We start from the raw sequence: 115,343 nt of genomic DNA on the forward strand, positions 1-115,343 counted from the left end.
AAGCAAACATCCCCATTTCTACATGTTGATGGGGATGTTTTTATATGGGAGAAATTTGAAGAGAAATTGATGAGAGGAAATCTGATCGCTCAAAATCTTGAGAGTGCAACCTCTTACTATGAGAAAATAATGCAGGATCTGGAAAATCATTTATCTTTTTTCCCAAAAGAAATCTTGGATGAAAGAAAAAAAGGAAATCAAATCTTAGCATATAATGCAGGTATTTTTGGTGGTAATGACTATAAATTTTTCAATTTCTATGCAAAAAAAGCATTCGATTTTGTAAACAAAAATATTTTAAATCTTAATGAAGGACTTGGGGGTAATTTTAATATTTTTTTTGAACAATACTTATTTTATTGCTTAGTAAAAAAACAAAAAAAAAGTGTTGGCGTACTTTTAAATCAAGTTATTGGTGATAATGAGTATAAAGGTTTTGGTGATTTTATAAATGTTCCTTATGATAAAAAGTATTTACACATTTTAGGTTCTTATAAAAAGAATGAAGTAGTATGTTTGCAGCTTGCTAATAGGCTTAGGCTTGATTATCCCAAATACTATTATGCGATCATTGATTTGTATAAGTGTAGAAATATACCTTTGTATCATGACTATTATAAATCTTTTGATGGTAATAAAAGTGAGAGACTAAATTGGAGTAAAGACTTAAAACATAATTACAAAGTAGGAGTTAATTATGCCAAAAGCTCTATCTTTCTTAAAAAAGATGCTCTAATTCCTGAGCCAGTGGGGCCATTAGTAGAATCTGAGCTTTTAGATTTTGATATTTTCAGTACCACGATAAAAAAAATCGTATATAATAAGTTTTCAAAAATATCCGAGTTGTTTTTGTATGGTAGGGATTTGAATTGTACGGAATATTTTGAGTACCTCTTTGCGGATGTTTCAAACATATACAAAAAGAAAATTGTGGCGATGGAGTATACGGAAATAATTAAGAGTCAAAATGACTGGAGTCAAATTAATAATAGAGCTTTTACTATGCGTAAAGGTAAAAAGCCTTTTGATAATTTTTTTACTGCTATTGTTCCTGAATGTAATCAATTTGGCTATTCATTGTCAAATTTAGATTTACTTGATATAGAAATTTTAAAAGAAATCAAATCCATAAAAACTATTGGGCGATTATTAAATGATTGTAAAAAAATGTTTGATAAAAATGAGGTTGAAACTTCAAAAGTTGAATTTGAGAAATTAGTTTTTGGAAGAATAAAAAAAGGTATTAATAATAAAACTATTGGGGTTCTTTATTAACAGGCATTATGAATATTTTTAGATGGATTCTGATTTTAGAAAATGTGTTTATGATTTAACATGGTACACCAATGCAAATCGGCTTTTTGCGGGTGTTCCAATCGTCACGAGCCCATTTTCTCGGAAATTGGTATTAAAAACGCCAAGTTAATTGATTAATTAAAAGGTGGTTGCTTGAAAATCATCAAGAATTTTTCAACAAAGTTTATTTGTCTCAAAAAACGAACTTATGATGAGGTTAAAAATAATGAATTAGTCTTCAGGCCACAAAAGACAATTAGAAAGATTGTCCGTATCCCCTTAATTGATCAGGCTAAAGCAATTCTTAAGAAATAACTAAACATGAAATTAATAATAAAGTATTTTGGGATTTGCCAGAAGCGTCGCCAACGAATTTATATCTAAAGTTTTGGGCGCATGATGCAGGAATAACCAAAAACCTTAATTTTCTGATATCAGAATACCTCAAACCGGTAAAACACGAGAAGAGAAAAGCTTGCCTTATTTGCGTATTGCCTTTCTTAGGTATGGTATTAGATAATTTTCTTACCTCTTCAATGGTGAGGGTTGTTCGTTCAAGATACTCTTCTTCTATTACCTTAAAGTCATCAAAGGGCGAATTCTTTATATGACCTTTTGTAAGCATTTTTTAAAATATTGTCTAAACACTCCTAAATAGGCACTTGTAGTGTTCCTACTAACCTTCAATAATAAATAATCCTGAAATCCTTGTAAAAAATCTGGGGTAACATCATTAAATGTAAAGTGTTTATCGGTTATGAAATTATGGAGATGAATATAAACACATTCGAGTTTAGAATTAAATTTTTTATTTAAACACTCATCGAAATAATCTAAAAGCTTATAATTTATTTTATCCAGAACCTCATATCCATGAACATAAAAATTTAGCTCCGTTTCTCGCTTATTTCTAATTACCTGGATTAGTTTGGTATTTTCTTTATCTGATTCTGCAATTCGAATTTTCGGATTAGAGTAATCTTTGGATACATATATACTTAAAAACTCGTAATTGCACTTACCTTTGCCATCAGAAGTTTTCATATAAATGTCCAAATAGGCGCTAAACTTACCTGATTTAAGTTCTTTATATCTTACGCTTACCATTTGTTACTTTTGTTACTCATAAAAATCACTTTACAAGTAACAAAAGTTGCATAAACAACGAAAGAATAAAATTTAAATTGACAACACATAAAATGCTAATTAACAAAGAAATAACTATCAAAACTTATATTAGTCTATTTACATTTATTAGAGGTTAGAAGCATGTCAGGTATCTACATCCATATTCCTTTTTGTAAAAAGGCTTGCCATTATTGTGATTTCCATTTTAGCACATCGCTAAAATATGCAGATGAAATGGTAGAAAGCATTTGCAAAGAAATCAAGCTGAAAAAAGACCGGATTAAAGGCCAGGTTGGCAGTATATATTTGGGTGGCGGCACACCTTCTATCCTGCCGGAAGCCAGCCTTCAAAAGATTTTCGAAACTATAAATCAAACCTTTTCCGTTGATGCAGATGCGGAAATTACTATAGAAACCAATCCGGACGATTTAACTATACAGAAATTAAAAGAGCTTAAACAACTTCCCGTTAATCGATTCAGCGTGGGCATACAATCTTTTTATAACGAAGATTTAACCTGGATGAACCGCGCGCACAATGCGTCGGAAGCTGAAAATTGTATAAAAAGAAGTCAAGATGCTGGTTTTGAAAACTTAACGCTCGACTTAATTTATGGTTATCCATTGCTAACAGATGCAAAATGGGTGACCAATATTGAAAAAGCAATTGAATTACAGGTTCCGCATATTTCTGCCTATGCATTAACTGTTGAGCCAAGAACAGCACTGGCACATGCAATAAAAACAAAAAAACAGGTTCCGGTAAGCGATAATCAAAGCGCCTCGCAATTTGTTATCTTGATGGATAAATTGCAAAACGCAGGTTTCGAACATTATGAAATTTCTAATTTTGCAAAACCAGGTTGTTATGCCGTGCACAATACCAATTACTGGAAAGGCGTAGATTACATTGGCATTGGACCATCTGCCCATGGTTTTGATGGTTATAACCGGTATATGAACCCAGCCAATAATGCCCAGTATATCGAAACTTTAACCAGCAACAAACTACCTGAAATTGTTGAAGAATTAAGTTTAAATGATCGGTTTAACGAATATGTGATGACTTCTTTACGAACCATGTGGGGCGTTGATCTGGATAAGATAAAAGCTGTTTTCGGCAAAGAATTTCACGAAGAAACGTTGTACAACCTAAAAGGTTTTGAAGAAAAAGAATGGCTGGTTAAAAAAGAAGAAATTCTGACTTTAAGTAAAGAGGGTAAGTTATTTGCAGATCACATTGCTTCAGAATTATTTATAGTTGAAAATGATTAAATTGGAGATAGAAATTCAATTGTTCTAAACTAAAATCCTACTCAAATTAAAAATATATGTCAAAAATTGTATGGATTACCGGAGCTTCTTCAGGAATTGGCGAAGCTTTAGTTTACCAATATTTTAAAGCCGGCGATAAGTTAATCATCTCTGCACGCAACCGCGACGAACTGTTTAGGGTGAAAGGCAACTGCCAGAATTCTTTTAATGTGCATGTTTTACCGTTTGACCTGAATGAGACTGAAACCCTAAACGAGAAAGCTGAAGCTGCTATTCGTATTTTTGGAAAAATTGACCTGCTCATCAACAGTGGGGGCATAAGTCAGCGCGCTTTAGCTTTAGAAACCAATTTACAAACCGAGCAAAAAATTATGAACACCAATTTCTGGGGAACCGTAATTTTGAGTAAAGCTGTTTTACCAGTGATGATTGCCAATGGTGGGGGTCAAATTGTTTGCATTAGTAGTTTGGTGGGTAAGTTTGGCACTAAACTACGTTCTGCATATGCCGCATCTAAGCATGCATTACATGGTTATTTTGACTCTTTAAGGTCAGAAGTTTACGATCAGAACATCAATATTACCATAATTTGCCCCGGTTTTATAAAAACACAGGTTTCGGTTAACGCCATGACGGCCAATGGCGAAAGGCAGGGAACCATGGATGATGCCCAAAATAATGGCTTGAGTGCCGAGGCTTGTGCCGAACAGATTGTTACTGCAATAAAAAATAAAAAAGAAGAAGTTTATATTGGTGGAAAAGAAACCAAAGCCGTGCTTTTAAAACGTTTCTTTCCAAAAATTTTCTCTAAAAGAGTAAGAGAAGCAAAAGTAACTTAATTATTAAACGGCATTCAAAATTTAAATTAAAACACTGTAAAACAGATTATTAAATATTTTTATCAGTTTCTTAAAAACCAGTTTTTGTAAGTCCTCGTAAATGACATCAAATAACAGAAACTTAAAAAATAGAAATAATGAAAAAATTAATCTTATCAGCAATTGCCGTAGTAACCATGGCATTTACATCACAAGTTTACGCTCAAAAAAATCCAATGGTTGGTGGCGCAGCCATGTATGCAACTAAAGACATTGTAGATAATGCAGTAAACTCTAAAGACCACACTACACTTGTTGAGGCCGTTAAAGCTGCAGGTTTAGTAGAAACTTTAAAAAGTGCAGGTCCGTTTACAGTTTTTGCTCCAACGAATGAAGCATTTGCAAAATTGCCAAAAGGTACAGTAGAAATGTTGGTTAAACCAGAAAACAAAGCAACACTTACTAAAATTTTAACTTACCATGTAGTTGCTGGCAAAATGGGTAGCAAAGAAATTGCTGCAGCCATTAAAGCTGGTAAAGGTAAAGCAGAGTTAACCACAGTAGAAGGCGGAAAACTTTGGGCCTGGATGGAAGGTAAAAAATTAGTATTAAAAGATGAAAAAGGTGGAATGAGCACGGTAACCATTGCTGATGTTTGGCAAAAAAATGGTGTTATCCATGTTGTTGATACCGTTTTAATGCCTAAATAATATTTGTTTATCCCTATAAAAAACGTTTTTGCTAAAAGGCAAAAACGTTTTTTTGTTTTAAACCGAATAACTTTCTGACTTTTTTCGTTTAATTGTCAGATTTTTTTCACGATTTGCCTGTACTTATATATAGATGTAGCTAATTATTTAATTTTGCCTGTCTTAATAATAAGTTAACATGAAATTCGATTTATCTCCAATAGATATAGTTGAAGACATATCTAAAACTGATTTTGAAAAAAACTACTTAAATCCGCGTAAACCACTGGTTATAAAAAATATGGCCAAGAAATGGCCTGCTTACCAGAAATGGACCATGGATTATATGAAGGATGTGGTTGGTGATAAAAATATTCCCTTATACGACAGTTCAAAAGCAGATCCATCCAAACCCATAAATGCCGCAGCAGCCGAAATGAAGTTTGGCGATTACATAGATCTGATTAGGGAAACGCCCACCGATTTACGCATATTTTTGTTTGACCCGATTAAGTTTGCCCCTAAATTATTAGAAGATTACATCGCGCCCAAAGATTTGATGGGTGGTTTTTTAGACAGTTATCCAAATATGTTTTTCGGAGGAAAAGGTTCGGTTACCTTTTTACATTATGATATTGATTTAGCGCACATTTTCCATACCCATTTCAATGGACGGAAACATGTTATTCTTTTCGATTATAAATGGAAAGAACGTTTATACCAAATTCCATACGCTACTTATGCCCTTGAAGATTATGACGTGGAGAATCCAGACTTTGAAAAATTTCCGGCATTAAAAGGAATTAAAGGTGTAGAAGCCTTTTTAGAACATGGCGACACCTTATTTATGCCTACCGGTTACTGGCACTGGATGAAGTACCTTGAAGGATCTTTTTCGATAAGTTTAAGAGCCTGGGATAAAAGCTGGGCAGTAAAAACAAAAAGTTTGTACAACTTAACTCTTCAACGTAAATTTGACGACTTTATGAAAGCCAATTTCAGGGAAAAATACATGAAATGGAAAGAAGAACTTGCCATTAAAAAAGCAGCTAAAGCCTTACAAAAAAATTTACCAAGATAAAAAATGATTGAATGAGAATTTAACAATACATCTTCATTTCAAATTCATTAATTAAAAAATATGCATCAAAACATCGTTAAAATACAAGAAAACATTGAGCCGCTCAGACAGCAGATTATTAACCATAAGGTTTATTCTGCCATTAATGAGCTCGAAGACCTGCAAATTTTTATGCAACATCACATTTTTGCAGTTTGGGATTTTATGTCGTTGTTAAAAGCTTTGCAAATTAATTTAACCTGTACTACCTTGCCTTGGTTTCCGGTTGGCGATGCGGTAACCCGTCAGTTAATTAATGAAATTGTTGCCGGCGAAGAATCTGATGTTGATGCAAACGGCAATATTAAAAGCCATTTCGAGCTTTATCTTGATGCGATGGATCAATGCGGGGCTGATACAGAACCCATAAACGTATTCTTGTCCGAATTAAAAAATGGACATAGTTTTAACGATGCCTTTGAAATTGCAAAAGTTCCGGCAGCTGCCCGAGATTTTGTAAACGCGACCTTCGAAACCATTAACAATGGCAAAACCCATTTACAGGCCGCCAGTTTTACTTTTGGCCGTGAAGATTTAATACCGGGTATGTTTTTTTCTATGGTAACCGATTTAAACAGCACTCAGCCTGAAAAGGTATCTATTTTTAAATATTACCTGGAACGTCATATCGAAGTAGATGGCGATCATCACAGCCATTTAGCCCTGCAAATGACAGAGAAACTGTGTGAGGTTAATCCTGAATTTTGGGATGAAGCAGAAACTGTAACCAAGCAAGCCCTCGAAATGAGGATAAAACTTTGGGATGCAGCTTATGTAGAAATTGGCAACAGAAAAGTATTAGCCTAAATCCTTTTTAAACATCAACAAATTGTTAATTGAATGCGAAATTTATAATAAGTAATTTTCGTCACATTTGACCGTTGGTATGTTATTTATAAAATAAATTTTACACATTTGTTGTTAGGTTACAAATAACCAATTTAAGCGCATGAGTTTCATTTTAAAACCAGTAGACATTGTTGAGAGTATTACTCCAGAAGATTTTAAAAAAAATTATCTGAAAACAAAACGTCCGTTAGTAATTAAAGGTTTAACCAAAGATTGGCCTGCAAGAGAAAAGTGGACAACTGAATATTTGAAAGAAATCGCTGGCGATTTAGAAGTTCCTCTTTACGACAATTCAAAAGCCGATCCTTCAAAACCAATCAACGCCGCAACAGCACACATGAAATTTGGTGATTATCTGGATTTAATTAAACGCGAACCAACAGAATTAAGAATCTTTTTCTTCAACCTGTTTAAAAAAGTTCCAAGCTTAATTAATGATGTTAAAATCCCTAAAGATTTAATGGGTGGTTTTATTGAGAGCATGCCGGCGATGTTTTTTGGAGGTTCTAATTCCGTAACTTTTTTACATTACGATATCGATTTGCCACATATCTTCCATACACACTTTGGAGGCAGAAAACATATTGTTCTTTTCGATAATAAATGGAAAGATCGTTTATATTGCTTGCCAAATGCCACTTATGCTTTGGAAGATTATGACGTAGCCAACCCTGACTTTAAAAAATTTCCGGCATTAAATGGTGTTGAAGGTTACGAAGTTTTCTTAGAACATGGAGATACTTTATTTATGCCAACAGGTATGTGGCACTGGATGAAATATCTGGATGGTTCATTCTCGTTAAGCTTACGTGCCTGGGATCAATCCATTTCCCGTAAAGTAGCCAGTGTTTGGAGTTTATTTACACACGGCGCTATTGATAGTTTAATTAAAATGACTTTCAAAGAAAAGTATGCCAACTGGAGAGAGAAAAAAGCAGTTAAAATTGCAGAAAAAGCGCTCGAAAAAGGCAGACCTTAAAGATATTAACACATAAATGGATGGGGCTTCGTTTTACGATTGCCCCATTTTTTATTTAAGCACGGCTAATTTAAGCGCATCATTTTTCACTGGTATTATTTTTGTTCATCATTTAACCATAAAACTTTATCTAAATTAAACGAACTTATGGCTGATTTAAAACAAATTCTAAGCGCTGAAAACATCTATTCAGCACAGGCAAACATTAATGGCATAAATTGTACCGTAGGCTACATTAAAAAATTTAAATGGAGCTGGTTTGCTACACAATTAAATACATTTATTATTATCGGCGAAACCGACCAACCTATTAACAAAGCAGTTCTTGAAAATTTTTCGGCTGCGTGCTTAAATTATGCACTGGCCAATAATAAAGGCTGGCCGAGAGGATTGCAATCTGGTGTTGGCTCCATTGCAATATTAATGGGAAATAAAATAGAAAACGATGCCATTTACTTTGCAGAAAACGCTTCAAAAAAACATTGGTCGGCATTTGAAATACCAGTTCTCTTAGATTTAGAGAAAAGATTGGTTTATAAATATAAAAGCACTCCAATTTGGGGAACCATTTATTTTTCATATTTCACACAAACAATTAACTGGCTTGTCAGCAAATTATAACCCTTTTATTTAAAATACGATACAGAATTATTTTATGACAACCCTAACCGAAAAACAAAAAATGCTGTCGGGAAAAGCTTACCAGGCAGGCGATAATGAACTTTCAAAAGAACGGTTAAAAGCCAGGGAAATTATTTTTGAATTTAACAATTCTGCCCCAAAATTAATTAAACAGCGAAAAGAGTTATTGAAAAGGTTATTAGGTAAAACTGAAAAAATGTTTTATTTCGAGCCACCTTTCCGTTGTGATTACGGCTATAACATCGAAATCGGAAATAATTTCTACGCCAATTTCAATCTGGTTATTTTAGATTGCGCCAAGGTAAGTATTGGGAATAATGTATTTATTGCACCAAATGTAGCCATTTATACGGCCGGGCATCCAATACATCCTCATTTGAGAGATCAGGAATACGAGTGGGCCCAACCCATAACCATTGGCGATAGTGTGTGGATTGGCGGAAATGTGGTGATTAATGCCGGTGTAACCATTGGCAGCAATACGGTTATCGGCTCTGGTAGTGTGGTTACCAAAGATATTCCCGACAATGTTTTAGCCGTAGGAAATCCTTGCAAAGTAACTCGACAAATTACCGATGCCGATAAAGATTATTATTACAAAAACTTTAAACTGGAAGAAAAAACCGATTTATAATTCATTCTATGCAACCAGAAATAATTTTTTAACGTCTATAGTTCTACATCCCAAATCTATGAGACGATTTTACTTTATTTCTGGTTTAATTTTACTTGGCCTGCAAGTACAAGCACAGTTTATTACTAAAAGCCAGGCATTGGCCGACATAGATTTTTACGATAAAACCTTACGTGAAGTCCATTACAATCCATTTCTATATATAAATGAAAGGGAATATTTAAAAAAGATAGACAGCTTAAAACACAACATTCCAGACTCTATCGAAATTAGATCTTTTACCTTAAAAATAGGCGAATTAACCAGTGTAATAAAAGATGGCCACACCGCTCCTTCTTTTATTCAGCCGGCCTTTCAAACTGATTTCCGCAAGAAAATATTCTTTCCCTTTAGCTTTGTTGCCGATAAAAAATTAAATGTTTATGCCCTTACTGGCTTTCAGGAAACAGAGATTCCTAAAGGCGCTCAAATTATTTCCATAAACGGAGCAGATTTAGGTCAATTTTATAAAAAAGGAATATCATTAATTGGAGGTATAGACACCTACCAACAAGCACTTGCCATTAAATTACTCGGCTACAACTTATACCTTTCGGGCATTAGGCCACCGTTTAACGTTAAATACGTTTATAACAAACAAATACAACAAAAAACCATTACAGAAGGTACAATACTCAGAGATTTATTAGGCGAAGCATTCCCGTCAATTTTAGGAAAATCGTATTCTTTTAAAATTATAGATAATAAGATAGGTTATATTGATTTAATTGAAATGGGTCAGGATTATAAAACTTATAACAAATTTTTCGATTCGTGCTTTAATGAACTTAAAAAGAAAAACATAAACACTGTAGCCATTGATTTAAGAAAAAACACTGGCGGCAATTCTCTTATTGCCGATTTACTAATCAGTTATTTTAACAAGGATAAATATATTCTATCCGCAGGCAAATACTGGAAAATAAGCGAACCCTATAAAAATAATATTATTAAAAAAGGCGATACAAGCAATACTTATTTAAAAAAGGCTAACCATACCATCTGGGAATATGCAAATTGCACTGCTAAAGATCCTGTTTTTATTACGGATACCATTTTTAAGGGTAAGGTATTTATAATTACAGGGCCAATAACTTTTTCAAGTGCCAATATGCTGGCCGATGGTGTTAAAACTTTTAAAATGGCAACCTTAATTGGTGAGCCTACCGGCGAAAACACAAGTGATTTTGGTGAGGTGTATAAATTTAATTTGCCAAACAGTAAAATATTGATGCAGGTAACCACCTCCTTTGATTTAGGCGCGGATTGTAAAGACAAGGCAAAACACCCTGTTTTGCCCGATAAGTTAATTAAAACAACCTATATAGATCAAATTAATGGTATTGACCCCGTAATTAACCATTTGCTTAAACCGTAAATTATGAGCTATGATCTACCATCACTTTCCACTCTCCTTTTATCTTTTTCAAAAGCAATGTAAAAAAGCCTTTCGGTTCATCTTTTTCTCTTTTCAAATTCCAGCTACCCAATACAAAGGCCACATCCTTATTTAAAAATTCTACCTTTTTTATTCCAAAGGTTAAATAGCCCATAGCTGCTTTATCAGGATAGCCGCGTTTGTAATTATCCAATGTTTTTTGCCATCCGTAAGTGGGGCCGTTTTTGCCTACAAACAATAAGCTATCACTTTTTGCATAGCCTTGCATATAACTTTCAACATCACCTTTATTCCATGCGGTACGCTGCTGCTCCAGAACATTTAATATCGCGGTTCTATCTTTCGGCGTTTGTGCCTGAACAGCAAAACCAATAAAAAATAAGGCAATGGTTAATAGTTTTTTCATCATTCATAGTTTGGAATAAAAGTGCGTTTTATTTTTCAAAAAATAAACTTATAAAATTGGTTTTACAGGTAGCCTTTCAACATTAGTGATTGTAAGAGCTTAGTTCTTGTTTTTTATATCGGAGCAGCAACGCACGAATACGAAAAGCTGACCATTTCCAGATTAAACGCTTATATGTTTCTACTCTAAATATGACACCGCGCTTAAATTAATCCGTTACCAAACTTTTATCTTCGGTTATCCGTTTATACAAGCACATGAGAGGTTTTCGTTTTTCTGATTATAAACCCGGCGATACGCCAAAAGGTGGGTTTGATGAGTTGTTGAAATTATTCAGCGAGTTGCTGAATTATACGGCGGGCGATGCAGCAGAAGCTTTAAGTTGGCTAAACGAACTGGATAAACAGTATAAACTAACCAATAACGAGTATGGCATTGGCAATTTCATAGATGATTTGAAAGAAAAAGGTTATTTAACCGAAGATAACCAGAGTGGGGAATTTAAAATAACGCCAAAAACGGAGCAAACGATTCGAAAATCTGCTTTGGAAGAGATTTTTGGCAAACTTAAAAAAGCCGGAAAGGGAAATCACAACAGCAATCAATCGGGTATTGGCGAGGAAAAAAATGCCGACAGGCGGGAATATAATTTTGGGGATAGCCTGGACCAAATCGACATGACGGCCTCCATCCACAACGCCCAAATTAATCATGGCATTGGCAATTTTACATTAACGGAGCGCGATTTAGAAGTAGAAGAAAAAGATTTTAAAACTTTAACTTCAACTGTGCTGATGATTGACATTTCGCATTCCATGATTTTGTATGGTGAAGACAGAATTACACCGGCAAAAAAAGTGGCAATGGCTTTAGCCGAACTGATTAAAACGCGCTATCCAAAAGATACACTTGATATTGTGGTATTTGGAAATGATGCCTGGCCGATAAGTGTTAAAGATTTACCCTATTTACAGGTTGGGCCATACCACACCAATACCTATGCCGGATTAGAACTTGCGGCAGATTTACTGCGCCGCAGAAAAACACATAACAAGCAAATTTTTATGATTACCGACGGCAAACCAACCTGCTTAAAGGAAAACGGTAAATATTATAAAAACAGCATGGGGCTTGATCGAAAAGTAATTAATAAAACGCTGAACATGGCTGCACAATGTAAACGGTTAAAAATTCCGATTACGACATTCATGATTGCCAAAGACCCATATCTACAACAATTTGTCCGCCAGTTTACCCAAATTAACGGAGGAAGGGCATTTTACAGCTCATTAAATGGATTGGGCGAATATATATTTGAAGATTATATTAAAAACAGAAAAAGAACTGTCCGCTAACCACAACAGTTTAGTAAATTTTAAACCAATAATGATTAAACGCACCAATAAATACCAACTTATTTTAAAAGAAATATCTTTAGCCAAAGAAGAAGATGTTAAAAACGAAGCCTTAGAATTTGAATTTGACAATCACGACAATCTTTTTGAAATTATTAAAACAATAAAAAGCAAAAATATATTTGAAGATGAGCAACAAAGTGCTGAGTTTGCCATCGGACTAAAAATGTTTAGCGAAGTGATGATCAAAAACAGAGATAATGCCCTTTTCACGGAGCTTTTTCCTGTATTTGGCTCTTTTATGCGAAAATTAAAAAGCCACCAATAATTAAAAACGCCCTTTAATACAAAAAACCTGTATGGAAATTAAAACATTAGGCCAGCTAAAGGCTACCAATTATACATCAAGAAGCGTTAAAGACGAGTTACGAGAAAACCTGATCAAGCAGCTTCGCGATAACAAAGCAGAATTTCAGGGCATTATTGGTTACGATGAAACAGTAATCCCCGAATTACAAACGGCCATATTATCCCGCCACAACATTTTACTTTTAGGTTTGCGCGGACAGGCAAAAACCAGGATTGCCCGTTTAATGGTTAACTTATTGGATGAGTATGTACCTTATGTTGCCGGAAGTGAGATCTTTGACGATCCTTTAAATCCTATTTCCTGGTTTGCCAGAAATGAAATTGCAACTAAAGGTGATGAAACAGAAATTGCCTGGTTACACCGCAGCGAACGGTATACAGAAAAATTAGCCACCCCTGATGTGACCGTTGCTGATTTAATTGGCGATGTTGACCCGATTAAAGCCGCCACCCTAAAGCTTACTTATAATGATGAGCGTGTAATCCATTTCGGGTTAATTCCGCGTGCACACCGCAGCATTTTCGTAATTAACGAGCTACCTGATTTACAAGCCAGGATTCAGGTTGCGTTATTTAACATGTTACAGGAAAAAGACATCCAGATACGTGGTTTTAAATTACGTTTGCCTTTAGATATTCAGTTTGTTTTTACAGCAAACCCAGAAGATTATACCAATCGCGGAAGTATTGTTACGCCATTAAAAGACAGAATTGAAAGCCAGATTTTAACTCACTACCCTAAAAGTATCGAAGTTTCGAGAAAAATTACCTTTCAGGAAGCTAAACTATCGCCTGAGCAAAAAGCAAATATTGAAGCAGATGGTTTAGTAAAAGATTTAGTTGAGCAAATAGCTTTTGAAGCCCGCAAAAGTGAATACATTGATCAAAAATCGGGTGTATCTGCCAGATTAACCATTTCCGCCTACGAAAACCTGATCAGCACCGCAGAAAGAAGAATGTTGATCGCCGGAGAAAAAAACACCTTTGTGCGTTTATCTGATTTAGCCGGAATTATCCCAGCCATTACCGGAAAAATTGAATTGGTATACGAAGGGGAATTGGAAGGCCCGGCGCATGTAGCAACAACCTTAATTGGTAAAGCAGTAAAAACTTTGTTTGCACGCTATTTCCCTGATCCTGAAAAAGCTAAAAAGAGCAAAACAGCCAACCCTTATACCGAAATAAGCGAATGGTTTACAGAAGGAAATGACCTTGATTTAACCGATGCGCTAACCAACATTAAATATAAAAAGGCTTTAATGAAAGTGCCTGGCTTATATGATTTGGTTAAGAAATTCCATCCAAAATTAAGTGAGAACCAAACGTTACTTTTAATGGAATTCGTATTGCATGGTTTGGCTGAATATTCGCAGTTAAGCAAAAATTTCTTAAACGGGGGCTTTGGTTTCAGCGATATGTTCGGCAGCCTTTTTAATGCAGAGTTTGATGAGGAAGAAGATGAAGACGATTTAAGGTAGTACATTATTAATAGAAATATTTAATTTAGGCAGGCCAAAAACCTGCCTCATTTTTTAATACAAAACCAATAAATCCTGCAAAATGGGAAGATTACCCTTAATTATAGTTGCCTGTATATTTATCATCGCTTTTGATGTTTATTGCTATAAAGCCATTATTGCCGTTTTTAAAAAATGGAAGCCCAGAACCAAAAAGGTATTCTGTGTTTTATACTGGGCTTACAGTATTTTACTGATCATTGGCGTTTTTTGTGGCATTTATTTAAATCTGTTTTTAACGCTACGGGCCATTATTTTGGTTGCATTCTTTTTAACTGTGGCCTGCAAATTAGCCATGTTGCCATTTTTACTGGTCGATGATTTAAGAAGAGGAATTATAAAACTGACTAAATCTGCAAGGAAAAAAGAAGCACAAAATACAGGAAATATCCAACCTACAACCGAAGCTGAATCCATTTCAAGGTCTGAATTTTTGGTTAAGGCCGGTTTGGTTGCAGCGGCTGTTCCGCTAACTTCATTAAGCTGGGGCATTATTTCCGGCGCCTATGATTACCAGGTTAGAAAAGTGGATTTAATCTTACCCAACCTTCCGAAAGCTTTTGATGGCATTAGAATGGGGCAAATTTCTGACATCCACTCGGGCAGTTTCTATAATAAAACTGCAGTTAAAGGGGGTGTTGAGATGCTGCTGGCAGAAAAAACTGACTTTATTTTCTTCACGGGCGATTTGGTAAATAACCTAACCAATGAGGTTAAAGATTACCAGGACATATTTTCTAAAGTTAAAGCACCACTTGGGGTTTATTCGAGCTTAGGAAACCACGACTATGGCGATTATTATTTTGGCCGCGAATCTTCTCCTGCAAAGGTTAAAAACCTGAAGGATATGGTTGATGTACATAAAATAATGGGCTACGATTTATTAATGAACGAAAACCGTCGTTTAAAGGTAGATGGCGAAGAAATAGGAATTTTAGGTATTGAAAACTGGGGAATGGGCCGTTTTCCTAAATATGGAAAAATGGAACTGGCCGTTAAAAATACGGACGATTTACCTGTAAAGCTTTTATTAAGTCACGATCCGTCACACTGGCGTGGAGAGGTATTGGAAAAATACCCGCAGATTGATGCCATGTTTAGTGGACATACTCATGGTATGCAATTTGGCGTACGCCTAAAAGAATACCAATGGAGCCCGATACAATATATTTACAAAGAATGGGCAGGTTTATACCGCGAACAGAAACAGCAACTTTATGTTAATGTTGGTTACGGCTTTTTAGGCTATCCGGGTAGGGTTGGGATTTTACCTGAAATTACAATTTTTACCCTCAAAAGAGCATAAAAGATTTAGTGCATGATTGAGTTCAATCATGCACCAATTAACATTTATCCGGCGTTAAAGCGATAACCTACACCACGTACAGTTTGCAACAGCTGAGGATTATCTGGATTTAATTCTATTTTTTTACGGAGACGAACGATGTGCATGTCCAGTGTTCTGGTATTTACATCAGAGTTGTAACCCCAAACCACCAGCATAAGTTCATCCCGGTTAATTACCTTGCCTGGGTTACGCAAAAAGTAAAGCAGGATGCGATTTTCTAAAATGGTTAATTCAATTTTTCTACCTTCTCTAAATAAAGTATGAATATTGGGGTGGTGTTCCATATTGCCAAAACGATGAATTTCGGCCATGTCTTTATTAACAATAAACTTCACTTTGCTTTCCAGCATCGCAACTAAAACGTCCATATTAAAAGGCTTGGTGATGTAATCAGAAGCACCAAAATTATATGCATCAATTTTATCTACATCCTGCGCTTTTGCCGTCATCATAATAATCAGGTTTTCAAAACCCTGCCCACGTACACTTTCGCAAACGTCAGATCCCTGCTTACCTGGCAACATCCAGTCCATCAAAACAATATCCGGCTGATCGGCTAAAATCATTCTTTCGCCTGCATCCCCGTCATGAGCCTCCAATACATTGTAACCTTCTGTTTTTAAACGATGTGCTACTAAAAAGCGAAGATTTTCATCATCTTCTACGATTAATATTTTTACTTCTTTAGACATTTATATTTCTGTTATGTTAGAAAAGCCTGAGGGTTGTAAGGTTATGCTCCCGGCAACATCCTTCGCTTTCAATTTTTATTTATTGTAAGGCAGTACAATTTTAAACTCTGTACCCATGCCTACTTTACTTCTTACCGTAATTTCTCCCTGCATAAAGTTAACCAGTTCTTTGCAGAATGCCAAACCTAACCCAACGCTCCCCATTTGGTTATATTCATTCTGAATTCTGAAAAATTTCTTAAATATATTATTTAATTCTCCCGATTGTATTCCTATTCCTTTATCGGTAAACCTGAACACCAGAACGCCTTTAATCAGCTTTGCACTAATGTGTAAGATCTTTTTATCAGGCTTTGAATATTTATAAGCATTCTCGGCTAAGTTATCAAACAAACTACCCAATAACACCGGGTCTGTAATAAAAGTTTTAAAGCCAACAACTTCATAGGTCATGTTAAAATCGGGGTGTTTTAACGTATGCGATTCGAGGGTACTTTCTATAAAATCGCGAATGTTAACCTCTTCTTCATTTAGCTTAATGGCCTTATTTTCAATCTGCGTAAAAGCCAATAGCTTATTCATTAAACCATTCAGCTTATCTGCTTCTTCATCCAGGATTTTACCATACAGGCTCAGTTCTCTTTCAGAAAGTGAAGTTGCGCTTTTAATGTTATTCCCCGCAATTTTAATTACACTTACCGGTGTTTTAAATTCATGTGTAAGGTTATTTACAAAATCGTACTGCAGCTTAAACATTTTACTGTTGATGTTTAAATTACGGAAAATTAAATAAGCAATTAACAACAACACCCCGTAAACCAATAAAAGCACTACAGCAATTGGTAAAAAGTAAATAAATATCTCTTTCTTAATGTGATCTTTTGAAGAGATAAAGTAAAGTTTAAAATTAGAAAACGCATTAGGAAGTGCAATTTCTGTAGTTAGGTTCTCGTCCGAAATATTAATCGGATCGTATGTAAGCGCTTCAACTTTTATACTTTGAAAAAGCGAAGGTTTAGTGTTGATGATTTTAATTTTGGCCGGATCAAGCTGAAAAACGAACATTCCCAATTTATATACAGGTGCCTGGGGAAGCTTTTTGTGCAGCATCTCTTTATACACCTTAAGCTCTTCAAAACTTGGGATATTTAAATAGGTAATTTTATTTGATGCCACGACAGAGAAGTTGGTAAACAGCTCTTCCTGGCCGGGAACTTTAGCCGTATCTAAACGTCCAATATAACTTAATAACTGTAAAGCCATTGGGTTAAAATCGCTGTTTACATCAAATGATTTTCTGTTTTCTTCCGAATAGATTTTAACAGAATCGGCAGGTACATTTTTTCCAAACTGGTAGATGTTTTTCGGTCCGAAACCAAAAGATTTTGAATTTACACCATCTTTAACAGGCATATTTTTTACTTCCGAATCGTAAAAAGTAATTTTGGAAACGAAAGGATATTTCAGTGTAGTGGTATCTGCAAATCTGGAGGCCGAAGTAGAGTCTAAATAACCGCTGTAGTACGATACCTGTGGCATTTTAATCTGGAAAAAGTCATTATAAGGTTTAATGGTTTGCTCCAGTACATTTACTTTCTCAGAAACAAATTCGTTCTCAATATATTTCTTGCTAAAATTAAAAGCTAAAAACAACGAAATAATAAATAAAATAGAGATGAGTACAATAAAACTCACAATAAGCAGAAAGTTTTTACGATAGCCGCTTTCTTTATCCAGTGCCATACGTTATTTTCTGTTGATATTATCTTTTAAAAACTGCTCCAGTGCTTTATACATAACCAAACGGCTTTGTTGTCGTTTTACAGGATCAGGCCCTTCCTCCTTCTCAATATGCGTAACCGGAACATTTCTTTTTTGCAGTTCTTTAATAAATTGAATCCCCTCTGCAATATTAATATGTGGATCTTTTGGGTTTTGAGCAATAAAAACAGGTGCATGAAAACGGTCGGCATGAAAAACCGGCGATGCAGAACGTACATATTCTGTATCGGTGATCGGGTTGCCAACAATTTCATAATACATCTGCAATTTGGATTTTAAAAATGGAGGGATCATTTTAAAGTAACTAAATAAGTTAATTACGCCCGAATTTGAACCACCACAACTGTATAAATCAGGATTTTTATATAAACAGTTTAAAGCAATGTAACCGCCAAAACCATTTCCATAAATAGCCACTTTTTTTGAATTTACAACTTTTTGCTCAATTAACCACCTCACTCCGGCATTCACATCCTGTTGTATCTTGTCGTTAAGCTCTTTAAAGCCGGCTGCATAAAATGCCTTTCCATAACCAATAGAACCTCGGTAATTTACCTGTAATACGGCATAACCACGATTGGCTAAAAACTGCACATCGGCATTATAACCCCAGCTGTTTCGCCATACGGGTCCATCATGCGGAAGCACAACTAAAGGCAAATTAGCAGCTTTTTTATTTTTAGGTAAGGTTAAGTAGCCGTTAATGGTTAAGCCATCAACACTTTTATAGCTGATTGGCTTCATATCACACATATCTTCTTCCTTTATAGACGAATTTACATCTGCTAATTTTCTAAGTTTATTCTGGCTTGCAAAGTATAAATAATACGATCCCGGATTTTTATCCGTAAAGGTTCTAACCACAAAAACATTATCCAGTTTATCTTTATCTTCAACCTGCCATTCGGTACCAGGCAGTAAAACATCAATTTTATTGTAATTTACCTTGGTTACAGAATCCAGGTAAAATTTTTCCTTTTTCCAGGTTTCGCAGGTAACAAAAATCATTTTCTTTTTTGTCCTCGAGTATTTTGCCTCTACTACGTTTAGGGTATCGTTTGCGAAAAGAATCTTTTTTTCTTTTCCCGTTTTAAGATCAAGTTCTACCAGCGCATTTTTATCCCGGTTAACATTGGATATCGCATAAAGTACATCCTGCTGATTTTCGGCAATAGCCACAGGGTTAAGCGTAGTTTTAAAGTTATTGGTAATTACGGATCTAAATGGCTGTCCTTCATTTTCACGGTACAGGAGTGTTTTATTAACCCCATCGCTTGAAATTGCCATTTTAAGAATCCCCTTATCGTCTGTAATCCAGTTGGTAATATTGCCTGGGTTTTTAGCGGCAATATCCATCTTACCATTCCTCACATTTAAACGGTATACATCAAAAACGGATGAATCTCTTTTATTTGATGAAACAATAATGTATTTATCATCAATAAGCTGATTTTCAAGAACATCAATTCGTGCTTTTTCGTTTGACCCCAATTGAATCTGCTTACTTCCGTCCTTATTTATTACAAACAGATCAGACCGTCTATCCTTAGAATCATCTTTTGTATAGTAGATCAGTTCGTTATTGCTGGTCCAGAAATAAAAGCCTAAGGTTTTTTCAGTAAGGTGTGTTAGTTGCAAACTTTTTCCAGTAGCTAAATCTTCGACAAAAAGATTGGTTTTTTTATCCTGCAACTTAACATACGATAAGCTTTTACCATCTGGAGAGATGTGGTAATAAGCTTTATCCTGTGTTTTAAAGAAATCGTTAATAGGTATAGTTTTATCTTTTTTGAAGCCTTTACAAGCACAAAACAAAGCAACCAAAACCATCATCAAAACTCTATTCACCATATAAATTTTCCCCCGGGAGCACAAAAATAAATATCATCAGTATTTAAACTATGATATACACTAACAATGTTACTAAAGTATTGGGATGTGGTTCAATTTAGGATTTAAAATAACTTTGCAAAGAAAACACAGGTAACATTCTTATTGTATCATTAAAATACTACAAAACCTAATGGGTTTCTTTCGTTTTTAGCTTTACTGCTTTTTAACTACATTTAAATCTTTTAATTTAGGAAATATGAAACGTTTACTTGTCATCGTGTTTTTCTTCCTGTACAACGGCGTAAATGCTCAGATATTTCGCTCTAATCAACAAATCAGCCCAGATGAAAGTACTTTAGCCATACAATATTACCAGGAAGGGGATTATGAAAAAGCAGCCGTTCTTTTAGAAAAGCTTTATTCCAGCCCAAATAATGAAGCTTACTTCGACCTGTATTTTAATTGCCTGCTTAAGCTCAAAAAATACGATGTGGCAGAAAAAATTGTCAAAAAACAAATAAAGCAGGCGCCACAAAATGATATTTACCTGATTGCTTTGGGCAAACTTGACCAGGAAAAGGGCGATTTAACTGCAGCCAGTAAAATTTTCACAGAAGCAATTAATAAGCTTCCAAAAGATGAATATAGGATAAGGGCATTGGCCAACAATTTCTATCGGTTTGAAAATTATGAATTTGCAATTCAAACTTTTAAACAGGGGAGAAAACTCCTCAACAATGACCAGCTTTTTACCTTCGAACTGCTTAATATTTACAGATTTAAGAAAGATAAACCCATGCTGATGCAAGAGTACCTGGATGCTTTAGCTACCATGCCACAGCTATTAGCTCAGGCCGAGGCCGTTTTACCTGCTATTTTTGAAGATAAAAGCGATTATCAGAACTTTCAAACTGGTATTTTGAAGAAAATCCAAAAGGAACCAGATGCTGAAATTTATGTACAGCTTCTAACCTGGAACTATATTCAGCAGCAGGAATACGATATGGCGCTGCGCCAGTTAATTGCTTTTGATAAGCGAACAAAAGCAGATGGCGGAACTTTATTTAATGCCATTTATACGTTTGCAGATAACAATGCTTACGATACAGCCATTAAAGCATATGAATATTTAATAACCAAGGGCAAGGAAAATACTTATTATCTACCTTCTAAAATTGAGTTATTAAATATGAAATATAACATCCAAACAGCAGGAAAGTATAATGCTATTGATTTGGACCTTTTGGCTAAAGATTACCAAACGTTACTTGATGAATACGGGAAGAATAAAAACACCCTATTCGCCATAAAAAAGTGGTCTAACTTGCAAGCTTATTACTTAAAGCATCCTGAAAAAGCAGAATCGGCACTGGAAGAGGCGCTAAAAATCCCAGGGATTAACAGTGTAGATATTGGTCAGCTTAAATTAGATTTAGGGGATGTTTATATTTTAACCAACCAACCCTGGGAAGCATTTTTAGTTTACGAACAGGTAAGCAAGCAATTTGAAGGACAGGCAATTGGTAATGAGGCCCGTTTCAGAAGTGCGAAACTTTCCTTTTATCAGGGCAATTTCGAATACAGCAATAGCCAATGTTTGGTTTTAAAAGCAGCTACATCACAACTCATTGCGAATGATGCATTAAACTTGAGTTTATTAATCACCGATAATATCCAAACGCCTGCAGATAGCAATGCATTAAAAATGTATGCAGATGCAGAAATGTTACTGTTTAGAAACCTGCCAACACAAGCCGTAAAGAAACTGGATAGCATTGCCCTTACCTATCCTCAAAACAGTTTGGCCGATGCCGTAATGATGAGTAAAGCTAAAATTTTGATTAAGGCTAATGATTATCAACCGGCTGCAGATTTACTAAAAAAGGTTACAGAAGATTTTAAAGATGGCATTTGGACCGATGATGCGCTTTTTACACTGGCTGATTTATATGAAAAAAAACTAAATGACCTGGTTCAGGCTAAAATTTATTTCCAAAAACTGATTACAGATTATCCAGGTAGCATGTTCAGTGCCGAAGCTCGAAAGCGGTTCAGGAACTTGAGAGGTGACGGGGTTTAGAAATTTTTCGAAACTTTCTTTCTAAAAAACCGATGGTGCCGTACAGGCAGGCACTATTTTTTAGATTTTACATCCCTGTAAAATCTTATCTTTGCGCTATGCTTTTATACAACGTAACTTTAATTTTAGAAGATGCCGCCGCAGAAGAGTGGTTGCAATGGGCTCAGAAAATTCATATTCCGCAGGTAATGGACACAGGCCTTTTCGTATCGCACCGATTACTAAAAGTATTGGATTCGCCAAATGAAGGCGTTACCTACTGCGTACAATACGTTGCCGAAAACCAGGAACAATACAACCAATATGTAGATGTGTATGCACCAGCTTTACAGGAAGATTTAAATACAAAATTTAAAAATAGATTTGTTGCCTATCGTACCTTAATGGAGTTTGTTTAAACTCCATTAAATTCTTAAGGATTTATTTTTTTATTATTTTTATGTCTGTCCGCATCGCGGATGCTTTTCTTTTCAAGGTTTTTTTCTAAAGCATCCGTTAAGTTAATGCCGGTTTGATTGGCTAAGCAAATCAACACAAACATTACATCAGCCATTTCATCGGCAAGGTTTACCTCCTCATCGCTTTTTTTAAAAGATTGCTCTCCATATTTCCTCGACATAATCCGGGCAACCTCCCCCACTTCTTCCATTAAAATAGCTGTATTGGTTAGCTCATTAAAATACCGGATTCCTGTTGTCTTAATCCAGTTGTCTACTGCTTGTTGTGCTTCGTTAATTGTCATTCTGTTCCTCTTTTATTTCAGATTGGATAATTTTATTAATATCGGTGTTGGCACCTTCAATTAAAAAAACACTTGCCCCATACTCCCTGGAAAACTTATTCTTTACCGATCCAATTTTAGTAATCTTTTCAAAATAAGGCTTTTCTCGTTTTCGTTCCGGGTCTTTATCATCAAATTCTCTTATAAGAATAATATCTTTAAGTGGCTTATCCAAGTTAAACCAATATAAATAGTCGGCATTATAGGATACAGCATTAATATTTTTAAATTTTGAATAATAATTAATGGCACCAGCCTGTCCGTAATTATCAGCACGCACCAGCACGGCCGATTTATCTTTTACCTTTTCATAAGCTATATCCGCAAGCGCTGCAATTTCTTTCCAGCCTTGCATGTCGGCATAATCCTGTGGTAGTTGATGATTTCGTCCATCTTCCCAGCGCAACATACCTACCCTTTCAAATCTTCTGTGGTGCGCAACAATTTGCTGAGGACTATAAACCGGCATAATAAGCGGCAACAGATAAATAAATGAGCCTATTGTAAAAGCGAAAAGCAATCCGGTTAAAATGTATTTCTTTGATAGAAACCGCGCCAAATAAACTGCACCAAAAGCAAGCAGTACAGGGTATAAACCTAATGCATAATAATCTTTAGCTTTAAAATAACTAAAAACTATCATCGTAAACAGGTAGGTAAGAATAATCCAGCGGTGTTTCCTGAAATCTTTGTAAAAAATTAAACTTCCGATTCCGGCCAGCAGAATAAAAATTGAACTTATGAAGAACAAGAATTGATTAATGAAAAAATCAATCCGATTTACATGAACCAGTTGTGTGGCCTGCAAAAGCTTCATATGAGTGAGTACAGGAAAATGATGATTAATTTGCCAGATAATATTAGGCAAAATGATCAACAAAGCCAATAAAATGGCTAAGTAAAGCTGTTTATTTGCAAATATTCTCCGCTTTGATGTAATTAATATGGCGGGTAATAAACCAATAATTAGAAAAAGAATATTGTATTTATTCAGAAAACCCAAGGCAACAAAAATTGCAAAAGCGTAAAGGTATTTAGCTTCTTTTTGATCAAAATACTTTAACAGGTAATAAAATACGGCCGTCCATGCCAAAACATCAAAAGAATTTGGCTGGTATAGTGTATTTAACCTTAACAGAGACGAACAGAGACAAGCAACTGCAACCAAACATTTAGCCAACAAATTACCTTTCAAAAACCCGACGATCTTCCAGCAAAAAAGAATGGTTAAAGCACCAATTACTGCCGGCACCAATCTGACTATAAAAAGGCCATTACCTAAAGTTTTAATAATCCAGGAAAAAAGCGACGTTAAAGGGGGAACTGAAGTAAAACCCGCAGCTAAATGATTTGCCTGATCCAGATGCAGAAATTCATCTCTTTGTAATTCATAAACTGAATTAACCAGCACAAATGATAAGATAAGTTTTAGAGATAGAAAAAACAGCAAATAAGCATACTCCGGTAGTCTGTTTAAATTTTTATGGGTCATATCAATAATAAAAGATTAGACTGATCTTCTAAATAGGACGATTATTTAATTAATTAGTTACATAAACAATTAAGTTTTTAATACTTAAACAAATAGGTTACCTTGTGTATTATGCCCACATTACAAAACTTTAATATATTTGTTTAAGCTAAAAATGGTGCATTAATCCTCTAAATCAACAATATGAATCCGCTCTTCAGTGAAAAACAACAAAAAGCCATTAATTCGATATGGATATTAGGTGTAATCATTGCCTTTCTTCAAATCAGCAATTACTTTGTAGATAGTTACGGCCCTGATAATTTATTTTATACCTATTTATGGCAATCGCAGAACTGGTTTTTCGAAAGCATGGTTTTTGCCTGGTATTTTTACAGCAATAAATTTATTACAAAAGGTGCCATTATTCAACTGTTGTTCCTTCCTTACTATGTTTTCAAGTCAGACTGGTCTGGCTTTCTGGATTACCATATGAATATTGATAATAGCAGTCTTATTTACAATGGGATCAATTTCGTCTCATTTTTCATTCCGCTCATTTTCTTTGCTGTTTTTTACTTTAAAAGTGAAACTAAACCTGCCGGGGTATCAAAAATAAAGTCAGTTATTGTACAGCTTGTTTCTGTATTGGTTTTCAGCTTTACCGTTTCTTCTGATCCCGATTCGTTGTATAAGTTTATCGGAGCTTTTGTTGGTTCTTCACTTTATGTTAAAGACATTATTGTGTCGCTTATTTTCATGTTAATTTCCGTTAAAATTGTTTCTATTTTAATTGGTTTTTTATATTTATCAAACCGGATTTACAGCATAAAACTGTTGGTAAATCCACTTGATATTCAACCTATTTCTGCGCGGTTTTTTAAGTGGGCATTTATAATTGCCTATCCGGTATTGTTGTTTATGCTTTTAGATATGGTGGGCACGGTATTTACCATATCTTTTTCATCTTCGCTAAAAACATCTGCCATTATTTACATCTTAAGTTATTTAATTGTATTGTTTATTTATGGAAGGTTCTTCGGCAATTTAATTCAATACAGAAATTATACTTTGAAGCGGTATTTGGGGGTTATAAATGCTTTTTCAGTACTTCCGGTTTTAAATTTAATCCCATTTTTCACCTTGATTTTCGCCAAAATTAATTCGGATTCGATTGGTGGTTACATCAACAAATTAAAATGCAACCGAAATATCCATTTGATTATTTATTGTGCGCTGCTTACTTTATACACCCTTTATAAATATTTTTCTAAACATGCAGAAATCCGGGATTTCTCGGTTTTTTATAGCCTGGGCGTTTACATTGTTTCCATTCTTTTGCTGGCAAGGTTTAAGTTAAGCACTAAAATAGTGCCCTTCCTTGCCGTTATTATCCTGTACTATGCAGATCTTAAAGACTTTTTTGATTTTACCCAAGGGTTTTTATCCTTTATAAAAGCAAAAGTATTTTCTTTTATTTGGCTGGGTACCCTGGCAATTTTTTTATTGTATTACCTGATCGATTACATCCTGCATAAATGTTTTTATACAGAATATTTTGAGCAACACAATGAGGAAGAATTTGAAGCTTATATTGAAAAATTTCAGTAAAGAGTTAACTTGATTTACGGAGTATAATTGAAATTTCGTTGCTTGGAAAACTGGTACCAGCATTGATGAGTTTGAAATCAAAATTATACTTTCCATCATGTGGCGCGGTAAACTTTTTATTTTCTATTTCAAAATCCCAGACGGTGTAATATTTTATACTATCGCCCGCTGAACTGCTGGAGGTATAAGATTCTTTTGTTTTTTTTGAATTGACAATATGTGTACCAGCCATTACATTCAAACTATCGTACATTAAAGATTGTCCCTGACTTTCTATATTAAACTTGATTTTAAAAACAGGCGTATCATCTTTAGCCGAAACTTTAGACCATATGGTTACTACGTCGCCTTTTTTTAAATTCACAGCATCGGCCGATGTAATTTCATTTATCTGTAACGGAACCTCCGTTACATCCGTTCCAATTGGATTGCAGGAAGCAAAACTTACTATAAATAAAGCGGCAATCAGATTCTTTCTTAACATAAAAATAGTTTTAAGCGGTTCTTTTTATTTCGTATCTAAACTATAATGTTTGCTAAAATAGCTGAACATTTTAACAAACAAATCTGCATCAGCATCGGTTAAATTGTCCATTGTTCTGATGAAAAAGCTTTTTCCTTTATATTCTACCGGACAAACAACCGTTACACCTGTACTATAAACTTCGCCGGCATAGTTTTTAGCTGAAAAATTAATGATATAGCAGCCTTCTTCCTGCCTTACTTTATACTGGCTGTTGCTTTTAGCTTCAAAAATTTCATCGCTGTAAGAGTCATTTAATTCACTCACCCGGTTGGTTTTAACTGCATCAATGAATTTATAAAAAGCCAGTTCCTTAACCGTTGTGGCGCGGTACAGTTGTACAAGCTCATAATTACCTGATGTTCTTGGGGCAACTTTTTCTCCTTCTTCTAAAAATATTTTAAGTTCTTTCTCGATCTTTTTAAACACGTTTTTTAACAGATCTATTTCTATTATGGAACCATTGTTAACATAATCTTCCCAGGAAGTAAATGTAACTTTCGCGTAATTTACCTTGCTCAGGTTTTTGGCATTTTTTAACAGGTGCAGAAAAAGATTTACTTTTTGTTTTTTAGGAAACTTTTTACTCCAGCTCATTTCTGCTTTATAAAAAATATAGCTTTTATGGGCTTCGTCGTATTCAAAATGAATGGTATAAAAACTATCGCTCACTTCAAAAACAATACTATTCTCATCCTCAAAATATACAAAATCCGATCGCTCGTACTGCTCTTTTATGTCTTTAATTGTCAGTATTTTAGAATTATTTTCGGGTATAATCAATACTTCCTCAGTATACAACTCTCCATGCCTAGTAAAAACATTTTCAAAAGCTACATTTAAATATCCGCCGGGTATTTTAGACAAATCTATTTTACCAATCTTTCCTGCCTCTTCTTCTGCAGTAGGTTCAATTTTAGATACGGTAAAGGTATTGCTTTCAGGGATGGTTAAATTATAGGTTTTATCTATCGAAACCGTTTTTAAAGGCAATTTTAAATCCATCACCTTTTTAACTTCAGCGTCAGAAGCGACTTCTATATCATCTATCCCCGCAACCCCTTTATCATCCTCACGAATAACTCTTTTACAACCGAAAACGGTTAAGCTGAGTAAGATTAAATAGCAGAAATTGCGCTTTCTAAAAGAAAATGTTGCCTTTTTAAAGCCGAGATTTGAAGTAGCGTTCATAAGCAGATATTGAGAATGTATAATCAAATATATAATTTAACCTGTCAATTATTCTTTATTCTTCGTATCAATTATAATAGTTACAGGTCCATCATTCAATAAATTGATTTTCATATCGGCCCCGAAAACACCTGTTTCTATTTTTTGCCCAAGTAAAACAGCTAATTTTTCGATCATTTTTTCATACAAAGGAATGGCTACCTCTGGCCTGGCAGCTCTTGTAAAGCCGGGGCGGTTCCCTTTTTTTGTTGCTGCAAACAGGGTAAACTGACTGATCAGCAAAATGTTTCCGCCAACATCCGCCAGGGCTTTGTTCATTAAGCCATTCTCATCACTAAAAACCCGCATGCCTGCAATTTTTTGTGCCAGCCAATCCAAATCTTCAGTGGTGTCGGCATCCTCAATACCCAATAAAACCAAAAATCCTTTTTCTATCTCTCCGGTTGTATTCCCTTCTACCACGCAACTTGCCTGTGTAACTCTTTGTAAAACTGCCCGCATTTTATACTACTTTTGGTGAATTAATTGATATGCGCAAGATAAGTATTTTAATAATTTCTATCCTTTTTCTGGTGGGTTGCAAGCCAAAACCTGCTGTACACACTACATTCTATTACTGGAAAACAGATTACCAGAACAAAAAAGCAGAAACCAATTACCTGGATTTATTTAAGTCTAAATCTCTTTATGTGCGTATTATGGATGTGGATTTTGATCCAGATCTGCAACAAGCCGTTCCGGTTTCGCCTATAAATTTTTCCGATCCCTTACCCACTCAGGTCAACATTATTCCGGTAGTTTATCTTGTAAACCAGGTTTTCAACAATCTCGATACTCAAAAGAATGGAGAACTGGCCAACCGGATTGCCAAATTTGTAGATGCCAAGGTTAAGCAGGCCGGAAAACAAAACTATAGCGAATTACAAATTGATTGCGACTGGACCAAAACTACGCGGGTTCAATATTTCAACTTTCTTGATCAACTGCAGAAAAACCCTTTACTAAAAGGAAAAACCATTTCGGTTACACTCCGTTTACACCAGGTTAAAAACTTAGCCTCAAGCGGAATCCCTCCTGTTAAAAAAGTAATGTTAATGTGCTACAACATGGGTAATCTGCGTAAGTACGGCAACCAAAATTCTATTTTAGATCTCCACGAAATGGATGTATACTTAAAGAATGACTTGGCTGGTTATCCGCTTAAATTGGATGTTGCTTTACCAATTTTTGAATGGGCCGTTGTATTTAGGAAACAGCAATATGCAGGTATATCCAAACGCATTAGCCGGCAAATACTGCAAGACAAAAAACTGTTTAAACGAAAAGGAGATTCTAATTTATACACGCTTTTATCAGATTACCCGGCGGCAGGATTAAAAACAGGCGATGAGATTAGATGGGAAGAAACTACTTTGGATAATTTGCTTGCTTCATCCAAATTTTTATCTCGATATTTGCCTGCAACGGAACGAAATCTCGTTTTTTACCATCTTGATATTGACCTTTTAAAACATTTTACCAATGAAAACTTTCAAAAAATTATCGCTGATTTTTAGTGTTTTTCTCCTCACATTTTTTGGAGAAATAGCCGTAAACCTGGCCTGTGGTGGCGAAATAGACCCTTACGATTATTACATTTCTTATTTCCACAATAATGTAAATGGCGATGAATATGTACCGTTTGCTTACAACCAAATGGTTTATTTAAATAGTGAGGAAGATGTGGAAAGCGAGCCGGAAATTAATAGCCGCGAATGGGCAAAATACCTCAATGTAAAGCAAAATGATGTATTTAAAGTAATGTATAATACAGACAGTGCAACGAGTGTAAAACTGGCAAAATATAGTGGCACCGTTAGCGAATTGCCGGATAGTTTGCAAAACAATACTTTTATACAGGCTTTAGGTAAAAATACTGCGGCTTTAAAGTATTATCTCTTTGCTAAAAGTTGCGAGCCTTTAGCCAATACCGCATTTAGTCTTTGGGACCCACAGCCACGAGATACCATAGCAATGAAGGAAAAAGGGGTTGAAGCTTTAAAATTAACAGGCGCTGAGAAAGACGACTTTTTAAAACTTCGTTATGCTTACCAAACAGCAAGAATGTTTCACTATTCAGGATCTTATGATGCCTGCAAATCGACTTATGAAAAATTAATTAAAACAGATAAAAGCAACAGTGCAGTTAAGGGTTGGGGCCTGGCCTTGTATGCCGGGGCCGTACGTAAAACCGGAAACCCCGAAGAAGCAGCTTTTCTGTTCTCGAAAGTTTTTGCCAGTAATCCCGAGCGCAGGGTTCAGGCTTATAAAAATTATTTCTACACCAGTTCGCCTGCTAACGGTGTTTTAAAATATGCAAAAACCAATAATGAAAAGGCTAATGTATGGGCAATAAGCAGCTTTGGAAATTCCGATCAGGGGCAGATTAGTTTAGAAAAAGTATATCAATATGAGCCTAAAAGTTTATTAAACGGCGCACTTTTAGTTCGTGAAGTAAATAAATTGGAGCAGCGTTTAATTGCCGATAATGACATTGCAAAAATATCTTACAGCTATTATTTTTATGATGAAGGAAGAGGCACAAAGTATAAAGACAGCATCAAGAATGAAAACCTTAAAGACCTTAACCAAATTAGAAACTTCGCGATAAAGCTTGCAGCAGAGAAAAAATATCCTCAGCCGGAACTCGGCACTTTAACGGCTGCTTATTTATCATGGATGGAAAACAAAGATTTTCTTGCAGCCAATTATTTAGCCATCCTTAACCCTGACAAACTACCTGAAAGGTTGCAAAACCAATACAGAATTATTGATCTTCTCATTAAATCGAAAAACATAAAAAAAGGAAACCCTTTTAATGAAAATGATTTGCTGGCCACCTTAAAATGGCTGGATGAAAAACGCTTTGAGGAGAATAAACAGCAGTCAAAAAACCAGCAATATTACGAATGGGATAATGAAAACAAACGGTTTACTTTAACCGCAAGAAATTTTTACCAGCAAATACTGGCACCAGCGTATATGAGCATGGGCGATACAGCCAAGGCTGCTTTAGCTATGGTTAAGGGCGATTTGAAGTATAAAACTTTAACTCAAAATTCTCTATTTAAAAACATGAGCTACCAAAGCACTTCCTTCTGGCAAAGGTATTTAAGCCCGGGCAGTATGCAGGGCATAGCGGCTTACAAAACCAAATCAAAAGGGAATGATTTAACAGGACTATTGGCGAGGGCATTAAACCAATTAAAAGATGATGATTTTTATGAGCTTTATGGAACAACCTATTTACGGAGCCACCAATACGACAAGGCGCTAAATATGTTTAATAAAGTATCAGCAGGTTATAAATATTTCAACCCCGAAAATTGGTATGCAGATGAAGCCGATTCAAAACTTTTTGCCAATCCTTTTATCGAAACGGTTAACGATTACCCTAAACAATATGTTGCCCTGAACGCTTCAGTAACTAAAAAAGGTTTTGCCAAAGAAATGCTTCGCTTACAAAAATTAACGGTAACCGATAAAGCAAATGCAGCACAATATTATTATAAAATGGCCAATGCGGTTTACCAAACGGGTTATTATGGAAATAGCTGGTTTTTGATCAGTTACGATTGGTCATCTTACGACAATTACAACAAACCAAAGTACGGTTACGATGTTGATTATAAGAAAGCACAAACCGCCAAAGCCTGGTATTTAAAAGCCAGGGCATTAAGTACAAATGCAAATTTTAAGGCTAAATGTACTTTTATGCTCGCTAAATGTGCTCAAAAACAAATTATAATGAATTCAAGTCCTATGTCCTTTGCTTACTACAATACAAACGATGTGAAATATAAGGATTTCATAAGGGCGAATTATAATAACCCATACTTTAAGGAATTAAAGCTAAAATATGCCAAAACTCCTTTTTACGAAAGGGCCGTTGGCGAATGCAGTTATTTAGGAGATTTTATAGCTGGAAAATAGATTATAATTTAAAAAGGTCATCAGAAAAATATCTGATGACCTTTTTAATGATTTGGAAATTAATTAGCCGGTGCATTTTTGGCTAAACTTTTTACTACCACCTAATTAGTGCACTTGCCCAGGTAAAACCTGAACCAAAAGCTGCAAGACAAACTAAATCGCCATCTTTTATTTTCCCAGCTTCCCAGGCTTCACACAAAGCAATTGGTACCGAAGCTGCCGTTGTATTGCCATATTTCTGAATATTATTAAAAACCTGATCATCTCTTAAACCCAGTAAATTTTGTACATACTGGCTAATGCGCAGGTTTGCCTGGTGTGGCACCAACATGTCAATATCTTTTTCGGTCAGGTTGTTTGCCGCCAAAGCTTCTTTAATTACTTCAGGAAATTTAACAACAGCTTTTTTAAATACCGCAGGTCCATCCATATAAGGTAAAGCTGCACCACTTTCCAGAATTTCATTTGTCATAAATAAACCACCCAGTTCCTGGTCAGGGTAAGCGGGTTTATCTTTTAGCCATTTATTGGCATGTGCTCCGGGGTAATACATCGCTAAAATTTCAGCTTCGGCCCCATCACTGTGTAAATGCGTACTTAAAATTCCTTTTCCAGGCTCATCCGTTGGCTGCAACACGACTGCACCTGCCCCATCACCAAAAATTACGGATACATTTCGGCTTCGGGTTTCGAAATCCATTGCAAAAGAATGTTTTTCACTTCCAACAACCAACACATTTTTATACATACCGGTTTTCACAAACTGATCGGCAACTGAAAGGGCATATACAAAGCCTGAGCATTGGTTACGGATATCTAAAGCGCCAATTTCGCCCATTCCCATTTCGCGTTGCAGTAAAACACCACAACCCGGAAAATAATAATCGGGGCTTAAAGTGGCAAATACAATAAAATCTACATCTTTGGCCGTAATCCCTGCGCGTTCCATTGCAATTTTTGATGCTTCAATCCCCATTGTAGTAGTGGTTTCTTCATAACGATCTGCAAATCTACGCTCTTTAATACCTGTTCTTTCCTGAATCCATTCATCGCTGGTTTCCATAAAACGGCTTAAATCGGTATTGGTATATACATTTTTGGGAACGTAGTATCCTACTCCCGCAATTTTAGATTGGTGCATGCTCTTTATTTAATTTGGTTAGCAAATGTATTAAATTAATGGAAACTGGCTAATAATTGATGGGAACAGCTATAATGTTTCTGTAAGATAAACATCTTCCATATAACAAATTACATCTTCTATAAAAGTATTACAACTTCCATAAAAATAGTTATTTTTGCAGCATGTCTACAGAAACCCAGGAAGAGACCTTCACACTCGAAGAAATTTTAACTTCTATCAAAACTGTACATCGTCTTATTTTGTGGAATGATGATGTAAATACCTTTGACCATGTAATTTACTGCATGATGAAGTATTTGGATTACAACGAATCGCAAGCTGAAAAAATTGCCTGGAAAGTACACAACGATGGCAAATGCCCAGTTTTAGAAGGTTCTTTTACAGAAATGGAAGTATACCGCAAAATTCTTCAGCAGGAAGGCTTAACTGTTTCAGTAGATTAGAACAAGAGCCTAAGTCAGGCTTTTCAACAACCCGTTTAATTCTGCCTGGGTGCTTTGTGTTTTATCCTTTGCATACCAGCCATGAAGTTTTTCAGCCAAAATTGGCATTTCGGTGCTCTCTTTTCTCCATTCTTTTAAAAGCTCCTGCAAAATTTGTGGCCTTGGACCCCAGGTTCCTAAAACTTTGTCTGCCGATTCATTTAATACAATTAAAACCGGAATAGCTCTTCCGCCGTTGGTTAAATGTGCATCAATTAACGGGAGGTTTTTATCGCGCAAAACAAATTTCAGATCAATTTTACCTAATAAAGCCGTTGAGATTTTATTGAATACTGGAACAATCTGAGCAGCATCACCACACCAACCCTCAGTAATCACTAAAAATTTATAGTTCGGCTTTAAATTATCTATGGTTGCGGTTAATTCTTCAGTTAAGCTAACAGTCTTATCAACCCTGCTCATGCGCTGCACATTCATTTTAGTATAGTGCAAATCGTAGGTTACGTCACCAGTAGCCTTTCCCTCTAACAGAAGTTGATCGACCAATGCGCGATAGGTTTGATAATCCATTCCTTGCTTACTGAAAATTTCGCTGTAATTAACCATGATTTTTAAAAATTATGTGGCAAAGGAAAGGAGAAAATCAATGAAAATAATCATCGCTTTGCAATTTGATGTAACAATGTGTACCGGAAAAATCAGATCTTTAACGCCTATTTAATGTTGCTTACCTCATAAATAACTTTTGACTTATGATTATATATCCGTACTGTAGGTTTAATTTCTTTGCCAGAGATATTTAATACTTCAATATCAACTTTAGGATCTACAGCTATTGAAATCTTATTATTAGCTATTATCTGATCTTTATGATTTGCTCGTTTGAGTATTAAAGTATCTTTTGAAGTATTTCGAATATCCATATCAAATGCAGATTTATCCTCCAGAGATATCGATAATTTTGTACCTGGAGCCAAAGCTTTCATGATGTACAACGATTTGGAATCCTTGGGTAAAACGGAACAACCTATTAGTACCGATAATAAAAAGATAACGCAAAAGCCAGCGAATTGATTTTTCATATTATTCTTTAATTTATATCATGGTAGACGAAAAATTAAGGCTTAAGGTTGCATCAACTTACTCACGTGCTGTGTTAATGCCACAAAATCGGCCACGGTTAATTGCTCTGCACGTTTTTCAAAATAAATATGATTATCCATTTTATCTTTTGGCATTACGGCAGATAGTGCATTACGCAATGTCTTTCTTCGCTGATTGAAACCTGCCTTTACCACACGCCAAAACAATTTCTCATCACAGTCTAATTGCTCCACATCATTTCGCGTTAAACGGATTATAGCAGAGTTAACTTTTGGTGGTGGATTGAACGTTCCGGGTTTCACCGTAAACAAGTATTCAATTTTATAATAAGCTTGTAGAAAAACGCTTAAAATGCCATATTCTTTATTTCCCGATGGTGCAGCACAACGCTGTGCAACTTCTTTCTGAAACATACCAACCATTTCTACAACCTTATTCCGGTTGTCTAAAATCTTAAATAAAATTTGTGATGAAATATTATAGGGGAAATTTCCAATGATGGCAAAGTTACCAGGAAAAATATCGTCAAAATTTAGCTTTAAAAAATCACCATTAATCAGCCGGTCACCAAGCTGGGGATATTTTTCGTTTAAGAAATGGAATGATTCCGTGTCAATATCAATCAGGTAAGTTTGGAAATCTTCACGTTTAAGCAAAAAATCGGACAAAATACCCATCCCAGGGCCAACTTCTAAAACCTGTTTGTACTTATCAGTGCTAATCAGACTTTCTACAATTCGATTGGCAATGCCTTTATCGGTTAAAAAGTGCTGACCTAAATGTTTTTTTGCTTTTACTAAACTCATACCTCAAAATTTTGTCGGGTTTTATGCCAAAAAAAGACATAAACATCCGCCGCTAAGATGCAAAGATAGGCTTATTTATTCCTTAGCGAATAGCTTAGTATTCTTTGCGGTTTCATTTTTTTTAAAGTCTTTAATCGAAAATCAGTAATTTGCGCTAAAATTACCATTTATTATGAGCGATAAACTTAAAATTGGAATCAGTATAGGCGATGTAAACGGCATTGGTTTAGAGGTAATTATTAAAACCCTATCAAATCCTGCCATTTTAAATTATTGTACACCAATTGTTTATGGCCATACTAAAGTTTCTTCTTTCCACAGAAAAGCGAACAACCTTGGCGATTTCAGCTTTAATGTGATTAATCAGGCCAGCCAGGCACAGCAGAAAAAAGCAAACATGATCAATTGCTGGGAGGAAGATGTAAAAATTGAATTGGGGCAGGTAACTGAAACCGGAGGGAAGTATGCGCTCCTTTCGCTCGAAAGAGCAACAGCAGATTTAGTAAACGGTGATATTGATGCACTGGTTACCGCACCGATTAATAAGCACAACATTCAATCAGAAACTTTTGCCTTTCCGGGGCATACTGAATATTTACAGGAGAAAAGCGGGAGTAAAGACGTACTGATGTTTTTAATCAGCGAAGATTTACGTGTGGGCGTGGTAACAGGACACATTCCCGTTGCAGCCGTTCCGGCAGCCATTACTAAAGATAAAATTGTTAGCAAGCTAAAACTGATTAACGAAAGCTTAAAAAAGGATTTTTGGATCGAAAAGCCCAAAATTGCCGTTTTAGGTTTAAATCCTCATGCCAGTGATAATGGTTTACTGGGCACCGAAGAAGCAGAAATTATTACGCCAGCCATTCAGGAAGCGTACGATAAGGGCTTGATGTGTTTTGGCCCATATCCTGCCGATGGTTTCTTTGGCAACGGAAGTTATAAACAGTTTGATGCTGTTTTAGCCATGTATCATGATCAGGGATTAATCCCTTTTAAAACCCTGGCCTTTCATAATGGAGTTAATTATACTGCAGGCTTAAACTTTGTGCGTACCTCTCCTGACCATGGAACAGGTTATGATATTGCCGGAAAAGGACTGGCCGATTCAACATCTTTCACAGAAGCTTTATTTTCTGCCATCCATATTGTTAAAAACAGAAGAGAGCAGGAAGAAATGTTGAGAAATCAATTACGTGGTGGCGGCAAAGTAGTTGAAACACAATTTGACATTAAAGACGATGCTTCATAATTGAATCTAAAAGGCTACATTAATTATTACAGATTTGCTGTATATTAAGCAAAATTATAATTATGCCTGTTACGATCCATTCTTTTATACACCTGCTTTTTATCGGGATTATTACCCTTTTTCCGGTTGTTAACCCCATTGGAAGCGCCTTTATAGTGAGCCCTTATTTTGCGCATCTAAATAATGAAGACAAAAAAAGAGCGGTTAAAAGAATTACATTATACGCTTTCTGTATTTGCACGGTTTCCTTGTTTGGCGGTCATTATATTTTAGAACTCTTCGGAATTTCCATTCCGGTTATTCAACTGGCTGGTGGAATTATGATTTGCAAAATGGGTTGGGAATTTCTTTCATCAGATGATAATGCTAAAACGGATTCAGACCCAACTGATGCTTTACCTAAATCGGAATATCATAATATTGAAAATAAACTATTTTACCCCATTACTTTCCCCGTTACCACTGGCGCAGGCACGCTTTCGGTGTTGTTTACCTTAAGTGCACACAGCGCTACAAAGAATTTTACAGAATACCTGATTAATACCGGAGCCATTATTCTTGCTGTAATTGTAATGTGTATTTTGATTTATATTTTTTACCTGAATACCAAAAGAATTATAAATTACCTGGGCAGCAGCGGCGAAAAAATAATAAACAGAATTACAGCGTTTTTAATCTTCTGCGTTGGTTTACAAATAGCGATATCCGGCATTGAGGCATTAATTAAAGCACAATAACAGAAAACACTTCCCTTTTCAATTTTGTTTATATTTGGGTTCAAGAAATGTTATCATGCCCAAAAAAATATCTCCAATTATACAGCCAGAAGATTTGCTCCTTTTAAACCAGGAGGATTACATACTTATTGATGCCAGTGCGGGTTCAAAAGCCAGGTACGATGAGCGCCATTTACAGGGTGCATATTTTGCCGATGTAAATCAGGATTTAGCAAACATTAATGACTTTGCTGTTGGTGGCAGACATCCTTTGCCCTCCTTTAAGCAATTCGGAATCGTACTTGGAAAATTCGGAATTACAAAAAACACCCACGTTATTGTTTACGATGATAAAAATGGTGGCAATGCTGCTGCCCGGCTCTGGTGGATGTTAAAATCAATCGGGCACGAAAAAGTACAGGTTATTAATGGTGGTTTTCAAGCTGCAGTTAATGCCGGCTTTATGTTAAGTGCCAAAGCCGAAAGCCCGAAACCGGCTGAAGTTTATTCTATCTCTGCCTGGCACCTTCCTCTATCGGATATTAATGAAGTTGAAGCAGTTTCAAAAACCCATGATCATATTGTAATTGATGTTCGTGATGCCGATCGTTTCGCTGGCCTTACAGAACCGATCGACTTAATTGCGGGTCATATTCCCGGCGCCGTTAATATTCCCTTTACAGAGAACCTGGATGCCACTGGCGCCTTCCTTGCACCTGCTATACTAAAAAATAAATACAGTAAAGCTTTGCACGGCATTAAACCAGAAAACATCATTGTGCACTGCGGATCGGGAATAACCGCCTGCCATACACTTTTAGCCATGGATTATGCCGGAATAGAAATCCCTAAGCTTTATGTTGGCTCTTGGAGCGAATGGTCGAGGAATAACAAAGAGATGGTTTTAGCATAAAACCTATCATCAAAAAGCTTTTTTCAAAAATGCAAAGTGATTATTTTAATTTTAAAAAGACGCTGATAAAGCATTTTTAGAACGAAATACGTCAGTGAGAATGCGTTAAGCGAAAAATCATTTTTGAAAAACATTTTTTATCTAACAAAATAATCCCTACATTTGCAGGCTAAAATTTTACAGTACTTTGAACCCGCTAAAACAATTTTCAGTACCGTTTACCGGATTAAAATTGGGATCTCATCAGTTTGAATATGAGCTTGATGACTCTTTTTTTAATGCCTTTGAGTACTCTTTAATTAAAAACGGAAAATTAACCGTTAACCTGGAACTTGAGAAACAAGAAACCATGTTGCTGTTAAAATTTAAAGTAATTGGAACGGTTAATTTAGATTGCGATAAATGTTTATCTGAATTTTCACTTCCTGTTAATTTGTACGAGAGACAAATTGTAAAGTTTGCAGAAGATGAACTGGAAAGTGATGATGATGAAATCATCTCATTAAACAGAAAAGAAACTGCAATTGATATATCGGCACCATTATACGAAATGATAAACGTAGGGGTTCCATACATCAAAAACTGCGAACAAGGTGGTAAAGAATGTGATCAGGAAATGATTGATCGCTTAGAACAACTTTCTATCGATAAGCAGAACGAAGAAAATGAACAATCAAGCGACCCACGTTGGGAAGCACTTAATAAGTTAAAAAAATAATTAGATTATACACCAATGGCACATCCAAAACGGAAAATCTCGAAACAGAGAAAAAATAAAAGAAGAACGCACTATAAAGCTGTGACTCCTTCTTTAGCAACATGCTCGGCAACAGGTGCTATCCACGTACCTCACCGTGCTTACAACGTTGATGGTAACCTATACTATAACGGTAAATTGGTTATCGAAAATACTCAAATCGGGTAATTTTCTTAAAAAATTGTTTGTGTTTTCAGCGGCTTTAGTTATACCTTAGTCTTCTGAAAAATTTATAGGGCTAATCCTATTATTTAACACAAACATTTTTTTTCTATGAAAATAGGCCTCGACATAATGGGCGGAGACTATGCTCCCAAAGCAATTGTTTTGGGAGCAATAGCAGCTCATCAATCGCTAAATGCCAATGAACATCTTGTTCTTATTGGCGATACCGAACAGATTAAACCCATTCTTGCAGAAGAAGGTTTTAATCCGGATCATTTTGAATACGTTCATACTGATGAGGTTATTGGTATGGGCGAACATCCCACAAAAGCAATTGTTCAGAAACCAAAATCGAGCATAGCAGTTGGTTTTAATCTTTTAAAAGAAGGTAAAATTGATTCTTTTGCAAGTGCAGGTAACTCTGGGGCAATGCTGGTTGGCGCAGTTTTTAGCGTTAAAACCGTTCCGGGCATTATCCGCCCATGCTTATGTACCATTCTTCCAAAAATTAAAGGCGGCACAGGTTTATTACTTGATGTGGGCGCCAATGCCGATTGCAAACCTGATATTTTGTTACAATTTGGCGTACTGGGCAGTTTATATGCAGAAAACCTGTTACAAATAAACAACCCCAAAGTTGCGTTAATGAATATAGGCGAAGAAGATGAAAAAGGAAACATGCTTAGCATGGCTACTTTTCCTTTAATGAAGGATACAAATCTATTTAACTTTGTAGGTAATGTAGAAGGGCGTGATTTGTTTAACGACAAGGCTGATGTTATAGTTTGTGATGGTTTTACCGGAAATGTAATGCTTAAACTGGCTGAGTCATTTTATGTATTAACCATAAAAAAGGGATTGAAAGATGAGTTTTTCGATCGTTTCAATTACGAACAATACGGCGGAAGTCCGGTTTTAGGTGTTAATGCACCTGTGGTTATCGGGCATGGAATTTCCAGTCCGACGGCAGTAAAAAACATGGTGTTACAATCAAGAGAAATGATTACGACAGGTTTAGTAGATAAAATTAGAAACGCATTTAAATAATTATCAAATTTATTTTAAAATGAGTAAAATTCACGCTGCTATAACAGCAGTTAATGGTTATGTGCCCGACTATGTATTAACGAATGCAGAGTTAGAAACCATGGTTGATACTTCAGATGAATGGATTACCAGCCGAACCGGGATTAAGGAGCGCAGAATATTAAAAGGCGAAGGTTTGGGTACTTCTGATATGGCGGTTCATGCTGTAAATGGTTTACTTAAAAAGCGGGGCATTTCAGCTGAAGAAATTGAATTAATTATTTTTTGTACCACCACTCCCGATTTTACTTTCCCGGCAACGGCAAATGTTTTAGCAGATAAAATTGGCGCTAAAAATGCATGGGGTTATGATTTACAGGCAGCTTGTTCTGGTTTTATATTCGGCCTTTCAACAGGCGCATCGTTTATAGAATCTGGCAAACATAAAAAAGTACTGGTTGTGGGTGGCGATAAAATGTCGTCGATTATTAATTATGAAGACCGTACAACCTGCATTATTTTTGGTGATGGTTGCGGCTGTGCCCTTTTAGAACCAAACGAAGAAGGCTTCGGAATCCAGGATTCTATTTTACGTACCGATGGCTCAGGAAGAGATTTCTTAGGCATGAAAGCTGGAGGTTCAGTTAAACCTGCAACATACGAAACGATTGATGCGCGCGAACATTATGCACACCAGGAAGGTCCAACTGTATTCAAATTTGCCGTAACCAATATGGCTGATGTTGCTGCCGAAATTATGGACAGGAATCATTTGACAGCCAATGATATTGCATGGTTAGTACCACACCAGGCAAACAAACGCATTATTGATGCTACAGCAAACCGCATGGGTGTGGGTACCGATAAAGTAATGATAAACATTGAACGTTACGGCAATACAACCAACGGAACCATTCCATTATGTTTATGGGAATGGGAAAGCCAATTAAAAAAAGGAGATAACATTGTACTGGCAGCCTTCGGTGGAGGTTTTACATGGGGTTCAATTTATCTTAAATGGGCATACGATAGCAACTAAACTTTAAGCCAAAGTCCAAAAGTCTTTAGGCCATAACTATATTAATTTAAAACAAAAAAAGTATAACTTAGTTAATTCATTTATACACTATTTTTTACATAACAACGATTAAAAAATGGATATCAAACAAATACAGGAACTGATTAAATTTGTTTCACGTTCTGGTGTAAACGAAGTTGCCATTGAGCAGGAAAACTTTAAAATCACCATTAAAACAAACCAGGCACCAACAGTTGTGCACGCAACTGTACCGCAAGCACCACTTGTTCAGGCAGCAGCACCGGTAGCTACAGCTCCTACTGCACCAGTAGCCGCAACTCCAGCAGTACCTGCTGCAGAAGATACTTCAAAATACATCACGATTAAGTCGCCAATGATTGGTACTTTTTACCGTTCATCAAGCCCTGATAAACCAATGTTTGCAAACGTAGGTGATGAGGTAAGCACAGGCAAAGTAGTTTGTATTATCGAAGCAATGAAGTTATTTAACGAAATTGAAAGTGAAGTTTCGGGCCGTATTGTTAAAATATTGGTAGAAAATGCCTCACCAGTTGAATACGATCAACCATTATTTTTAGTAGAACCTATTTAATTATTAGCGAAAACTTTCTACTATTATTTGCGTCACCCTGAACTTGTTTCAGGGTCTCATTTTTTTAAAATCATTTAGATGTTGAAATAATTTCAGCATGACGATAGTACTTTTAAGAAAGACTGACGAAAAAGGAAAATTATGTTTAAAAAAATACTAATTGCCAACAGGGGCGAAATCGCTTTGCGTATTATCCGTACCTGTAAGGAAATGGGCATCAAAACGGTTGCTGTTTATTCTACCGCCGATCGCGAAAGTTTACACGTACGTTTTGCTGATGAGGCTGTTTGTATTGGCCCGCCACCCAGTAAAGATTCTTATTTAAATATCCCAAATATCATTTCGGCTGCTGAATTAACAAATGCCGATGCCATCCATCCAGGTTACGGGTTTTTATCAGAAAATGCTAAATTTTCTAATATTTGCCGTGAATACAACATCAAATTTATTGGTGCTACCCCTGAACAAATTAACGGCATGGGCGATAAAGCTTCTGCAAAAGAAACCATGAAAATTGCTGGTGTACCCACAATTCCAGGTTCTGAAGGTTTATTAAACAGCGTTAAAGAAGGTATTGCCATTGCAAATGAAATGGGTTACCCGGTTATACTTAAAGCGACTGCCGGCGGTGGTGGCCGTGGTATGCGTGTAGTGTGGAAAGATGAAGATTTTGAAAATGCCTGGGACAGTGCCCGTCAGGAATCTGGTGCAGCATTTGGTAACGATGGCCTTTATTTAGAAAAGTACATCGAAGATCCACGTCACATTGAAATCCAGATCATTGGAGATCAGTTTGGCAAAGCCTGTCACCTTTCTGAGCGTGACTGTTCTATCCAACGTCGTCACCAGAAATTGGTAGAAGAATCTCCTTCGCCATTTATGACGGATGAATTGCGTGTAAGAATGGGCGAAGCTGCAATTAAAGGCGCAACAGCTGTAAATTATGAAGGTGCCGGAACAATCGAATTTTTGGTTGATAAACACCGTAACTTCTACTTTATGGAAATGAATACCCGTATCCAGGTAGAACACCCGGTTACTGAAGAGGTAATCAACTTCGATTTAATTAAAGAACAAATTAAAGTTGCGGCTGGTATTCCAATATCAGGAAAAAATTATTTCCCTGATATGCATGCCATCGAATGTCGTATTAATGCAGAAGATCCGTTTAATAACTTCCGTCCTTCACCAGGAAAAATTACTAATTTCCACTCACCAGGTGGTCACGGTGTAAGGGTTGATACGCACGTTTATGCGGGTTATCAAATTCCATCCAACTATGATAGTATGATTGCGAAATTAATTTGTGTGGCTCAAACCCGCGAAGAGGCAATTTGTACAATGGAACGTGCTTTAGGCGAATTTGTAATTGAAGGTGTTAAAACAACTATTCCTTTTCACTTACAATTGATGAAAGATCCTAATTTTAGAGCAGGTAATTTCACAACCAAATTCATGGAAACATTTGTTTTATCAGAATAAGTATTTATTAAAAATATGTAAGCCACGTTATAAAATAACGTGGCTTTTTTTTTGCGGGCCAGTTTCGTTTGATCTCATTTCAGGGGGCGGTGGTGGCTACACTGGACCGCCAATCGTGATTGGTGGCGGAGGTAGTGGTAACGGCACTGTCGAAGGTGGAGTTAGCGAAGGATCTAAAACAACATCGTCTGTTACTTTTGAAGAAACAGAGACTACGGGAATTCCCAACTCAAATCCTGAAAAAATAACGTATTCTGCGCAACTTCATTGTTCAGCCGGATCCGGAACACCAGTTGCAATTGTTGAATCTGTTTCTAATATGTTTATGAAAGTAGTAAATGATTCCTCAACTACATATTTACCAGATGGAACAGAGGACAGGTACACCACATTAATGAATAAATCACATAACCATAGCCCTTTTGGTTTATAAAATGATATTTGTATGATTAGTAGATATTAATAAGTCACTCTTCATTTGAAAATTATAACTTGAGATGTTTTTGTAAATTTATTATTAATGTTTTATAGCCATCTGTTTTGAAAATATTTAATGTACAACCGATACAGGTAATAGAATATATCCTTAATGAAGAGCATTTAGATAAAAGCCATAAAAATTATAGTTATGAGTCTGGCTTTGGTTTTACAGGCAGGGTAATTGAATCTTTAAATACAATGATTATCACATTTGGTATTAATTACACTATAGATGATGATCATTGTGCCTCAAATGTTTATCCTTCAAATTCAAACAAGTTTTCGATTCAGGTTGAAGGTGAGATAGGTGATGGAGAGATATTTTTTTCCTATAGCAGTTCGTGTCAGTTTAACTTTAAAAGTGAAGGTTTCGAAGAAGATTTACAATCAATGATTGAATTTTTAGACGGGTACTATGAGCATACTCAAACATTTCTAACACAATATGCTCCTATTCAGCTAAAAGCAAAAGAAGAAGAAATACGTATGAAACATACATTGAAAGCTAATGCCCTTGCAGCAATCGAGAATTTACGTGAAAATAACATGTATCAATTTTAACCCTAATTATAATTAAACTTGTAATTAAGTCCCTTTATTTAGCATCTACAATAGCTTTTATTATAGATTAAGAAGACCAAAAAACAACTTCATAAAATATAAATAAGCAAAAGCAAGATTAAAGGCATCCACATTTCTCATAATAATATAAACTATTTCTATATTTAACACGTAAATACCATTCTATTCATTTAGAATGGTATTTTTGTTTTCAACATGAGCGACACTAAAGAAAAAAGATCCCTAATCAAGAGCGTAGCAAATAAAGGCACAACGTTAGAAGCCGAAATGTCCTTTTTTGATCATCTGGACGTTTTACGTAAACATTTAATCAGAGCTGCTTTAGCAATAGCTGTTTTTACCGGTATTGCCTTCTATTTTAACGAGGAAATCCTGGACAAAATTATTTTCGGGCCCAAAAAACCTGATTTCTGGACTTACAGAATGATGTGTAAACTGGTTGAGCACTTCCCTTCTCTTGGAAAAGATATGTGCATCACCAAAATTAACGGTGAAATTATTAATACCGAAATGGCCGGACAATTTAACCTGCAGTTGAATGTGTGCGTTATGTGTGGTATCGTAGCGGGTTTCCCCTATCTGCTATGGGAAATCTGGCGGTTTATAAAACCCGCCCTTCACGAAAAGGAACGCAAATCGGCCAGTGGCTTTGTATTTTCTGCCTCTGTTTTATTTATTATTGGTATTTTATTCGGATACTTTATTATCTGTGCTTTATCCGTTAACTTTTTAACCGGTTATACAGTAAGCAGCGAGATCAAAAATACATTTACCATTGATTCGTATGTGTCGTCAATTGCCACTTTAACCCTTGGTACCGGTATAATCTTTGAACTTCCTATTATTATTTTCATCCTGTCAAAATTAGGTTTAATGACCCCTAAGCTGATGAGATCGAGCAGAAGATATGCTACAGTAATTATTTTAATTATTGCTGCTGTTGTAACCCCAACCCCTGATATTTTAACGATGTTAACCGTTTCAGCTCCACTGTTCTTATTATATGAGCTCAGTATTTTTGTTTCTGCTTACATTGAAAAGAAAAAGAAAAAAGAGGAAGCAGCTTTCTATGCTAACTAACAAAAACATTACGAATACATTTCATAATTCTATATAAATTTGGATAATGTCTGATACAAAGATAAAAATTGCTATTGGCGCTGATCATGCGGGCTTTGAATACAAAGAAGTACTAAAAAATTTCCTTAAACAATATGAGGTTAAGGATTTTGGCACACACACGGCTGATTCTGTTGATTATCCTGATTTTGCCCACCCCGTAGCTTCGGCAGTGGAAAGTGGAGAATTTGATTATGGTATTTTGATTTGTGGCTCGGCCAACGGCGTAGCCATTACAGCAAACAAACATCAGAAAATAAGAGCGGCACTTTGCTGGGAAAATGAAGTTGCATCACTTGTGCGCAAACATAATGATGCCAATGTTTTATGCATCCCGGCCAGATTTGTATCGGAAGAACTTGCAAAAGAAATGACAACTACCTTTTTAAATACTGATTTTGAAGGTGGTCGTCATCAAAACAGGGTTGAAAAAATATCCTGTTAAAGCCGAACAACTAACTTATTAACCAAAATATGAATAAAAATTTTTTAACCCTCAGCTTAGCGTCCCTATTAAGCCTGGGTTGCTTTGCTCAAATTAAGCCACTTGCTCCAAATAAGGATGCAATTAAGTTTGGTCAGGCTATTAATCCAAAATCGGCCTACAGCCACCTTTCGATACTGGCGTCTGACGAGTACGAAGGCCGTGAAACAGGTACAAAAGGAGCTTGGATGGCTGCCGATTACATCAAAAACTATTTTAAATCAATCGGATTAAAAGGTCCGGTTAATGGCGATTATTTTCAAAAAATCGACCTCGTTAGTTATGCCATTTCAGAGAGTATGCTAACCATAAACGGCCAGCCAAAAAGTGCCTATAAAGATTTTATTATTCCTACCAATGCAGTGGGTTTAAACGGTTTTACCTTTAGTGCCGACGACGTTGTTTTTGCAGGTTACGGTTTATCAAAAGATGGATATAATGATTACGACGGCATTAATGTAGATGGCAAAGTTGTAATTATTTTTGCCACCGGAGATCCATTACCAAAAGGTGATGAAAAATCAGACCGCAGATCGGCGATGATGGCGAGGTCAAAAAAGTTGAGTTATCTTAGCCAGAACAAAGCTAAGGCTGTAATTTTAATTGATCCTACCTTGGATAATATGACCGAAGAACGTAAAGCTTCATATACCAAAGGTCAAAGTGTAATGAAATCAGCTGAAATAGTTGAGCGGATGAAAAAGCAAAACCCTTTTACTACAATTTTAGTTTCTACTGCAACGGCAAATGAAATTTTAAAAACCGCAGGAACATCAGTTGAAGCGTTACAGAAAAAAATAACTGAAACTAAAAAACCTGCATCACAAAATATCAGTGTTGCCATCTCTGCAAGTGCAATGAAAGCAGAAACTTCGTTGCGTTGTGAAAATGTATTGGGTTTCCTGGAAGGAAGCGATCCGCTATTGAAAAAAGAGATTTTAATTTTAACAGGCCACTACGATCACATTGGGGTTACACCTGAAGTTGAAGGACCAGACAAAATTAATAATGGTGCAGATGACGACGGATCTGGAACTACAGGTGTTTTATTGATGGCAAAGGCATTTATGGATGCTAAAAAAGCAGGAAAGGGCCCAAAACGCAGTATTTTATTTATGACGGTTGTAGGTGAAGAAAAAGGACTTTGGGGTTCTGACTGGTATTCTGAGCATCCGGTATTTCCTTTGGAAAACACCATTGCTGATTTAAATACAGATATGATCGGTCGTATTGGAGAAGAATATTTGGGCAAGCCTGATTCTGCAAACTACATCTACTCAATTGGTTCGAATATGTTAAGCAGCGATTTAGGCAAACTAAGTGAGCAGGTTAATGCAACTTATACCAAACTGAAATTAGACTATAAATACGATGATCCATTAGATCCTCAACGTATTTATTACCGTTCGGATCATTACAATTTTGCTAAACATGGTATTCCGATTATTTTCTATTACGATGGTATGTTGGAGCAGGATTACCACAGACCCGGAGATGAGGTGAGCAAAATTAACTTTCCACTTTTAACAAAAAGAGCCCACTTAACTTATTATACAGCGTGGGAATTGGCAAACAGACCAAAACGCCCAGTTGTTGATATGGATGGAAAAGGCAATCCAAAAAAATAATAAAGTCAAAATAGTACAGCCCCGGCAAAATGTCGGGGCTTTTTTCTGCACATTATTTTTGCCGGCACAAGAATTTCCTATCTTTGAAATATGATGAAGACTGCCGATGAATTCTTAGAAAAATCTGATGAAAAAGCTTTCGATCTCCCTCACCGTAAAACCATTAATTACAACATTGGTAAATATAATGCGGCTGTAGAACGGGGCTTATCAAAATTTGAAAATCTGGAAGCATCAAAGAAGAAAGCAAATGTGATAAAGTGGCGTGTGATGGAAAACCTGGATAAATTCCTTCCGGAATTTGAGGCTAACTTTCAACGTCGCGGTGGAAAAGTAATTTGGGCTAACGATGCCGAAGAAGCACAACGTGAAATCCTGAACATCATCAAAAGAAATAATGGTAAAACGGTCATCAAATCAAAATCAATGACGACCGAAGAAATTCATTTAAACGAATTTCTGGAAAGCAACCAAATAGAATCATTAGAAAGTGATTTGGGCGAATATATTGTTCAATTGTTAGGTCAACCACCCTACCATATTGTAACGCCGGCCATGCACCTGAGTGCGGTGGAAATTGCTAAACTTTTTCACGATAAATTTGGTACGCCACTGGATGCCACTCCAGAACAGCTTACCCAAAAAGCAAGAGAACTGCTTCGCGATAAATATTTAAATGCCGATATAGGTATTAGTGGTGGCAACTTTTTAATTGCCGATACAGGCAGTATTGCCCTTACAGAAAACGAAGGTAATGCGCGCTTAAGTACAACTTTCCCTAAAATTCACATTGCTATTGTTGGGATAGAAAAAGTTATTCCTTCCATGGCTGATCTGGATTTATTCTGGCCATTACTGGCCTCGCATGGAACGGGCCAAAACCTGACTGTTTACAACACCATTTTAAGCGGCCCACGGCAACCAAATGAAACCGATGGCCCGGAAGAAATGTATGTGGTTTTACTTGATAATGGCCGCACCAATCTTCTGGCGCAAAAAGAACAACGCCAGGCCCTGTACTGCATTCGCTGCGGCGCTTGCTTAAATGCCTGTCCGGTTTATAAAAATATAGGAGGCCATACTTACAACACAACCTATAGCGGGCCCATTGGCTCCATTATTACGCCTCATTTAAAAGGTATGGAAGAGTTTAAACATTTAAGCTATGCTTCCAGTCTGTGCGGCAAATGTTCTGAAGTGTGCCCGGTTAAAATCGATATCCATAAAATGTTACTGCTTAACCGCAGGGATGCTGCTGCAACACATGAAAATGGCAAAGTTGAAGAAATTGGCTGGAATATGTTTAGCAAAATGATGCTAAAACGTAAATGGATGGATTTTTTCGGCGGAAAATTTAAAAACTTCATGCTTAAAACTTTTTTTAAAAAGAGCTGGGGCAAATACCGGGAGATGCCAAAAGTTGCAGATAAATCATTTGCTAAACAATGGGAAGAAATTAAAAAGAGTAAAGAATCATAAGTTTATTAACTTTAATTCAAAACCAAATAACCAAATTTTATGCAGTTCGACCGTAAAGATAAAGACAACCAGTTTCTGTTAGAGATTTATAAAAAGTTGCTTTATCCCAGGATGGTTGAAGATAAAATGTTAAAACTACTTCGGCAAGGTAGAATTGGTAAATGGTTTTCGGGCATTGGACAGGAAGCTATTGCGGTTGGCAGCACATTGGCCATGCATGCTGAAGAGTATATTCTGCCTATGCACCGTAACCTCGGCGTTTTTACCTCGCGGGATATTCCCCTAAAAAAATTAATGGCGCAATGGCAAGGCAAATTAACTGGCTTTACCAAAGGCAGAGACCGCTCTTTCCATTTCGGTACACAAAACTATAAAATTATTGGAATGATTTCCCATTTAGGCCCACAAATGGCCTTAGCGGATGGAATTGCCCTGGCTGATGTATTGGCAAAAATACAACATGCCACATTGGTTTTTACCGGCGAAGGCGCCACCAGTGAGGGCGATTTTCATGAAGCCGTAAATGTTGCTGCCGTGTGGAACCTACCCGTGATTTTTCTGATTGAAAATAATGGATATGGCTTATCTACCCCGATAAATGAACAGTTTAAATGTAAAAACTTAGCTGATAAAGCTATCGGATACGGCATTGAAGGTGTGCAAATTGATGGAAATAATGTTTTAGAGGTTTTTGACACGATAGATCGGATTGCCAAAGACATTCGCCAAAACCCGCGACCTGTATTGTTGGAGTGTTTAACTTTCAGAATGCGTGGGCATGAAGAAGCATCAGGAACTAAGTATGTACCACAGGAATTATTAGATGAATGGGAAAAGAAAGATCCGTTATCAAATTATGAATTCTTTTTAATTGAAGAAGGTATTTTAAATCCGGATGCCATCCATAACTTAAGAACTCAGTTTAAATCAGAAATAGAAGCTGAAGTTGAAGCCGCTTTTAATGAACCTGAGCCAGCAGCAAATGCGGCTGATGAGGAAAAAGATATGTATTTCCCTTTTCAACAGGACATTGTTAAGGCTGGACCTATTTCAACCGAAAAACGATATTTAGATGCCATAACCGATGCGCTGGATTTGGCCATGCAGAAATACCCTAACCTGGTTATTATGGGACAGGACATTGCTGATTATGGTGGCGCATTTAAAATTACCGATGGTTTTACCAAAAAGTACGGTAAAGAAAGGGTTAGAAATACCCCTATTTGCGAATCTGCCATTGTGGGCACCGCGCTTGGTCTTTCTATTAATGGGTATAAAGCTGTAATGGAAATGCAATTTGCAGATTTTGTTACCGTGGGCTTTAACCAGATTGTAAATAATTTAGCTAAAACACATTACCGTTGGGGCGAAAAAGCAGATGTGGTGGTGCGCATGCCTACAGGTGCGGGTACAGGTGCAGGCCCCTTCCATTCGCAAAGCAACGAGGCATGGTTTACTAAAACGCCAGGCCTTAAAATTGTGTACCCGGCATTTCCTGAAGACGCAAAGGGCTTACTTCTTGCGGCAATAGAAGATCCTAATCCGGTTTTATATTTCGAACATAAGTTCCTTTACAGGAGTTTAACAGGCCCCGTACCCGATCAATATTTTACAACAGAAATTGGGAAAGCCGTAACGCTTGCAACCGGAACTCAATTTACCATAATTACTTATGGATTGGGGGTACATTGGGCGCTTGATTATCTTAAAAACAACCTGCAAAACGATGCAACTTTAATAGATTTACGCACCTTGCAACCATGGGATAAAGAAACCGTGTTTAATGCAGTTAAGCAAACCGGCAGGGTTTTAATTTTACATGAAGACACCCTAACAAATGGTTTTGGTGCTGAAATATCGGCATGGATTGCCGAGCATTGCTTCGAATACCTGGATGCTCCGGTTATGCGTTGTGCAAGTTTAGACACTGCAATTCCAATGAATAAAATACTGGAAGATGATTTTTTAGCAAAAGCCAGGTTAGCAGCAAGCATAGATAAACTTCTTAAATATTAAGAATGAAGTTTAACAGCAGAAAAAGCTTAGGGTTTAAAATCGTAATTTTGGCTACCGCAATCTTACTACCCAGTACAGCCATTTTCAGTTACTTTAACACTCATTCTACCTTTTCTACCTTATTCTCAGCTATAATTTGTTTAGGAACATCGTGCTTTTTATTATGGATTTACTTTGCTACTTTTTATAAAATAACCGGTAACGAGCTGACCTACAGAAGCGGCCCGATAAACGGTAAAATATTGATCTCACAAATCATAGAAATACAAACTAATGCAAGTAATTTTGTAGGCTTAAAGCCTGCAATGGCTGCTAAAGGATTAATTGTAAAATATAACCGCTGGGATGAAATTTATTTAAGCCCCAAGCGTGAACAAGATTTTATTGCTGAATTATTAATCGTTAATCCCGCAATAAAAGTCGGAACAAAATAGCAAAGCGCTAAAAACACAAAACATGAGCAATTTTAAAGTTGAAGGTAATATTGTTGACATTGCAAAGAGAACTATTTTTTTTGGCGAGGTTGAAGTTGAAAATGGTAAGATTAAATCCATTAATTCCTTAACAAATTTGGTCAAAGCAGATTCAAATTATATTCTTCCAGGCTTTATCGACAGCCATGTGCACATTGAAAGCAGCATGCTTATTCCAAGTGAATTTGCCAGACTGGCTGTTGTTCACGGAACGGTTTCTACCATTAGCGATCCACACGAAATTGCCAACGTTTGTGGAATGGAGGGCGTTGAGTTTATGATTGAAAATGGCAATACGGTTCCATTTAAATTCTACTTTGGAGCACCAAGCTGCGTTCCGGCAACAGTTTTTGAAACTGCAGGTGCTGAGTTAAATCATGATGACGTTAAAGCACTTTTAAGCCGTCCTGAAATAAAATATTTAAGCGAAATGATGAATTTCCCCGGTGTTTTGAATAAGGATGAAGAAGTGCTTAAAAAAATTGCTGCTGCACATGCATTGGGCAAACCGGTCGACGGGCATGCGCCTGGCTTACGCGGTGAGGCTGTACAACAATATATTGACGCCGGAATTTCTACAGATCATGAGTGTTTTACCGCTGAAGAAGCTTTAGATAAACTACAAAGAGGAATGAAGATTCTGATTAGGGAAGGTAGTGCCGCTAAAAATTTTGAAGCGCTGATCAACCTGTTAAATGATTGGCCGGAAATGATGATGTTTTGCAGCGATGATAAACATCCCGACAGCCTTGTTGAAGGCCATATTAACCAGCTTTGCGCCAGGGCGGTGGAAAAAGGAATAGATATTTTTAATGTATTGCAGGCCGCCTGCATTAATCCGGTTCTCCATTATAAATTGGATGTTGGCACTTTAAAAATTGGTGATTTTGCTGATTTTATTGTTGCTGAAGATTTAATCAACTTTAAAATAAAGCAAACCTATATTGATGGGATTTTATTAGCTGAAGATGGTAAAGTTGTAGGCGATTGGGTAAAACACATTGAAGACCGTGAATCTGTAAATCAGTTTTCCTGCAGTTTAAAAGAAGAAAAAGATTTTATTTATCCGTTTTCGGGCCAGCCTGAGATTCCGGTTATTGAAGCTTTGGATGGCCAGCTTATTACAAAAAAACTATTGCACAAACCAAAAGTTAACGATGGAAATGTAATTAGTGATTTAGAAAATGATATACTGAAAATGGTGGTGGTAAACCGTTACCACGATGCGCCGGTTGCGGTATCATTTGTTAAGAACTTTGGCTTAAAAGAAGGTGCCATTGCATCGAGTGTTGCACACGATAGCCATAACATTATTGCCGTTGGCGTTGATGATAAAAGCATCTGCGAAGCAGTTAATTTGATTATTAACGAAACTGGTGGCGTTGCGGCTTTAAATCCGTTGAAACAGGAAGTATTGCCCTTGCCTGTGGCTGGCTTAATGAGTAACCACAATGGTTATGAGGTTGCAGAACGTTATACTTCAATTGATCAGTTTGCAAAAGAATTAGGCTCTACATTGATTGCTCCGTTTATGACGCTTTCTTTTATGGCGCTGCTCGTTATTCCTCATTTAAAGTTAAGTGATAAAGGTTTATTCGACGGAGATGAATTTAAATTTGTTTAATAAGGGTAATTGTAATTTTAAATGCAATAAAAACCTGCAAGTTGTATTTCTTAGCCAGCAGATGCTTCACTATGTTCAGTCTTAATCCATCAAAAATACTTCGGCCAGCGGATTAAAAAGATAAATTCTTTTGTCATCCAGGCAAACACAACGATAACGTTTCCGGATGCGGTCGCCCTTGGTAAACCGCCTTCCATCTTTAATTTTAAAATTGGCGTGTAAAGGCAATTGTTCTAAATGTAAAGTATCTGTATTAGCAGCATCATATTTTTTTAGAGCCCTCGATAAGTGCAGGTCAGAACAACTTGAAGCCGCCGGATTGGCCATGTAATTATTAATGGCTTTATGCACATCTTCCGGAAAAATTCTCAGATCGAAAAATGGAACCATCATTCGTTTAAAATTGTTTTTCCATTCAGAACCATGAGGTTTTACCTTATTCTTAAAATCATTCCAGGTTAATAAATGAGCAAATTCATGCACTGTGGTTACCAGAAAAGAATAATGATTCAGGTTATAGTTTACTGAAATACGATGCCCCTTATCCCGGTAAGGATGGCGGTAATCGCCAAGTTTGGTAGAACGGGTTTTAGCAATTTTAAATTCGCATTGAAAATAATCTATCCACTTAGCAATTAACGGTGCCGCCTCCGCTGGCATATATTGCGCTAAAACATTAACTTTCTCGTTCATATTAATTTAACCACAAAGTTCGCAAAGTTTTTCACAAAGAAAAAAAGAAAACTTAAAGCCATTTCTCAAACCTACCCCTATCAAATGATAAAATTTACGCGGCATGTCCTGCGCATTAAATTTATATACTTTCAGGTTACCACTAAGCTATTCTTCGCTTGGAAACAACGAAGCTAAGGCCATTTTTATTTCCCCAAAAGTATAATCGTTTCCAAGAAAGTCCTTAACTACCTTTAATGATTTCGTCTCAAGGTTTTCAATGGCTGCAATAATATTTTTAAGTTTATTCGATCTTACAAAAGACCTCACATCTAATTGTTTGGTTGATACGTAATACGCTAAATGCCCTTCGATTGTAGTTAAAGACAAACCGCGTTCCTTTGCAATTTCCTGCAGGGTTTTGCCCTGATTATACAAGTCAAAACTAATTAGTTTAGTATCGGGCTTTGGCTCTTTTTTCTTCTTTTCTACAGGTGTTTTTACTTTTAACACCGCTCCTTTTAACTGAACGGCTTTCTGTAATTGTTGATTTCTTTCGGTACTATTCAATAAAGCATCCGTATCTGCCTTACTAAATTCTTTTCCATCAATAATTGCTTTTAACAAGGCCTTACTTTTATGCAGCTTTTTCAATTGCTCATAAACCAAAATTTCAAGCTCCAGCAACTCAGTTAAATAAGTTTTAACCTGTTTTTCTTCTTTAACACTTTCTATATGGCCCAAAAACCGGTCAGAAACACCCTTTATCAGCGGACTAAAATATTTTAATGCAGCATCTACCCTTTTAGAAACATTAAATAGCGTATGTTCTGTTTGTTGCGCAAACATTGTTTTCAACTGATTAATAAAGGTATCTGCCGTTGCTGTAATCTTCTGAAAGTCGACATATAAAGCAGTCGTCCAGTCATCATGTTTCTGTTTGGCCGATTTGCCTTCTCTTTTATCAAAAGTTTGCACATGCTCCTTAATGTAATAACGGATGATATTCAGATCAAAGGCCGTTAACAAATAGCTTTTAATGAACATATAACTTTCCGAACTAATTTGATTGTTCAGTACATCGGCAGGTTGCTTACTCTTAGAAAAATAATGAATATTCTGATCCTGCTGCAATCCGCCATCGCGCAAATGCGAGGTTAAAACCAATCCATTTAAAGACCTTAGTCGCGAAAGTGCTACATAAGCTTGTCCTGGTGCAAAAGCGTCGCCAACATCAATAATTGCTTTATCAAAAGTTAAGCCCTGGCTTTTATGCACGGTTATGGCCCAGGCCAGTTTTATAGGGTATTGAACAAAAGAACCGGCAACATTTTCTTCTATTTCATTGGTTACTTCATTAAGTTTATACTTTACATTTTCCCAGGTGTATGGCGAAATGGCGATTACAACTTTATCTTCCGGAAGTTCAATCTCAATTAGATCTTTCTCAATGTTGTGAACAACCCCGATTTTACCATTGTAATACCGTTTTTCGATGCCCATATCATTTTTAATAAACATAACCTGGGCACCAACTTTAAGTTCTAAATTTTTATCATTTGGATAGGCATATTCGTTAAAATCGCCCTGAACTTTAGCATCAAAAAAATAAGACTTAGTTTTAAGTTGGGTTAAACGTTCACGGTTTATGCCATCTGCTTTATTATTATGCGTAGTTAAGGTAATGTAATTTTCGTCAGATGAAGGTTTAAAATCCTGTTTAAAATGCGTTTTGAGTAGGGTAGTATCCTCTACGGTGATCTTATTATTCCTTAAATTATTTAACAAACTGATAAAAACATCGTCACTCTGACGGTAAATTTTATCCAGTTCAATATAAATTGGTGGATCATTTTGTAAAGCAAGGGCATCAAAAAAGTAAATACTTTTGTAAAAATGGGCCATTATCCGCCACTCATCATTTTTAACCACAGGTGGCAACTGATGTAAATCGCCGATAAATAAAAGCTGAACGCCACCAAAAGGTACATTTCTGTTTCTCCTGATGTAACGCAAAGAAAAATCAATTGCATCCAGCATGTCTGCGCGCAACATACTTACTTCATCAATAACCAATAGTTCCAGTTCTTGCAACATCCGGCGTTTATTGCCTTGCATATTTAAATGCTTAACTATAGTTCGGGGTGTGTTAAAGTTAAAGCTGATGTTTTCGTTTATAATCTGGCTTGCCGCATCTGGAAAAAAGGCACCAAAAGGCAATTGAAAAAGTGAGTGAATGGTAACTCCTGCAGCATTAATAGCCGCAATTCCGGTTGGGGCGGCGATTAATACTTTTTTATGCGTTGATTGAATCAGCTTACGCAAAAAAGTTGTTTTTCCTGTTCCGGCTTTTCCAGTTAAAAAAACGTGCTTGGATGTATAATTAACAAACTTAGCTGCAATTTCGGCAGGCAAGATCGACTCTTCTAAATCAGGCATCAGACTTCAAATTAGGTGGATGGTAAAATGAGGGAAGGCAAATAAAAATAACCAATTAATTGCAAAAATAGAAATTTTAGCCGGACGGTACTATTTCCTCCTACCCTAATACTAACATTTAATGTTAAACCGCTGGGTTTTGAATCGATCTATATTTTGATAGGATAAATTAACCTTTCATTTTATAAAAAACTAAGGTTGGTACAGGAGTAAATAGAATTCTTAATTTACGATAGAAAAACACAAAATTCCGACCTTGCAATTATAACTCCGCTCCACTTAAACAATTAGCCAGTTTTTACTATCTTTGCAACCTCATGAAGCACAAGTCGAAACTTCTTTTTTCTGCAAGATTTCTTTAACGCTTCCTCCTATCTTATAATTTCCTTTTTATTATGCTTAACCCTGAAATAGAAAAACGTAAAACCTTTGCCATTATTAGTCACCCCGATGCAGGTAAAACTACATTAACAGAAAAATTTCTGCTTTTTGGTGGTGCCATTAATACGGCTGGTGCTGTAAAAAGAAATAAGGCTAACCAAAGCAATACTTCAGATTTTATGGAGATTGAAAAGCAACGTGGAATTTCTGTTGCAACTTCGGTTATGGGTTTTGAATATAGTGGTAAACGTATTAACATCTTAGATACGCCTGGCCACAAAGATTTTGCTGAAGATACTTACAGAACTTTATCGGCTGTAGACAGCGTTATTTTGGTAGTAGATTGCGTAAAAGGGGTTGAGGAACAAACTGAAAAATTAATGTCGGTTTGCCGCATGCGTAACACGCCGGTAATTATCTTTATTAATAAAATGGATCGGGAGGGTAAAGAAGCCTTCGATTTATTAGATGAGATAGAAGAAAAATTAAACATCAGTCTTTGTCCGCTTTCATGGCCTATTGGGCAGGGGCATACATTTAAGGGTGTTTATAGCATTTACAACAAACACCTTAATCTTTTTAATTCGGATAAAACGAAGGTTACGGATTCTGTTGTTGCCGCTAATGATTTAAACGATCCATCCTTACTTGATTACCTAAAAGAAAATGAAATTAACAACCTTAAAGATGATGTAGAGCTGGTTGAAGGTATTTATGGTACCGTTGATAAATCTCTATATACTGAAGGTTTACTGGCACCGGTATTTTTTGGAAGTGCCATTAATAACTTTGGGATTAAGGAGCTGCTGGATACTTTTATTGAAATCGCACCAAGTCCGCGCCATCGTGAAGCTGAGGAACGTGATGTACTGGTAGATGAAAAAAACTTTAGTGGTTTTGTTTTTAAAATCCACGCCAACCTGGATCCTAAACACCGTGATAGAATTGCCTTTTTAAGAATTTGCTCAGGCAAGTTCGAACGTAATAAATTTTATTTCCACACCCGTCAGAATAAGAAACTAAAGTTTTCTAACCCGATGGATTTTATGGCCAATGAGAAAAGCATTGTTGAAGAAGCATGGCCCGGCGATGTTGTGGGTTTATACGATAGTGGCAACTTTAAAATTGGCGATACGCTTACCGAAGGAGAAAAGCTGCAGTTTAAGGGTATTCCAAGTTTCTCTCCATCTATTTTTAAAGAGGTTGAAAATATGGATCCTTTGCGTACCAAACAATTAGAAAAAGGTATTGAACAATTAACAGATGAGGGTGTTGCACAGTTATTTGTTATGCAACCGGGTAACCGTAAAGTGATTGGTGCAGTTGGTGAACTTCAATTTGAGGTAATCAATTTCAGGCTGGAGCATGAGTATGGCGCTAAATGTCGTTTTCGTACTTTAAGTTACAGCAGATCAAGCTGGGTAAATTCTACAGATAAGAAAAAGTTGGACGAATTTGTTAAACGTAAACAACAACATATTGGCGTTGATAAGGAAGCAAATCCGGTATATTTAGCGGACAATGATTATATGATTAACTTGACCAAACAAGATTATCCGGATATTGATTTTTACAAAACAAGTGAATTTAAATAACTTATAATTGAACTGAGGTAATTAGTAATAACGATTTCAGCTGCATTTGGAATGAAATTTGGACGATCCATAATATGCGAAAACCTGGCCGATACAAAATAAATACAACCTCATTTGATTACTATTGGACTAAAGGCGCCGGTTTAGCATTATTGAATAAACTTCCTGATGCTTTAGATCTTAAAAAGGCAGAATCTTTTGTGCCCTACCTCTTTGATTTTGATCAACCCGGTGATGAGCTGGTTAATGAATTACATCAGAAAGTTGGCTTTGTGCAGGCTCAAAAAACGGTAGACGATTACTTTGAGAATAAGGAAGGGTTTGATGCACATTCAAAAAAAATACTGGACAACTTTTTTGATCAGATTAAACTCATTCCGGATTGGCTGGATCAGGATTTATTACAATACGGGCTTGACTTTAGTCAGCGTTCGGGCATATCAGGATTAATTGTTCTTCGCAATTACTGTTTAATGGGTGGCTATGAATCGGCTGCGATTAACAAACCCTTAATTTACACTGGTGCACTAAAAAAAGGTGCGGCCAAACGTTTAACAGATACCACTGTTTTTTGGGTTGATGTTACTGAAGATGACGCATTATCTATAGGTAAGGCTGGCTTTAGGGCCGTTATAAAAACGCGGTTTATTCATGCTTTTTCGCGAATAAACATTCTAAAATCTACGGATTGGGAAACAGAAAAATGGGGCATTCCTTTAAATACCTGGGACATGCTTGCCACCAATCTTGGCTTTTCTTTGGTTTACATGGTTGGGCTTCAAAAAATAGGAATTGAGGCCAGCGAGAAAGAATCTCTTGGTCTTTTTCACCTTTGGAAATACATCGGTTATTTGTTGGGCATACCTGAACATTTACTGCCTAATAATGAAGTTGAAGCCATTGAAGCTTTATACTATTGGACCATGACGCAGTCTGAAGGAGATGAAGACACTATTTTATTGGCCCAGGCTTTACAGGAAGAACCAATACATGCTGCTTATCCTCCTTTTAAATTGGGCCGTAGCATAATGCACGAGCTGCATTTATACTATAATCATTTTCTATTGGGTGATTACTCCTGTGGCTTATTAGGCCTAAAGAAAACAAACCTGGGCAAGATTGCTCATTTGAATATTTTTAGAAATAGGTTTCAGCATTATAGAATGACGACTGAAAAGCAACGGCAAAAGGCCATTAAACAGGGGCGTAAACAACATGAAGATGTTAAGCGCATTTACTCAACCCATAAAGCTAAGTAGCAAAGCAAAAAGCGTTTCTTCAAAATTGAAGAAACGCTTTTTGCTTTAACCCGGTTTAAGTTTTTCGATTAAAAATTTGCATCCGATATTGGAAACTGCTTAACTACGTTTTCTTTTTTTACCTTTTCTTTTCCCCATCGCTCTTTAACGGTGCTCGTATTTAAAACAGTAACAAACTTTAAAGGGTCGCCAGGCGATTCTGAAATGATTACCTCAGCAAAGCTATTTGAATCCAATTCTGCCGGACTTTGTTTTAAAACATCAAAATTGCGCTTTTCCAGTTCACTTATAAATTCACTTTTGTTGCCAACATAGGGAATAATGACAAATGGCTTCCTTAATTTCATCCAGTCATCATTCAGTTCAGAAAAAGGTTTAGCTACCTGGCCATTAATAACAGCGATTAGAATACTGGTTAAAATAATAACAAATTCTCCAAACCAGATGATCCAAAGCATTAAACCAGATAGATTAGAACTGCCTTCTATTCTAAAGGTGCCTACTTCATTTAAACCTGCAATTTCTTTAAATAAAATATTTGGATGTATAAATAAGTGGAAAACATCTTTAGCTAAGATTTTAAGATCATCGGCACTTAAGTTAAAAGTAAATCCTTTCTCGCTATACATCAATTCGTCAAAAAGAACCCATTGAAAATAAAAAGCGAGTAAGCCGCAAAAAACAGCGATAGAAACAGCAGCTTTTATACTTCTTATTTTACCTATTTTAATCCCCAAATCGATAAAAAAACCTAAGCCAATGCCTAACATGATGGCACTAATTGCTGCAAACCAAATATTAGGAATCAATCGGTTTACAATAATATAAACTGCAGGCAAAATTAATGAAGCCAGAATACCAAAAAGTGCAGTTTTTAAGACACCAGATGCAGATGCTACACCTGATGGAGAGTACGTTTGTGCCATAAAATGTTATTTTTAACTTGCTATAATTGTTTTCCTTTCCCTACTATTCCATCAATTAAATTTATTTTAGTTTGCTTAATGCCGTTTTTATTCTCGGCATCATATCTTTTATATCCTGTAAAGTACAGGCACCCACCGAGGCCCTAAACCAGGGCATGCTGTGCTCATTTCCGAAAGCAGAAAAAGGAACTAAAGCGGCTCCGGCTTCTTTTATCAGATAGAAATTTACATCTGTACTGTCTTTTAACACTTGACCATCTTCGGTTGTTTTACCAATATAATCTATTTTAATGGTTAAATAAATTGCGCCCATTGGTTCAACGGCATCAACACTAAAACCTTCAGCTTTTAAATCGTTAAATCCGTTATAAAGCGCATTTAAACTATCCTGAATCTGGCCTTTAAACTTGGTTAAGAAAGTATCAACCTGTGTTTTATCGTTAAAATAGTTAGACATAGCTACCTGCTCTGCTTTTGGTGCCCATGCGCCCATGTGACCAACCAAAGCTTTCATTCTGTTTACAATATCTTCCGGACCAAAGCCCCAACCTACACGTACACCTGTTGCGGCCAGGCATTTAGAACTGCCATCAACAAAAACAGTGAATTCTCTCATCGCCGGACGTAACGAAACCGGATTTACATGCGCTTTACCAAAAGTTAAAAGGGAGTAAATTTGATCGTACATTAAATACAAGGGCTTTTCATCAGCACCACGGGTTGCATTTTCTTCCAGAATTACGTCACAGATTTCTGCTAAAGAATCTGCATCGAACATGGTTCCGGTAGGGTTTAACGGCGAACACAAGGCCAGTAAAGTTGCACCTTTTAAATGTGGTTTTAATTGAGCAGCCGTTGGCATAAAATTATGTGCGGCATCCGTTTCTACAGCAATTGCCTTTGCCGAAGTTAAATGGCAGTAGTGATTGTTGTTCCACGATGGTGCAGGAAATACAACCGTATCGCCCGGATCAATTAATGCTAAATAAGTAGCGTAAATTAACGGACGGGAACCACCCGAGACTAAAATACTATTGGTGTTATACTCTAAACCAAATCGCTCCTTTAATAATTCAGAAACAGTTTCTCTTAATACTAAAACACCATCTGCAGGTGGGTAATTGGTTTGATTTTGATTATAGGCTTCTACAATTCCTGCTTTTAATTCAGTTGGAATTGGATAAATATTGGCATCAAAATCGCCAATAGTTAAGTTTGCGATAGAAGCGCCTTTGCGTTTCATTTCGTTAACCTCGTTACCAATTTTTATAATCTCTGAACCGATTAAAGAACCGGCTAATGCTGAAACTTTCATATTATGCTATTAAATTTTCTATTGCTTTATTAACCTTCTCGAAGCCAAACTGAGACAAAACATCCTGCATTGCTGCATTAATTTGCTCGTTACAAAGGTTGCCTATGCTTCCTTCGTGTGTATGATGTATTTGGCTCGATGGCGCAAAAGTACCATTTTCTATTTGTTCGCCAACTATTTTATATGCTTCTCTAAAAGGAACGCCCTGCAAAGCAAGCTCATTAACCACCTCAACACTAAACAAATAGTCGTATTTTTTATCTTTTAAAATATCATCTTTGATGCTGATGTTCTGAAACATGAAGGTTGCGATTTCCAAGCATTCGTTTAACGAAGTAATGGCCGGGAAAAGATTTTCCTTTAACAACTGCAAATCCCTGTGGTAGCCCGAAGGCAAATTGGTAATCATCATGGCAATTTCATTCGGCAAAGCCTGAATTTTATTACAACGAGAACGGATCAATTCAAAAACATCCGGATTTTTTTTGTGCGGCATAATACTACTTCCGGTGGTTAACTCTGCCGGGAAGCTGATAAAACCAAAATTCTGATTGATGAATAAGCATACGTCCATTGCCATTTTAGCTAAAGTTGCAGCAATTGATGACATGGCCTGCGCTAAAATCCGTTCTGTTTTTCCCCTACCCATCTGCGCATAAACTACATTGTAATTTAAACTTTCAAAGCCAAGCAATTCAGTCGTCATAGTTCTGTTTAAAGGAAAAGAAGAGCCATAACCAGCAGCAGAACCTAAAGGGTTTTTGTTGGTAATTTTCCATGCAGCAAGCATCATTTCCATATCATCGGCAAGGCTTTCGGCATAAGCCCCAAACCATAGTCCAAATGATGACGGCATGGCAATCTGCAAATGTGTATAGCCCGGCAACAATTTATCTTTGTGCGCATTACTCAGTTTTATCAGCTCATTAAACAAAGTGGAAGTTTGCCCAACCATATCTTCAATGCAGGCTCTGAAAAACAGCTTTAAATCTACCAAAACCTGGTCGTTACGCGAACGGCCGCTGTGTATTTTTTTACCCGCCTCGCCAATACGCTCCGTAAGCAACCACTCTACCTGCGAGTGTACATCCTCTACACTATCCTCTATTTTAAAATTACCGGATTCAATTTCGGCATAAATATTTTTAAGTTCTTTTTGAACGGTTTTTAATTCATCTGCCGTAAGCAGGTTAATGGTTTCGAGCATTTCAGTATGGGCCAAAGAGCCCAAAACATCAAATTTTGCCATTTGGAGATCCAATTCACGATCTTTACCAACGGTAAAACTTTCTACGAACTTATTTACGTCAATATTTTTTTGCCAGATTTTCATAATTGTACTCCATTATTGCGAGGTATGGAGCAACCTCTTTAATATTAAAAAATTTATCTGCCACACACTTTGCAAATAGATTGCTTCGTGCCTCGCAATGACGATTTATTATATAGCAGTTTTACCCCAAAACAACTGGTTTCAACATATTTACATATCCTTCCACACCTTCGGCAACCTCTTTAACATATAAAAATTCATCGGCCATATGCGAGCGACCTGAAAAGCCGGGGCCACATTTTACGGATGGAATATCTAATAATGCTTGATCGGAAGTTGTTGGCGAACCATAAGTTGTTTTTCCAAGTGCAACACCAGACTTAACAACCGGATGATCTTTATCAATTGACGAAGGTTTTAAGCGGATAGAACGAGGTGTTACGTCGCAATCTACATTTGCCCTGATTATTTCTAAAACTTCTTCATTGGTGTAAGCATCTGTTACCCGAACGTCAACCGTGAAAGTACAATTTGCCGGCACAACATTGTGTTGAGAACCTGCATTAATAATCGTAACCGTCATTTTTAAAGCGCCAAAAACCTCAGACACCTTTGGAAACTGATAATTTCTAAACCATTCAATATCTTTTAATGCTTTGTAAATTGCATTTTCCCCTTCTTCGCGTGCAGCATGACCTGCTTTACCATGCGAAACACAATCAATGACTAAAAGGCCACGCTCGGCAATAGCCAGGTTCATTTCAGTTGGCTCTCCAACAATTCCAAACTCCAGTTTACCCAAATCCGGCAATACCAGCTCCAGTCCGTTATTTCCCGAAATTTCTTCCTCTGCAGTTGCAGCAAGGCAAATGTTGTATTTTAAATTTTCTTTGGAATAGAAATAAAGAAAAGTTCCGATTAAAGAAACCAGGCAACCGCCTGCATCATTACTACCTAAGCCAAATAATTTATCGCCTTCTATTGCCGCATCATAGGGATCGCGGGTATAACCAGAATTTGGTTTAACCGTATCGTGGTGCGAGTTTAAAAGAAGTGTTGGTTTGGCAGAATCGAAATGTTGATTGTATGCCCATACGTTGTTCATTTTACGCTGGGTTTTAATCCCTCTCTCCTCCAAAAACTGCGCAATTAAGTTCGCTGTTCTATCTTCTTCTTTGCTAAAAGACTGGATGCGGATCAATTGTCGCAATAAATCCAGGCTTTCTTTCTGTATATTTTCAATCATATTTACAATTTTAGAATTATGATTTACGATTTTGGTCGTTTCTACGTATAGTAATATTTTGTGCTCTTCATTAAAATATCGCTGTTCATATTCGTAAATCTGATATCGTAATTCGTAAATTAATTTAGCCCTCTTTAGTATACAAATTACCGGCTTTTAATGCTGAAAGTTTAATGCCTTTTATTAATGATGAACTAAAGCCATTATGTTCCATTTCATTTAAACCAGCAATGGTACAACCTTTCGGCGAAGTTACCTTATCTATTTCTGATTCGGGGTGTGTTCCATGCAATAAAAGCAAATCTGCCGCCCCCTTTGCCGTTTGTACAGCCATTTTTAAGGCTTCATCTGCATGAAAACCAATTTCAACACCACCTTGCGATGCCGCTCTGATTGCTCTTAAAAAGAAAGCAATACCACAGGCACAAAGTGCGGTAGCAGAAGTCATTAAATCTTCGTTAATTTTAACCACCGAGCCTACCGTTTCAAACATACGGGTTACACTTTCAATATTTTGTACGGAAGCATTGTCGCTCGCTATACAAGTCATAGATTGGCCGATGGCTATTGCCGTATTGGGCATCGCCCTGATCACTTCAACATCATCACCTAATTTCTCGCGAACCGCCAGGCAACTCACCCCCGAAATTACAGAAATAACCAAGTGTTTAGCCGGAACAACAGCCGATTGTATTTCATCAAGCACTGTATTTAACTGCTGAGGCAATACGGCTAAAATAACAACATCCGCATTTGCAACGGCCTGTTTATTGTTATTGCTCACCTGAAAACCAGCTTCAGCAAAAGATTTTAAATGGTCGATATTTCTACGGGTAAGGGTAATATCTTCTGCTTTGGCAAAAGCAGCTTTTACCAATCCTTTGGCTAATGATAAACCGATATTTCCGCTTCCGATAATGGCTATTTTTTTCATTGTTTAGATTATTATAAAATGCCGGAGCATCGTGTGGTTCAATATATATTGTAAAGCAACAACAGTTCAGCCATTAACATTTAGTCCTGCTATCACTTTCTTCGTGTTTGCTCCTAACAGGTTTATTTCAGCATTTTAGTGCCAAAAGTACCGTTGGCAAGCTCGGCAAGTTCATCAGCTTTACCAATATAAACGGCAGAAACACCTTTATTAATTGCTTCAAATGCATTGTGCAACTTAGGAATCATTCCTCCTGCTACCGTTCCATCAGCCTGTAAGGCATCAAACTCATTTGCTTTAATTTCTCTAACAACCGTTGCATCGTCATTAACATCTTTTAAAACACCTTTCTTTTCAAAACAATATACCAATCGGGTTTCATATAACGATGACATTGCAACCGCCAAAGCAGAAGCAATTGTATCGGCATTGGTGTTAAATAACTGTCCTTCTCCATCGTGTGTAATGGCACATACAACCGGAACCAAACCGGCATTTAATAAGCTGTGCAAAGTTGTTACAGATACAGATTGTTCATCTAAATCTCCAACAAAACCATAATCTATTACTGCACCGGCTTGCGGGCCATCCTCTTTTCCATAAGTTTTGCAAACAACAGGACGTTTGGTGGCCTTGATTACATTTCCATCTGCACCGCTAAGTCCTATGGCATTACTGCCTTTTGCCTGTAGCTGTGCAACCATATTTTTATTAATTAAACCTGCATACACCATGGTTACAATGCGCAGGGTTTCTATATCGGTAATTCTTCTTCCATCAACCATTTTAGCTTCAATACCTAAGCTTTCGCCAAGTTCGGTTGCAATCTTGCCACCGCCATGAACCAGAATTTTATCACCGGGTAAAGCAGTAAAATCCAACAGGAAGTGATGAAGCTTCTCGGAATGATCAATTACGTTTCCGCCGATTTTTATAATGGTGAGTTGTTTATTCTTCATTCTTGTAAAATTGTTCGGTTAATTCGTGCAGCTTATTGGCCAGCAATTTTTTGTCGATTAATTTTGTTTCGTAGTCTGCAATTAAAGCTGGCGAAATATTTCTGGACAAAGCATATTCTACTACTTCTTCGTCTTTACCCTTGCAAAGCAATACGCCAATGCTCGGATTTTCATGCGTTCTTTTTACATCTCTATCAAGTGCTTCGAGATAGAAATTCAATTTCCCTAAAAATTCAGGTTGAAATTCTTCAATTTTGAGCTCGAAAAGTACCATGCATTGCAAATCGCGATGATAAAATAATAAATCCGTATAATAATCCTTGTTTCCAACCTGCAGCCTATATTCATTACCCATATAGGTAAAGCCTTTGCCCATCTCTAAAATAAAGCTCTGAAGATTAACAACAAGTGCTTTCTGCAAATCATTTTCAGAGTGTATTTCCGGCAAAGATAAAAACTCAAAAATATAAGGGTCTTTAAAAATCCCTTGGGGAAGTTGTGACTTTATGGAAGAACCAAACTTGTTTCCAAGCATGGTACGCTCGAAAGTTGCCGAATTAAGCTGACGTTCGAGTTCTCTCTTTGACAATCTATCCTTTAGGCATTCGTTAAGATAAAATAACTTTTCATCTACCGTTTTAGCCTTGGATAAAATAAGGAGATGATGTGTCCAGTTAACCTGAGTTAGAATATTCTTTAGAAAGGTAGAAATAGCATCTTCAATTTGTGTCTCCACTGGTGACACAAATTTATTTACCTGATTTCTAACCCCTTTAGTTTGTGTCACCACTGGTGACACTTTCTTACCTTCTAATTGTGTCAACGTTGCTGACACAAACTTATCATCACTATAAACTTCATAAAATTGTTTCATTCTATAAAGACTGCGACGATTGAAACCTTTTAAAGCTGGTTGTTTTTCAGATATGTATAATGCCAATTCATTTACGGTAGATTCGCCCCATGCGGCTTCGGCAACTTTTTCTGAAACAATTTTGCCAACATTGAAATAAAGCATAACCAATTCAGCATTCGCTTTTACGAAAACACGATTGCGTGCATCGTTTATCAACGAAATAATGTTATCAAATACTGAATGTATTGCTACTTTATTCATGATTTTTAGCTACCGTCGTTTTATTTTAATTCCTCCAGCATCGCTTTAATAACCGCTTGCGCTGCCCATAACCGGTTTCCCGCTTCGTGAACCACCAAAGAGTTTGGTCCATCCAAAATTTCCGATGACAGCTCTAAATCCCTGCGAACAGGCAAACAGTGCATTACTTTGGCATCGTTGGTAAATTTAAGCTTTTCATTGTTCATCATCCAGCCATCCGGGTAAGTTAAAACTTTGCCATATTCTTTATAACTGCTCCAGTTTTTAACGTAAACATAATCGGCTCCAGCCAGGGCGTTTTCTAAATTATACTGAATGTCTGCTCCAGGTGTAAAATTTTCAGCAAGTTCATAACCTTCAGGTTGGGCAATGGTAAAATCAATCATCCCTTCTTCTTGTGCTTTACACATCCACTCAGCAAAAGAATTTGGCACCGCCTGTGGCAATGCTTTTACATGTGGTGCCCAGGCCAAAACTACTTTTGGTTTAGAACCATCGGGTTTCTTCGTCCAGGTTTCATGAATGGTAATAATATCTGCAAAACTTTGTAAAGGGTGCCTGGTTGCACTTTCTAAACTCACAACCGGAACTGCACAATATTTTACAAATTTATTGAAGAAATCTTCACTGTAATCTTCCTCACGGTTGTTTAATTTGGGAAAAGAACGCAGCCCCAGAATATCGCAATATTGCCCCATAACAGCTGCGGCCTCACGAATATGTTCTACTGTTGAACCATTCATAACCACGCCATCCTGGGTTTCCAAAGCCCATCCTTCTTTATCCATATTCATCACCATCGCATTCATCCCTAAATTTAAAGCTGCCTTTTGGGTACTTAAACGGGTACGTAAACTTGGATTCATAAAAACCAATCCTAAAGTTTTGTTCTTTCCTAAACTTTGGTGTGCAAATGGATTTGCCTTTAATTCAAGCGCGTCTTTTACAAATTGTTTGATGCTTGGAACATCGTGTACGGAAGTGAAAAGTTTCATTTTTTAAAGCTTAAAGACTAAAGCTCAAAGACTAAAGCTTCCTGCAAGGTTTAAAACAGGATGCAAAGTTTAAACTTTAATCAATTTATTATTGTCTCAAACGTTTCAGCAAGCTAAAAAAGCATTGCTTTAACTTCATTTGTTTATTAATTTGTCATTGCGAGGTATGCTCGCAATGACGGGTGCATTATATTATTTCACTAATTTACCAAAAGCCGCTAAAAATTCGTCGGCATGTGCTTTGGTTAAATTTAAAGCAGGTAATAAACGAATAACGTTTGGTTTTGCTTCGCCTGTAAAAATATGATGCGTAAATAATAATTCTTTTTTAACATGGGCAAGTTCGGCCGGCAACTCAATACCAATCATTAAGCCACGACCACGAACTTCAACTACCTGTTCAAATTTCTGCAACGCTGCAATTAAGTAATTGCCCACTTCTTCTGCATTTTTCATGAGGCTATCTTGTTCCATAACCTCTAAAACAGCTAAAGCCGCAGCACAGGCCAAATGGTTACCGCCAAATGTTGTGCCTAATTCGCCATGCCATGGTTTAAATTTAGGTGCAATTGAAATTCCGGCAACCGGAAAACCATTACCCATTCCTTTAGCCATTGTGTACACATCAGCTTCTACACCTGCATAATCGTGCGAGTAGAACAAACCTGTACGCCCATAACCGCACTGAACGCTATCGGCAATGTAAACGGCGTTATACTCATCACAAAGGGAACGGATTTTTTGAAGGAAACTTTTTGAAGCCTCTTTAATCCCGCCAACACCCTGAATGCCCTCAATAATTACAGCACAAATTTCGTTGCCCTGTGCTTTAAAGGTTTCTTCTAAAGCCACTTCATTATTATGAGGCAAAAAGATTACATTTTCAGTTTGGTTAACCGGTGCTACAATTTTTGGATTATCCGTTACCGCAACCGCTAAAGATGTGCGGCCATGAAAAGCACCTGTAAAAGCCACTACCTTTTTTTTGCCATTGTAAAACGAAGCCAGTTTTAATGCATTTTCATTTGCCTCAGCACCAGAATTACAAAGAAATAACTGGAAATCCTTTTTACCAGAAACCTGTCCTAATTTCTCAGCCAGCTGAACCTGTATAGGAATTTTAACTGAGTTAGAGTAGAAGCCCACCTTACTTAACTGGTTAGTTAAGCGCTTTACATAATGTGGGTGGGTGTGGCCGATAGAAATTACAGCATGGCCACCGTATAAATCTAAATATTTTTGATCGTTTGCATCCCAAACATTGCTGCCTGATGCTTTGGTAATTTCTATATCGTTAAGTGGATAAACGTCGAATAAATTCATCTTTTAAGGTTTAAAGGTTGAAGGCTGGAAGGTTGATGGTACACAGTTTGTTAACCATTCTACTTTCCATTCCTCAAAAATTTAATAAATGCGATTAACATCGCTTTAATTTCGTTAATACTCTTATCTACAAGCTCATAAATCTCTAAACTTATATAGTTTAAATCGCGAATGAGGATAAAAGCATATTCTATTTCTTTTGCAGAACCAAGCGCATTATCTAAATAACTTACAAAATCTTTATCTGTGTGCTTGCCACTTCCTTCTACAATATTTAAGGGAATTGAATAGGTGGCCCGCCGAATTTGTTGGGTTAAGGCAAATTTTTCTTCAATTGGCATGATAGGAAGGACTTCTTTATATACTTGTAAAGTAAATAAGTGAGCCTTTTTCCAAACATCGAGTTTTTGATAATCTCTCATACTTTTTCAAATTTTGCAGGTTTGCACCCAAACCTTCCGGCCTTCTACCGTCCAGCCATCAGCCTAAAAATTAGCTGCTTTTAATTTCAGCCCTGCGGTTTCTTCCAGGCCAAACATTAAGTTCATATTTTGAACCGCTTGTCCGCTTGCACCTTTTAACAGATTATCAATAATACTGATGATAAATAATTTATCGCCATGTTTTTCTATATGAACCAATGCTTTATTGGTATTTACAACCTGCTTTAAATCAATATTTCGCCGGCTTACATGTGTAAAAGGATGTGCACTGTAGTAATCTTCATAAAGTTTTTGTGCTTCTTCTAAAGTTAAATCACTTTCAGTATAAATAGCCGCCAAAATACCTCTTGTAAAATCGCCTCGCTGCGGAATAAAATTTAAGGCCTCGGCAAGTGAAGGTTGTAATTGCACCAGGCTCTCACTAATTTCATTCAAATGCTGATGTTCAAAAGCTTTATAAACCGAAAGATTATTATTTCTCCAGCTAAAGTGCGAGGTTGTGGCCAAACTTTGGCCTGCACCGGTAGAACCGGTTGTTGCATTAATATGAACTTCGTTTTTGATTAATCCGGCAGAAGCTAATGGCAATAAACCTAACTGTATGCATGTGGCAAAACAACCTGGATTAGCAATATTTTTAGCCTTTTTTATTGTATCGCGGTTAAGCTCCGGCAAGCCGTAAACAAAGTCACGTTGTTCATTACTTTTATTTGCAGCTAATCTAAAATCCTGAGATAAATCAATAATTTTAATGCCATCGTTTATTGAATTAGCAGCTAAAAATTTCTTCGCATCGCCATGGCCAACACATAAAAACAATACATCAATATCCTGAGGTAAATCGCTGGTAAATTTTAAATCTGTATCGCCGAATAAATCGGTATGTACATCAGATATTAAATTTCCGGCATTACTGCTGCTGTTTACAAAAGCAATTTCTACGTTTGGGTGATTAACCAGAATACGAAGCATTTCGCCTCCGGTATATCCGGCGCCGCCAACAATTCCTGCTCTAATTTTTTTATTATTCACAATCTGTTCTGTCATTATGTGTAGATGGATAAGAAAATAAAATAAATTCTAAATCATGCACACTTTCGTTCATGATTTTATGTTTGTTACCAGCCTCAATCTGCAGTCCGGCATTGGCATTAACCTTTACGGTTTCGCCTTCAATTAAAAACGTAGCCTCTCCTTTTAAAATAAAGAAAAACTGTTCGGCATAAGTATGATAATGCAACTTCTCGGCCGTTTTTGCAGGCATTAATTCTTGCTTAATGGCTGCATCAGGCTTGCTGATAAAATTCCACCCATCACAATTGCTGCCCCACTTATAATGGCTTAAACAATTTTCTTTCGAAAGGATTTTGTCCATATTAATCTTTTTTATCCTTCGCCAAGCTCAGGAAGACATTGTTAAAAAGATTGCTTCGTCGTTCCTCCTCGCAATGAGGATAGAGAAGCGATAGCTTTAGCATTTACGCTTCTTCACCGTTAACTTTGTGCCAGATCATGACCTGGTTACCAAATATTTTAGAGAAACCTTTAACATCTTCTCCACTCCAGGCGTTGTTCATTTCGCCATAGCTGCCAAATTTATTGCTCATTAAATCGTGGTTAGATTCAATACCGATAATCTGGAAACGGTATGGCAACAACTCAACAAAAACTTTACCGCTTACCACTTTCTGTGTATCGGCCAAAAAGGCTTCAATGTTGCGCATAATCGGATCGTGGAACTGACCTTCGTGCAACCAGTTACCATAGAAAGATGATAATTGTTCTTTCCAGCTTAACTGCCATTTTGTTAATGTATGTTTTTCTAAAGTATGGTGAGCTTTAATGATAATGATTGGCGCAGCCGCTTCAAAACCAACACGTCCTTTAATCCCAATAATGGTATCACCAATATGAATGTCTCTTCCAATGCCATATGCTTGTGCAATAGCTTGTAATTTCTGAATCGCTCTAACAGGCGCTAAATTTTCACCATCTAATGCAACCAGTTCCCCTTTTTCAAAAGTTAATTCAATTTTACGGCTTTCCGTTTCAGATACCTGAGTTGGCCAGGCACTTTCTGGCAAGGTTTCGTTAGATGTTAAAGTTTCCTTTCCGCCTACTGATGTTCCCCACAAACCTTTGTTAATTGAATATTTAGCTTTTTCTGCATTATACTCAACACCGTGTTCGTGCAGGTATTTAATTTCCGCTTCGCGGGATAATTTCAAATCTCTGATTGGAGTAATAATTTCAACACCTGGAATTAAGATGTTAAAAATCATATCAAAACGAACCTGATCATTTCCGGCACCGGTACTTCCGTGTGCAACATAGTCCGCACCAATTTTTTTAACATAATTGGCAATAGCAGTTGCCTGGCTTACACGCTCTGCACTAACAGAAAGCGGGTAAGTCGCATTTTTTAATACATTGCCAAAAATCAAGTATTTAATACACTCCTTATAATAATCTTCGGTTTCATCAACCACAGCATGCGAAGCAACACCTAAAGCATAAGCGCGTTTTTCAATTTCCTGAAGCTCTTCTTCAGAAAAACCACCCGTATTTACAATTACAGAATGTACCTCTAACCCACGATCCTGTGCAAGGTAAATACAACAAAACGAGGTATCCAAACCTCCGCTAAAAGCTAAAACAACTTTCTTCTTCATGCTATTTAAATAATAAGGTAAATAAAAACAAAAGGGCTTTTAAACCCGTTTTTGGTTTCGGTTTAACAACTAAACGTTGCTTAATGCGCATAAAACGCTCGTATAATTTGGGTTTCTTTTCTAATTCTTCAGCAAAACGTTTGGCGGCGTCGTGTTTTTGCGTAGCCGGATCGTAAAGCATAGCCGTACACATGCAGTTTTTACGCTCCTTCATTTTTAAAATATCGAAGTTAACACAGCTTTGGCAGCCTTTCCAGAACTCTTCGTCCTGGGTTAATTCAGAATAGGTTACAGGTTCATACCCTAAATCAGAATTGATTTTCATTACGGCAAGACCAGTAGTTAAACCAAATATTTTTGCTTTAGGATACAATGATCTTGATAAGTCGAAAACTTTTTCTTTAATGGCATGTGCTAAACCTGCTTTTCTAAATTTCGGGCTTACAATTAGGCCGGAGTTGGCTACAAACTGTCCATGGCTCCAGGTTTCTATATAGCAAAAACCTGCCCAGGTACCGTCTTTATGAAAGGCAATAACTGCTTTGCCTTCTTCCATTTTTCCGGCAACATATTCTGGAGAACGCTTAGCAATGCCCGTACCACGAGCCTTAGCCGATTCTGCCATTTCAGTAACAATCTCTTCTGCAAACACACGATGTTCAGAGATTGCAACCTGTACGATAAATTCATTAATATCCATTCGTTTTCTAACGAAAAATTAAGGTATTCTTGTTAATTGGGTTTTTAGAGAGGATCAATTCCTCATAGTATTAGTAAGATGTACTAAATACGCGGCGTAAAATTTTGCCGACTTAAGGGGTAATAGAATGCGGGCCGAAAATGATTAATAAACAAACTCTTCTCCGCAATAATTTGTGCGGTGAAAACAGAAAGTTTATATAAAAATTGTTTAATCATTTCTTGCGTATTAAAACGGCTTTAACTCTATTGAGGTGCAAAGGTTTAAATAAAAATCGAGTTACGCAATAATATACTCATTTTTTTATCATTTCTATTGAATTTTATTGGATTTGCCTGACCAAATGGCGCCATATGGTTTCGTGGATATTAAAAACGTTAAAAACACCGATAAAATTTAACACCTGCTTAACATCATTTAACATTCTGTAATGGTGGCTAAATACAATATTTGCAAAGCTGTAGCGAATGGCTTTCAGTAATCGTTTTATCAGTACAGGCCCGTTCAAATTAAACCCCTAAAAAAATTATGAAAAATTTTACACCTTTTAAAAGATTAACCTCACATTCATTTCTCTTGCTAATCATGGTGGCTTCTATGGTTTCTTGCAAAAAAACAGATACCACAGAAACGCCCATTACCAATTTAAGGGTTATAAATGCCTCGCCGGCTACTGCTACTTATAATGTTTATTTAAGCGGCACCCAGCTAAATGCTGTGGCACTTCCATTTGCCGGTGCTTCTACCTATAAAGCCGGAACACCTGGTACTTATACCTTAAAATTTACTACCGCAAATGCTACTGAGAGTTTATTCAGTAAAGATTTAACCCTTGTACAAAACAACTATTCTTCCTTTTACCTGATTAATAAACCAGGACAACTTGATGGCTTATTGGTTACCGATGATGTAAATACACCTGATGCAACTAAAGCTTATATCCGTTTCATTAATTTATCTCCTGATGCAGCTGCATTGGATTTGGTAAAAACAGGTGCTACAACATCTTTAATTAGTAATAAAGCCTATAAAGCTGTAAGCGGTTTTATCGCGGTTGATGCTGGTTCTATTTCTTTTGATGCTAAAGAAACAACCAGTGGAACAGTAAAAATTACGCTTGCCGGCAATACCTTGGCCGCTGGCTATCATTATGATGTAATTTATGGTGGCTTATCAAGTCCTGCTAATGACTCGGAAAGACCTTTAACCTTGCAAGTACTTAAAATTCAATAACTTTTAATCTCAATACACACAAATAAATCCGGATTGCCTTCAATTGCAAGGCAATCCTTTCCTGCTCCCCATCCCCTGCTGGTAATTGATCATTTTTTGAGGTCGATGATGCTCCAGCTTAATACCTCACCCATAAACCGCCTTACCTACAGGCACTCTACCCTTTTTTAGTTTGGTTTTATTAACATTTTACGGAATGAAATGTTAAATACGCATCCCTTATTTAGAATTAGTCAAAATAATTTGGATTATAAACTTTTGTACCGTTATTTTGCGGCTGTTTAGAATTAATCCAAATAAAAATACAAAATGCGTAAACTTATACTTTTCAGTTTAACTATCCTCCTCTCAACCTTAACTACCGTTGCTTTTTCGCAACAACTATCAACCATAAAAGGCACCATTACTACATCTGATGGTAAACCTGCTGCTTATATCTCCGTAGGTTTAAAAGGCAAAGGACTGGGCAACGAAACGAATGAGAATGGAATTTTCGAAATTTCGAGAGTTAAAGCCGGTGTTTATACCCTAAGAGCTTCTGCGGTTGGCATAAAAACAACCGAAAAAACGATTACAGTGATCGCCGGAGAAAACCTGACCGTTGACTTTATAATCAGCCAGAATGCTAACCAGCTAAATGAGGTTAACATTAATCGTGGCAGAACCAATAAATATGCGACTAAAAAAAGTGATTATGTAGCAAAAATGCCGATCAGCAACCTCGAAAATCCCCAGGTTTATACTACAATTACCAAAGAAACTTTGGCAGATCAATTGGTATTTTCGGTGGATGATGCAACAAGAAATGCTACCGGTCTTCAAAAAATGTGGGAAGCAACTTCCCGTGGTGGCGATGGTGGTGCTTATTACGCATCGAGAGGATTTATTGTACAGGCAAAATTAAGAAACGGCGTTGCAGGTTTAGTAACCAGCCGTAATGATGCAGCAAACCTTGAAAGTATTGAAGTAATTAAAGGCCCTTCGGCTACTTTATTCGGAAGTACTTTAACTTCTTACGGAGGTTTAATTAACCGCGTAACTAAAAAGCCTTACGAAGGCATGGGCGGTGAGGTTACGTATTCTGCTGGCAGTTATGATTTTAACCGCGTTAGTACTGACTTTAATTTCCCGGTTGATAAGGATAATAAAATTTATGCGCGCTTAAATACTTCTTACAATTATAAAGGTTCTTTCCAGGATAATGTATTTGATAGAGGGGTTTTTATTGCTCCCAGTTTATCGTACAAGGCAACTGATAAATTAGATTTTCTAATCGATGCAGAGATTGCAAATGGTACAAACACTTTAAAGCCTTTTGTTTTCTTCTATTTCCCGATTGCTGATTTAGGCTTTAACAGGGCCGACCAATCGGGCATTAATTATAAAAAATCGTTTACCGGCGATGCGATGAAGCAAAAATACAACAGCACAAACTTTTTTGCTCAGGCTAATTATAAATTTAACGAAAACTGGTCTTCACATACCAATTTCTCTTCAAGTTATAGTTTCTCTAACGGCCGTGGTTCTTATTTATTTCTTGTTCCAGACAAGAATCTTCCTGGAGGTAACCCTGCTGCTGCACCTGGCGCTCAATTTCTATCAAGAGCTGATCAATCTACCGACAACAGTAAATTGTATAATTACGAAATACAACAAAACTTTAACGGCACTTTTAATATCGGATCTGTTAAAAACAGAATTGTTTTAGGATTAGATTATCTACGCCGCAACTCTGATCAGTTATTTTATTCAATCAATACATTCGACTTGACTGATAAAAGCGGAAACGGAGCCAACTACAATAATTTTACCGAACATAATTTAACAAATTTTTATGCCGCCAATGCTAACGATCCGAACACGGTTTTTAAATATGCAGATAATGGCATATCAAATACCTATAGCGCTTACGCTTCTGACGTAATTAACATAACCGACAGATTAATTGCGCTTGCAGCATTAAGGGTTGATAGATTTGCCAACACAACTTATACCGACCGTGAGCATACAACTCCTCCGGTTTCGTATAAACAAACGGTTTTCTCTCCTAAATTTGGTTTAGTATTTCAACCGGTTAAAGATCAGCTTTCCTTATTTGCAAACTATCAAAATGGTTTTAACAATGTTAATGGCATAGATTATAAAGGCGATACTTTTAAAGCGGAACAAGCCAACCAGTTAGAAGGTGGTGTTAAAATGAATGCTTTCGGCGGTAAACTTAGCGGCTCGGTATCTTACTACTACATTAAAGTTAAAGATATTGTAAGAGGTTATAGTTTAGACTTATCAAATCCTAATGCCAGAATACAGGATGGCAATAAGATTAGTAAAGGTATAGAGGCTGAAATTATCGCCAATCCAATAAATGGCTTAAATATTATCGCAGGCTTTGCATATAACAATAACTATTTACTAAATGCTTCTGCCGATGTTGAAGGAAGAAGAGATGCTTATTCTGCCGCTCCATATTCTGCCAATTTATGGATCAGTTATAAATTAATGGGCGGCTCACTTAAAGGTTTAGGTTTTGGTGCAGGTGGAAATTATGCCAGCGACAACAAAATTGTTAACAGCGTTAGCCAAGGTGTTTTCATTCTTCCTGCTTATGAAGTATTCAATGCATCTGTATTTTACGATCATCCAAGATTCAGAATTGGGGCTAAAGTAGATAACCTAACCAACAAAGAATACTGGACAGGTTATAGCACCATGAACCCTCAGGATTTAAGAACAGTTACAGGTAGTGTTACGTATAAATTTTAATACTTAAAGTAAATTTCAGTAGAACAAAATGAATAAAATTAGATTAGTTATACTAACAGCAGGGATGTTGTTTATAAATTTAATGGCATTTGCACAACAATTTGGAACAATAAAGGGTAAGGTAACCACTGCAGATGGTAAAGCCGCTTCGTTTATTTCAATTGGTTTAAAAGGCAGCAATTCGGGCAATACCACTGATGAAAAAGGTTTTTACACCCTTCATCGTGTAAAGCCAGGCAGTTATACAATTGTTGCCTCGGCAGTGGGCATTAAACCTGCACAACAATCGGTAATCCTGGCGGCCGGAGAAAGCAAAGAAATAAACTTTAGCTTAACAGAAACCGATCAGGCGCTTGAAGAAGTAACCATTGCAGGTAAAAACAATCGTTACAAAACCAGTTTACCATCGGCCTCATTAAGATTAAACGAGCCCCTGCTCGAGGCACCGCAAAATATACAGGTGGTTACCAACCAGGTATTAAAAGATCAGCAGATCATCAGCATGAGTGATGGTTTAATCAGAAACGTAAGTGGAGCTGTTAGAATGGAACATTGGGGAGATATGTACACCAATATTACCATGAGAGGTTCGCAAATTCAGGCCATGCGCAATGGTTTTAATGTTGTATCCTCTTACTGGGGCCCTTTAACGGAAGATATGAGTTTTGTTGACCACATTGAATTTGTGAAAGGTCCGGCAGGCTTTATGTTAAGCAACGGCGATCCAAGTGGTATGTATAACGTGGTTACCAAAAAACCTACTGGTTTTAATAAAGGCGAAGTTTCGTTTACAGCCGGAAGTTATGATCTATATAGAACAGCGGTAGATTTTGACCGGAAACTTACGGATGACGGAAAATTATTATTCCGTTTAAATGCAGCCGTTCAAAATAAAGGTTCTTTCAGGCCTTATGAACAAAACGACCGATATAGCTTTGCTCCAGTATTAAGCTACCAGATTACCAGCAAAACAAAATTAACGGCAGAATATACTTTGCAAAGCGCAAGAATGACCGAGGTTGGTTCTTACTATGTTTTCGCTCCGGGCGGTTATGCACAATTTCCGCGCGAATTAACCATGACGCAACCTGGGTTACCGGCTACCCGTATGAAAGACCATAGCTTGTTCCTAAATTTACAACATAACTTTAACAGCAATTGGAAATTAACAGCGCAGGCTGCATATTTCAAATATCTTCAAACCGGTTACAGTTCATGGCCATCAGCGGTTAACGCTAATAATACTGTAATTAGAAATGTTGGCATCTGGGATGCGGAAAGCAGTATGAAACTGGCCCAGTTATTTATTAACGGACAGGTTAAAACCGGTGGAATTAACCATAGGATTTTGGCCGGATTTGATGGTGGAAAGAAAAACTATATGGCAGACTGGGGCCAATCTCATGATTTGGACTTAGCTTCCTCTCCTTTCGATTTAAACAATCCAAACTATGGTTACCCATCCAATGGCTATCCTGATTTTGACCGTACAACACCATTAGCGCAAAGAGCAGTTAAAGCCGGTGGATTAATGTCCTCCAAATACTTAAGCGGATATTTGCAGGATGAACTGGGTTTCTTTAACAACGTTGTTCGCTTAACGCTTGCGGGTCGTTATACTTATGTAAACCAATCGGCATGGGGCGGTGCACCTGATAAAGCAAAACACTTTACGCCTCGTGTTGGTTTAAGTGTATCGGTTGATAAAAACACTTCTGTTTATGCCGTTTACGACGAAGCTTTTACACCACAAAGCGGCTTACTTCGCAATAATGCTAAGGTAGAACCTATTACGGGTACCAATAACGAAATTGGCATTAAGAAAGATTGGTTTGATGGAAAATGGAATACAACTTTATCTGTTTACAGGATTAATAAAAATAATGAATTAACAACTGACCCAACAAATGGCTTTATTCCAAATCCTGCCGATCCAACTAGTCCGATTAAAGAAAACTACAGTGTTGTGCTGGGCAAAAAGCGCGCGCAGGGTGTTGAATTTGATTTAAGAGGTAAAATTACAGATGGACTTACGCTGATTGCAAATTATGCCTATACTGATGCTAAAGTAACAGAAGTTGCCGCTGGTGTAACCGGAATTAATGTTGGTGATGTAATTCCTGGTTTTGCCAAACATGTATCAAATGCCTGGTTAACCTATACCATTCAAAAGGGTATTTTAAAAGGTTCGGGCATTTCAGGTGGCTTCACTTACCTGGTTGATCGTGCTACCGATAATTGGGGCGTTGGTTTGCAAAAACTACCGAATTACTTTAAACTCGATGGAGGTTTATTTTACGAACACACTAAATTTAAAATAACGGGTAACGTTTTCAATGTTTTGAATAAGTATCTATACAGCGGTTCTTATTACTCGTTTTTAAATGCTTATTACACACAAGCAGAAGCACCAAGAAACTACAGGGTAAGCGTTGCTTATAAATTTTAATCACATGTTGGCAGTGGTTTTCAGATAGCCGCTGCCGATGTTTAACAAACTATAACTTTAACTTTAAAAACATGAAAACTAAAATCTCTTTATTAGTCTTATTAATTGCATTCAGCGTTTCAAGCGCTTTTGCTCATGCATTGTGGATAGAAACCGCTTCAACAGGAAAAAAAGGCCAGCCACAGGAAGTAAAAGTATTTTTTGGAGAATATGAATCTAAAGAACCGGATTCAGCTAAAAAATGGTTCAGCAATTTAAAAGAGTTTAGTTTAGTTTTAACTGCACCAAATGGCAGCACAAAAGTTTTAACAGCAACACCTGATGTACTCTTCTTTAAAACAAGTTTCACGCCAGATCAGGATGGAACATATAAGCTATCAATTGTACATGAAGTTGCAGCAGTTTACGAGCATGCAAAAATTGAATATTATGCTTTTGCTGATGTAGCTATTGGAAATGGAAAAAAGAACCTGGCTTTTCCTGCTGACGCAGCTTTAACCATCAGACCAGAAAAAACTGCTTTAAAAACGGGCGAAACCACTACACACGAACTGGTTTACAACAAAGCGCCTTTTGGCAAGCAAAAAATAAGTATTGTTACTCCAGACTGGAAAAAACAAGAGGTTGAAACAGATGCTGCAGGTAAGTATACTTTTAAACCAGAGCAAAAAGGAAACTACTTTATCGAAGCTTTTACTGAAGATAAAACAGCAGGTACTTTACATGATAAAAGTTACGATAAAGTTTGGCACTTAGTAACCTACTTTACCGAGGTTAAATAAATCCTACAGCTTAAATTTATAACCAACTGGCTTAAAAAAAACCAGTTGGTCTTTTTTATTAATACCTTTTAAATGACAACGATGAAACAAAATCCAAAAGCAAAATCCAAAAAATCCAGGTTGCGGAGGATAAGCGATTGGCTTCATTTATGGCTCGGAATTGCATCTGGTCTTGTGGTTTTACATCTGGGCATTACAGGTTGTATTTTTGCTTTTCAAAAGGAAATAACAGAATTTATCCATAAAAAAGAAATTTTCGTTGATGTTCCTGCCAATAGGCAAACGGTTCCATTAAGCACTTTAAAAGCAACTGCAGAAAAAGCTTTGGGTGGCAAGAAAAAAATCTCATTTATCACCACTTATAAAGCGCCAGACAGAGCCTGGGAATTTGGCACATACAAAGCAGGAGATCCAAAAGCATTCTGGTATTTTGATTCAATAGATTACTACGATTTAGTATTGATCAATCCTTATTCGGGAAAAGTTACATTAGTTGCTGATCATAAATACGAGTTTTTTGGCATTGTTAAAATGCTTCACTGGAGTTTTTTGATTAACCACCCCATCGGCCAGCAAATTATTGGCTGGGCTACTTTTATTTTTGTTTTCCTGCTTATTTCAGGCATGGTTATGTGGTGGCCCAAAAACCTTAAAAAATCCAATTTCGATAAAAGTTTTAAAGTTAAATGGCGTGCAAAATTTAAGCGCATTAATTATGATTTACACAATGTGCTGGGTTTTTATGTAATGACAATCTGTTTGGTACTGGCTTTAACCGGAATGGTTTGGGCATTTCAATGGTTTCAAGCAACCGTTTATGTGGTCGCTTCAAGAAGCATTACCCCGCCGGCAAATGTTACCGGAAAATCAGACTCTACCCAAACCAGTATTAAAAACCCTTTTGATCTGGCTTTTGATCAGGCGAGGCAAAAATTTAAAGATGCAGACCGGATTGGCATATCGCCGGCTTTTAGTGCGGGTTCAGCTGTAATTTACGCAAACGGTTACCGTGGTGAAGAAACCTTTTACCATTACGATGAATTACAGTTTGATCAATATTCAGGGAAGCTCTTAAACAAGAGAAATTATACAGAAAAAAATGCCGGGGAGAAAATAATTGGCATGAATTACGACATCCACGTTGGCGCTATTTTAGGCTTGCCTGGAAAAATTTTAGCCTTTTTTGCCAGCCTCATTGCAGCAAGCTTACCCATTACCGGATTTATCATCTGGTGGGGCAAAAAGAAAAAGAAAAAAACGCCCGCAGCAGCGGAAAACAAATAATCCTAAAATAAATAATAATGAAATTTTTGAACTTAGTTTTAGTCTTAACAGGATTGGTTACTGTTAAAGCAAATGCCCAAAGTAAATTGGAGCAAGATAGAAAAGCAATAAAATCATTGGCTGGTTTCTATGAAGTAAACTTCAATTATGGCGAGGTTACCGCACCAGATACCGCTTATAAATTTAGCAAACCTTACGAAAGTCACGGTAGCGAGTGGGCAGAAATTATTGTGGATGAACCTAAGCGAATCGTAATTCAGCACATGCTGGCGATTAACGATAGTACGGTAATTAAACACTGGCGTCAGGACTGGACTTATGAGGATACCGACATTATGCTTTACACCCAGGATAATGCATGGAAAAAAGGTAAATTAACCGCAGCTGATGTAAAAGGTACCTGGACACAAAAAGTTTATCAGGTAGATGATAGCCCTCGTTACCAGGGTTATGGAACATGGAGCCATGTAGGTGGTCATGATTCTTGGCAAAGCGAAACCGATTCTCCGTTACCAAGAAGAGAATCGACCGTACGTAAAGATTATAATGTATTAACACGCGGCAGCAGAATTACCATTACCCCACAAGGCTGGATGTTTGAGCAGGATAACAAAAAAGTTGTTCGTACACCTACAGGCGATAAATTACTTGCTGTAGAAAAAGGTTATGAGGAATTTACTAAAATAGATCCTAAAACTTTTGCTTATGCTCAAAAATGGTGGGCAAGCCAGCAAACTTACTGGGCTGATGTTCGTAGTGTATGGACTGACATTATGGGCTCAAAAAGCACTTTTAAAGTAAAAACAATGGCGAATGGTAAATTACTTTATGAAACATTATTTACCCTGGGCGATCAATCTATAAAAGAAAAATGGACCGCGGCACAAAATAAAGAGAAAGTAAAAACAGCTTTACAGCCTTATTTAAATTAATCAGGCTTAACCAATTTAAGGCGCCATTCTATTTGCATAGAATGGCGCTTTTGTTTTATAGCCACAATGATTAAATTGAGCCAGATTTAAGTCCATGAGAACAAGTTTAATTATTTCTTTTATACTGTTTACCACTTATAGTTTCGCACAGGACTCTACCTATACGCGAAAGATGGTTGATACGCTAACATCCAAAGTGTTTTGGGGTAGAGGTTATACCAGAGATGGTATGGCAAAAGCAGCTGATTTTTTAGCACAGAACTATAAAAAAATTGGGCTTTTACCCATGGGTAATGAATATAAACAAACCTTCAGTTACCCTGTAAATACTTTTCCTGGTAAAATGATGGTCGAAATAAATGGGAAGAAGCTTAAGCCTGGTGTCGATTTTCTGGTTACAAATGAAAGTCCTGGTTTAAAACAGAAAGCAAGCTTAATGCAAACAGACAGTTTGAAGTTTCAATCCTCACCAAACCTGGTTGTACTTTTAAAAAACAAGTTAACCTGGTCTGTTGCTACAGAAGTTAGCCCTGTAACAACAATTGAATTAAACCGAAAAAATTTTAAGGCGGTACCGGCCAAAATTAATGTTGATATAGAGAATAAGTTTATCGATAATTTTAAAACTTCAAATCTTTTTGGCTTCGTAAAAGGAACTCAATTTCCGGATTCTATTTTAATTATTACAGCACATTACGACCATTTAGGTGGCATGGGTGCTGATACCTATTTCCCTGGCGCTAATGACAACGCTGCCGGCATTGCAACTTTATTAAGCCTGGCTAAATATTATGCTGCAAACCCGCAGCCCTACTCTATTGGTTTTATTTGTTTTGCCGGTGAAGAAGCTGGCTTATTGGGTTCGCAATATTTTGTAGCAAACCCATTGGTGCCGTTAAACAACATCAAATTTCTAATTAATTTAGATTTAGTAGGTACCGGAGAAACTGGCATGACAGTGGTTAATGCCAGCGTTTACCCTATGGCTTTTAACCTCTTAAACCAAATTAATAATGAATATAAGTTTATTTCCAAAATAAACTCAAGAGGAAAAGCCGCTAACAGCGATCATTATTTTTTTACGGAAAAAGGGGTACCTGCATTTTTCTTCTATACCCAGGGTGGCATTGCCGCCTACCACGATGTATTTGATAAGCCAGGAACTTTACCACTCTCTAAATACAACAACTTGTTTAAGCTGATTGTTATGTTCAATCAAAAATTGCAAACCCAATATTAAATTCCTTGCAGCTCAATGCCAATAGTCTAATTTTAAGGTGTTGGGATAATAATTAAGGCTTTTGGGATAATTAAATATAGTAGTCAAGTCGTTATAATCATCTTCGAATCAACAAATCAAAAACAAGATTCATCATGAAAACGATATTAAAACTAAGCTTACTGCTTTTAGCATTAAATGCTTGTACACTAAAGTTAAGTGCCCAAAATCAAATTGAAATTGTGATTATGGGCTCGGCTCACGACAATAGCAAATCGACTGAAAATTTCCAGTTGATTATCGACAAGTTAAAAAATTTTAATCCTGACATGGTTTTTGGGGAATATACTTCAGCCGAAGATTACCCGAAATTAGCTGCAAATAACTGGGCGGTAACCAGTTTTTCCAAGGGTTACAACTTTCTCGTAGATCATAATCCTAAAAAAATCAAAAACCTTTCTACTGAAATTGATAGAGCCCAGAAAGCATTGGAATCTTTTCCATATTACCACAAAACCAGAATGAACCTGGCTGTTAACTACGCCAAAAACTTTGATCGTGCCAATACGGAATATCAAATTTTTGTTTTAGAAAATTATATGAAAAGTTCTTTTGGTAAGGGAGAACAAGCCACATATTCGAAAATATTTGGTAATGTAGATTCGCTTGCAAAAGTACGGTTATACAGAGCCGGGAGCGAATACAGTAAAATTTATTTCCCTTTGATATACCAACTTAAACAAAACAAAATTTATTCAATGGATTGCCAGCAATACGATGCTCCATGGTCTGTAGCCTGGGCGAAAGCCGATTCCTTAGTTAAAATTATGGGGGCAAAGGCAAAAGCAGATACCCTTTCACCTGAAGCGAGAACTGTAAAAGCGATTAAGAAATATTCAGCTTATACCAAAGAAGATTATGCAGTTTTCCAGGCATCAGAGTATGCAGGCATGAACACCGCAAGATATGCAACGCTTGATGCTTCCTGGAATTTTTATGGAGGAGAACATTTTTATGGTTATGATGGCTTCCCTACCGATGCCATAAAAGCCATGATTGAACAATGGATGTTAAGAAACCAAGGCATGTGCGATAACATCGTTAACCAGGCCAAACAACAACACGCTAAAAGAATTGTAGTGGGAGTGGGTGCCTCTCACCGTAAATGGATGGAACAAATTCTTGCTAAAAGAACTGATGTTAAATTAATTAATTACAACGACTTGCATTAAGTTAAACGCTCAAATAATCTATCCTTTAGACACCCGTCTAAGGGATTTTTTGTTTTATGCCCTTTACAATTTTCTTACGGTTTTTATCATGCACCATACTTGCTTAAAAAATTATGATGCAACATTTTTCACCTTTTAGTGTCTACCTATTAAACAAACTAAACAAATTCCTTATTCATCACATTTTACCGGTTATTCATCACATTTCCTAAAACCTTAAAAAGATCAGCGCTAAATTTAGCTTCCTTTATTAAAAAAAGATACATGAAGAAACTTATACTCTCACTTGCCTTCTGCCTTATTTTCCTTAATTTATTTGCACAAAAAAACGGTAGCATTACCGGTATTTTAGCCGATAGTGCAAATCACAAAACAACCTTAAACTACGCTACGGTTTCAGTTTACAAAGTTGGCGACAGCGTTTTAAATACCTATAAACTTTCTGATGATAAAGGGATTTTTAAAATAAACAGCCTGCAAACCGGAATAAAATACCGCCTGATTGTAACTGCCTGGCAATACGGAACCTATCATAAAGAAGTATTGATTACTGCTGAGCATCCAAATGTTAATCTGGGTACGCTTTACCTGTATGCTAAGGCTAATGATTTAAATGAGGTAACCGTTTCTGCAGAAAGGCCGCCGGTTATAGTACGTAAGGATACGATTGAATTTAATGCCGAATCTTTTAAAACGTTACCATCTGCTGTAGTAGAAGATTTGTTAAAAAAACTACCCGGCGTTCAAATTGCAGCCGATGGATCAATCACGGTAAATGGTAAAACCGTAAGTAAGATTTTAGTTGATGGTAAGGAATTTTTTGGGGGAGACCAACAAATTGCCACTAAAAACCTGCCGGCAAATATTATCGATAAAGTTCAGGTAGTTGATGATAAACAAGCTAAACGACGCGATCCGGATTTGGCAGCCGCCGATATTCCTCAGGTGATAAACCTAAAGCTAAAAAAAGCAATTAAAAAAGGTGCTTTTGGAAAGCTGTACGCTGGTGCTGGGTTTAAAGATCTTTATCAGGCTGGTGGATTAATGAATTTTTTTAGGGATACCACCCAGGTGAGTATTCTTGTTTACACCAACAACATTAACCAGCCAGGCTTTTCGCCTAACGATGTGCGACAAATTGGGGGCTTTAACCGTAGTGGTGTTACCGCTATGCGGGTAAACTCAGGAGGTTCTTTCGAATTTAACGGGATTAGTTTTGGAGGCGCTTATAACGGTGTTCAAACTTCTTCAGGTGGTGGTTTTAATTTCAATACCTTAACCAAAAAAGGGATTAAAATTAACACCCAATACTTTTTTGGCCGTTCTGATAACCTATTGAAACAATTAACCAATACAAACCAAACTTTAGGTACCGATCGGTTAATTACCAATGCCAACGATAATACAAGTGCACTAACCCTTAAGCATAATATAGCTGGTAAAATAGACTGGCAAATAGATTCCTTAACCCAGTTAACCATAGAACCATCTGTGGTATTAAACTCCAACAATTCTGTAAGCAACAACTACTCCATTAATACAAATGGCGCCGGGCAGTTAATTAGCAATCTAAATAATTTAAACGACCGAAATGCATCTACCAACAAATATCAGCTTGTTGCTGACTTAAGTAAGGATTTTAAAAAAACCGGGAGGGCCTTTAATGCCGGTTTTAATGTTTCAACCACCCCTAATTCTCTGGTAAATTACAACAGAAGCAACAGCAACTTTTATATTAATCCATCCACTTCAGAAATAGATCAGTTAAGAAATAATCAGATTGATAACTTCAGGTCATACCTGTATGTAAACTATACTGAACCTATAAGCAAAAAATTAAGTTTAAAAACCGATGTAAACGGAAGCATTATTAATAACGAAAATGCATTAAATACTTTCTACAAAAATCCAGCTAACCAACTATATGATATTGTAATTCCTGATTTAACTCAAACGGTTAAACAGGCAGGCTTTAAAACAAATACCAATTTGAGCCTTATTTACAAAATAACAAAAGATTTTAGTCTGCAGCCAGGTTTAATTTACAACTATATTTTGTTAAACAACCGATTTACCAATACAGCCGATATCGATCAGCGGTATAATTTTATATGGCCAACGTTTCAGCTCAGGTACAAGATACTTCGTTTTACCTATTCGGCCAGGTTTACGGAGCCGGATGTAAATTATTTACAGCCAGTTGCTGATAATACAAACGCATTCTACATCAGAAATGGAAATCCGAACTTATTACCGGCCAGAACCCAGAATTTCAGCATCAATACGTATAAATACGATCCTAAAAATTTAATTAATTATAATTTTTATGGCTATGGTAATTTCACAAAAAACGGTGTAATTACCACAACAACCATTAGCAACGGTGTTCAAACCATAAACCCAATTAACGCCAGTGATATTTACAATTTTAGTGGCGGCGGCAATATTTCAAAAGATTTCAAAAAGGAAAAAAATTCCCTAAAATTGGGTGTAGGGTTCTGGATGAATTTCAATCATTCTCCGGTTATCGTAAACAATATAAAAAGCAATGCAAATGTATTTTACGTTGGACCTAATGGAAGCGCGCGTTTAAACCTGAACGATGTTGTTGAAATTAACCAGTCGTACTCCGTTAGCTTTAACCGCAGCAGGTATCAGGACAGTTTTTACACCAATTTAAGCTATAATACTTACCAAAGCACCTCTGAACTGGTGATTAGATATCCTAAAAAATTGGTTTTCGAAACGAGTTACGCCACAACCTTAAATAGTCAGGATATTAACGGTTATAACAACAACATTAAATTATGGAATGCGGCATTAACTTACCTCTTAATGAAAAATGACCGGTTACAGCTAAAACTTGCGGTAAATGATATTTTGCAAAGTAATGTAAAACGATATGTTCAAATTACAGGCAATAGCGTTATCGATACGCAAAGTAACAGTTTAGGTCGATATGGAATGTTAACCGTTACTTATAACATCCAAAATTTTGGGCAAAAGGTTGGTGGCAGACAAACTTTCTTTAATTTTTAAATATTATACTGCGGTGCGAGGCATTCTTTTAATGTTTAGAGATGCTTCCTGCCTCAGCATGACAAATAATAAATTCAATGCCAGCCTTTGTTTAATAAACCCGACCGGCAGCGATATCCCGATTTTTTCTATCGGGATTAAGCAGAGGGCGGGACTGCATAAGCCAAACGTTACCGGCAATCGTTTCCAAAACAAAAACTAAATTATTGATGTGGAAAGTAAACGTTTTGAGATGCTTCCTGCCTCAGCATGACAAAATTGAAATATAGGGCGCTATTTAATAAACCAAATGCCACCGGCAATCCTTTCCAAAACAAAAACTAAATTATTGATTTGGAAAGCAAAAGGCTTAGAGATGCTTCCTGCCTCAGCATGACAAAATTGAAATATAGGGCGCTATTTAATAAACCAAATGCCACCGGCAATCCTTTCCAAAACATAAAACCAAATTATTGATTTGAAAAGTAAACGTTTTGAGATGCTTCGTGCCTCAGCATGATAAAATTGAAATATAGGGCGCTATTTAATAAACCAATGCCACCGGCAATCCTTTCCAAAACATAAAACTAAATTATTGATTTGAAAAGTAAACGTTTAGAGATGCTTCGTGCCTCAGCATGACAAAATTGAAATATAGGGCGCTATTTAATAAACCAATGCTACCGGCAATCGTTTCCAAAACATAAAATTAAATATTTGATTTAGAAGCAAAAGGCTTAGAGATGCTTCCTGCCTCAGCATCACAAAATTGATTTGGAAAATGAATACCGCTCAGCCATAAAACACTTCTGATATTTTAGATTTCTACACCGCTTATTACAGAAACAAATCTGCCAGCAGTTGATACGATTTTATCCGATCTTCAAAATGCTCGGTAATGGTTACAGCCATCAATTCATCCACGTCATAATCTACAGCCAGTTTTGTAAGTTTTTCTTTAATTACACCTGGTGTTCCATAAATCATTCTTGGTTTATTGGCATTTATTCTATCCTGTTCAGCAAAATTATAAGTTACATTTTTGATGTCATCCCAGCCAACAGAAGTTAAGCCACCACCCTTTTCTAATTGCAAAAAGCGGTACGACATTAAAGCTTCCTGTTGTTTTACTTTCTCCTCATCTTCAGAGCAAAAAACAAAAAAAGCTACATTTTCTACTGGCTTTGGCAAATCAATGGAGGGTTTAAAATGTTCGCGGTAATATTGAACGGCTTGTGGGCCTCCATGCGGATTAATAAAATGTGCAAAAGAAAAACCCATTCCAAAATGAGAAGCAAATAAAGCACTTTGACCACTGCTGCTTAACAGCCATTGCTGTGGTACGGTTTCTGCAACAGGAATGGCTTTAATTTTGGTTTGAATGGTACCTTCCTCAGGTGAATCGTGCAGGTAATTATGCAAATCCTGGAGTTGTACAACAAAATCCTGCTCGCTAAAGTTATTTGAAGGATTAAGCATAGAAGCCGTAATCCGATCGGTTCCGGGTGCTCTTCCCATACCTAAATCTATCCTGCCCGGATGCATTACTTCTAATAAACGAAAGCTCTCTGCAACTTTTAAAGCACTATGATTGGGTAGCATTATTCCTCCAGAACCAATTCTTAAAGTTTTGGTGTGATTTGCTAAATGTGCAATTAAAATTTCGGGCGTTGAGCCGGCTAAACTGGTTGTATTGTGATGTTCGGACACCCAGAAGCGATGAAAACCCAATCGCTCTGTTTCCTGTGCTAATAAAGTGGTTTCTTCTATCGCCCTGCCAGCTGTTACACCTTTTCTTACCGGCGACTGATCTAATACGCTTAATTTAATTTTTGCTGTGCCCATAAACAAATTTATGAGCCTGCTGAATTAAAGTTGTAACGGCTCATCGTTTATGACTTTTAAATTATTGCGCCAGCGTTAATTTGACCAAATATTGATCTTCTCCATCATCAAAGACGAGTTCGCAATCCCAACCGGTTTCTTTAGCAATTGTTTTAATGGTTTCCTCGTCTATATAAAGCCAGTTAAACCAGTTCCCTTTTTCGCCTTTATATTCGTACTGATAGGACACCTCTCCGTAATATTGATTTTGTGGTTTTGGCATATCTTCATACAAATAAGCAATATCCGAAGAGTCGAAAATTAACTGTCCACCGGGGTTTAAAAGCCTTTTAATATCTGCTAAAAAAGTTTTAAAACCTGGTAAAGTTCCGGTTAAACCAATGCCATTCATCAGCATAATAATGCTGTCGAATTTCTCCTGGTAAGTATGAATATCCTGTAAAAGTGCTTTTTTAACACCACGGTCTTTCATAATGCTAACAGCAGCTTCTGACACATCGATGGCGGTTACATCAACATTAAATGCCTGTAAAAGTAAAGCATGGCTACCAACGCCTGCACCAATATCTAAAACCTTCCCTGTGCACAGGTGTAAAGCCTGCAACTCCAGCACAGGCATATCCTCATCATCTCTAAAGAAAAATTCCAGGGGCATTTCTTCAGGTTCACCATAAGAATTGTGCAACCAAAGTATATCGGCTTCGCCGGTTTTATAAATATCGGTTAAAGCTTTACCAAAAACATCCATGGATCAAAGATAAGGAAAATGCAGGACGGGACGGAAAATCTATACGCAGAAAAGATGCCCTTGTATAAAGATCGAACGGTAATTTATCCTGATTTTTTCAGGAACTTAGGGATAGCCTTCCCAATCACAAAAAAATGTTGATACGGATGATAAACCCATACCAACACTTATTATTTTTTTAAATTATTCCAGTTCAAATTCCTGGTGATATTCTGGAATGGCAACATTTTTAAAACCATGGTCTTTTAAGCGTGCTGCAAAATGCTGCTGCACTTCGTATTCGCCATGCACCAAAAATAACTGTTTAACGAGATCAGGATTCTGACCTGATAAAAAATGCAGTAAATCTTCGTAATCGCCATGTGCACTCATCGACTTTATTGACCTTACTTCGGCTTTAACTTCGTAATCTTCACGAAAAATATCTACAACTTTCTGCCCGGCCATTAACCTGCCCCCTAAAGAAGAAGGCTCGCAATAACCAACCATTAAAATGGTATTTTTTTGGTTTCCAATATTATTTTTAATGTGGTGTTTTACCCTTCCCGCTTCAGCCATGCCCGATGCTGAAATAATCACGCAAGGCCTTGGATCTTCGTTTAAGGCCTTTGATTCTTCAACGCTTTCAATAAATTTTAATCCTTTAAAAGCAAACACATCATGATCTACCTTTAAAGTTTCCTTAACGCCATTGTTGTAAACTTCGGGATGGTTTTTTAAAATTTCGGTGGCCTGCGTAGATAGCGGGCTATCCACATAATATGGCACATCTGGCAGTTTATTTTTTAGTTCCAATCCATTTAAGGCATACAAAAGTTCTTGTGTACGCCCAACACTAAATGCAGGAATAATGACCTTGCCTTTTTTCACATTGCAAGTATTGCTGATGATTTGGAGCAGCATATCTTCAATAGGATCTAAGTCTTTATGCAGAGAATCCCCATAAGTAGATTCCATCAGAATATAATCTGCCTGGTCAAATTGTTGAGGACTTTTCAGCAGTAAATCTCCGTAACGGCCAACATCACCACTAAAAGTAATCCGGCTTTGCTTGCCATCCTCTGTAATGGTTAAATGCACTGCTGCACTACCTAAGATATGACCTGCATCTGTAAATTTAAGACGAATACCAAGTTCTATTTCAAAATCTTCTTCATACTCTACAATTTTCATCTGACTTACCGTTTGGGTAACATCGCGATCGGTATAAAGCGGTTCTTCTTTTTTTTCCCCCTGGCGTAAATGCCGGTTTGCATATTCAGCATCCTGCATTTGTATTTTAGCCGAATCCATCATTAAAATTCTGGCTAAATCCATTGTTGCAGAAGTACAGAATATTTTGCCCTTAAAGCCTTCGGCAACCAGCCGAGGCAATAAGCCACAATGATCTATATGCGCATGCGATAAAACCAGGTAATTTACTGTTTCGGGATTAAAGCCAAAATAACCGTTCAGCTTGTCGGTAATGCGCCCCATGCCCTGAAAAAGGCCACAATCTAATAGAATTTGGGTTTCGTTTTTGAGCGTTATTAAATGTTTGCTACCTGTAACTGTACGGGCAGCACCGTGAAAAGCAATCTTCATTTATGGAGGTTAGAAATTATAATTGAATAAAAATGCCGGAAAAATCCGGCATTTTCAATTATTTAAGCTTTTATTTCAGCTATTTTATCTTTAACCTTATCTGCAACATCAGTTGCTTTGCCCGCTAAACCTGCCAACTTATCTTTTGATGAATCCAATAAGTCGCAAAACCAATCAGATACTTTACCTTTTATATCATCTGTAGAATCAGAAGATAAAGCCAAAGCAATTGTTGCACCCAGTGCAGCACCAGCTAATACACCTACTATAATTTTTGTTTCCTTTGTCATAACTTAAATACTTTTATTAATAAACATTAAATTGGCATTGTTGTTTTCTTTAATATTTATAACATAAATCATTCCATTAAATGAAGAGTATATTTTTTATAGATTTGGATAACACCATATACTTTACCAAACCCAACGAGAAACAGCTATTGAGCGGTTTATATAACCTGCTTGAAAAAGAAGACCTGGGCATTTCTAAAGAACAATTCCTGTTGGCTAAAGCCGACATGCTGCGAACGCCTTTTCAAAAAGTGGCAACCAAATTTGGTTTTAAACCTGAAGCCACCGCCCACGCTATAAATTTTTTAATTAATGGAGAAGTTACTGAGCCTTTAACACCATCTGCAGATTATCATTTTATAAAGGCACTAAAAGGAAGAAAGTTTATTGTAACTGCTGGTTTCCTGAAAAAACAAACTACAAAAGTTAAAATGCTGGGTATTGCCGACGATTTTGAAGAAGTTTATGTAGTAGATGCCACCACCTCAAGTGAGAATAAGAAAGATGCATTTAAAACACTAATAAAAAAACACAATTTAAATCCTGCAGATATTTTAGTAATAGGCGATGACGCTGAATCGGAAATAAAATTTGCCTTGGACCTCGGTATAGAAACCTTTCTTTTAGATCCCGGAAACCTTCATCCAAATGCCGAAACGACTTTTAGAGGCAAAGATTTAAGTAACCTCCATAAAGCATCTGGCCAATAACCAAAAAAGTCCCGATTTTCATCGGGACTTTTAAAAATCTATCCTCTTTCACTTCTTGATGGTCTTCCACCTTCTGAACTACTTCTTTCGCCGCCACCACGATTTTGCTGTTGCGGTGGAGCAGATTCAGTTCTGGTTCTTTCCATGCGTTGTTGCTGCTGTTGTTGTTGCTGACGCTGTTGTTGAGCCTGAGCATCACGTTGAGTACGTTGCTGTTGTTCTGCCTGCGAACGTTGTTGCTGTGCCTGAGCATCACGTTGCGCCCGTTGCTGTTGTTCTGCCTGCGAACGTTGTTGCTGTGCCTGGGCATCGCGTTGCGCCCGTTGCTGTTGTTCTGCCTGCGAACGTTGTTGCTGTGCCTGAGCATCACGCTGTGTACGTTGTTGTTGCTGCGCTTCCTGAATTTGCTGACTACGTTGTGCCCGTTGCTGTTCCATTTGTGCATTACGCTCTTGCTGTTGTTGCTGGCCTTGCTGCTGCGAACGTTGCTGTCTTTGTTGTTCCATTTGGGCCGAACGGTCGGTTTGATTGCGTTGTCCGTTTTGGTCAGTTTGTGTACGCTGATCATTACCACGCTCCAAAGCTTGTCTGCTTCTTTGGTTGGCATCACCACCATTTTGTCCAATACGGTCCGTTCTTCCATTAGTGCCCCTGTTAAATACACCACCTCCTGTATTATTATTATCCCCACGGTTTCCGTTTACATCTGTTCTGCTACCTGTTTGAGGGGTACGTCCATCGTTACGCTGACCTAACCTGCTATTATCTCCACCTCTCGATTCACGATTATTATCTGTACCAGCGTTTCTACCGTTTCTGTTAAAACCCGCATTACCTTGCTCAAATTTTCTTGGCGCTGCATTACGGTTATCCGCGTTTCTTTCAGGTCTTGGTCTGTATATCGAAACATCTCTTCCACTTACCCGGCTTGCCCCAGGTCTGCTGCTTTGATCAAATCGGTAAACCCTTACATCGCGGTTTGTAGCTCTCCTGATGTCCTCTATCCTTGGTCCGCCATAATAATTTCTTCTATTATATACGTAAGTGTTGTTTATAATTGTGGTGTTGCGGATGTAAACATTGTTACGTCCGTAATCGTATCTTGGAAAACTATTGATGTAAATATTTCCTTGTGGAATAAAGTTCCAGCAAAACTCTGGCACTGAATATCGACGGCCAAAACTTAAATTAATGTTGATACTCGGTGCCATTGGTGCCCATCCGTAATAACCGTCGCCACTTCTCCAATCTACCCAGGCAGGTCCCCAATTGGTATCTGGCAACCAAATCCATTGTCTGTAACTGTTAATTACCCAACGCCCGTAGTGAAATGGAGCCCAACCCCAATCATAATTAGAAACCCAGGTGTTACCGTATTCGGTCATTGCCCATCTTCCATTTGTATAATATGGTCGAAAATCACTTTGTTCAACATCCGGCCGCCAAACATATCCATATTGTGGATCCTGAATCCAGGTACCATAAGGAGATAGTTCGTCATAAAAAGTTTGCAAAGAAACATTCCCGGTGTTGTATCCGTCGTCCTGGTAGTTGTTCTGATAGTCTTGTGCCCTGACTAAGGTGGTGGTTCCGGCAAGGAGCCCAAAGAGCCCCAGCACAAGTGCCGTAGATTTAAGTGTTTTCATTTGTGTGTTTTATATTAACCTAACATTATGTGTGTATCAATTAGAGAACCAAAAACCCCTAAGGTTTAATATGCTTGCATAGTTTTACCCATTTCCTTTAATTATTGTGTTCTAAAGGCTTTTTAACTTATTTTTAACGTTTTACGTTAAATTTAATTGTGCAGAAAATAAGTCATTTAGAAATAAAATTTGCTACACATCTCTTTACAAAAGAGAAAATACTGTACAATCATTAAACTTTAAAACATAAGTTAGCTAATTTGTAAGTATTTTTGCATCATGCAAAACGGCACCTTATATCTTATTCCTGTACCTCTTGCTGAGGAAGCAGCACATAAAACCTTTACCCCTTACCTGGTTGATACCATTAACCAGATAGACACCTATATTGTTGAAAACAGTAAAACTGCCCGTAGATTTTTAAAAGAAGCTGGATTAAAAACACCTCAAAAGGATTTAATTGTACACGACTATGATAAGCATAGCCGCAATTCGAGTTTAGTTCCATTTTTTAAGGAGCTTTTAGAGGGCAAGGATGTTGGTTTAATGAGCGAGGCCGGATGCCCTGGAATTGCCGATCCGGGCGCAGATATAGTTGCTGAAGCACATAAACGTGGTATTAAAGTGGTGCCTCTGGTTGGGCCGAGTTCCATTCTCCTCGCTTTAATGGCTTCGGGCTTTAACGGACAGAGTTTTACTTTTTGGGGTTACCTGCCAATTGATAAAGAGCAACGCAGTAAACGTATTAAAGACCTTGAATTATCGGGTACGCGTTATAAGCAAACGCAAATGTTTATTGAAACTCCTTTCCGCAACAACCAAATGATGGAAGAGATTTTAAAAAGCTGTAAGCCCAGCACACAACTTTGTGTAGCCTGTAATTTAACTGGCGAAGATGAATTTATTAAAACACAAAGCATTTACAACTGGCGCAAAGAAGAAATTGATTTGCACAAAAAACCTGCAATATTTTTATTAGCATAAGCCATGCAACAGTTAAACTTTCAGATTGACCATAACATTACCCTTGAATTAATTCATGAAGGCCATGCTGAAAGTTTGTTTAGATCAATAGACGAAAATCGAAGTCATTTATCCAGGTTTTTATCGTGGGTAGCGCATATGAAATCTGTTGAGGATGCAAGAAACTACATTAAAACGTGTAATCAGCTGCATAACGAGGCAAAAGAGGTAAGCTTTGTTATTATTGATGCCGGCAAAGTAGTGGGTAGAATTGGCCTTCACCATATTAGCGCTTTAAATAAAACAGCCGCTATAGGCTATTGGCTGGAAGAGCAGGCTGTTGGTAAAGGCATTATCATCAACTCCTGCAAAAAGCTGATCGATTATGGTTTTGATGTTTTGGGATTAAACAGAATCGAAATTAAAGCGGCTACCCAAAACCTAAAAAGCCAGGCCGTACCTCAAAAATTAAATTTTGTAAAAGAAGGCATTTTAAGACAGGCAGAAATTGCAAATAATCAATTCCTTGACTTAATTGTATATTCTATATTAAAAGCAGAATGGATAAACGGCTAATTGTTTATCCATTCTGCTAAAAGGAATAAATATCTTTTCTCACTCCAGCGTTTTTAGCGTAAGAAGCATTAGCTTATCAGCTTTTCTGACGGCTATTTTCAGCCTTTTCGCGCCCAAATGTCTTCCAGATATTTTTAATCATTTATTTTTTCCTTATATTAGTTAATACTAACCGCCTGTTAAACAGGCTATATTAATAACGCTCCTCCTCATGAAAAAATTAATTATTTTCTTATCGGCAATGGTTTTTCTGACCGCCTGCGAAAACACCAGACAACAAGCTATGGATACGACTAAAAATGAAGACTTAATTAAACAATATTTCGCCCATTTTAACAAGCACGACTGGAATAAAATGGCGGAAATGTATACAGATACCGCCGAATTTAAAGATCCATCCCTTGGCCAGGGGATTATTAAACAAACCAGGGCACAAATCATTAAAAAGTACCAGGAGTTAAGTACCACTTTTCCTGATGTAAAAGATAAAGTACTTAATATTTACGCTTCAGGCGATAAACATATTATTGTTGAATTTCTATCTTCAGGAACGGCTCCAGATCATTCGAAATTTGAACTGCCTATTTGTACCATTTTCACCATCGAAAATGGCTTGATTGTTCAGGATTTTACTTATTACGATAATTTTAAGGAATAGTCATCTTGCAAGGCCAACCCGTTTTAGTATTTAGCTTAGTTAGGGCCATTGCAACCGTAATTTAACGGTACATTCCTTTTCCTTCGATAAAATCAACAACTTTATCGGGCAGGAAAAATCGGACATTCCTTTTTTCTTTAACGGATTTTCTGATGAATGTGGACGAAATTTCCATTAATGGCGTTTTGGTAAAAGTTATGGAAGGGTGATCTTCCCATTCGCCAACATTGGCACCAGGGCGTGGATAAACAAAAATCTGATAATTTTTAAGCAGCACTTCGTAATTTTTCCACTTCTTAAACGACACTAAATTATCAGCGCCCATGATTAGTACAAATTCCTTTTCAGGATATTTTTCATGAAGGTAAGTAAGGGTATCAATTGTATATGAAGGTTGTGGCAAAGCGAATTCAATATCACTAACCCTAATATTCTCTGCATTTTCAGTTGCCAGTTTTGCCATCTCCAAACGATCGTACATGTTGGTTAAGGCACTTTTATCTTTTAGCGGATTATGCGGGGAAACAACCAGCCAAACTTCATCAAGCTCAGTGTGGTTGGCCATATAATTGGCAATAATTAAATGTCCGGTATGAATTGGGTTATATGAACCGAAGAAGAGTCCGGTTTTCAGTTGGCGGTTTTCAGCTGGCATTTTGTGGCTTTTATGATCCGCCATTGCGCGCCTGGGTTGAGGAAGCCGAAGCAATCTAATCGGCTAAAAAGATTGCTTCGCTCTACTTTATCGCTGCAGTTCGCAATGACTGTTTATTTTTTTAAGAAATCCCTTACCAATTGCTCGGCTTCTGCACAGGCAGTTGCCAAATCGTAGTTTTTTAAGATTACATCAAATTTATCCGCATAAAGAAGCTCTTTTTCGGCCTTTATAAAACGTTCCTGTAATTTTTCCTGGCTATCAGTGCCTCTACCACTTAAACGTTCTTTAAGAACCTCTAAAGATGGTGGCTGTACAAAAATAGCTAAAGCATCTTCTTCATATTTTCTTTTTAAACGAATACCACCCTCTACATCGATGTCAAAAATCACATGTTTTCCTTCGTTCCAGATGCGTTCAATTTCTGAACGCAAGGTTCCGTAAAACGTTCCATTGTAAACCTCTTCAAACTCTACAAATTCCTGACGGGCAACTTTATGCAAAAACTCTTCCTTACTGATAAAGTAGTAATCGTTTTCGTGTGTTTCTGCACCTCTTAACTCCCGCGTGGTTGCGGATATAGAAAAGCTCAGGTCAGGAAACTTTTTTAATAAATGATGTACAATTGTGGTTTTACCTGCTCCTGATGGCGCTGAAAATATAATTAATTTGCCCTGCATTCTTTAAATATGGAAGGTTGGAAAGTTAAAGGTTGAGCGTTGCCGTATAGCAACATTTCAACTATTAAACCTTACAACACGTTTAATAGTTGTTCTTTAATTTTTTCTAATTCTTCTTTCATGCCCACCACATACTGTTGCATTTGTGCATCATTTGCTTTTGCACCCATGGTGTTTATTTCGCGTCCTATTTCCTGTGAAATAAAACCTAATTTTTTCCCATTTGCCTCTTTACTTGTTAAAGTTTGCAAAAAGTAGTCGCAATGGCTCTTTAAACGGGTTTTTTCTTCTGTGATGTCGATTTTATCGATATAGTAAATCAATTCCTGCTCAAAACGATTCTGATCGATGTTAACTTTACCAACGGCATCATCTAAAAACTGACTGAATTTTTCGCGGATAGCGCTTAACCGTCTCGGTTCAAGGGCTTCAACCGACTTAAAGTAGGAAAGTATATTTTTAATCCTCAACTCCAGATCGGTTTTTAAAACCTTTCCTTCATCTTCTCTAAATTTATTAAAATTGGTCAGTGCTTCTGTAAAAATCTGATATAAATGATTCCATTCATCTTCACTAACACTTTCCTCTTTGTAATTAATTACATCAGGAAAAGTTAATGCTGTTTGCAATAAATTACTGCTATTCGCATTTAATTCATCATTAACTGTCATTAACTGGTTATAGTAATGAGCAAGCAAGGCCGTATTGATGGTAGCCCCTGTAACTTCAGCTGCAGAACGTTCTACATTAATGCTTAAAGCAACTTTTCCGCGTTCAATGTCTTTACTACAAACATTGCGGATAATAATCTCTTTATCAGAAAAGGCTTTAGGATATTTTAAATTTAGCTCCAGAAATTTACTGTTGAGCGATTTTATTTCGACACTATATTTTGCATTAGCATAGTCGGCTGTTGCCAGGCCGTATCCTGTCATGGATTTAATCATGTGCAAAGATAGAAAATTTACTTTACAGTTTTTATAATTCCCTCATTGTGACACTGGCTTGAGTAAATCAAGGATGGAATTGTAAGTCTTTTCCTTAAGCATTTCGAGATCTTCTGCCACCAAACCTTTTACTTCTATTACCTCCGCAAATTTAGTATTTACAATTCCAGGGTTAAACATTAACGGATCTGTTCGGGGCAAATGCTTTTTGCTGTTCAAAATGGCAAATGGTAAAATAGGCGTCTGCGTTTCAATAGCCAGTCGAAATGCGCCGTCAAAAAAAGGATTTAAATGGGCCATACCTTTATTCATGGTTCCCTCAGGAAATATCAATATCGATTGCCCATCGGCAAGGTCTTTTCTAAGTTCTGCCACAGAAAGATCGCGGCTTTCGCGGCTACTTCGGTCTATTACAACAACCAATCTTCTATAAATCCAGCCAAATACGGGCACTTTAAGCATTTCGATCTTACCCAGCGGACTAAATGCTTGCGGAATGGAAATAACAATGGCTATGGCATCTAAAAAAGAACTATGATTGCCAACATAAATATAAGATCTCGAGGTGTCAATTTTATGTTTAGACTGGCTTTTAAACCATAAAAAAGTAAATATGCTAAAGCTCCAGGCCCAAAATTTCAGGAAAATAAACGAAACATTTTTGCCTGGTTTTTCTTTTAAAACTGTGGTTGCTAAAATTATAAAGGGGAAAACCAGGATCATAAGCGCAAAAAACAGGAGCGCCGAATACAATAAATAAGTCGCTCCAACAAGCTTTTGCATTTGCATTAACGTTTTTTTAACAGTTTACTTGGTTAACAATTGCTAATTTTACAAAAAATATTTCATACAGGATGAAAGCTAATCATTTGCCTTTTCTGATTTTATTTCCGTTCCTGTTTATATGTTCTTTAAGTTATGCCCAGGAGTTTACTCTAAAAGGGGCAATTTTTGAAAAAGGCACAAAAATTAGGATTGCGTTGGCAGAAATTACCAATAAACGTACAAAAGTTGCTGTTGGCAGCAATGATTTGGGCCTGTTCCAGATTAAAGCAATATCAGGCGATACCTTACTTTTTAAAAAAAGGAATTTTCTTAACCAGGCTATTGTGCTTCTTGGCACCAGCGAGGTTATTGTAACCCTAATTAGAGAAAGTAATGAACTTAGCGAGGTAACTATTGTTGGACAAACCAGGAAACAAGAATTGCAGGAAATTCAAAGGGAATTTAAAAGACAAGGCTCGTTTTATGCAGGTAAACCTCCATTGGCACTATTAAATCCGTTTGGAGGAAGTCCGATTACTTTTTTTTACGAGCTTTTTGGTAAAACTCCCCGCAAGGCCAGGCGTTTTAATAAATATTATAACGCCGAAATAAAACAAATGCAGGTAGATCAGTATTTTAATAAAACAATAATCAGCAACAATACGGATTTGAAGGGCGAAGATTTAAATAAATTTATGCTCGATTATACCCCTGCTTATGAGAAAGTTCAGAAATGGACAAATTACGATGCAGTAAAATACATTAAGGAATCAGCAAAGAAGTATACAGATACACTTAAAAAGCCTGCAAAAATTTAAAATATGAAAAGAATTACCTTAGCCGCTATACTGATATTAATTTGCTGCACTGCTGTTTTAAACTTAAAAGCGCAGGATCTTCTGGTTAAAGGGGTGATTATTGAGAAGGGAACCAAAGTTAGGATTGCACTGGCAGAAATTACCAACAAACGTACCGGACTTGGCGTGGGCAGTAATGACCTTGGTCTTTTTCAAATTAAAGCCAATGTTGGGGACACACTTTTAATCACTAAAAGAGATTTAACTGACCAGCAGATTATTGTTCATGGCCCGCAGGATATTATCGTTTACCTGGTAAGGGCAAGCACAATGCTTGATGAGGTTACCATCAGGGGAAATACAAAGAAACAAGATCTTGATGAGATTAAACGCGAATTTAAAAACAAAGGGGTTTATAATGGCGGCAAATCATCAATTTTATCTTCCATTTTCAATCCGCTTAATGGTTTGTACAACTTAGTTGGTAAAGACCCGAAAAATGCCCGAAGATTTGGCCGTTATGCAGATAATGAAATTAAACAAAGCCAGATTGATCAGTATTTTAACGGAACAATTATTCAGAACAATACAACTTTAAGAGGACAGGAACTGGAAAATTACATGTTAAACTACCGCCCGTCATTTGATAAGGCTCAATATTGGAATAGCTATGATTACATTAAGTACATCAAAGAATCTTCAAAAAAATATTTAGATAGTTTGGGGAAAGGAAAATAGATTTGTAATCTAAACCCTTGAAGGGTTTAACCTCAACTTTAAGGGTTATTAAATTAAATACTCAAGGATTCGCAGGCTTTTTCTGCTGCTAATTTTTCAGCATTTTTCTTATTGTAATCGCGGCCCATACCAAAAGTTTCGCCATCTACCACTGCATTAATGGTAAATAACTTGGCACTTTCTCCTTCACCATTTTCGGTTAATTCGAACATTACGTCTTTCCCGTGGCGTTGGCACCATTCAATTAATTTGCTTTTAAAATTGGTTTCGGTAAGTTCAAGGGTGTGAATATCAATATGAGGTTTCACAATTCTGCGCAGTAAAAACTCCTTCGTGAAATTATAGCCCTTATCCAGATAAATAGCGCCTATAATCGCTTCAAAAGCATCGCCTAACATAGAATTATGCTTGGTTTGAATGCTTACTGAGCGTTGGTCGAACTGAATTAATTTATCGAAGCCTATTTTTTTGGCAAGCTGGTTCAGATTGGCCCGGTTAACGATTTTCGATCGCATTTCGGTTAAAAAGCCCTCTTCCTTGTACGGATAGTGTTTAAAAAGTAATTCTGCAATTACAGAACCCAAAACAGCATCACCTAAAAACTCTAAGCGTTCGTTGCTGCTCCGGCTTCCATTTTTCAAAACTTTAGCCATTGACCGGTGCCTGAACGCCATTTTATACAGCGTAACATTGCCTGGAACAAAACCTAAAATATTTTTCAGCTTTTTAACAAACTCCTTTTCGGGAGAAAGATAAAGTTTATATAATCTTAATATCGGCATTAAATAAATAACACAATTAACGGCTAATCAGCATATTTAACTAAGTTATCCATTTTTAACCAGCATCCAAAATTATATAACAAGACTGTTTAATTTTAATCTTCGTACTTCTTGAAAATCACTGAAGCATTGTGACCACCAAAACCAAAAGTATTACTTAAAGCAGCTCTAACTGTACGTTTTTGAGCTTTATTAAAGGTAAAATTCAATTTAGGATCAAAAGCAGGATCATCTGTAAAGTGGTTTATTGTTGGAGGAACAATATCATTTTGTACAGAAAGAATTGCTGCAATAGCTTCAATAGCCCCAGCTGCCCCTAAAAGGTGGCCAGTCATTGATTTTGTTGAACTGATGTTTAGTTTATAAGCATCTTCACCGAATAAATCAGCAATGGCCTTGGTTTCGCTAATGTCACCAAGTGGTGTAGAAGTTCCGTGAACATTAATGTAATCTATATCAGAAGTACTTAATCCTGCATCTTTCAGGGCATTGGTCATAACCATTCTGGCACCTAAACCTTCGGGATGTGGCGCTGTAATGTGATTAGCATCAGCACTCATTCCACCACCAACAAGCTCTGCATAAATTTTTGCACCTCTTGCTTTGGCGTGTTCAAGTTCTTCCAGGATAATTGTACCGGCACCTTCACCTGCAACAAAACCATCACGGTCTTTATCAAAAGGACGAGACGCTGTAGAAGGATCATCATTTCGCGTAGATAATGCATGCATGGCATTAAAACCACCCATTCCGGCTTCGTTAATGATTGCTTCAGAACCGCCGCTAATGATTACATCTGCCATACCCAAACGGATATAGTTAAATGCATCAATCATAGCGTTTGTTGAAGAAGCACATGCCGAAACCGTTGCAAAATTTGGCCCGCGTAAGCCATACTTGATCGAGATATGCCCTGGAGCGATATCAATAATCATTTTAGGAATAAAAAACGGATTGTACCGTGGGGTACCGTCTCCTTTGGCAAAATTGGTCACCTCATCTAAAAAGGTTTTCAATCCGCCTATGCCTGCGCCCCAAATTACACCGATCCGGTTAGTATCTAATTTTGAAAAATCAAATCCACCATCCTTTACGGCTTCGTCTGTTGCGACTAAAGCATATTGTACAAAAGGATCAAGCTTACGGGCTTCCTTTTTTTCCAAAAAATCTTCTGGATTGAAGTTTTTTACCTCGCAAGCGAATTTGGTTTTGAACTTCTCAGTGTCAAAACCCTTAATAGGAGCAGCGCCACTCACCCCGTTAGTCAATCCTTCCCAAAAATCAGGAACATTATTGCCTATAGGAGTGAGCGCACCCAACCCTGTTACTACTACTCTTTTTAATCCCATTTATACTGAAAGCGTGTTTCTTACTTAACGTTTTTTTCCAAATAAGCGATTGCCTGACCAACAGTACCGATGGTTTCAGCCTGATCATCAGGAATAGCTACATTAAATTCTTTTTCAAATTCCATAATCAATTCTACGGTATCTAAAGAATCTGCACCCAAATCGTTAGTGAATGAAGCCTCTGGCGTAACTTCACTTTCGTCAACACCTAGTTTTTCTACGATAATAGCCTTAACTCTTGAAGCAATATCAGACATAATTTTATAATTTAATGGTTAAATAATTCTGTGCAAAGAAAAATAAATTCTTACAATTTTCAAATGTTTTTATTTCGACACTTCATTTCGGTATCCAAATAACAAGGCGAATATAGAATTAGTTTTTTAATTTTGCCCTGTTAATAATTTATTTTGCTTTGAATAAAACTTATCTAAAGTTAACCTTAGACCTTGATTTTATACTAATTGCGATCACCGCACCCCTAAAAGACTATGTGCTATGCCACAAAATTAATACGAGGTTAGGTACGCAATTTGAAAAAGTTGAAGACCACGAAATTTTTTTTAATATTGACGAACCAGCCTGGTTTTTTTCGAAATATTACTTTTTTGTGGAGCAGGGTGAGGTGGAATATTACCTTTTAAGTAACAAAAGTAGCGACGGTTTATTAGTGCCTGAAATGAGTAATGTAGACTTTTTTATCATTATCCGGGAGTTTATAGATAAAGAAGATCTTAATTATTTAATAAATGGATTAAACAAACTGCCTGATATACAAGTAGCTGCAAGAATAGAACCTACCAAACTTAAAAGCAAAGAGAATTTGGTAATATAAAAATTATATACTTGGTGTATTAAATACACTATATTTGAGGGTTATAAAAGAACAAAACAATAAATACATAAAAATTGATGCAGTTTAATTAATTTAGATAATTAATTAGCGTTATCGAAACTGCATTGTTAAAATCAATTAATAAATGAAACCTTTTCATTCAAGAACTAAAATTGTTGCCACTCTTGGGCCTGCCTCCGCTAAACCAGAAGTTTTATATAGTATGTTTAATGCCGGACTGGATGTTTGCCGTTTAAACTTTTCACACGGTTCACAGGCAGATCATCAGGCAGTTTTAGATACAATCCGCGATCTAAATAAAAAATACGATTATAATGTAGGCATCCTTGCCGATTTACAAGGCCCTAAAATCCGTATTGGTTTAGTAAAAGAAGGTGGTATCAACCTGATTAATGGCAAAACAACCGTTATTACCACAAACGAATGTATTGGTAATGAGGAGCGTATTTACATCACATACCAAAACTTCCCGAAAGATGTTCAGGCAGGTGAAATTATTCTTTTGGATGATGGAAAACTACAAATGAAAGTTTTAGAAACCAACTTAAAAGATGAGGTGGTTTGTGAAATTGTTCATGGTGGTATTTTAACTTCAAGAAAAGGAGTAAATCTTCCAAATACTAAAGTCTCTATTCCTTCATTAACACCAGAAGATCGTGAAAACTTAGAATTTGTTCTTCAAAATGATGTAGAATGGATTGGTTTATCTTTCGTTCGTAAGGCTGAAGATATCATAGAACTTAAAAAAATAATCGCTGAACGCGGCAAAACTGCCCGTGTAATTGCCAAAATTGAAAAACCGGAAGCCATTGCCAATATAGACGAAATTATCGCTGTAACTGATGGTATTATGGTTGCCCGTGGCGATTTGGGTGTTGAATGTCCGATGGAAGAAGTTCCATTGTTACAAAAAATGATTGTTGCTAAATGTAGGGCAGCTTCAAAACCTGTAATTATTGCAACACAGATGCTGGAAAGTATGATCACTACGCCCCGCCCAACGCGTGCTGAGGTGAATGATGTAGCCAACTCTGTTTTGGATGGTGCTGATGCGGTAATGTTAAGTGGCGAAACTTCAGTTGGAGAATTTCCATTAATCGTTATCGAAACGATGCAAAAAATCATTCAGAATATTGAGGTAAACAACTACCCGTTTAACCCTGATAAGTTTTTGAAACCAAAATCACCATCTTTTTTAAGTGATGCGATTTGCGATTCGGCTTGCTTTTTAGCGAAACAAACCAATGCTGTTGGTATTGTTTCCATGACGTTAAGTGGTTATACGGCTTTTGAAATTTCAAGTCACCGCCCTGAAGCTTTAACTTTTATTTTTACAAGTAACAGAGCCTTATTAAATACCGTGAGTTTACTTTGGGGTGTTAGAGGTTTCTTCTATGATAAATTTGAAAGCACTGATAATACCATTATTGAGGTTAACGAATTCTTAAAAAGCAAAAAACTGGTTAAACAAGGCGATATTATCATCAATACCGCTGCTATTCCGATGGAAGTTAAAGGCAAAACCAATATGTTAAAAATCACTGTAATAGACTAATAAGAGTTTATTGCAAATTAAAATAGAAGCCCTTAACATTTTTTGTTGAGGGCTTTGTTGTTTAAGCGATATAAAATTATATTTTTGCAACCCACAATCGGAGAGGTGTCAGAGTGGTCGATCGAGCACGCTTGGAAAGCGTGTGTACTGCAAGGTACCGCGGGTTCGAATCCCGCCCTCTCCGCTCCTTACTAAACCACAAAGCCCGGCAATTGCCGGGCTTTGTGGTTTACAATCTTTTTCAAGCCGGAATTTCATGTAATTCTCTCCCTTTAACCAAACACACACTTTACTCACTGCCAGCAGTTTACCTGAAAATAATTACTTAAACGTAATGGATACAAGTCTAAAAACAGGATATTTTCATTACACAAAAAGGGCATTTTCACTACACAAAAAGGATGTTTTCATTCCTAAAAAGAGTTAAATAAATCTACACTATTGTATTACGCAATCCAAACTGCAAACAATTAGTTAAAAAACATTTATTAACGGCTTTATCATCAATCTACAAAGTGTATCATGAATAAACTAAACCAGGAAATAATCAAATTGTGGTCAGAGTACAACCCGGTAATGGGCTATACATCTGGTTATACGAAAGTGTTAAACACGCTGTTTTTTGAAACGGCAGAAGCATCAATGGAAATGCGAAAAAAAATCAGCGCATTAATGCTTAGGTTAAATGAAATTTCGGATGAAAATCTTCAGGCCACTGCAAAAGCTGTTTTAACAAGCATTAAAACCCAAATTGAAATGGCCCGGCCAAGTGGTGCAGGGCCCTCAGGCACGGGCATGGGTGGTGTATATGCCGCAGCAGATGGGGTATTTTACCTGGTATTAAAGGAAGATTATAAAGCGGCTTTTGTTGAGCAATATTTAGATACCGTTAAAAGCATGGTCGAATTTGAAACCCGGAAATGGCAGGGGCAGGATTTTACAATATTGGTTAGAAAAGAATGTTTGGATACGGTTGTTTATATGAACGGTACACTGGCCTCACTTCAAAAATTAAGACCTGATTTAGAAACAAAAATAACTGCAATTCAATCAGTTCTCGCCATCTATAAATCTCTTTTTATAGTTAAAGGGCTTGAATCGTCGGACTTTGATGCTTATTGGAAAATATTTAAGGAATGGGACCACATTTATGGGGCGCAACCAACTAATGGTTATCCGGCAAGTTTGCAAAACTATTATCAGTTAAATCAAACAAAAACTGAGATTGAAACCATTGCCTACGGATGGTTAGAGCTGGAATTGCCAGTAACCATTGATATTGCCGAACGTATAAAAAATTTAGATTTTATGACCAATCAGAAAAATCTGCAGGAAATATGGGATGCTGTCAGTCAGAAATATGCAGTTGATTTTGGCAAGGAAATGAACACAATAGTAAACGCCTGCAAGGCTTATGGAGAAAAATATATTATCGCCAGCAATGCCAGCGACAGGATTGATTTTACAGCTACCCCCGATTATCTTGTAAACCTGGTTACCGGGGGTGAAGACTTCGCCGTAAATTACCTCAATCGCGCCACGGCCTATTCTCAGTTATACCTTACTGCGGCTAAAAACACTTCGCTGCTAACCATGATTAATATTCTGGTTCACGAAGCATCACATGGTTATAACTTTGTTTTATCCGCAAAAAAAGCAGAAGAACTGTTGAATTTAAATTCTTCCTTGCAGGTACCAATGACCGAGGGGATGGCTTTTTACAGGGAGTATCAGTATTGGGCTGCAGCACAAAATTTATTGTATAAAGACAAGCTCAATGTAGTTGAAAGCAATTACTTAGCGCTATACGGTAACAGCAGAAAAGATCAGGTTGAGGGTGTACTTTGTGCCCAGCTGGAAACTTACATCTGGCGAATAATCAGGTACATCAGGGCACTTTGCGATACGAAGGTAAATGGCGGTGAAATGACCTATACTGATTTTATAGAATGGGCCGCCCAAAAAACGGGGCTATCAGCAGAAACGCTGCATGGCGAATGCTTTACTTTCCTGGCTTCGCCGGGTTATGCACCATGTTATGCAATGGGTGGTGCAACTTATGCCATGGTTCAAAAAGAAGGCATTATGAACAATGTTTCGGAAATCGATTTCAATACTTACTGTTCTGCTCAAGGATTTTATGCATGGCCTGTGGCTGTAGAGCTGATGAATAAATTTATAGCTCAATAAATTAAAACATGGACACATCAACCATCAAACCTGGTCAACTGCCTAAACATGGACCCGTTGCCACCCTACCGGGATATGGCAAAACCAAAGAAAAACAATTGGCCGGATACCTGCCGGTAAACGAAAAGAACAATGCTTTTATTTATTTCTGGCTGATCGAATCGCAGGGCGATCCGGCAAATGATCCCATCGTAATCTGGTTAAACGGAGGGCCGGGATCATCCAGTTTCCTGGGGTTCTTTTTAGAAAACGGACCTTATAAGATCAACAAAGACCTTACCCTTTCAGACAATCCGTATAGCTGGAATAAAAATGCGACCTACTTAATGATCGACCAACCGGCTGGCACAGGTTTATCTTTTGTTTCAAACCCAAAAGAATCTGCAAAAACAGAACAGGAAGCAACCGATCAGCTGTATTTCGGGTTACAACAATTCTATAAAATATACCCGCAGTACCTGAAACTGGATCTGTATATTTTCGGCGAATCTTTTGGAGGGGTATATGTACCTAAAATTGCGGCTTCTATATTAAATGCCAATAAGGTGCTTAAACCACAGATTAACTTAAAGGGAATTGGTATAGGCGATGGCTGGGTAGATCCTTATATACAACAAAGTACATATGCCGATTATGCCTATGCACATGGCCTTGTGGGTTTAACTGAAAAGCAAAAAGCAGCAACACTTTATGGTGCCTGTGCAATTGCAATTGAAGAATCGTTACCCGATACCTCGAGAGAAGCAGACAAAGTTTGCAACCTGATTGAAGAGTACATTACCAAGGTAAGTGGCGGGGCAAATGTATACGATGTGCGCATTACGGGAGATTACGATTTCAGCCTGATTGGTTCTTACCTTGATCAGCCATCGGTACGTGCCGCACTCTACATTGATAAGCATGTAAAAGCCTGGAGCGATACCTCAAAAAGAATTGCCTATTTATTGGAATTGGGCGAGCAAAATTCTTACGCCCACCTCTATCCTGAGCTTTTTGAATCCATTGAAGTGCTTATTTACAATGGCATATACGATATGGATTGTAATTTTATGGGTACCGATGCATGGATAGCATCCATTAACTGGTCGTATAAAGAATCCTTTCTAAATCAACCCCGTATTCCCTGGGTGAATGCAGGTGCCTGGGCAGGGCACATCAGGCAGTTTGATAAGCTCACACAGATTTTGGTTAACGGAGCCGGGCATTTGGTTCCCATGGATCAACCCGAAAATGCCCTGGCACTATTCAACAATTTTGTTCACCGTAAGCCATTTTAAATCTAAAACCCGAAGGAAGCTCATTTTTTAAAACCTTAAACTAAAAAATCAAAACTATGTCGAACACCACATCACAAAACCCAAAAGCAACGCCCGCCATTAGAAGCGGATATGCACAGCCTGAATCAAACTGGCTGCACCCATTTAACGTCCAAAGCGGCTGGCTGCCCGATTTTGGCAATGAAAGCTTGTGGCAGTTTATTAACACCGTATTAAACGCAAAGCGGGAAGAATATGCTGAACCCATTAAAGAACTGGATAAGTTTATCGAGAGCAACAGCGTAATTAAATACCTGGTAGAAAATGCATGTAAAGAAAATGCAAATATTGAAGCCCAGTTTCATGGCCAGTTTGCACCAGGCAACCCAATACCAAGAATCAAGGATAAAGAAACCATACTGCATGCATTTAATTACATCATCAAAAATGCGCCCCAGTTTATCAATAACGATTTGGTAGGTTTACCGTTTTCTGCTTTTGTAGTAGGTATTGATGCTACTTTGGGCGGCTCAACCTTATTTCGCCTGCCGATGTTTAATGATAAATTAAAACCAATATTAAATGCATGGAATAAATTTTTAGAAACCGATGCTTCCAATGTCGGCTTCAGGGTTGATGGAAAACAATGGCTGTCTGACCCCGCAAAAAAACAGTATGATTTTCCGATCTGGAAAAAAGATTCTGAAAAACTACCTTACTGGAAATCGTGGAATTCTTTTTTTACAAGACAATTTTTGAATCCTGCAAAATCGCGCCCAATTGCCGGTCCGGATTCGAACAGAATTGTGATTTCGCCAAACGACGGATCATTATTCAAATGGAGACCGAATATTCAGGAAAAAGATGTTTTCTGGTTCAAGGATATGAATTATTCTTTGAGCGATATTTTAAGCTCGCCAGTTAAAGCGCAACAAAAAGTGATAGATGACCATAAACTGGTTGATATTTTTAAAGGCGGATATATTTTCCAAATGTACCTTAACCCTTATAATTTCCACAGGTGGTGGGTACCTGTAAATGGAACCGTGCTTTTCGATCCATTAGTGGTGCCTGGCTGTTATTTCAGCAAACTGGTACTGCCCGATTTTGGCGGGGCTACAACGGCCTCAACACCTTATCTTTCGGAGGTTAATGCCCGCGGAATAGTGGTATTTAAAACCGAAGATTTTGGACATGTTTGTTGTATACCTTTGGGCATGAGTGAAGTTTCTTCAGTTGTATTTGATAAAAAAATAACAAAAGGTGCCAAGGTCACCAAGGGACAGGAAATGGGCACTTTTATGTATGGTGGATCATCATTTGCGATTATCTACGAAAAGCTGCCAAACAAATCTTTGTTTTTTGTAGATGCCAGCGGAACCCAATACGATCAGGATCCTCTTCCTCCAGGCAGCAGCTCGGGTACAGGCGGTGAACCAGCAAATATTGGCTCCCAAATCGGGATATGGGTTGATCTTTAAGATACCAAATTTTATTAATGACTCAAAGAGGCTTGAAAAACAAGCCTCTTTTTTTATAACTTAATTAGCCGATACAAATAAATTGCCCTCAGAAAGCTTACCCGCTTTAAAACAATTAAACTATTCTTTCCTTTATCAACGTCATTGCCATTCTTTCATTTTTTGTAACTAAGCTGCTCCTCTTTGCGGAAATCATTGAAAATAAATAGCCCATTGCCATACTGCATTCACTGATCATCAAAACAATATGAAAATGCGATTAATTCGGTTGAAATTTATATTTTAGATTTCGATAGTTCAAAGAAAGCACCTGAAAAATGGAATTCCATGTTTATAAATGATGTGGTAATTTTTTAACTGGCTGAACGATAATTTGGACACCAAGAACTAAACTTCTATCTAATGCATAGTATATTACCTTTTTTGCTGGCCATGATTGCCGTTATTGTACTTTTGCAGATGTTAGCTGTCAGGCTTAAAATTGCCTATCCAATCCTTTTGGTGGTTGCAGGTTTACTCATTAGCTTTATTCCCGCATTACCGGTTGTAAAAATCAATCCAGATCTTATATTCTTCATCTTCCTCCCGCCCCTTTTATTTGAAGCATCCTGGTCTATTTCATTCAAAGAAATGAAAAAATGGTGGCGCATTATCAGCAGCTTTGCATTCCTGGTTGTATTTTTTTCCGCCTTGTCTGTGGCATTGTTTGCCAATTATTTTATTCCAGGATTTTCGCTTACCCTGGGTTTCTTATTAGGCGGCATTGTTTCACCTCCTGATGCAGTAAGCACCGGTGCCATTACTAAATTTGTAAAAATCCCAAAATCTACTTCAGCAATTTTAGAAGGAGAAAGTTTATTAAACGATGCGTCCTCTCTTATTATTTTTCGATTTGCTTTAATTGCTACCGGTACAGGTCAATTTATTTGGCAGGAAGCCACCATGTCCTTTTTCTGGATGGTTATTGGCGGTATTGGCATCGGCCTTTTGTTGGGATGGATATTTGTGCAGGCGCATAAGAAATTGCCAACAGATGCTCCCTCCGATATTGCACTTACCCTTATTGAACCTTATTTTATGTATTGGATAGCAGAACAAGTCCACAGTTCGGGCGTACTGGCAGTTGTAGCCGGTGGTTTATTCATGTCTTCAAAAAGGTTGATTTTTTTAAACAGCAGTAGTCGTATTAAAGGCTATAGTGTATGGGAAAGTTTTGTTTTTATACTTAATGGCATTGTATTTCTCATTATCGGACTCGAGCTCCCCGAAATTACCGATGGGTTAAGATCAAAAGGGATTCCGTTAAGTACAGCTATAGGTTACGGTGTGCTGGTAACAGCAGTTTTAATTTTGGCAAGGATTATCAGTTCTTACGCAGCATTAATTACAACATTAATATTCCGCCCTGGCGTTGCGCCGCGTGCATCATCAACTAAGAGAAGACTGCTAATGCCTCTTTTACTGGGCTGGACAGGTATGCGGGGTGTAGTTTCTCTTGCGGCAGCCCTTTCTATACCTGTAGCCTTTGATGGGCATGCTTTTCCACACAGAAACTTAATTCTGTTCATTACTTTTATCGTTATACTGCTTACGCTGGTGTTGCAGGGACTTACCTTACCTTATTTAATCAATAAAACGCGCTTATTTGATGGGTTAAACGAAGAACCTGAAGAGGAGGCAAATCACAGAATAAAACAAAAACTAAGGCAGCACATTTCCCAGTTTCTCAAAAATAAATATGAGAATGAATTGCATGATCACCGGGCAATGGAAAAAATATTACGCCACTGGGAAGAAAAAACCAAGGCTGCCAACGACGATTGGATGGACGATAAGATTAAATCTGTATTTGTGGAGATGCTCGAAAGTCAGCGGCAGTTTCTATCAGAGCTTAATAAAGATCCAACCATTAACGAAGAAATTATTCGCACCCAGTTGTACCAAATTGACTTGGAGGAAGAAAGGCTAAAAATAATTTAGCCCCTATTCTTTGCGTTTATCTAAATGGATAACGCAATAGTTTTGCTTATTATTATCCATCAAAAAATATAGTTTTAAAACGTTGTTTTGATAGATCATTCCTTATATTTTTGACTTTACACATTTAGCTAAAGCCATCAATATGAGCACTTATGCAATCAATTTTAAAGAGATTGACAGATCTGATTTTCCACTTACAGGAGGTAAAGGTGCCAATTTGGGCGAACTGTGCAAAATCAAGGAAATACAGGTGCCGGCTGGTTTCTGTATAACAACTGAAGCTTATTTAAAAATCACAGAAAACAATCAGGCGCTTGGCCACCTGATTGATCAATTAACGACTCTGAATGTAGAGGATCGCTTAACCATTAGCGAAATCAGTTCAAAAATCAGAATGGTTATTGAACACACGCTCATTCCTCAGGAAATAGCCAATACCATTACAGCTTACCTCTCCACGTTTAAAGACGAAGACGCTTTTGCTGTACGGTCAAGTGCCACAGCAGAAGACCTCCCTTCTGCATCTTTTGCAGGACAACAAGATACCTACCTGAATATCATTGGCAAAAAGGCAATTCTAAACCACATCAGCAAGTGCTGGGCTTCCTTGTTTACAGATAGAGCCATAATTTACCGCATTCAAAATGGTTTCGATCACCGTAAAGTGCGGTTATCTGTCGTGGTTCAAAAAATGGTTTTTCCTCAGGCAGCCGGAATTTTATTTACAGCTGACCCCATTACTTCAAACAGAAAAATATCATCTATCGATGCTGGTTTCGGATTGGGTGAAGCCATGGTATCGGGACTGGTAAATGCAGATCTATACAAAGTGAGTGGGGAGAGTATTCTCGAAAAAAAAATAGCGACTAAAAAACTGGCCATTTATTCTTTAAAAACCGGTGGTACGCAAGTAGAGGCGCTTAAAACTGCACAACAGAATGAGCAGGTATTAACAGATCATCAGATTTTACAATTGGCAGAGATCGGAAAACAGATCGAAAAACACTTCGGCTGCCCGCAGGATATAGAATGGTGTTTGGCTGATCATGTATTTTACATTGTGCAAAGTCGGCCAGTTACAACCTTATTTCCCATTCCCGGAACAAATGATGATGAAAACCATGTGTATATATCGGTCGGCCATAATCAGATGATGACGGATGCAATGAAACCACTTGGCCTATCTTTTTTCCTGCTCACAACCCCTGCCCCGATGCAGATAGCAGGTGGAAGATTGTTTGTTGATGTTACCAGGCAACTTGCTTCTGCTGATGGCAGAAAAAAATTGATTGAAGCCTTTTCGCATTCCGATTTATTGATAAAAGATGCACTCATTACCATAACCGAAAGGGTCGGTTTTCTAAAACCATTAACTGATAATAAAAATGCAGCAGCTCCTGAAAAACCTGAATTCTGGGAAACTAATTTCATTGAAAAGCAAGAAATGTGGGGTTTTGAGCCCTGTAACGCTGCGGCATTGGTAAAAGATTTTTTTGTCCATAAATCGGTGAAAAATATCCTGATTCCAGGTTTTGGTTATGGACGAAATGCTAAAATTTTTACGGACAACGGAATAACCGTAACCGGGATTGAACTATCAAAAACGGCTATTGAAATGGCGCGAAAACATTATGGAGCAGAGATGGTAATTCGCCACGGTTCTGTAACAGATATGCCTTTTGATAAAACCATCTACGATGGAATATTTTGTCATGCGCTGATTCATTTATTAGACAGCAATGAAAGGGAAAAACTCATCCGTGATTGTTATAATCAACTAACTGAAGGTGGTTATATGTTTTTTTCGGTCATTTCAAAAACAGCAGCTACTTATGGGCAAGGAAAGTTTGTAAGTAAAGATCGTTATGAAATATTCGAAGGGGTAAAAATGTTTTTTTATGATAAAGATTCTATTTCTACAGAATTTGATAAATATGGATTACTTGAAGTTACAACGGTTGAAGAAAACTACCCTTTCTTTTTAATTAAATGTAAAAAAAACAACAAA

104 protein-coding genes and 1 tRNA gene (2 of these 105 cut by a window edge) are annotated in these 115,343 nt (G+C 37.0%); 63 read left to right on the plus strand and 42 right to left on the minus strand.

The window, feature by feature from the left end; all coding sequences use genetic code 11:
- Window positions 1-1,275, plus strand: partial view of a DUF6734 family protein gene (locus tag R2Q77_RS01560; protein WP_316801954.1) — the 3' portion only. 279 nt of this gene lie to the left of the window's left edge; 1,275 of the gene's 1,554 nt are visible here — the last part of the coding sequence; its start codon lies beyond the left edge, outside the window; it ends in the stop codon at window positions 1,273-1,275.
- A 624-nt stretch (window positions 1,276-1,899) separates the two neighbouring features.
- Here the strand turns inward: R2Q77_RS01560 and R2Q77_RS01565 are convergent.
- A complete protein-coding gene (locus tag R2Q77_RS01565; protein WP_316801955.1) occupies window positions 1,900-2,403 on the minus strand; it encodes a phage integrase SAM-like domain-containing protein in 504 nt (167 codons plus the stop codon).
- Between the two features lie 162 nt (window positions 2,404-2,565).
- Here R2Q77_RS01565 and hemW point away from each other — a divergent pair, with 162 nt between their 5' ends.
- The 9 genes from hemW (at window position 2,566) to R2Q77_RS01610 (ending at window position 10,847) form a co-directional block, all read left to right on the plus strand.
- Window positions 2,566-3,699 (plus strand): radical SAM family heme chaperone HemW, encoded by a 1,134-nt coding sequence (gene hemW, locus R2Q77_RS01570; protein ID WP_316801956.1) that lies wholly within the window; start codon window positions 2,566-2,568, stop codon window positions 3,697-3,699.
- Between the two features lie 56 nt (window positions 3,700-3,755).
- Window positions 3,756-4,538, plus strand: a complete 783-nt coding sequence (locus tag R2Q77_RS01575; protein WP_316801957.1) for an SDR family oxidoreductase — start codon at window positions 3,756-3,758, stop codon at window positions 4,536-4,538.
- A 137-nt stretch (window positions 4,539-4,675) separates the two neighbouring features.
- Window positions 4,676-5,227 carry a fasciclin domain-containing protein gene (locus tag R2Q77_RS01580; protein WP_316801958.1) on the plus strand — a complete coding sequence of 184 codons (552 nt, stop codon included), beginning with the start codon at window positions 4,676-4,678 and terminating at the stop codon, window positions 5,225-5,227.
- 178 nt (window positions 5,228-5,405) lie between these two features.
- The gene (locus R2Q77_RS01585) at window positions 5,406-6,287 is read left to right on the plus strand and encodes a cupin-like domain-containing protein (RefSeq protein WP_316801959.1); all 882 of its coding nucleotides are present in this window, start codon (window positions 5,406-5,408) and stop codon (window positions 6,285-6,287) included.
- A 60-nt stretch (window positions 6,288-6,347) separates the two neighbouring features.
- A complete protein-coding gene (locus tag R2Q77_RS01590; protein WP_316801960.1) occupies window positions 6,348-7,133 on the plus strand; it encodes a DUF3050 domain-containing protein in 786 nt (261 codons plus the stop codon).
- A 142-nt stretch (window positions 7,134-7,275) separates the two neighbouring features.
- The gene (locus R2Q77_RS01595) at window positions 7,276-8,154 is read left to right on the plus strand and encodes a cupin-like domain-containing protein (protein WP_316801961.1); all 879 of its coding nucleotides are present in this window, start codon (window positions 7,276-7,278) and stop codon (window positions 8,152-8,154) included.
- 147 nt (window positions 8,155-8,301) lie between these two features.
- Complete coding sequence (locus tag R2Q77_RS01600; protein WP_316801962.1) at window positions 8,302-8,775, plus strand: hypothetical protein; 474 nt, start codon at window positions 8,302-8,304, stop codon at window positions 8,773-8,775.
- 34 nt (window positions 8,776-8,809) lie between these two features.
- Window positions 8,810-9,430, plus strand: a complete 621-nt coding sequence (locus tag R2Q77_RS01605; protein WP_316801963.1) for a sugar O-acetyltransferase — start codon at window positions 8,810-8,812, stop codon at window positions 9,428-9,430.
- A 58-nt stretch (window positions 9,431-9,488) separates the two neighbouring features.
- Window positions 9,489-10,847, plus strand: a complete 1,359-nt coding sequence (locus tag R2Q77_RS01610) for a S41 family peptidase (protein ID WP_316801964.1) — start codon at window positions 9,489-9,491, stop codon at window positions 10,845-10,847.
- A 1-nt stretch (window position 10,848) separates the two neighbouring features.
- Here R2Q77_RS01610 and R2Q77_RS01615 read toward each other — a convergent pair whose 3' ends face one another.
- Window positions 10,849-11,277 (minus strand): YybH family protein, encoded by a 429-nt coding sequence (locus R2Q77_RS01615; RefSeq protein ID WP_316801965.1) that lies wholly within the window; start codon window positions 11,275-11,277, stop codon window positions 10,849-10,851.
- Between the two features lie 254 nt (window positions 11,278-11,531).
- Between R2Q77_RS01615 and R2Q77_RS01620 the strand changes: the two genes are divergently transcribed.
- The 4 genes from R2Q77_RS01620 (at window position 11,532) to R2Q77_RS01635 (ending at window position 15,821) form a co-directional block, all read left to right on the plus strand.
- Window positions 11,532-12,629, plus strand: coding sequence for a vWA domain-containing protein (locus tag R2Q77_RS01620; RefSeq protein WP_316801966.1), 1,098 nt, complete (start codon window positions 11,532-11,534; stop codon window positions 12,627-12,629).
- Window positions 12,630-12,660: 31 nt separating this feature from the next.
- Window positions 12,661-12,957 carry a DUF3861 domain-containing protein gene (locus R2Q77_RS01625; RefSeq protein WP_316801967.1) on the plus strand — a complete coding sequence of 99 codons (297 nt, stop codon included), beginning with the start codon at window positions 12,661-12,663 and terminating at the stop codon, window positions 12,955-12,957.
- Window positions 12,958-12,988: 31 nt separating this feature from the next.
- A complete protein-coding gene (locus R2Q77_RS01630) occupies window positions 12,989-14,476 on the plus strand; it encodes a sigma 54-interacting transcriptional regulator (RefSeq protein WP_316801968.1) in 1,488 nt (495 codons plus the stop codon).
- Window positions 14,477-14,558: 82 nt separating this feature from the next.
- A complete protein-coding gene (locus R2Q77_RS01635; RefSeq protein WP_316801969.1) occupies window positions 14,559-15,821 on the plus strand; it encodes a metallophosphoesterase in 1,263 nt (420 codons plus the stop codon).
- 44 nt (window positions 15,822-15,865) lie between these two features.
- Here R2Q77_RS01635 and R2Q77_RS01640 read toward each other — a convergent pair whose 3' ends face one another.
- The 3 genes from R2Q77_RS01640 to R2Q77_RS01650 form a co-directional block, all read right to left on the minus strand.
- Entirely contained in the window at window positions 15,866-16,555 is a 690-nt protein-coding gene (locus tag R2Q77_RS01640) for a response regulator transcription factor (RefSeq protein WP_316801970.1), read from the minus strand.
- A gap of 75 nt (window positions 16,556-16,630) precedes the next feature.
- Window positions 16,631-18,298 (minus strand): HAMP domain-containing sensor histidine kinase, encoded by a 1,668-nt coding sequence (locus R2Q77_RS01645; protein WP_316801971.1) that lies wholly within the window; start codon window positions 18,296-18,298, stop codon window positions 16,631-16,633.
- 3 nt (window positions 18,299-18,301) lie between these two features.
- Window positions 18,302-20,188 (minus strand): S9 family peptidase, encoded by a 1,887-nt coding sequence (locus R2Q77_RS01650; protein WP_316801972.1) that lies wholly within the window; start codon window positions 20,186-20,188, stop codon window positions 18,302-18,304.
- A 238-nt stretch (window positions 20,189-20,426) separates the two neighbouring features.
- Between R2Q77_RS01650 and R2Q77_RS01655 the strand changes: the two genes are divergently transcribed.
- Window positions 20,427-22,250 (plus strand): tetratricopeptide repeat protein, encoded by a 1,824-nt coding sequence (locus R2Q77_RS01655; protein WP_316801973.1) that lies wholly within the window; start codon window positions 20,427-20,429, stop codon window positions 22,248-22,250.
- A gap of 98 nt (window positions 22,251-22,348) precedes the next feature.
- Window positions 22,349-22,648: a DUF4286 family protein gene (locus R2Q77_RS01660; protein ID WP_316801974.1), complete on the plus strand. Its 300-nt coding sequence runs from the start codon at window positions 22,349-22,351 to the stop codon at window positions 22,646-22,648.
- Between the two features lie 14 nt (window positions 22,649-22,662).
- On the opposite strand, the gene R2Q77_RS01665 is transcribed toward R2Q77_RS01660, so the two are convergent.
- Window positions 22,663-22,992 carry a nucleotide pyrophosphohydrolase gene (locus R2Q77_RS01665; RefSeq protein WP_316801975.1) on the minus strand — a complete coding sequence of 110 codons (330 nt, stop codon included), beginning with the start codon at window positions 22,990-22,992 and terminating at the stop codon, window positions 22,663-22,665.
- Entirely contained in the window at window positions 22,982-24,523 is a 1,542-nt protein-coding gene (locus R2Q77_RS01670) for an ArnT family glycosyltransferase (RefSeq protein ID WP_316801976.1), read from the minus strand. Before R2Q77_RS01670 ends, R2Q77_RS01665 begins: the two co-directional genes overlap by 11 nt.
- 183 nt (window positions 24,524-24,706) lie before the next feature.
- On the opposite strand from R2Q77_RS01670, the gene R2Q77_RS01675 reads away from it, so the two are divergent.
- Window positions 24,707-26,113, plus strand: a complete 1,407-nt coding sequence (locus tag R2Q77_RS01675) for a hypothetical protein (protein WP_316801977.1) — start codon at window positions 24,707-24,709, stop codon at window positions 26,111-26,113.
- 4 nt (window positions 26,114-26,117) lie between these two features.
- Here the strand turns inward: R2Q77_RS01675 and R2Q77_RS01680 are convergent, their stop codons facing one another.
- The 3 genes from R2Q77_RS01680 to dtd are packed head-to-tail and all read right to left on the minus strand — an operon-like array spanning window position 26,118 to window position 28,328.
- The gene (locus R2Q77_RS01680) at window positions 26,118-26,597 is read right to left on the minus strand and encodes a hypothetical protein (RefSeq protein ID WP_316801978.1); all 480 of its coding nucleotides are present in this window, start codon (window positions 26,595-26,597) and stop codon (window positions 26,118-26,120) included.
- A 24-nt stretch (window positions 26,598-26,621) separates the two neighbouring features.
- On the minus strand, window positions 26,622-27,827 hold the full coding sequence (locus R2Q77_RS01685; RefSeq protein WP_316801979.1) for a hypothetical protein: 1,206 nt from the start codon (window positions 27,825-27,827) through the stop codon (window positions 26,622-26,624).
- A gap of 48 nt (window positions 27,828-27,875) precedes the next feature.
- Complete coding sequence (gene dtd / locus R2Q77_RS01690; protein WP_316801980.1) at window positions 27,876-28,328, minus strand: D-aminoacyl-tRNA deacylase; 453 nt, start codon at window positions 28,326-28,328, stop codon at window positions 27,876-27,878.
- Between the two features lie 29 nt (window positions 28,329-28,357).
- Here dtd and R2Q77_RS01695 point away from each other — a divergent pair, with 29 nt between their 5' ends.
- A complete protein-coding gene (locus R2Q77_RS01695; RefSeq protein ID WP_316801981.1) occupies window positions 28,358-29,383 on the plus strand; it encodes a hypothetical protein in 1,026 nt (341 codons plus the stop codon).
- Window positions 29,349-31,799: a hypothetical protein gene (locus R2Q77_RS01700; RefSeq protein ID WP_316801982.1), complete on the plus strand. Its 2,451-nt coding sequence runs from the start codon at window positions 29,349-29,351 to the stop codon at window positions 31,797-31,799. The genes R2Q77_RS01695 and R2Q77_RS01700 overlap by 35 nt, the downstream gene beginning before the upstream one ends.
- A gap of 94 nt (window positions 31,800-31,893) precedes the next feature.
- On the opposite strand, the gene R2Q77_RS01705 is transcribed toward R2Q77_RS01700, so the two are convergent.
- A complete protein-coding gene (locus R2Q77_RS01705) occupies window positions 31,894-32,940 on the minus strand; it encodes a beta-ketoacyl-ACP synthase III (protein ID WP_316801983.1) in 1,047 nt (348 codons plus the stop codon).
- Window positions 32,941-33,104: 164 nt separating this feature from the next.
- Between R2Q77_RS01705 and R2Q77_RS01710 the strand changes: the two genes are divergently transcribed.
- Entirely contained in the window at window positions 33,105-33,386 is a 282-nt protein-coding gene (locus R2Q77_RS01710; RefSeq protein ID WP_131536473.1) for an ATP-dependent Clp protease adaptor ClpS, read from the plus strand.
- A gap of 9 nt (window positions 33,387-33,395) precedes the next feature.
- Here the strand turns inward: R2Q77_RS01710 and R2Q77_RS01715 are convergent, their stop codons facing one another.
- The 3 genes from R2Q77_RS01715 to rsmA all read right to left on the minus strand — a co-directional run bounded on the left by R2Q77_RS01715 (window position 33,396) and on the right by rsmA (window position 35,296).
- A complete protein-coding gene (locus tag R2Q77_RS01715; RefSeq protein ID WP_316801984.1) occupies window positions 33,396-33,992 on the minus strand; it encodes a thioredoxin family protein in 597 nt (198 codons plus the stop codon).
- A gap of 107 nt (window positions 33,993-34,099) precedes the next feature.
- Window positions 34,100-34,468 carry a hypothetical protein gene (locus tag R2Q77_RS01720; protein WP_316801985.1) on the minus strand — a complete coding sequence of 123 codons (369 nt, stop codon included), beginning with the start codon at window positions 34,466-34,468 and terminating at the stop codon, window positions 34,100-34,102.
- 42 nt (window positions 34,469-34,510) lie between these two features.
- Window positions 34,511-35,296, minus strand: coding sequence for a 16S rRNA (adenine(1518)-N(6)/adenine(1519)-N(6))-dimethyltransferase RsmA (gene rsmA, locus R2Q77_RS01725; RefSeq protein ID WP_316801986.1), 786 nt, complete (start codon window positions 35,294-35,296; stop codon window positions 34,511-34,513).
- Between the two features lie 172 nt (window positions 35,297-35,468).
- Here rsmA and pdxA point away from each other — a divergent pair, with 172 nt between their 5' ends.
- From pdxA to ade, 18 genes are all read left to right on the plus strand, one after another.
- Complete coding sequence (gene pdxA, locus R2Q77_RS01730) at window positions 35,469-36,548, plus strand: 4-hydroxythreonine-4-phosphate dehydrogenase PdxA (protein WP_316801987.1); 1,080 nt, start codon at window positions 35,469-35,471, stop codon at window positions 36,546-36,548.
- A gap of 62 nt (window positions 36,549-36,610) precedes the next feature.
- On the plus strand, window positions 36,611-37,285 hold the full coding sequence (locus R2Q77_RS01735; protein WP_316801988.1) for a MarC family protein: 675 nt from the start codon (window positions 36,611-36,613) through the stop codon (window positions 37,283-37,285).
- Window positions 37,286-37,340: 55 nt separating this feature from the next.
- Complete coding sequence (locus R2Q77_RS01740) at window positions 37,341-38,177, plus strand: sulfurtransferase (protein WP_316801989.1); 837 nt, start codon at window positions 37,341-37,343, stop codon at window positions 38,175-38,177.
- A gap of 187 nt (window positions 38,178-38,364) precedes the next feature.
- On the plus strand, window positions 38,365-38,895 hold the full coding sequence (locus R2Q77_RS01745; protein ID WP_316801990.1) for a DUF177 domain-containing protein: 531 nt from the start codon (window positions 38,365-38,367) through the stop codon (window positions 38,893-38,895).
- Between the two features lie 15 nt (window positions 38,896-38,910).
- Window positions 38,911-39,102, plus strand: coding sequence for a 50S ribosomal protein L32 (gene rpmF / locus R2Q77_RS01750; protein ID WP_025143959.1), 192 nt, complete (start codon window positions 38,911-38,913; stop codon window positions 39,100-39,102).
- A 105-nt stretch (window positions 39,103-39,207) separates the two neighbouring features.
- Complete coding sequence (gene plsX, locus R2Q77_RS01755; protein ID WP_316801991.1) at window positions 39,208-40,146, plus strand: phosphate acyltransferase PlsX; 939 nt, start codon at window positions 39,208-39,210, stop codon at window positions 40,144-40,146.
- A 19-nt stretch (window positions 40,147-40,165) separates the two neighbouring features.
- Complete coding sequence (locus R2Q77_RS01760) at window positions 40,166-41,164, plus strand: beta-ketoacyl-ACP synthase III (protein WP_316801992.1); 999 nt, start codon at window positions 40,166-40,168, stop codon at window positions 41,162-41,164.
- 115 nt (window positions 41,165-41,279) lie between these two features.
- Window positions 41,280-41,756: an acetyl-CoA carboxylase biotin carboxyl carrier protein gene (accB, locus tag R2Q77_RS01765; RefSeq protein ID WP_316801993.1), complete on the plus strand. Its 477-nt coding sequence runs from the start codon at window positions 41,280-41,282 to the stop codon at window positions 41,754-41,756.
- Window positions 41,757-41,897: 141 nt separating this feature from the next.
- The gene (accC, locus tag R2Q77_RS01770) at window positions 41,898-43,238 is read left to right on the plus strand and encodes an acetyl-CoA carboxylase biotin carboxylase subunit (RefSeq protein ID WP_316801994.1); all 1,341 of its coding nucleotides are present in this window, start codon (window positions 41,898-41,900) and stop codon (window positions 43,236-43,238) included.
- Window positions 43,222-43,671, plus strand: coding sequence for a hypothetical protein (locus R2Q77_RS01775; protein ID WP_316801995.1), 450 nt, complete (start codon window positions 43,222-43,224; stop codon window positions 43,669-43,671). Before accC ends, R2Q77_RS01775 begins: the two co-directional genes overlap by 17 nt.
- Before the next feature lie 107 nt (window positions 43,672-43,778).
- Window positions 43,779-44,279, plus strand: a complete 501-nt coding sequence (locus R2Q77_RS01780; protein WP_316801996.1) for a hypothetical protein — start codon at window positions 43,779-43,781, stop codon at window positions 44,277-44,279.
- Window positions 44,280-44,495: 216 nt separating this feature from the next.
- Window positions 44,496-45,380 carry a twin-arginine translocase subunit TatC gene (gene tatC / locus R2Q77_RS01785; protein WP_316801997.1) on the plus strand — a complete coding sequence of 295 codons (885 nt, stop codon included), beginning with the start codon at window positions 44,496-44,498 and terminating at the stop codon, window positions 45,378-45,380.
- A 46-nt stretch (window positions 45,381-45,426) separates the two neighbouring features.
- Window positions 45,427-45,864: a ribose 5-phosphate isomerase B gene (rpiB, locus tag R2Q77_RS01790; protein WP_316801998.1), complete on the plus strand. Its 438-nt coding sequence runs from the start codon at window positions 45,427-45,429 to the stop codon at window positions 45,862-45,864.
- A gap of 29 nt (window positions 45,865-45,893) precedes the next feature.
- Window positions 45,894-47,531, plus strand: a complete 1,638-nt coding sequence (locus R2Q77_RS01795; RefSeq protein ID WP_316801999.1) for a M28 family peptidase — start codon at window positions 45,894-45,896, stop codon at window positions 47,529-47,531.
- A 90-nt stretch (window positions 47,532-47,621) separates the two neighbouring features.
- On the plus strand, window positions 47,622-49,010 hold the full coding sequence (locus R2Q77_RS01800; protein WP_316802000.1) for a LutB/LldF family L-lactate oxidation iron-sulfur protein: 1,389 nt from the start codon (window positions 47,622-47,624) through the stop codon (window positions 49,008-49,010).
- A gap of 39 nt (window positions 49,011-49,049) precedes the next feature.
- Window positions 49,050-51,026 carry a dehydrogenase E1 component subunit alpha/beta gene (locus tag R2Q77_RS01805; RefSeq protein WP_316802001.1) on the plus strand — a complete coding sequence of 659 codons (1,977 nt, stop codon included), beginning with the start codon at window positions 49,050-49,052 and terminating at the stop codon, window positions 51,024-51,026.
- Between the two features lie 2 nt (window positions 51,027-51,028).
- The gene (locus R2Q77_RS01810) at window positions 51,029-51,460 is read left to right on the plus strand and encodes a PH domain-containing protein (RefSeq protein WP_316802002.1); all 432 of its coding nucleotides are present in this window, start codon (window positions 51,029-51,031) and stop codon (window positions 51,458-51,460) included.
- Between the two features lie 22 nt (window positions 51,461-51,482).
- Window positions 51,483-53,123, plus strand: a complete 1,641-nt coding sequence (ade, locus tag R2Q77_RS01815) for an adenine deaminase (RefSeq protein ID WP_316802003.1) — start codon at window positions 51,483-51,485, stop codon at window positions 53,121-53,123.
- An 81-nt stretch (window positions 53,124-53,204) separates the two neighbouring features.
- Here the strand turns inward: ade and R2Q77_RS01820 are convergent, their stop codons facing one another.
- Window positions 53,205-53,816 (minus strand): SprT-like domain-containing protein, encoded by a 612-nt coding sequence (locus R2Q77_RS01820; protein WP_316802004.1) that lies wholly within the window; start codon window positions 53,814-53,816, stop codon window positions 53,205-53,207.
- Between the two features lie 147 nt (window positions 53,817-53,963).
- Complete coding sequence (locus tag R2Q77_RS01825; RefSeq protein ID WP_316802005.1) at window positions 53,964-56,234, minus strand: helix-turn-helix domain-containing protein; 2,271 nt, start codon at window positions 56,232-56,234, stop codon at window positions 53,964-53,966.
- Window positions 56,235-56,629: 395 nt separating this feature from the next.
- On the opposite strand from R2Q77_RS01825, the gene R2Q77_RS01830 reads away from it, so the two are divergent.
- Both R2Q77_RS01830 and R2Q77_RS01835 read left to right on the plus strand, forming a co-directional pair.
- Window positions 56,630-58,210: a peptide chain release factor 3 gene (locus tag R2Q77_RS01830; protein ID WP_316802006.1), complete on the plus strand. Its 1,581-nt coding sequence runs from the start codon at window positions 56,630-56,632 to the stop codon at window positions 58,208-58,210.
- A 74-nt stretch (window positions 58,211-58,284) separates the two neighbouring features.
- Window positions 58,285-59,469, plus strand: coding sequence for an oxygenase MpaB family protein (locus R2Q77_RS01835; protein WP_316802007.1), 1,185 nt, complete (start codon window positions 58,285-58,287; stop codon window positions 59,467-59,469).
- A 68-nt stretch (window positions 59,470-59,537) separates the two neighbouring features.
- Here R2Q77_RS01835 and R2Q77_RS01840 read toward each other — a convergent pair whose 3' ends face one another.
- The 14 genes from R2Q77_RS01840 to R2Q77_RS01905 form a co-directional block, all read right to left on the minus strand.
- Window positions 59,538-60,395, minus strand: a complete 858-nt coding sequence (locus R2Q77_RS01840) for a hypothetical protein (RefSeq protein ID WP_316802008.1) — start codon at window positions 60,393-60,395, stop codon at window positions 59,538-59,540.
- A 61-nt stretch (window positions 60,396-60,456) separates the two neighbouring features.
- A complete protein-coding gene (locus R2Q77_RS01845) occupies window positions 60,457-61,710 on the minus strand; it encodes a pyridoxal phosphate-dependent aminotransferase (RefSeq protein ID WP_316802009.1) in 1,254 nt (417 codons plus the stop codon).
- Window position 61,711: 1 nt separating this feature from the next.
- On the minus strand, window positions 61,712-63,043 hold the full coding sequence (gene argH / locus R2Q77_RS01850) for an argininosuccinate lyase (protein ID WP_316802010.1): 1,332 nt from the start codon (window positions 63,041-63,043) through the stop codon (window positions 61,712-61,714).
- A gap of 121 nt (window positions 63,044-63,164) precedes the next feature.
- Window positions 63,165-64,229, minus strand: coding sequence for a M20 family metallo-hydrolase (locus R2Q77_RS01855; RefSeq protein WP_316802011.1), 1,065 nt, complete (start codon window positions 64,227-64,229; stop codon window positions 63,165-63,167).
- A 124-nt stretch (window positions 64,230-64,353) separates the two neighbouring features.
- Window positions 64,354-65,163 (minus strand): pyrroline-5-carboxylate reductase, encoded by an 810-nt coding sequence (gene proC, locus R2Q77_RS01860; protein ID WP_316802012.1) that lies wholly within the window; start codon window positions 65,161-65,163, stop codon window positions 64,354-64,356.
- Window positions 65,164-65,285: 122 nt separating this feature from the next.
- A complete protein-coding gene (gene argB / locus R2Q77_RS01865; protein ID WP_316802013.1) occupies window positions 65,286-66,122 on the minus strand; it encodes an acetylglutamate kinase in 837 nt (278 codons plus the stop codon).
- Window positions 66,112-67,239 (minus strand): YhcG family protein, encoded by a 1,128-nt coding sequence (locus tag R2Q77_RS01870; protein WP_316802014.1) that lies wholly within the window; start codon window positions 67,237-67,239, stop codon window positions 66,112-66,114. Before R2Q77_RS01870 ends, argB begins: the two co-directional genes overlap by 11 nt.
- A gap of 20 nt (window positions 67,240-67,259) precedes the next feature.
- Window positions 67,260-68,234 carry an acetylornithine carbamoyltransferase gene (locus R2Q77_RS01875; protein ID WP_316802015.1) on the minus strand — a complete coding sequence of 325 codons (975 nt, stop codon included), beginning with the start codon at window positions 68,232-68,234 and terminating at the stop codon, window positions 67,260-67,262.
- Window positions 68,235-68,426: 192 nt separating this feature from the next.
- Window positions 68,427-69,557 (minus strand): aspartate aminotransferase family protein, encoded by a 1,131-nt coding sequence (locus R2Q77_RS01880; RefSeq protein WP_316802016.1) that lies wholly within the window; start codon window positions 69,555-69,557, stop codon window positions 68,427-68,429.
- Window positions 69,558-69,616: 59 nt separating this feature from the next.
- Window positions 69,617-69,979 (minus strand): four helix bundle protein, encoded by a 363-nt coding sequence (locus tag R2Q77_RS01885; protein WP_316802017.1) that lies wholly within the window; start codon window positions 69,977-69,979, stop codon window positions 69,617-69,619.
- A 63-nt stretch (window positions 69,980-70,042) separates the two neighbouring features.
- Window positions 70,043-71,047 (minus strand): N-acetyl-gamma-glutamyl-phosphate reductase, encoded by a 1,005-nt coding sequence (gene argC, locus R2Q77_RS01890; protein ID WP_316802018.1) that lies wholly within the window; start codon window positions 71,045-71,047, stop codon window positions 70,043-70,045.
- Entirely contained in the window at window positions 71,025-71,375 is a 351-nt protein-coding gene (locus R2Q77_RS01895) for a cupin domain-containing protein (protein ID WP_316802019.1), read from the minus strand. Before R2Q77_RS01895 ends, argC begins: the two co-directional genes overlap by 23 nt.
- Before the next feature lie 103 nt (window positions 71,376-71,478).
- Window positions 71,479-72,672 (minus strand): argininosuccinate synthase, encoded by a 1,194-nt coding sequence (gene argG / locus R2Q77_RS01900; protein WP_316802020.1) that lies wholly within the window; start codon window positions 72,670-72,672, stop codon window positions 71,479-71,481.
- 1 nt (window position 72,673) lies between these two features.
- Window positions 72,674-73,372 (minus strand): GNAT family N-acetyltransferase, encoded by a 699-nt coding sequence (locus R2Q77_RS01905; protein ID WP_316802021.1) that lies wholly within the window; start codon window positions 73,370-73,372, stop codon window positions 72,674-72,676.
- Between the two features lie 528 nt (window positions 73,373-73,900).
- On the opposite strand from R2Q77_RS01905, the gene R2Q77_RS01910 reads away from it, so the two are divergent.
- From R2Q77_RS01910 to R2Q77_RS01950, 9 genes are all read left to right on the plus strand, one after another.
- Window positions 73,901-74,605, plus strand: coding sequence for a DUF4397 domain-containing protein (locus R2Q77_RS01910; protein WP_316802022.1), 705 nt, complete (start codon window positions 73,901-73,903; stop codon window positions 74,603-74,605).
- Between the two features lie 309 nt (window positions 74,606-74,914).
- Complete coding sequence (locus R2Q77_RS01915) at window positions 74,915-77,368, plus strand: TonB-dependent receptor (protein WP_316802023.1); 2,454 nt, start codon at window positions 74,915-74,917, stop codon at window positions 77,366-77,368.
- Between the two features lie 28 nt (window positions 77,369-77,396).
- On the plus strand, window positions 77,397-79,817 hold the full coding sequence (locus R2Q77_RS01920; protein ID WP_316802024.1) for a TonB-dependent receptor: 2,421 nt from the start codon (window positions 77,397-77,399) through the stop codon (window positions 79,815-79,817).
- A 71-nt stretch (window positions 79,818-79,888) separates the two neighbouring features.
- Window positions 79,889-80,599 (plus strand): DUF4198 domain-containing protein, encoded by a 711-nt coding sequence (locus R2Q77_RS01925; protein ID WP_316802025.1) that lies wholly within the window; start codon window positions 79,889-79,891, stop codon window positions 80,597-80,599.
- Between the two features lie 81 nt (window positions 80,600-80,680).
- A complete protein-coding gene (locus R2Q77_RS01930) occupies window positions 80,681-81,883 on the plus strand; it encodes a PepSY-associated TM helix domain-containing protein (RefSeq protein ID WP_316802026.1) in 1,203 nt (400 codons plus the stop codon).
- Between the two features lie 17 nt (window positions 81,884-81,900).
- The gene (locus R2Q77_RS01935; protein ID WP_316802027.1) at window positions 81,901-82,815 is read left to right on the plus strand and encodes a DUF6607 family protein; all 915 of its coding nucleotides are present in this window, start codon (window positions 81,901-81,903) and stop codon (window positions 82,813-82,815) included.
- Window positions 82,816-82,909: 94 nt separating this feature from the next.
- Window positions 82,910-84,055, plus strand: coding sequence for a M28 family metallopeptidase (locus R2Q77_RS01940; RefSeq protein WP_316802028.1), 1,146 nt, complete (start codon window positions 82,910-82,912; stop codon window positions 84,053-84,055).
- A gap of 134 nt (window positions 84,056-84,189) precedes the next feature.
- Window positions 84,190-85,266 carry a DUF5694 domain-containing protein gene (locus R2Q77_RS01945; RefSeq protein ID WP_316802029.1) on the plus strand — a complete coding sequence of 359 codons (1,077 nt, stop codon included), beginning with the start codon at window positions 84,190-84,192 and terminating at the stop codon, window positions 85,264-85,266.
- A 264-nt stretch (window positions 85,267-85,530) separates the two neighbouring features.
- Complete coding sequence (locus R2Q77_RS01950) at window positions 85,531-88,305, plus strand: outer membrane beta-barrel protein (protein WP_316802030.1); 2,775 nt, start codon at window positions 85,531-85,533, stop codon at window positions 88,303-88,305.
- An 816-nt stretch (window positions 88,306-89,121) separates the two neighbouring features.
- Here R2Q77_RS01950 and R2Q77_RS01955 read toward each other — a convergent pair.
- From R2Q77_RS01955 to R2Q77_RS01970, 4 genes are all read right to left on the minus strand, one after another.
- Window positions 89,122-90,129, minus strand: a complete 1,008-nt coding sequence (locus tag R2Q77_RS01955; RefSeq protein WP_316802031.1) for an LLM class flavin-dependent oxidoreductase — start codon at window positions 90,127-90,129, stop codon at window positions 89,122-89,124.
- A gap of 61 nt (window positions 90,130-90,190) precedes the next feature.
- On the minus strand, window positions 90,191-90,877 hold the full coding sequence (locus tag R2Q77_RS01960) for a class I SAM-dependent methyltransferase (protein WP_316802032.1): 687 nt from the start codon (window positions 90,875-90,877) through the stop codon (window positions 90,191-90,193).
- A gap of 183 nt (window positions 90,878-91,060) precedes the next feature.
- Window positions 91,061-92,461, minus strand: coding sequence for an MBL fold metallo-hydrolase (locus R2Q77_RS01965; protein WP_316802033.1), 1,401 nt, complete (start codon window positions 92,459-92,461; stop codon window positions 91,061-91,063).
- 62 nt (window positions 92,462-92,523) lie between these two features.
- The gene (locus R2Q77_RS01970) at window positions 92,524-92,751 is read right to left on the minus strand and encodes a YtxH domain-containing protein (RefSeq protein ID WP_316802034.1); all 228 of its coding nucleotides are present in this window, start codon (window positions 92,749-92,751) and stop codon (window positions 92,524-92,526) included.
- An 80-nt stretch (window positions 92,752-92,831) separates the two neighbouring features.
- Here R2Q77_RS01970 and R2Q77_RS01975 point away from each other — a divergent pair, with 80 nt between their 5' ends.
- A complete protein-coding gene (locus tag R2Q77_RS01975) occupies window positions 92,832-93,461 on the plus strand; it encodes an HAD family hydrolase (RefSeq protein ID WP_316802035.1) in 630 nt (209 codons plus the stop codon).
- Between the two features lie 38 nt (window positions 93,462-93,499).
- Here R2Q77_RS01975 and R2Q77_RS01980 read toward each other — a convergent pair whose 3' ends face one another.
- A complete protein-coding gene (locus R2Q77_RS01980; RefSeq protein ID WP_316802036.1) occupies window positions 93,500-95,107 on the minus strand; it encodes a DUF6600 domain-containing protein in 1,608 nt (535 codons plus the stop codon).
- A gap of 279 nt (window positions 95,108-95,386) precedes the next feature.
- Between R2Q77_RS01980 and R2Q77_RS01985 the strand changes: the two genes are divergently transcribed.
- The 3 genes from R2Q77_RS01985 to R2Q77_RS01995 all read left to right on the plus strand — a co-directional run bounded on the left by R2Q77_RS01985 (window position 95,387) and on the right by R2Q77_RS01995 (window position 97,304).
- Window positions 95,387-96,091, plus strand: a complete 705-nt coding sequence (locus tag R2Q77_RS01985; protein ID WP_316802037.1) for an SAM-dependent methyltransferase — start codon at window positions 95,387-95,389, stop codon at window positions 96,089-96,091.
- A 3-nt stretch (window positions 96,092-96,094) separates the two neighbouring features.
- The gene (locus tag R2Q77_RS01990) at window positions 96,095-96,646 is read left to right on the plus strand and encodes a GNAT family protein (protein WP_316802038.1); all 552 of its coding nucleotides are present in this window, start codon (window positions 96,095-96,097) and stop codon (window positions 96,644-96,646) included.
- A 211-nt stretch (window positions 96,647-96,857) separates the two neighbouring features.
- Window positions 96,858-97,304, plus strand: a complete 447-nt coding sequence (locus tag R2Q77_RS01995; RefSeq protein ID WP_316802039.1) for a nuclear transport factor 2 family protein — start codon at window positions 96,858-96,860, stop codon at window positions 97,302-97,304.
- Window positions 97,305-97,365: 61 nt separating this feature from the next.
- On the opposite strand, the gene nadD is transcribed toward R2Q77_RS01995, so the two are convergent.
- The 4 genes from nadD to R2Q77_RS02015 all read right to left on the minus strand — a co-directional run bounded on the left by nadD (window position 97,366) and on the right by R2Q77_RS02015 (window position 100,369).
- Entirely contained in the window at window positions 97,366-97,983 is a 618-nt protein-coding gene (gene nadD / locus R2Q77_RS02000) for a nicotinate (nicotinamide) nucleotide adenylyltransferase (protein ID WP_316802040.1), read from the minus strand.
- 89 nt (window positions 97,984-98,072) lie between these two features.
- Window positions 98,073-98,639, minus strand: coding sequence for a guanylate kinase (gmk, locus tag R2Q77_RS02005; RefSeq protein WP_316802041.1), 567 nt, complete (start codon window positions 98,637-98,639; stop codon window positions 98,073-98,075).
- A gap of 71 nt (window positions 98,640-98,710) precedes the next feature.
- Window positions 98,711-99,574: a YicC/YloC family endoribonuclease gene (locus R2Q77_RS02010; RefSeq protein ID WP_316802042.1), complete on the minus strand. Its 864-nt coding sequence runs from the start codon at window positions 99,572-99,574 to the stop codon at window positions 98,711-98,713.
- Between the two features lie 54 nt (window positions 99,575-99,628).
- Window positions 99,629-100,369, minus strand: coding sequence for a lysophospholipid acyltransferase family protein (locus tag R2Q77_RS02015; protein WP_316802043.1), 741 nt, complete (start codon window positions 100,367-100,369; stop codon window positions 99,629-99,631).
- A gap of 71 nt (window positions 100,370-100,440) precedes the next feature.
- On the opposite strand from R2Q77_RS02015, the gene R2Q77_RS02020 reads away from it, so the two are divergent.
- Together R2Q77_RS02020 and R2Q77_RS02025 are read left to right on the plus strand one after the other, a co-directional pair.
- Window positions 100,441-101,169, plus strand: a complete 729-nt coding sequence (locus R2Q77_RS02020; protein WP_316802044.1) for a hypothetical protein — start codon at window positions 100,441-100,443, stop codon at window positions 101,167-101,169.
- Window positions 101,170-101,172: 3 nt separating this feature from the next.
- Window positions 101,173-101,886: a hypothetical protein gene (locus tag R2Q77_RS02025; protein WP_316802045.1), complete on the plus strand. Its 714-nt coding sequence runs from the start codon at window positions 101,173-101,175 to the stop codon at window positions 101,884-101,886.
- 53 nt (window positions 101,887-101,939) lie between these two features.
- Here R2Q77_RS02025 and rnc read toward each other — a convergent pair whose 3' ends face one another.
- The 3 genes from rnc to R2Q77_RS02040 all read right to left on the minus strand — a co-directional run bounded on the left by rnc (window position 101,940) and on the right by R2Q77_RS02040 (window position 104,274).
- Complete coding sequence (gene rnc, locus R2Q77_RS02030; RefSeq protein ID WP_316802046.1) at window positions 101,940-102,668, minus strand: ribonuclease III; 729 nt, start codon at window positions 102,666-102,668, stop codon at window positions 101,940-101,942.
- Window positions 102,669-102,763: 95 nt separating this feature from the next.
- Window positions 102,764-104,017, minus strand: coding sequence for a beta-ketoacyl-ACP synthase II (fabF, locus tag R2Q77_RS02035; protein ID WP_131536411.1), 1,254 nt, complete (start codon window positions 104,015-104,017; stop codon window positions 102,764-102,766).
- 20 nt (window positions 104,018-104,037) lie between these two features.
- A complete protein-coding gene (locus R2Q77_RS02040) occupies window positions 104,038-104,274 on the minus strand; it encodes an acyl carrier protein (RefSeq protein WP_008508386.1) in 237 nt (78 codons plus the stop codon).
- A gap of 158 nt (window positions 104,275-104,432) precedes the next feature.
- Here R2Q77_RS02040 and R2Q77_RS02045 point away from each other — a divergent pair, with 158 nt between their 5' ends.
- From R2Q77_RS02045 to R2Q77_RS02080, 8 genes are all read left to right on the plus strand, one after another.
- Complete coding sequence (locus tag R2Q77_RS02045; RefSeq protein ID WP_316802047.1) at window positions 104,433-104,852, plus strand: IPExxxVDY family protein; 420 nt, start codon at window positions 104,433-104,435, stop codon at window positions 104,850-104,852.
- 145 nt (window positions 104,853-104,997) lie between these two features.
- A complete protein-coding gene (gene pyk, locus R2Q77_RS02050; protein WP_316802048.1) occupies window positions 104,998-106,428 on the plus strand; it encodes a pyruvate kinase in 1,431 nt (476 codons plus the stop codon).
- Between the two features lie 99 nt (window positions 106,429-106,527).
- Window positions 106,528-106,612 (plus strand) — tRNA-Ser (locus R2Q77_RS02055).
- Window positions 106,613-106,950: 338 nt separating this feature from the next.
- The gene (locus R2Q77_RS02060; RefSeq protein WP_316802049.1) at window positions 106,951-108,618 is read left to right on the plus strand and encodes a hypothetical protein; all 1,668 of its coding nucleotides are present in this window, start codon (window positions 106,951-106,953) and stop codon (window positions 108,616-108,618) included.
- 8 nt (window positions 108,619-108,626) lie between these two features.
- Window positions 108,627-109,895, plus strand: coding sequence for a S10 family peptidase (locus R2Q77_RS02065; RefSeq protein WP_316802050.1), 1,269 nt, complete (start codon window positions 108,627-108,629; stop codon window positions 109,893-109,895).
- A 56-nt stretch (window positions 109,896-109,951) separates the two neighbouring features.
- Window positions 109,952-111,355 (plus strand): phophatidylserine decarboxylase associated domain-containing protein, encoded by a 1,404-nt coding sequence (locus R2Q77_RS02070; RefSeq protein WP_316802051.1) that lies wholly within the window; start codon window positions 109,952-109,954, stop codon window positions 111,353-111,355.
- A gap of 402 nt (window positions 111,356-111,757) precedes the next feature.
- Entirely contained in the window at window positions 111,758-113,335 is a 1,578-nt protein-coding gene (locus R2Q77_RS02075) for a Na+/H+ antiporter (RefSeq protein WP_316802052.1), read from the plus strand.
- A 142-nt stretch (window positions 113,336-113,477) separates the two neighbouring features.
- A protein-coding gene (locus R2Q77_RS02080) for a PEP/pyruvate-binding domain-containing protein (RefSeq protein ID WP_316802053.1) crosses the window boundary here: on the plus strand, window positions 113,478-115,343 show its 5' portion. The gene runs 1,338 nt beyond the window's last position; only the first 1,866 of its 3,204 coding nucleotides appear in the window; the start codon lies at window positions 113,478-113,480; its stop codon lies off the right edge, out of view.

The organism is Pedobacter nototheniae (genome assembly GCF_032678625.1).
GTDB classification, from domain to species: Bacteria; Bacteroidota; Bacteroidia; order Sphingobacteriales; family Sphingobacteriaceae; genus Pedobacter; species Pedobacter nototheniae_A.

Excerpts from the sequence above, each read along its gene's own strand:
- R2Q77_RS01565 (WP_316801955.1), bottom strand. The coding sequence starts at position 2,403 with ATGGTAAGCGTAAGATATAAAGAACTTAAATCAGGTAAGTTTAGCGCC.
- hemW (WP_316801956.1), top strand. The coding sequence starts at position 2,566 with ATGTCAGGTATCTACATCCATATTCCTTTTTGTAAAAAGGCTTGCCAT.
- R2Q77_RS01575 (WP_316801957.1), top strand. The coding sequence starts at position 3,756 with ATGTCAAAAATTGTATGGATTACCGGAGCTTCTTCAGGAATTGGCGAA.
- R2Q77_RS01580 (WP_316801958.1), top strand. The coding sequence starts at position 4,676 with ATGAAAAAATTAATCTTATCAGCAATTGCCGTAGTAACCATGGCATTT.
- R2Q77_RS01585 (WP_316801959.1), top strand. The coding sequence starts at position 5,406 with ATGAAATTCGATTTATCTCCAATAGATATAGTTGAAGACATATCTAAA.
- R2Q77_RS01590 (WP_316801960.1), top strand. The coding sequence starts at position 6,348 with ATGCATCAAAACATCGTTAAAATACAAGAAAACATTGAGCCGCTCAGA.
- R2Q77_RS01595 (WP_316801961.1), top strand. The coding sequence starts at position 7,276 with ATGAGTTTCATTTTAAAACCAGTAGACATTGTTGAGAGTATTACTCCA.
- R2Q77_RS01600 (WP_316801962.1), top strand. The coding sequence starts at position 8,302 with ATGGCTGATTTAAAACAAATTCTAAGCGCTGAAAACATCTATTCAGCA.
- R2Q77_RS01605 (WP_316801963.1), top strand. The coding sequence starts at position 8,810 with ATGACAACCCTAACCGAAAAACAAAAAATGCTGTCGGGAAAAGCTTAC.
- R2Q77_RS01610 (WP_316801964.1), top strand. The coding sequence starts at position 9,489 with ATGAGACGATTTTACTTTATTTCTGGTTTAATTTTACTTGGCCTGCAA.
- R2Q77_RS01615 (WP_316801965.1), bottom strand. The coding sequence starts at position 11,277 with ATGATGAAAAAACTATTAACCATTGCCTTATTTTTTATTGGTTTTGCT.
- R2Q77_RS01620 (WP_316801966.1), top strand. The coding sequence starts at position 11,532 with ATGAGAGGTTTTCGTTTTTCTGATTATAAACCCGGCGATACGCCAAAA.
- R2Q77_RS01625 (WP_316801967.1), top strand. The coding sequence starts at position 12,661 with ATGATTAAACGCACCAATAAATACCAACTTATTTTAAAAGAAATATCT.
- R2Q77_RS01630 (WP_316801968.1), top strand. The coding sequence starts at position 12,989 with ATGGAAATTAAAACATTAGGCCAGCTAAAGGCTACCAATTATACATCA.
- R2Q77_RS01635 (WP_316801969.1), top strand. The coding sequence starts at position 14,559 with ATGGGAAGATTACCCTTAATTATAGTTGCCTGTATATTTATCATCGCT.
- R2Q77_RS01640 (WP_316801970.1), bottom strand. The coding sequence starts at position 16,555 with ATGTCTAAAGAAGTAAAAATATTAATCGTAGAAGATGATGAAAATCTT.
- R2Q77_RS01645 (WP_316801971.1), bottom strand. The coding sequence starts at position 18,298 with ATGGCACTGGATAAAGAAAGCGGCTATCGTAAAAACTTTCTGCTTATT.
- R2Q77_RS01650 (WP_316801972.1), bottom strand. The coding sequence starts at position 20,188 with ATGGTGAATAGAGTTTTGATGATGGTTTTGGTTGCTTTGTTTTGTGCT.
- R2Q77_RS01655 (WP_316801973.1), top strand. The coding sequence starts at position 20,427 with ATGAAACGTTTACTTGTCATCGTGTTTTTCTTCCTGTACAACGGCGTA.
- R2Q77_RS01660 (WP_316801974.1), top strand. The coding sequence starts at position 22,349 with ATGCTTTTATACAACGTAACTTTAATTTTAGAAGATGCCGCCGCAGAA.
- R2Q77_RS01665 (WP_316801975.1), bottom strand. The coding sequence starts at position 22,992 with ATGACAATTAACGAAGCACAACAAGCAGTAGACAACTGGATTAAGACA.
- R2Q77_RS01670 (WP_316801976.1), bottom strand. The coding sequence starts at position 24,523 with ATGACCCATAAAAATTTAAACAGACTACCGGAGTATGCTTATTTGCTG.
- R2Q77_RS01675 (WP_316801977.1), top strand. The coding sequence starts at position 24,707 with ATGAATCCGCTCTTCAGTGAAAAACAACAAAAAGCCATTAATTCGATA.
- R2Q77_RS01680 (WP_316801978.1), bottom strand. The coding sequence starts at position 26,597 with ATGTTAAGAAAGAATCTGATTGCCGCTTTATTTATAGTAAGTTTTGCT.
- R2Q77_RS01685 (WP_316801979.1), bottom strand. The coding sequence starts at position 27,827 with ATGAACGCTACTTCAAATCTCGGCTTTAAAAAGGCAACATTTTCTTTT.
- dtd (WP_316801980.1), bottom strand. The coding sequence starts at position 28,328 with ATGCGGGCAGTTTTACAAAGAGTTACACAGGCAAGTTGCGTGGTAGAA.
- R2Q77_RS01695 (WP_316801981.1), top strand. The coding sequence starts at position 28,358 with ATGCGCAAGATAAGTATTTTAATAATTTCTATCCTTTTTCTGGTGGGT.
- R2Q77_RS01700 (WP_316801982.1), top strand. The coding sequence starts at position 29,349 with ATGAAAACTTTCAAAAAATTATCGCTGATTTTTAGTGTTTTTCTCCTC.
- R2Q77_RS01705 (WP_316801983.1), bottom strand. The coding sequence starts at position 32,940 with ATGCACCAATCTAAAATTGCGGGAGTAGGATACTACGTTCCCAAAAAT.
- R2Q77_RS01710 (WP_131536473.1), top strand. The coding sequence starts at position 33,105 with ATGTCTACAGAAACCCAGGAAGAGACCTTCACACTCGAAGAAATTTTA.
- R2Q77_RS01715 (WP_316801984.1), bottom strand. The coding sequence starts at position 33,992 with ATGGTTAATTACAGCGAAATTTTCAGTAAGCAAGGAATGGATTATCAA.
- R2Q77_RS01720 (WP_316801985.1), bottom strand. The coding sequence starts at position 34,468 with ATGAAAAATCAATTCGCTGGCTTTTGCGTTATCTTTTTATTATCGGTA.
- rsmA (WP_316801986.1), bottom strand. The coding sequence starts at position 35,296 with ATGAGTTTAGTAAAAGCAAAAAAACATTTAGGTCAGCACTTTTTAACC.
- pdxA (WP_316801987.1), top strand. The coding sequence starts at position 35,469 with ATGAGCGATAAACTTAAAATTGGAATCAGTATAGGCGATGTAAACGGC.
- R2Q77_RS01735 (WP_316801988.1), top strand. The coding sequence starts at position 36,611 with ATGCCTGTTACGATCCATTCTTTTATACACCTGCTTTTTATCGGGATT.
- R2Q77_RS01740 (WP_316801989.1), top strand. The coding sequence starts at position 37,341 with ATGCCCAAAAAAATATCTCCAATTATACAGCCAGAAGATTTGCTCCTT.
- rpmF (WP_025143959.1), top strand. The coding sequence starts at position 38,911 with ATGGCACATCCAAAACGGAAAATCTCGAAACAGAGAAAAAATAAAAGA.
- plsX (WP_316801991.1), top strand. The coding sequence starts at position 39,208 with ATGAAAATAGGCCTCGACATAATGGGCGGAGACTATGCTCCCAAAGCA.
- R2Q77_RS01760 (WP_316801992.1), top strand. The coding sequence starts at position 40,166 with ATGAGTAAAATTCACGCTGCTATAACAGCAGTTAATGGTTATGTGCCC.
- accB (WP_316801993.1), top strand. The coding sequence starts at position 41,280 with ATGGATATCAAACAAATACAGGAACTGATTAAATTTGTTTCACGTTCT.
- accC (WP_316801994.1), top strand. The coding sequence starts at position 41,898 with ATGTTTAAAAAAATACTAATTGCCAACAGGGGCGAAATCGCTTTGCGT.
- tatC (WP_316801997.1), top strand. The coding sequence starts at position 44,496 with ATGAGCGACACTAAAGAAAAAAGATCCCTAATCAAGAGCGTAGCAAAT.
- rpiB (WP_316801998.1), top strand. The coding sequence starts at position 45,427 with ATGTCTGATACAAAGATAAAAATTGCTATTGGCGCTGATCATGCGGGC.
- R2Q77_RS01795 (WP_316801999.1), top strand. The coding sequence starts at position 45,894 with ATGAATAAAAATTTTTTAACCCTCAGCTTAGCGTCCCTATTAAGCCTG.
- R2Q77_RS01800 (WP_316802000.1), top strand. The coding sequence starts at position 47,622 with ATGATGAAGACTGCCGATGAATTCTTAGAAAAATCTGATGAAAAAGCT.
- R2Q77_RS01805 (WP_316802001.1), top strand. The coding sequence starts at position 49,050 with ATGCAGTTCGACCGTAAAGATAAAGACAACCAGTTTCTGTTAGAGATT.
- R2Q77_RS01810 (WP_316802002.1), top strand. The coding sequence starts at position 51,029 with ATGAAGTTTAACAGCAGAAAAAGCTTAGGGTTTAAAATCGTAATTTTG.
- ade (WP_316802003.1), top strand. The coding sequence starts at position 51,483 with ATGAGCAATTTTAAAGTTGAAGGTAATATTGTTGACATTGCAAAGAGA.
- R2Q77_RS01820 (WP_316802004.1), bottom strand. The coding sequence starts at position 53,816 with ATGAACGAGAAAGTTAATGTTTTAGCGCAATATATGCCAGCGGAGGCG.
- R2Q77_RS01825 (WP_316802005.1), bottom strand. The coding sequence starts at position 56,234 with ATGCCTGATTTAGAAGAGTCGATCTTGCCTGCCGAAATTGCAGCTAAG.
- R2Q77_RS01830 (WP_316802006.1), top strand. The coding sequence starts at position 56,630 with ATGCTTAACCCTGAAATAGAAAAACGTAAAACCTTTGCCATTATTAGT.
- R2Q77_RS01835 (WP_316802007.1), top strand. The coding sequence starts at position 58,285 with ATGCGAAAACCTGGCCGATACAAAATAAATACAACCTCATTTGATTAC.
- R2Q77_RS01840 (WP_316802008.1), bottom strand. The coding sequence starts at position 60,395 with ATGGCACAAACGTACTCTCCATCAGGTGTAGCATCTGCATCTGGTGTC.
- R2Q77_RS01845 (WP_316802009.1), bottom strand. The coding sequence starts at position 61,710 with ATGAAAGTTTCAGCATTAGCCGGTTCTTTAATCGGTTCAGAGATTATA.
- argH (WP_316802010.1), bottom strand. The coding sequence starts at position 63,043 with ATGAAAATCTGGCAAAAAAATATTGACGTAAATAAGTTCGTAGAAAGT.
- R2Q77_RS01855 (WP_316802011.1), bottom strand. The coding sequence starts at position 64,229 with ATGATTGAAAATATACAGAAAGAAAGCCTGGATTTATTGCGACAATTG.
- proC (WP_316802012.1), bottom strand. The coding sequence starts at position 65,163 with ATGAAAAAAATAGCCATTATCGGAAGCGGAAATATCGGTTTATCATTA.
- argB (WP_316802013.1), bottom strand. The coding sequence starts at position 66,122 with ATGAAGAATAAACAACTCACCATTATAAAAATCGGCGGAAACGTAATT.
- R2Q77_RS01870 (WP_316802014.1), bottom strand. The coding sequence starts at position 67,239 with ATGAATAAAGTAGCAATACATTCAGTATTTGATAACATTATTTCGTTG.
- R2Q77_RS01875 (WP_316802015.1), bottom strand. The coding sequence starts at position 68,234 with ATGAAACTTTTCACTTCCGTACACGATGTTCCAAGCATCAAACAATTT.
- R2Q77_RS01880 (WP_316802016.1), bottom strand. The coding sequence starts at position 69,557 with ATGAATTTATTCGACGTTTATCCACTTAACGATATAGAAATTACCAAA.
- R2Q77_RS01885 (WP_316802017.1), bottom strand. The coding sequence starts at position 69,979 with ATGAGAGATTATCAAAAACTCGATGTTTGGAAAAAGGCTCACTTATTT.
- argC (WP_316802018.1), bottom strand. The coding sequence starts at position 71,047 with ATGACAGAACAGATTGTGAATAATAAAAAAATTAGAGCAGGAATTGTT.
- R2Q77_RS01895 (WP_316802019.1), bottom strand. The coding sequence starts at position 71,375 with ATGGACAAAATCCTTTCGAAAGAAAATTGTTTAAGCCATTATAAGTGG.
- argG (WP_316802020.1), bottom strand. The coding sequence starts at position 72,672 with ATGAAGAAGAAAGTTGTTTTAGCTTTTAGCGGAGGTTTGGATACCTCG.
- R2Q77_RS01905 (WP_316802021.1), bottom strand. The coding sequence starts at position 73,372 with ATGGATATTAATGAATTTATCGTACAGGTTGCAATCTCTGAACATCGT.
- R2Q77_RS01910 (WP_316802022.1), top strand. The coding sequence starts at position 73,901 with ATGAAAAATTTTACACCTTTTAAAAGATTAACCTCACATTCATTTCTC.
- R2Q77_RS01915 (WP_316802023.1), top strand. The coding sequence starts at position 74,915 with ATGCGTAAACTTATACTTTTCAGTTTAACTATCCTCCTCTCAACCTTA.
- R2Q77_RS01920 (WP_316802024.1), top strand. The coding sequence starts at position 77,397 with ATGAATAAAATTAGATTAGTTATACTAACAGCAGGGATGTTGTTTATA.
- R2Q77_RS01925 (WP_316802025.1), top strand. The coding sequence starts at position 79,889 with ATGAAAACTAAAATCTCTTTATTAGTCTTATTAATTGCATTCAGCGTT.
- R2Q77_RS01930 (WP_316802026.1), top strand. The coding sequence starts at position 80,681 with ATGAAACAAAATCCAAAAGCAAAATCCAAAAAATCCAGGTTGCGGAGG.
- R2Q77_RS01935 (WP_316802027.1), top strand. The coding sequence starts at position 81,901 with ATGAAATTTTTGAACTTAGTTTTAGTCTTAACAGGATTGGTTACTGTT.
- R2Q77_RS01940 (WP_316802028.1), top strand. The coding sequence starts at position 82,910 with ATGAGAACAAGTTTAATTATTTCTTTTATACTGTTTACCACTTATAGT.
- R2Q77_RS01945 (WP_316802029.1), top strand. The coding sequence starts at position 84,190 with ATGAAAACGATATTAAAACTAAGCTTACTGCTTTTAGCATTAAATGCT.
- R2Q77_RS01950 (WP_316802030.1), top strand. The coding sequence starts at position 85,531 with ATGAAGAAACTTATACTCTCACTTGCCTTCTGCCTTATTTTCCTTAAT.
- R2Q77_RS01955 (WP_316802031.1), bottom strand. The coding sequence starts at position 90,129 with ATGGGCACAGCAAAAATTAAATTAAGCGTATTAGATCAGTCGCCGGTA.
- R2Q77_RS01960 (WP_316802032.1), bottom strand. The coding sequence starts at position 90,877 with ATGGATGTTTTTGGTAAAGCTTTAACCGATATTTATAAAACCGGCGAA.
- R2Q77_RS01965 (WP_316802033.1), bottom strand. The coding sequence starts at position 92,461 with ATGAAGATTGCTTTTCACGGTGCTGCCCGTACAGTTACAGGTAGCAAA.
- R2Q77_RS01970 (WP_316802034.1), bottom strand. The coding sequence starts at position 92,751 with ATGACAAAGGAAACAAAAATTATAGTAGGTGTATTAGCTGGTGCTGCA.
- R2Q77_RS01975 (WP_316802035.1), top strand. The coding sequence starts at position 92,832 with ATGAAGAGTATATTTTTTATAGATTTGGATAACACCATATACTTTACC.
- R2Q77_RS01980 (WP_316802036.1), bottom strand. The coding sequence starts at position 95,107 with ATGAAAACACTTAAATCTACGGCACTTGTGCTGGGGCTCTTTGGGCTC.
- R2Q77_RS01985 (WP_316802037.1), top strand. The coding sequence starts at position 95,387 with ATGCAAAACGGCACCTTATATCTTATTCCTGTACCTCTTGCTGAGGAA.
- R2Q77_RS01990 (WP_316802038.1), top strand. The coding sequence starts at position 96,095 with ATGCAACAGTTAAACTTTCAGATTGACCATAACATTACCCTTGAATTA.
- R2Q77_RS01995 (WP_316802039.1), top strand. The coding sequence starts at position 96,858 with ATGAAAAAATTAATTATTTTCTTATCGGCAATGGTTTTTCTGACCGCC.
- nadD (WP_316802040.1), bottom strand. The coding sequence starts at position 97,983 with ATGGCGGATCATAAAAGCCACAAAATGCCAGCTGAAAACCGCCAACTG.
- gmk (WP_316802041.1), bottom strand. The coding sequence starts at position 98,639 with ATGCAGGGCAAATTAATTATATTTTCAGCGCCATCAGGAGCAGGTAAA.
- R2Q77_RS02010 (WP_316802042.1), bottom strand. The coding sequence starts at position 99,574 with ATGACAGGATACGGCCTGGCAACAGCCGACTATGCTAATGCAAAATAT.
- R2Q77_RS02015 (WP_316802043.1), bottom strand. The coding sequence starts at position 100,369 with ATGCAAAAGCTTGTTGGAGCGACTTATTTATTGTATTCGGCGCTCCTG.
- R2Q77_RS02020 (WP_316802044.1), top strand. The coding sequence starts at position 100,441 with ATGAAAGCTAATCATTTGCCTTTTCTGATTTTATTTCCGTTCCTGTTT.
- R2Q77_RS02025 (WP_316802045.1), top strand. The coding sequence starts at position 101,173 with ATGAAAAGAATTACCTTAGCCGCTATACTGATATTAATTTGCTGCACT.
- rnc (WP_316802046.1), bottom strand. The coding sequence starts at position 102,668 with ATGCCGATATTAAGATTATATAAACTTTATCTTTCTCCCGAAAAGGAG.
- fabF (WP_131536411.1), bottom strand. The coding sequence starts at position 104,017 with ATGGGATTAAAAAGAGTAGTAGTAACAGGGTTGGGTGCGCTCACTCCT.
- R2Q77_RS02040 (WP_008508386.1), bottom strand. The coding sequence starts at position 104,274 with ATGTCTGATATTGCTTCAAGAGTTAAGGCTATTATCGTAGAAAAACTA.
- pyk (WP_316802048.1), top strand. The coding sequence starts at position 104,998 with ATGAAACCTTTTCATTCAAGAACTAAAATTGTTGCCACTCTTGGGCCT.
- R2Q77_RS02060 (WP_316802049.1), top strand. The coding sequence starts at position 106,951 with ATGAATAAACTAAACCAGGAAATAATCAAATTGTGGTCAGAGTACAAC.
- R2Q77_RS02065 (WP_316802050.1), top strand. The coding sequence starts at position 108,627 with ATGGACACATCAACCATCAAACCTGGTCAACTGCCTAAACATGGACCC.
- R2Q77_RS02070 (WP_316802051.1), top strand. The coding sequence starts at position 109,952 with ATGTCGAACACCACATCACAAAACCCAAAAGCAACGCCCGCCATTAGA.
- R2Q77_RS02075 (WP_316802052.1), top strand. The coding sequence starts at position 111,758 with ATGCATAGTATATTACCTTTTTTGCTGGCCATGATTGCCGTTATTGTA.